Below are 87,943 nucleotides of genomic sequence, written 5' to 3' on the forward strand. Positions count from 1 at the left end.
TGCTCGGCGGGAAAGCTGAATTTCCCTCACTGTTACTGGATTTCCACAGCCGGTGACGGCACGCGCCGAACACTGCCGAGTGGCACTCCGCGGTCTACGCTGTTCGGGTGCTGAAGGACAGCGCCACCGAGTCTCTGGACGGTGTGCCCGCGGGGTTCCGGCACGACGCCTTCGTCTACACATCTGACGAGGAGTTCGTGCGGTTCGCGGCGCCCTATGTCCGCGACGGACTGACCGTCGGCGAGACGGTTGCCGCTGCCCTCCCACCGGCCCGCATCGCCGCTTTGAGTGACGCACTCGGGCCGGACGCCGGCCACGTCTCGTTCGTCGACATCACTGTGGTTGGCCGCAATCCGGCACGGCTGATCCCGTACTGGCGGGACTTGCTGAACCGTCATTCCGTCGTACGCGCGTTGGGCGAGCAGGCGTACCCGGGCCGGACCGCGGCGGAGTACGAGGAAGCCTTGTTCCACGAGGCTCTGACCGACATCGCCTTCGCGGACGCCACCGGCTTCCGGCTGCGCTGCCCGTACGAGGCATCCGCCGGCATCGACCCGACCGCGAACCACTCCGACCCGGCGGCCCTGGCCGAAAAGACCTTCCGTACGGCGCTGACCGTCGTACCGGATCGGGCCGAGCGGTGGGAGTTCCGGCTGGCCGATCTCGGGCAGGTTCGGCAGTGGGTCAACGCGCAGGCGTCGTCGCACGGCGTCTCGCGAGACCGGCTGGACGACTTGGCGCTCGCGCTGCACGAGATCTGCACGAACAGCATCCGGTTCGGCGGCGGGCGCGGGACGCTGTCGGTGTGGATCGCCGACGGCTCACTGATCTGCGACGTCGCGGACGAGGGCCTGATCGACGACCTGCTCGTCGGTCGTGTGTTGCCGCCGCTGGACGGACTCGGCGGCCGTGGTGTCTGGCTGGCGAACCAGCTCTGCGATCTGGTCCAGCTGCGCTCCGGCGACGGCTTCACTCAGGTGCGGTTGCACACGCGTCTTCGGTAGTAAGACCACTGACATCGGTGGACTGGAAAAGTGACGGTCGTCTCAGCGACCCCGAACTGTGTCACAAGGCACAGCCAGCGCGGCATACTCAACGGTAAGTTCCGCTCACCAGCCCCCGCTGCAGGAGGTATGACGTGAAGCAGATCCTCGACGCGATCCTTGCCGGTGACAGCGCCGCCGTCGGCGAGCTCGACGTACCGGACCATTACCGCGGCATCACCGTGCACGCCGACGAAGCGACCATGTTCGAGGGTCTGGACAGCAAGGAGAAGGATCCGCGCAAGAGCCTGCATCTGGACGACGTCCCCACTCCCGAGCTCGGCCCGGGCGAGGCCCTGGTCGCGGTGATGGCGAGCGCGATCAACTACAACACTGTCTGGACGTCGATCTTCGAGCCGGTGTCGACGTTCTCCTTCCTGAAGCGGTACGGGAAGCTGTCGCCGCTGACCGCCCGCCACGACCTGCCGTACCACGTGGTCGGCTCGGACCTGGCCGGCGTCGTACTGCGGACCGGTCCCGGCGTGAACGCGTGGAAGCCGGGCGACGAGGTGGTCGCGCACTGCCTCTCGGTCGAGCTCGAGTCGCCGGACGGGCACAACGACACGATGCTCGACTCCGAGCAGCGGATCTGGGGCTTCGAGACCAACTTCGGCGGGCTGGCCGAGATCGCGCTGGTGAAGTCGAACCAGTTGATGCCGAAGCCGGACCACCTCACCTGGGAGGAGGCCGCGTCACCGGGGCTGGTGAACAGTACGGCGTACCGGCAACTGGTGTCGGCGAACGGCGCCAACATGAAGCAGGGCGACGTCGTCCTGATCTGGGGCGCGTCGGGCGGGCTCGGTTCCTATGCGACGCAGTTCGCGCTGAACGGCGGGGCGATCCCGGTGTGCGTGGTGTCGTCGCCGGAGAAGGCCGAGATCTGCCGGGCGATGGGTGCGTCGCTGATCATCGACCGGTCGGCCGAGGGGTACAAGTTCTGGAAGGACGAGACCACCCAGGACCAGAAGGAGTGGAAGCGGTTCGGCGCGCGGATCCGGGAGCTCACCGGCGGTGACGACCCGGACATCGTCTTCGAGCACCCGGGGCGGGAGACGTTCGGCGCCTCGGTGTATGTCGCCCGGCGCGGCGGGACGATCGTGACGTGCGCGTCGACGTCCGGCTTCATGCACGAGTACGACAACCGCTACCTGTGGATGAACCTGAAGCGGATCATCGGCTCGCACTTCGCCAACTACCGCGAGGCCTGGGAGGCCAACCGGCTGATCGCCAAGGGCATGGTCCACCCGACCGTCAGCAAGGTCTACCCGCTGGAGGAGACCGCCCAGGCGGCGTACGACGTCCACCGCAACCTGCACCAGGGCAAGGTCGGCGTCCTCACCCTCGCTCCCACCGAGGGACTGGGCGTCCGGGACGCTACGCTGCGCGCTCAGCACCTGGAGGCGATCAACCGCTTCCGCAACAGGTAAATAACGGGGGAGATTTCCCCCGGCCCGGTTGGCTGGTTACACCCCGCTTCTGACAGGCTTAAGGTGGGGGATTCAATCGAGCCGCCAGAAGGGAATCTCGGGAATGCCTGACGAGTCGAGCCTGCCGTTCTTCGACCGTACGGCGACCGCGGCCGGGGGCTTCCCGGTCAGTCGCCGTGGGTACGACAAGCAGGCCGTGGACGACTACGTCCGCGCGCTGGAACTGCAACTCGTCGAGGCACGTGGCCGCGCCGATCAGCTCCAGGCGAGTGTCGCTCCGCTGCAACGCCAACTCGACGACACCCGGCGCCAGCTCGAGGCCAGCGCCAACCCGTCGTACGCCGGTCTCGGCGACCGGGCCGCGCAGATCCTCCGGCTCGCCCAGGACCAGGCGTCCGAGGCCCTCGAGGAGGCCCGCCGCGAAGCCGACGAGCTCCGCAGCGCCGCGGCCAAGGAGGCGTCCGCCACGCGTGCGACCGGTGAGCGCGAGGCCGAGGACATCCGGACCGTCGCGCTGAACGAGTCCGACAGCATGCGCAGGACCGCCGAGGGTGACGCCGCAGAAATCCGTCGTACGGCGGAAACCGAGGCGGCCGAGGTGCTCCAGGCCGCGCGGCGCAAGGCCGAGCAGTTGCAGCTGACCGCGGAGTCGCAGGCCAGCACGCTCAAGAACGGCGCGCTGCACGAGGCCGAGAAGATTCGGACCGCCATCCAGCGCGAGTCCGCCGCGTTGCGGGCCCGGCTGGCCGACGAGCGTGAGCAGCAGGCCAAGGAGCTGGCCGACAAGCACGCGCAGATCGCCGCCGACACCGAGAACCTGACCACCCAGATGAAGGAGGCCGCGGAAGCTTCCGAGCGGCGGGTCGCGGAGGCGACCGAGCAGGCGAAGAAGATCCGCGCCGAGGCCGAGGAGTCGGCCGAGCGGACGCTCGCCCGCGCGCGGCGCGAGGCCGAGCAGTTGCTTACTACCGCGCGTACGCGGTCGGAGGCGGAGTTGGCGAACGCGGCCGACGAGGCTGAGCGGTCGCGGACGATCGTTGCTCGGGAGACGGAGCGGCTGGCGAAGCGGCGGGACGGCATTCTGACTCAGATCGCTGGGCTGAACGAGATCGCTTCGAATATCGCGCGACAGGCGGCGGAGCTCGACTCGGAGACGGCGGCGCCGGCATACGTGAGCCCGTTCGCGCGGCCGGCAGGCAACGCGGCGGGCGGCAACACTGGGGCTGGCAGCACCGCGGGTGGCAACACGGCGGCGCCGCGGCTCGGGGCGTTCGTGGATCAGCCGGAGGAGGATGCCGAGGACGCTGCGCCGGCGGACAGCCCGTTCGCGCCGCCGCGGGAGACCTCGTCGTCGTACACCCCGCCCTTCTCGCCGAAGGAGGATGCACCTGCTTCGTCCCCCTTCGCGCCGAAGGACGACGGCCCGGCATCGTCGTTAACGTCTGAGAACGGCTCCGCATCGTCGTCCGCCCCGAAGGACGCTCCGGCATCGTCTCCGTTCACGGCTGAGGACCCCTCTGCGTCGTTTTTCGCGCCGAAACCTGCGGAGGGCGGATCGGCGGCGAGCCCGTTCGTTTCTGTCGACTCCGCTGCGGGCGAGGCGTCGTACGAGGACGACGAGGACGACGAGGACGAGGACGAGGACGGGCCGTTCACCGGTTCTAGCCCGTTCGTCGGGATCGGTGCGGGTGACGCGCGGGTCGACGAGACGCGGATCGACACCAACCTTCGGGTCGACGCCGACCTCGCCGGGGAGCTGACCGGCGGCGATTCTGCCGACGAGAAGTCCGACGACGAGCCGGCCGACTCGACGAAGATCGACGAGTTCCGGCTGGGTGACCTCGCGAACGACGAGACTCAGGTGCAGGCGCGGCCGGCTGGTTCGGCCGCGCCTGGATCCGACTCAGGCGACGAGAAGACCGACGAGTCCAGCGCGGGCTCGCGATCCCCGAAGGGCAAGAAGTGACGCCATCTGGCGACCAAAACTCCACAGCGACCTCCGGCGAGAACCTCGAGGAGATCGAGGCCGCCACCCGCGAAGCCCGGGCAGCCGCCGCCGAAGCCGAAGCGGCCGCCGACCACGCGGAAGCCGCTGCGGGTGATGCTGCGGGCTCAGCGGGCGAGGCCGCGGGCGCCGCGGACAAGGCGGACACCTCAGCGGACGAGGCCGAGGAGTCGGCGGACGAAGCGGAGGAATCCGCCGACGGGGCGGAAGCCGCCGCCAAGTTGGCCGACAAGTCCGCCGACAACGCTGACGATTCCGCCGACGAGGCGGAGGAAGCGGCCGAGAAGGCCGACACAGACGAAGACCTGGTCGGCGAAATGCTGATCGAGGAGCGTCACCCGTCGGTCGGCATGGGCCTGCCCGGTCCCCCACTGCGTCGCTCGAACCCGTTCATGTTCGGGTTCTTCGCGGCCCTCGGAGTCCTGGTCGCTTGGGGCCTGTGGAACGCGCTCGGCCAGGCCCGCTCGGTGCTCATCCTGCTGCTGGTCTCGATGTTCATCGCGGTCGGCCTGAATCCGCTGGTCGAGTGGTTCATGCGCCGCGGCCTCAAGCGCGGTCTGTCCGTCGGCGTCGTCTTCCTGCTGATGATCCTCGCCGTGGCCGGCGTCGGCTTCGCGATCGTGCCGGTCGTCACCGACCAGATCAACAGCCTGATCAAGAACGCGCCCGAGTGGCTCGACCTGCTGACCAAGTCGAAGACCCTCAACGACCTCAACGACCGCTACCAGTTCATCCAGAAGGCCCAGGACTACATCCAGGACCCGGCCCTGGCCCAGCGCGCGTTCGGCGGCATCCTCGGCGTCGGCAAGGTCGTCGCGAACGCCCTCTTCTCCGGCTTCACGATCCTGATTCTGACGCTCTACTTCCTCGCGTCGCTCCCGTCGGTCAAGCGCGCGGCCTACAGCCTCGTCCCGGCCAGCCGCCGTACCCGCTTCTCCATCCTCGGCGACGAGGTCCTCGGCCGGGTCGGCGGCTATGTCAGCGGCCAGTTCATGGTCGCCGCGTGCGCCGGCTTCTTCATGTTCGTCTTCCTCCAGATCGTCGGCCTGCGCGAGTACGCCCTGGCCCTGGCGATCGTGGTGATGTTCACCGCCTTCATCCCGATGGTCGGCGGCCTGATCGGCGTCGTCGTGGTAGCCCTCATCGGCCTCACCGACGGCCTCTGGACCGGCGTAGCCTGCCTCGCCTACGGCATCATCTACCAGCAAATCGAAAACTACGTCGTAGCCCCCCGAATCATGCGCCGAGCCGTAGACATCCCCGGCGCCGTAACCGTCATCGCAGCCCTCCTAGGCGGCGCCCTCCTAGGCGTAGTAGGCGCCCTCCTAGCCATCCCCAGCGCCGCCGCCATCCTCCTAATAATCCGAGAAGTCTGGGTCCGCAAGGCCGACGCTTCCTAACCAGTACGACGCCCTCGCAGGGAGCGGGCGTAAGACCCACGCGCCGCCACGCCCGCTCCTCCGTCGCGTGCTCGCCACCGCTCCCACCCATAGGGCGCGCGCTCCTGTCGTCGCCCGCTTGTCGACAACAGGTGGAGTCGCCACCAGCACCTCGCGAAGCACGAGCCAGAGCGGAGCTTTACGCGGCACAGCGGAGCCACAGCCGAAGGCGCGACCGGACAGACGGTCAGCACGAGCTGGTCGGCACGTCAGCCTTCCTGCAAGACCCAGCGCAATGGCCGTAGACGGCAGACAGGCGTAGCCATACCGAGAAACTTGAAATCAACGCTGGCGATCGCCGGCTCACGAAGGCGTTCAGCCATGGCCAGGACAATGCCGTCGACGTATCCCAGCGGCCCAGACACGAGCTGCGCACTGAGCTCGGCGGCACGTTCACGATCTTCACTCGTCGGGTTGACGACCTCGAACGCCTCGGTCCCACGGGTCACAGCTTCCAAGAGGCGCACTTCGAGTGCCGGACCGTTGCGCACATTGTTGCGCAGGAAGTTGCAGGTCTCGCCGAGGACCGGTTCTGGAACCAGCAGCCTGCCGTTCCATCCGGCGAGCAACCGGGCACAGCGCTCATGATTTACATCGCGAACGTTGAAAGTGGCAATGAGCGGACCAGAGTCGCAGAGCAGTGCAGTCACGCGCTCCGCCGCGCCGCTTCGATCGCAGCCACGATCTCACGGTCCTTCCGAGCATCGGCCAGTATCTCGCGATAACGCACAGACAACTCGGGCTCATCGATGCTCGCCAGCCCGACCCACGGGAACCGCTCCCGCAATGCGTCGATGTCGATCTGCTGGTCGTCCATAAACACACTGTAGACGACCGGAAGCCGGACATCGCCAGACGGCAGTCGGCGCGCCGATCGCGCCACCGCTCCCCCCACCCGACGGGCGCACGCTCCTATCGTCGCCCGATGACCAACAACAACTGCAGTCTCATTACGGTTGGGGATGTGGATAGATCCGAAGAGATTGGCCAATCCTCCGAGCGGGCTGAGCCTTCGATGAGTCCGGCGTTCTCTGCGGGGGACGTGAGTGCGGCGCTAGTTGTGCAGGCGGTCGCGGTGGATGTGCTCGAGATGTTCGCGGCGTCGGCGGCCGAGGTTGCGCGACTGCGGATCCTGTTTGCGGATCGGCCCGACCTCACTGTGATCGGGAAGCACACGATCGGCGCTGGGGCGGCCGGGGCGCGTCGTGAAGTGCGCTTCTTCGAGCAAGGTCGCGCCACAGTGGAACCATCCAGCACCACACTTGCTGGGTGTCCATGACACCGGTGACCGCATCCTGCTGCTGAGCGAAGACCTGAATGCCGCCGGCTACCGCACGCCCGGCACGCACGTGTCAGAGGCGCAACTACTCGGCACCATCGACACGCTCGTCGACCTCCACGTCCACTTCGGAACGACGTACCGCACGAGTTGCTGAACTCCGCAGATCCCGAGTCGTCAGCGACCAGCACGGCGCAAGCCTGGCCACCCGAAGTGATTACCAAGCACGCCGCAGCCGCCCGCTCCGAAGCCAAGAAGTGCTTCGCCGAGGCCACGGAGCTCGAGCACGCCGAGCGCGCGGTACTCGACGACCTTCTTCCGTATGGGCGCAGCAGTTCCGCCCCCGCGTCACCGACGGTTCGGGCATCACTTTGATCCACGGCGACTTCCACTTCCTCGGCAACATCTTCTTCGCACCCAACGACGTACGCCCGCAGGTGATCGACTGGTCAGAAGCCAAGCCCGGCCTCGGCCCCACGACCTCACCTACTGCCTAACCGCAGTCCCCACCGACGAACGACTAGCGCGTGATCGCCCATTGCTGCGCCACTACTGGGAAGGCTTGCAAACCGCTGGCGTCCGCGACTACCCCTGGGACCTCTGCGAATGGGACTACCGCTTCTCCGCCATCTCCAACCTCTTCCAACACAGCGAGAAGTGGTACCGAAAGTCCCTGTCCGAAATCGAAGCCCTCAACTCCCACACAACCCTAGTGTCGTGAGTCGTTACTGCGCGTGCAGTAGGCGGCGAGGGTGTCGAGGATCTGGTCGGCGGTCTTGGTCCAGACGAAGGGTCTGGGATCGGCGTTCCATTCGTTGATCCTGCCGCGGACGTCGGCTTCGAGTTCGGTGACGCTGCGGTGGACGGAGCGGCGCGGTTTGCAGTTGGTGAGTTCGGCGAACCAGCGTTTAACCAGGTTGAGCCACGACGAACTGGTAGGGGTGAAGTGCAGGTGGAACCTAGGGTGGCGGATCAGCCATTCCTTCCCCTTGGGGGCTTGTGGGACGAACTCGGCACGATGGACACGCTCGTCGACCTCCACCTCTACTTCTGGAACGACGTACCGAGCATCTAAGGGGCGCAGAGTTCCTGATCGAGTTCGGCGGCGACCGTGCGGAGGTGCGGTTAGCTTTGGCGGCCATCCTTGAGACCGCGGCCGAGGTTGACGGCTTGCTCGAGGTCCCTCGCGGCCGGTGATGAAGCCGAGGGGCATACGGCAATTCGGCGATGCGCATCGGTCTCAAGTGCCGTCGAACTGGCATAGCGCCGCATACATCCTGACATTGCAGGGCGGCGCCGCCACCCGGAGGTGGCGGCGCCATCGGGATTCATTCGCCCGGACCTATCGGTGTCTTTCTGATCCCCGTGTCAGCAAGGTGATGCCAATCGGTGGAACCATGAATGAGGCATTTCCTTGCCTCGAGGTCGTTATCCCTTCAGCCTGTCAACAATCTTAATACCGGCTACAGCAAGTGCACCTACGAGCGTGGCTCCCACGAAGAACAGGAAGCGGTGCAGTCTTTCAGCTCCGATGAAGAGCGCCAGGACAGCGATCACCCAGACGAACGTGGACCACCACCCGATTGCCTTCCAAGGGTGGGCTCGCACATATGACAGAGTCACTCGCTCAGAGCACACATCCCACCAGCCCATCGATGATACGCCGGATGCCGGTGTTGCCAGAGGACCAGTACGAATTCCCACCGCCTATAACGCAGCCGATGCCCCAGCCTACTGGACCGGCCCTCTTGCCAATGCGCAGGGCCCATTTGCCGATGAATCTCTTACTCTTCCATGCCCATTTGCCGAACCGTTTGGTGTGCTTCCACGCCCACTTGCCGAACCGCTTGGTGTGCTTCCACGCGAACTTGCCGAACCGCTTCGTGTGCTTCCACGCGAACTTGCCGAACCGCTTTGCGTGGCCCCAGGACCATTTCCCGAAACTCTTCGCGTGACCCCAAGCCTTCTTGCCGGCCCTGCCGACCTTCCGCACCGCCGACTTGATCGAGTCGCCGATGCCGTCCCACCATCGGCGGCCATCGAGGTCGAATTTATTCACCGGATCAGTGGGGTAGGCGTATGCGTTCGCGCCGCCGCCTCGTACGGGATCAACCGAGAGGAACAGCGCTGTCGTCGGGTTGTAGACCCGTACACCCATGAGGGTCAGACCGGCCCCACTTACCGCACGCTGCTTCGCACCCAGCCAGCCATAGCTCAAGGCCCCTGTCTGCAAAATCGTCTGCTGGGTTGGCGAACCATTCTCCTCGTATCCACTCCAGCCCTGGATGCCGCTCGACTGCACACCCGACTCCGGGACGTCGACGGTCGTCACGATGTCTCCGTGAGCATTCGACAAGGCCAAGTCGGCTTGACCATCATCCTCGACGATCAACGAGAGGTCGTCGCTGATCAACTCGACGTATCGATACCAGCCCGCGTCGGTCGTTACCCACGTCGGGTTGTCGGTGGCATCGGTGTAGTGCCGAGTCGTCTGCGTGGTTGTGGTGCCGCTGGCAACAGTCTCCACGGATCGGCGATCGCTGGCATCGAGCAGGTAGGACGTGGTGACGCCGCCTTGGGTAATCGCTTGAGCCAGATCGTTGTCGTAGTAAGAGAGTGTGACCGCGCCATCGGCGGGATGTGGGGCGTCCGACGCCGGAACGCTGGTGGTTCGGCCAAGCGCGTCGTACGCGTAGTCGCCGACGCCGTTGGCCCCGGTGACCGGACGGTCGGCGGTGTCGAACGCCCGGGTCACGACGGTTGCGCCTGACGTACTGCAGGACTTGTCCGACGCCGCAGGGGCAGTGCCCTTGGTGAGCCGGTTGTCGTTGACGTCAAATCCATACGTGCGGGTTACGCACGGGACTGTGGTGAGATCGGTGCCGGCCGCAGTGGCCGTGCGGTCGTTCACTTGGGCTAGGCGGCCGGCGTTGTCGTAGGAGTAGGTGCGGCTGGAGGGGATAGCTCCGCCGGTCGTTGTGGTGAAGGCGTTGCCGTCGGGCGTCCACTCGTGAGCGACGCGGCCGGTGATGTCGTTCTCCAGGGACCATGACAGCCATGCGCCGTTGGGATCGACCGTCGTGCTGCCATCATCGTTGACGGTGGTGACTTGCCCGGTGTAGCGCAGGCCGATGGGTTCGCCGGCGTTGTCGATGTCGTTGTACCGGGTGACGCCTCCGGGAAGTTTCTGGACCGTCATGGAGCTGTCGGCGTCATAGGCGCCGGTCGAGGTCCAGGTGGCGCTGGGAGTGGTGACTTCCACCTTGGTGATCAGGCCCCGGCGCTCGGTTTTGCCATTGGCGTCTGCACCATCGTAGGTGTACCTCGTGGTGCCAGTGGCGTCCGTGACGGTTGCGACGGAGCCTGCGGCGTCATAGACAGTCGTGGTGGACTGCTCACCGGAAGGCTGGTACGAAGTCTGGCGGCCCCAGGTGTCGTACCCGATTGTCACGCTACTGACAGTCGCACCGCTCGCGTTCTTTGCGGTCACCACAGTGGGATCCCCGGTGGTGGGGTCGTAGGTAGTGACCTTCTCGGTGTTCGGTGTGGAACCGGTGAGGCCGGCGACCGTGATCTTGGTCGAGGACGTGCGGCCGTCAGGTAGATACGTCGTCGAGGTGGTCCTGGTCACGGCACCGGACTTCTCCTCGACCGACGTCGGGGCGAGCAAGTAGCTGAATGCCTTCATTGTGGTGGTCGGCAGCGTGGAGGTCGGACCAGACGGTCCGGTCGGCGCCGCGGCCGGGTAGGTCTTGCAGACAAGGCCTGCCCATTGCGGCTTCGAACCGCACTCGGCGAACGTCGCGTTGGGGGCAGTGGTGTAGTAGACGGTCTTCGTCGTACCGGCGTCAGCTCCGTTCGATGCCGGTTGCCGTGTCTCGATCACGCCGCCTTCGGTGTCGTGGCGAGTAAGCCGGACGATGTCACCTGAGCTGTTGGTGCCGTCGAGATCGACATCGGTGATCGTCTTACCGACCTGACCGAGGGCCCACCCGTCTGCGTCACCCGGGATCGCCGGGCCGTAGTCGGTTAGGGTCTGACTGGTGACCTCCACGTCGGTCCCGGTGCCGGGGTCGTGAGCGTACGACGTTTCGGTTGTGGGGAGCCGGTACGGCACGTTGGTGTCGGGATTGATCCCGTTGTTGGGCGCACCCTGGTCGTAACTCATACGGGCGTGCGGACGGATCCACGCGGTCGTGCCGCTCTTGAGTGCGGCGTACCGGGACGGACCATAGGTGTCGGTGACAAGTGTGCCGGCCGGGGTCAGCACGGTGTCGCCGGCGGCGTTCTTGATCTCCGGGTTGTAGACGGTCAGCGTCGCGAGTTGGTCGACGGTGGCGCCGGCCGGCATCGAGGCATCGATGACCGCGCGCAACGCGCGTTCATCGAGTTCGCGTACCGCGTTGCCTTGCTCGTTGTAATCGGTGGAGGTGTACTGCCAGTCGCCGGCGCCGTACTTCGCAGTGTTGATGGTGTATCCGGCGGCGTCGGTGTACTGCAGGTCGGCGTGTTGCCAATCATCCGACGTCGGCGCGCCACTCAGCGGGTGGTCGGGCCCGAACACCGCGAACCCGTTAGTGGGCGTGGCCTTTTGATTCCACCGCGCGACCGAGGTCGCGGACAGGTCAGGCAGGCCGGTCCCGGACAGCGGGACGTCGTACACGTACTTGCCGAGCGTGGCGGTGCCACCGGTCGGATCGCCCGCCGGGCGGGCCCGGGTGACCGAGTCGAGCTTCTCGCGCTGGTCGACCGTGACGTAGTTCAGCTGGTACGGCACCTCGCCTGCAGGCTTGACCGAGGTGAGGTGGTTGGCGGCGTTATAGGTGTACTCCGTCGCCAGCCCCGACCGCGGATCGGTCACCTTGGTCAGCAGGGCGTTGACGTCGTACGTGTACGCGGCGACCTTGATCGAGTCCATCCCCGCGGCCGGCAACTTGTCCGGGTTGTAGATGTCCAGCCAGGCCTCGCTGAGCCGGACCCGCGTCGCGCCGATCGTGGTGTAGATGAAGTGCAGGGCGCGGCAGCCCGGGTTCATCCCGGTCAGCGGCGAGGACGGGTTGTAAGCGCCACACGTCACCCCCGGCGCCGCAGGCGCGAGGATCCTTACGACACGACCGTTGCCGTCGTAGGAGAACGCCGTCTTGCCAGCAACGCCTGGCTCAGAGATACCAGCAGCGCGGAAGAACGTCGCCGCGTTCGCGACCGGCGCGGCCGCCGGGTTCCAGGTGGTGACGGTGCCGTCATCCTCGGTGTACGACAGCACCATCGACGAACCCGAACCGGTCACCGTCAGCCGGGATCCGTCCTGGTCGGTGTCCTCGTCGACCGGGACCCAGTCGCCCTGCTCGAAGGCGGCCGTTGTACGACGCTCGCCTGACGGTGACTCGTAGATCAGGCTGGTGCCGTCGTCGTCAAGAAGGACGAGGGTTCCGTCGAGCTTGGTGGAGTCGATCACTTGCATGCCCGCGGCGCCGGCGTCGGCGCCGTCGAACTGGGCGGTCCAGCCCTGGCCGAAGGCGCCGTTGATCTGGTCGGTCGGGGTCTCATAGGTCATGTGCGACCGGGAAATCGACAGATCACCCGTGTAACCCGGCACCGAGATGTCGGTCGTCGACGTGTTGAACTCACCCGTCCACAGCGCGACCTGACCCGGCCCGGCGTCGGCGGTTGGGAACCCGTTGCCGAAGGCATGCGGTACGCGCTGGATCGTGGTGTCCGGGGTCTGCGACCACGTGCACTGGGGTGTCGTGCCGTAGGTGAAGCAGACCTGGAGGTCGAGCTTGACCGGCACTCGGTCGTTCAGCGTCGTCGGTTGGACGCCGGCGGTATCGGGGTCGGAGTCGAGGTTGTTGTCGATCTTGGCGTTGTTGGTGTCCCACCAGGTGCTGACCGTAACGCCGCCGGCGCCGTTGTCGACTACCGGGAGGACGGTCGCGTCTTCGTTCCAGCCGACCAGGTCGTCGGCGCCGCCGTACCCGGAGACGCGCCAGCGAACGCGCGCGGTCACCGAGGACGACGAGCCCTTCGGCGGCCCAGAGGCGGAGATCCGGACTGTGTTCGCGGTGGTGATTCGCGGCGAAGCGGTCGGCGACGTCAGCGACGTGCCGCCCCAGCCGAAGCTGTGCGTCTTGACCGTCGACAGCTTCGCGGCCGGGGTCTCGGCCTGCGCGGTGATCTGGTGCAGACCCGGCGTCCCCTTGGGGATCGTCACGACGTACTTGGCGACCGCGGGGTCGCTGGACGGCGTGATCTTGATCTGACCCGCGGCGCCACCGGTGAAGTTCGTGGCCAGCGGCTTGCCGTCGACCGTGATCCGGATGTAGCCGGGCGCGTTGTAGCCGGTGCCCGTCGCGGTGATCGTGCAGACCACATCCGCGGTCGGCGCGTTGTCCTGCCAGGAGTTGTTCACGTTGTACGGCGCTGGGCACGAGACCACCGGCTCAGCCGGGGCCTGGCTGCCCGTGCGCAGGCGGGTCTGGTAATTCGTCCACGGGCCGTCGCGGCGGCCGTCGTTGGCCTTGGCACGGATGTACAGCAGCGTGTTGTCCGGCAGGTCGGTGGACGGGCGGCAGCCGGCCGTCGTACCGGAGGCGTACACCGAGGAGGTGCAGGTGCCGCGGACGGTGAAGGGCTCGGTGTAGAACTCGTAGATGTACTTGACCGTGTTGCCGTCCGCATCCGTTGCCTTGGTCTTCACCCACGGACGGAGGCTCGGCGAGTACATCGACGACGTCGACTCACCCGGCGCCGCGTACGCGACGGCCTCGGAGGTCTGCACCGTGTCGGGGATGCTCGGCGGGCGGTTCCAGGTGAAGGAGATGTACGGGTCAGCCGGGCCGCCGGAGGCGTAGAACCGCTTCCAGGAGTTCACATCCGCCTCGTTCGCCGCGACCAGCGCCAGGCCGCCGACGGTGTAAGACGCGTTCGACCAGGCCTGCGCCAGCGAAGTCATCGGGATCGAGAGCCGACCACCGGGGCATCCCGTGTAGCCCTTGGCAGCAGTCAGCTGACCGTAGACCGTGCCGAGCGTCGGCTGGTTGGACCACCGCGTGTCGGTCGACACCGGCTGGATCGCCCGGACGTACACCGTCGACGGGGTGCACGACACAGCGCCGTACTGCCAGATCGACAGCGTGGCCGACAGGACGTCCTTGCCCGCGAACGGGGCGGTGGAGAAGTTCATGAAGGTGCGCTCGGTGTGCGTCCCGTTCTTGCCGAGGCGCAGGTCGATCGTGCCGGACAGGTCGTCCGGGTACGCGCTCTGCACCCAGGTGTCGAAGGTCGGCAGCAGCGTCGTGACGGCGTACGTCGGGTCCACGGTCACCGGGAAGACTCGAGCCGGATCCATGAACCACTTCGCATCCGGCGCGAGCACCAGCGTCGCCTTACCCGCCGACACCTTCTCCAGCGACATGGCGACCGGCGCCGCGTTCGCCGGCATGCCCGTGTGCTCGTCCTTGACGGCGTCCCACATCTGTCCGACCGGGATCCGCGACCGTACGATGCTCTTCGCGTCGACGAACTCGATCGCGCCATCCTTCGACTGGCGAGCCGTCAAACCCTTTGTCCGCAAGGGAATCCGCCACACCGGCGCGGTCGCCGGCCGCTGCTTCACCACGAAGTCGGCCTCGAACCCACTCCGCCGCGCGTCCAGCATTAGGTCCACGCCCGGCTGGATTTCGGCGTACGTCGCCTTGGTCCCGGCGAGACCGGGCTCCGGAAGCTTCCACGGCGCCAGCCACTCGACCTGCCGGCCGGCACCGGCCGTCGCCGACGCGAACACCTGCCCGGCGGCCGCGTTCCGCTTGCCGAGGCGCAGACCGAACTGGTGGCCACGCGGCGCTACCGCACCATCCGTGCCCTTCGCGAGTGTCAGGTCGACCGGCGACCAAGCACCGTTGGCGGCCTTGAACCGAACGGGCGCCGTATGCGCGTCGGTCGTCATCGTGCCGTCCGGGTTCGCCCACGTCGTGGACGTTGCCGTACGCATCGATTCGACCTCGACACGGCTCCCCTGCGACCGCGCCGTCACCGACGCCGACACCACATCCGGGCGCGAATTCACCTTCGGCGCCGCCGGTTTCGGATCCGCCGCGGGAGCTGCCTCCGCGGGCTGCCGAGCCTCCAAGCCACTGACCAGTAAGGCCGCCGACACCAGGACGGCCACGAACCGCGGGAACTTCTGCACCCGGGCACGCTGCGAACGATCCAGGACAAACACGATTCCCCACTCCCCGCTCGACCGGGACAGCACGGATGACTAGGCGGGTCATCCATGGGTCAAGCAGTCGGGACATCGCGCGGCCAGTAGCCGTCGTTACACAAACTGCAACAACCTGCAGAAATCGTTGACGTGGGACGGTCGCCCGGCTACAAGCGCCTACGGCCGTGCACAACGACAGGAGGTATCGCCAGATTTGGGGTCGCGGACGGGCTGTCCGCGCTCAGCGATCCATGCCGGGATCGAACACATCCTGTCGGTCTACACCGGACCGTCAGGGGAGGAAGGGGGTCAGTACGGCGAGGAAGTCGTCGAGGCGTTCGGCGTGGACCCAGTGGCCGGCTCCGGGGACTTCGGCGTACTGGACCTGGGGGAAGTACGACGCGATCGTCGCGCGGTGGTCCTGCTGGACGTAATCCGACTTGCCGCCGTAGATGAAGAGGGTCGGGCCGTCGTAGGTCAGGCCCTCGAGGTCCGGCGGCCACCCGGAGATCGACGGCAGCGCGGCCTCGATCGCCGGGAGGTTCGGGCGCCAGCGAGCGCCGGCGTCGTCGAGGATCAGGTTTTGCAGCAGGAAGGCGCGGGTGCCGGGTGACTGTACGGCGTCGGCCAGTTGAGCATCCACGTCGGAGCGACGCTGCACCGAGGACAGGTCGGCGGTGCGCATCGCCCGCGCGTACTCGACGAAGGCCGGCGGGTAGGCGACCGGAGCGGCGTCGACCACGATCAGCCGCTCGACAACACTTGGGTAGCGCAGCGCCGTGAGCATCGCGGTCTTGCCGCCCATCGAGTGCCCGACCAGTGCGACCGGGCCGACGCCGAGCGACTCGATCGTCTCGCGTACGTCGTCGGCCATCTCCGGGTAGCTCATCGTGTCGGTGTGCGGCGACGAGCCGTGGTTGCGCAGGTCGAGCGCGAACACCCGGTGCGCGGACGAGAGCCGCCGGGCCGCGGTCATCCAGTTCCGGCCGGACCCGAACAGTCCGTGCATCACCACGACCGGCGTACCAGTTTCGCCGTACGACGTGACCGGGAGCTTCATCGACAACCTTTCATCGGCGGCGTTGCCAGCAGGCCGTGTGCCAGTGTCGTCGCTCGTCGAGGGACTGGGAGCCGCCGATCGCGGCAAGCAGGCTCGGGTTCTCCGGCCACACCACCACGTGCGGAGTGGCGGGCGGGATCAGCTGGTCGCAGCCGGGGCAGCGGTACGCCTTGCTCGACGCGGACCCGGACACCCGCCGTACGATCCACTCTCCGTCGGCCCGCTCCTCCCGCACCTGGGAACCACCAAGCAGCGGCCGGTCACTCACGGGCCGCTGCCACTTGGAAGGCTTCCTCTTGCCGGGCGACATAGCCCTTAAAGGCTAGCTGTATGACCCAGCTCACGCCGGGGTGAGCCATGGACCACCCCGGCTACGGCTGTCAGCTGCGGGCTACCGAGTACGCCGCTGTGCCGATGAGTTCCATCGAGACCTGGAGGCGTTCCAGGCTGACGTTCTTGGCGATGGTGTCCTCGGGCGAGTGGTACGGCGGTTCGAGGAACGCCGGGGAGATCTCGCCGCGCCAGGAGAAGTTGGCCGACGCGATGCCGACCTCCTGGAACGACTGGTGGTCCGACGCGCCGCGCTGGACCGGACCGACCATCTGCGGGTCGTACCCGAGCCGCACACCGGCCGCGCGTACGGCGTCGGTCGCGGTGTTGGCGAGACCGGTGAACGACAGCAGCCAGTAGGTGATCGCCGGGTCCCAGCTGGTGGCGACCATGTCGTTCTGGAAGACGGCCTTGTAGCGATCGCGCTGGTCCTGCGCGAGCTGCGCCACGTGGTACCGCGACCCGATCAGGCCCTGCTCCTCCGATCCCCAGAGCGCGAACCGTAGCGTCGCACTCGTCGGGATCCGGCTGAACACCCGCGCCAGCTCCATCGTCAGCACGGTCCCGGAGCCGTCGTCGTTGGCGCCGGGCGCACCGATCACCGAGTCGTAGTGACCACTCACCATCACGATCGGCGAGTTCGCACCGCGACCGCGGCGCTCGCCGATCACGTTGTTCGAGATGAGTCCGCGGTGCGCCGTCGTACTGATCCGCAACGGCAGTGTGTTGACTACGGCCAGCGCCTCGCGGATCAGCCGCTTCTGCACCTGCGCCACCCCGATCACCGGGATCGGCGCGTCGGTCAGTCCAGCCGGCTGGAACGCGGACGCCCGGCGCGGGAACACCAGGTCGGCCGGCAGCAGGATCACACCGACGGCTCCACGCGCCACAGCCTCCGCGACAAAGGCTGGGCGCGCGGCCGCGGTGTCGTCCGTGATGACGATCGCGCCGGTGACGTCGGCCGGCCAGACCGGGGCGGTTGCCGGGCCGACGTCACGGACCGGACCTTCCACGGTGACGTCGAGCTTGCCGCCGGGTGCGGCGCCGGCCTGCCAGCAGAGGTCGTCCGGCAGGATGCCGCGGACGTCCTCGATCTGGGCGATGAACTTGTCCGCGACCGGGAAGGGCTCCAGCCGCGTGTTGTACCCGAACTTGTCGAGCTGGCCGGCGATGTAGTCCGCCGCGCGCTTTTCACTCGCCGTACCGCCGATCCGCGGCCCGATGTCCTCCGACAGCACTTCCAGGTGGCGCAGCGCCCGCTCCGAGGACAGGTTCGCCACGATCTGACGGTCGTACCGGTCCAGGTTCGGGCGGTTCACCGCGCCGGGCCGTGGGTCGTCCGCGGCCCAGGCGGGAGCGGCGGGCAGAGCGGTGGCAGCGGTCACTCCGGCGACGGCGCCAAGCAAGCCACGCCGACTCAAACCGGATCTATCCGTCATGCAGATCTCCTCACAAGGTGGGCGGCCCCGAGAGCAGGAACCGTAACCGATCCGCCACCCGGGCGCCGCACCTCGTGAAGTTTTTTCCTGAGCAACACGGGGAAACCCGCATCGCCGCGCCGAACGACGGTCAGCGCTGGTCGCGGAGCTCGCTGCCGACCTCGTGCATGTGCTGCAGACCCATCCGGTACGACTCGACCAGCCCGGTGCTCAGGTAGGGCATGCCGATCCGTTCGCAGTACGCGCGGACGATCGGCTGGGCGAAGCGCAGGTTCGCCCGCGGCATGCTCGGGAAGAGGTGATGCTCGATCTGGTAGTTCAGCCCACCCATCATCCAGTCGGTGACCAGACCGCCGTTCACGTTCCGCGAGGTCAGCACCTGCTTCTCCAGGTGACCCCACTGCTCGTCACCGTCGGGCATCTCCATGCCCTTGTGGTTCGGCGCGAACACGCTGCCGAGGTGCAGGCCGAAGATCATGTGGTGGATCAGCGCGAACAGCACCGCCTGGCCCGGCGACATGATCAGGAAGAGGGCGGTGAAGTACAGCACCAGGTGGGCGGCCATCAGGCCGAGCTCGACCTGGGCCTCGCGGCGCGGGCGGCCCAGCAGGAAGCGAATGCTGGAGACCTTGAGGTTGAATCCCTCGAGCGTAAGCAGCGGGAAGAAGATCTTCGCCTGGTTACGGCTCAGCCAGCCGTGCACGCCGGTGCGGCCCTCGGCCTGCTCGAGCGTCCAGACCAGCACGCCTTCGCCGACGTCCGGATCCTTGTCCGTGTGGTTCGGGTTGGCGTGGTGCCGGTTGTGTTTGTCGTTCCACCAGCCGTAGCTCATCCCGAGCAGCAGGTTGCCGTGCAGCATGCCGATCCAGTCGTGCAGCTTGCGCGAGCCCGCGATCTGCTGGTGACCTGCGTCGTGGCCGAAGAACGCGGCCCGGGTGGTGAGGATGCCGAGCGGGATCGCGAGGAAGAGCACCCACCAGGAGCTGCCCAGGATCGCGATCCCCGCCCAGGTCGCGGCCATCAGGGCGAGGTTGATGCCGATTGCCATCGCGTAGGCCGCCGTACGACGCTCGAGCAGCCCGGCGGATTTGATCTCCCGCAGGAGGGGCGCGAAGTCGCTGCCCTTGGTGGCAAGGCGCGTGGAAGTAGCGGGTGATGCCAATGGCTGAGCCATTCAGGTCCTCGTCTCAGAGCGGTGGGGGCCTAGGCGTACAGCCACGGCCAGCGTACGTCATCAAGCCTCGTCGCCCTAACGGCTGAGCACACTCCTGCCAGCACCCGGATCGGCCGGGGTGCAAACTCCCGGGAACAGAGGGGGGTTAGCCCCACTGCCCAGAGCCTTACGCTCGGTCATGATGGTGGATGCCGGGCCACGCCGTACCGGCTCTGGACACGGGAGAGACCATGACGACCATTGCCACACAGTCGCCGCCGATGCGGTATCCCAAGCTTGCGCAGCCGTGGGTCGCGCTGTTCCTGGCGATTCTGGCTGAGCTCGGGATCGCCTTCTTCGTGCTGAACGTGGTGGCCGTGCCGCTGATCGCGGTCTGGGTCGGTATCCCGATGCTGCTCGCTTTCGTGCCGGCCACTCGCTGGTTCGCGAACTGCCACCGGACCATGTTGGCCGGTGTCCTCGGCGAGCCGATTCCACGGCCGTACAAGAAGCCACCGATGCCAGGCGTGTTGATGTGGCTGCGGACCACGCTGACCGACCCGGCGACCTGGCGCGACATCGCCTGGCTGCTGGTGAACGCGGTCGTCGGGTTCACGCTGAATCTGCTGTCCGCCGTCCTGTTCCTGGCCGGGCTCTTCTACCTGGTCTATCCGCTGCTCGTCGGCGTCACGCCGGAGGGCGTCTTCACCGAGCCGTTGGGCGGACTGTTCACGGTGAACTTCTGGACCAGCTTCCTGCTGCTGCCGGTCGCCCTGCTGGCGTTCCTGATCTGGCAGGCCGCCGGCGAGCGGCTGCTGAAGGCGAACGCGTTCATGGCCCGGTCGCTGCTCGGCCCGACCGAGAGCGCCAAGCTGGCGATCCGGGTCCGGGAGCTGGCCGAGTCCCGGGCCGAGACCGTCGACACTCAGGCGGCCGAGCTGCGCCGGATCGAGCGCGACCTGCACGACGGCGCCCAGGCCCGGCTGGCCGCGCTGAGCATGAACCTCGGTATGGCCGAGGAGATGGTCGCTCGCGACCCGGCGCAGGCGGCGGCTCTGCTGACGGAGGCGCGCGAATCCGCGAGTACGGCGCTGTCCGAGCTGCGCGACCTGGTCCGTGGGATCCACCCGCCGGTGCTGGCCGACCGCGGGCTGGAAGGTGCGGTCAAGGCGCTCGCGCTGTCCTGCCCGTTCAAGGTCGACGTCACCTTCGACGTGCCGGGGCGACCACCAGCGCCAGTCGAGTCGGCGGCGTACTTCGCGATCGCAGAGGCGCTGGCGAACGCCGTGAAGTACTCGGCGGCGACGACGGCCTGGGTCCAGATCACCCATGAGCAGGAGAAGCTGCACATGATCGTCGGCGACGACGGCGTGGGAGGTGCGGAGGTCAAGCCCGGTGGGGGTCTGTACGGTATCGAGCGGCGGCTGGCCGCCTTCGACGGTACGTTGACCGTGGTGAGCCCGACGGGCGGGCCGACCACCGTGATCATGGAGCTGCCTTGCGAGTCCTCATCGCTGAAGACCACGCCCTCCTCCGGGACGGCCTGATCCGCCTGCTGGAGGCGCACGACTTCGAGGTCGTCGAGGCGGTCGACAACGGTCCCCGGCTGGTGCCCGCGCTGGTGGAGCACCGGCCGGATGTGGCCGTGGTCGACGTACGGCTGCCACCGACGTTCACCGACGAGGGGCTGAAGGCCGCGATCGAGGCGCGCCGGCAGGTGCCGGGGCTGCCGATCCTGGTGTTGTCGCAGTACGTCGAGCAGCTGTACGCGCGGGAACTGCTGACCGGCGGCGGAGGCGCGGTCGGCTACCTGCTGAAGGACCGGGTCTCGAACGTCGCCGAGTTCCTGGATTCGGTACGACGGGTCGCGGGCGGCGGCACGGCGATGGACCCGGACGTGATCGGCCAACTGCTGGCCCGCAACACTCGCGACGAACCGATCAGCCGGCTCACGCCGCGGGAGTCCGAGGTCCTCGGCCTGATGGCGGAAGGTCGCTCCAACGCCGCCATCGCCAACGCCCTCTTCGTCACCGAGAAGGCAGTCAGCAAACACACCAACAACATCTTCGCCAAACTCGACCTGCCACCCTCAGAAGACGACAACCGCCGGGTGATGGCGGTCCTCACCTACCTGTCGTCACGCTGACGAAACCGGTCACCCCTCGCGCTGGCGGATTCGGCTGAGGAATTCGCGGGTGCGGGGCTCGCGGGGGTTTCCGAAGAGCTGGTCGGGCGGGCCGATCTCCAACGGACGCCCGTGGTGCAGGAAGCACACCTGGTCGGCGACCTCTCGCGCGAACGCCATCTCGTGGGTGCAGATGAGCATGGTGATGCCGTCGGAGCGCAGGTCGCGGAGCAAGTCGAGGACTTCGCCGACCAGTTCCGGGTCCAGCGCCGAGGTGATCTCGTCGAGCAGCATCAGCGCCGGCGAGTTCACCAGCGCCCGCGCGATCGCGGCACGCTGCTGCTGACCACCTGACAGCTCGTCCGGCTTCGCCGACGCCTTGTCCGCGAGCCCAACCCGGTCGAGCACCTCGAGTGCCCGCGCCCGCGCGACATCCCGGCGTACTCGATGAACTCGGATCGGGGCCAGCGTGACGTTGTCGAGCACCGAGAGATGCGGAAACAGGTTGTAGGACTGGAAGACGACGCCGATACCGGACCGGATCTTGTCGGCGTCGGCCCGCGGATCGGTGATGTCCACACCGTTCAGCGAGATCACGCCGTCGTCGACGGTCTCGAGCAGGTTGACGCAGCGCAGCAGCGTCGACTTCCCCGATCCCGACGCGCCGATCAGTACGACGCACGAGCCTTCGTCGACGTCCAGATCGAAGTCGTCGAGTACGACGTTCGCGCCGTACGCCTTCCGCACTCCCCGCAGCGACAGCAGGCTCACACCGGACCACCTCCCCCGCCGTACCAGCCTTGTCGGCGGGCGACGTAATCGGTCAGCCGGGTCAGCGGGATCGTCAGCGCGACGAAGAGCAGCCCGGCCACGACGTACGGCGTGAAGTTGAAGTCGATCGCCGTCTCGAGCTGGGCCGCGCGGATCGCGTCGATCACCCCGAGGACCGCGATCAGCCCGGAGTCCTTCTGCAGGCTGACGAAGTCGTTCAGCAACGGCGGCAGAACCCGGCGCACGGCTTGCGGCAGTACGACGAAGCGCAACGTCTGCCGATACGACAAGCCCAGCGACCGCGCGGCCGCTCGTTGCGACGGGTGCACCGATTCGATGCCCGCGCGAAACACCTCGGCGACGTACGACGAATAGGTCAGCACCAAAGCGGCGCCACCCCAGATCACCGCCTGGTTCGGGAGACCGCGCAGTTGCAGCGCAGGCACGCCGAAGCCGAGCAGGAAGATCACCAGCAGCAGCGGCAACCCGCGGAACACATCCGTGTACGCCGCGGCGAACACGCGGAGCGGGAAGAAGATCGGCCCGCGCAGGGTCCGCATGATCGCCAGCGCCATCCCGATGATCACGATCAGGACGGCGCAGACCAGCATCACCCGGATGTTCAGCCAGAGGCCCTGCGCGACGGTCGGCAGCGCCTGCCAGCCGCGGTGGACGTCGAAGAACGTGTCCCGCACCCGCGGCCAGCCCGGCGTCGAGCCGATGCCGACGGCAACCACCACCAGCACCACGATCGAGCTCACCGCCGCGATCAGGGTGGACCGCTGCGCCCGCCGGCGCCGGTACGCGATCCGTTCCTGCTGCAGCGCCGACGGTCGCCAGTCGCTCACACCGGAGGAGCTCACGAGAGCTCGGGCGCGCCTGACTCGGTCAGGTACTGCTTCTGGAGATTGGCCAGCGTGCCGTCGGCCTTCAGCGCGTCGACTGCCTGGGAGATGCAGCCGGTCAGCTTGGAGCCCTTTTCGAGCACGAAGCCGAACTGCTCGGTCTGCCCCGCCGCCGGCAACTGCCCGACGATCTTGCCGTTGTCGAGCTGCGCCGCGGTCATGTAGAACGCGGTCGGCAGGTCCACCACGATCCCGTCGATCTGCTTGTTCTTCAGCGCCTGCACGGCGAGGTCGTTGGTGTCGTACGGCGCTGCCGTCTGCTTCGGCTTGATCTGGTCGCGGATCGCCGTGTAGCTCGTCGTACCGACCTGGGCGCCCAGCTTGGCGTCGGCGAGATCGGCGATGGACTTGGCCCCGGCGATCTTGCTGCCCGCGGTGGTGATGACGGTCTGCCGGACGTCGTAGTACCCGGAGGAGAAATCGACCGCCTTGCGCCGGTCGTCCGAGATCGACACCTGGTTGACGTCGAGGTCGAACTTCTTCGGCCCCGGCGCGAACGCGGTGTTGAACTGGACCGTCTGCCACTTCACCTCGGCCGCCTCGAACCCGAGCTTCTTCGCCACCGCGTAGGTGACCGCCGACTCGTAGCCCTTGCCGTTGCTCGGGTCGTTGTTGCTGAACCAGGGCTCGTACGCCGGCTTGTCGGTACCGACGGCCAAGGTGCCTGCCGTCTTCACCGCCAGCTTGTCCTTGGTACAAGCGTCCGCCGCCGACGGGGACGACGTACCGCTGGAGCTGTCTTCCGGCGCGCAGGCCCCGAGACCCAGCACGAGGAACAGGGCCGCCACCACCGTCACAGAACGAGTCATAGTGAGCAGAGTAAAGCCTCCGCGAGCCCAGCCTGCGCACCGTCCCACCACTACAGTGGGGGACCCGGCACGAGGTGGGGACTATGGACCTGATCGACGAATTCATCGCGCAGTACACCAAGGAGTACGACTTCTACGCCGAGGCCAGCCGGCTGGCCGCCGAGATGCTCGAGTCCGATCTGCGGGCCGCCGGAGTCCGCTCGCTGGTCACCTTCCGGGCGAAGTCGATCACCCGGCTGGAAGAGAAGTGCCGCAAGCGCCACCGCGGGAAGAAGTACCAGACCCCGGCCCAGATCTACGACGACATCGTGGATCTGGCCGGCGTGCGGGTCGCTCTCTACTACCCGGACGAGTCGGACCAGCTCGACAAGGCCATCGGCCGGCTGTTCCGGCCACTCGAGCCGAAGAAGGAGTTCGCACCAGGCGCGTCGACGCAGCCGAACAGGTTCCCCGGGTACACCGCGACGCACTATCGGGTCCAGCTCGCGGAGTCTGATCTGTCGGAGTCGCAGCAGCGGTACAGCTTGGCGCGGATCGAGATCCAGGTCGCCTCGGTGCTGATGCACGCGTGGTCCGAAGTCGAGCATGACCTGATCTACAAACCGTTGCAGGGCGAACTGTCGGAGCAGGAACACCGGATCCTCGATCAGCTGAACGGCCTGGTGCATGCGGGTGAGGTCGCCCTCCAGCTGCTGCAGAAGGCAGCCGAGCTCAGGGTCTCCAGCGGCGAGCGGGTGATCACCAATCACTACGATCTGGCGGCGTTCCTGCTCAACCGCATCGGCATGCATTCCGAGGAGCCGGTCACCGACGCCGAGCTCGGCCGGGTCGACCTGCTCTTCGAACTGCTGCTGGCGCTGGACCTGAACACCCCTACGGCGCTCGATCCCTACCTCGAGATCCTGCAGATCGAGCTGGAGCGCCGGCCGATCGCCGAGCAGCTCGTCGACGGGCTGCTCGGCGACAACCTGGGCCGCTACACCCTCTACCGGCGCATCCGGGAAGACCACCAACCGCCGGGCGGCCGTCCGGTGACGGAGTCCCAGGCGTACGACGAAAGCGGGCGGTTCCTGGCTGAGTGGAGCGAGTTCGAGGCGGACGTTCGCGACCATGTCGGACCGATGCAGCTCCGCGGTGCGCCGATCATGTGGATCTTGCAGCAGTCCGATCTGCTGACCGAGGACGAACAGGACGAGATCACCTGGCTTCGCAGGGTCCGCAACCACATCGTCCACGGCGAGATGCCGTCCGTCTCGCTGTTGGAGCGGGCAAGCTCACAATTGGCCGCGATCACCTCGGATCTCCGGCAGCGCCGATCCCAATCGGCCTAACGGCGGTAGGCGGTCGGGCTGGTGCCGGTGTGCCGGCGGAAGCGGGTGGAAAAATAGAGCGGATCCGGGTACCCGACCTCGGCCGCGATGGACGCGATCGACCGCCGGGTGAGTTCGAGTAGCCGGCAGGCGGCGTCCAGGCGCCGGCGTTCGACGAACTGCCGCGGACTGACACCGAGCTGCTCCCGGAACAGATGCGCGAACCTCGACACTGACAGGTTGACCGCCCGCGCCAACCCGGGGACGTCCAACTGAGCCTTGAGGTCCTGGTCGATCAGCTCGATGACACGCAGCAGTCGATCATCGATCCGCACCGCCTTGGGATTCTGAGTGTCACACCAGAGCAGTGCGGCTTCGAGGGCGTTCGCGCTCAGCTGCTCGCCCTGCGGTAGGACACTGTGTTGATGCCGTACGGCGTCGCGAAGCCGACTGGCGATCCGCTCAGCGGCAGGTGCGGCCGGCCGAAGCTGAAGGATGCCGGAGGCAACTTCCGGCCAGTCGAGCAGGGGCAGCCAGTCCGGCTTGGGATGCAGATGCGCATAGAGGAAGTGCCACCGCTCACCCCGCGTCCCGTAGTCGTGCGGAGTGCCCGGCCGGACGAGGACGATCGTGCCCAGCTCCGCGTCGAGATCCGGATGCGGGCGGGCGACGTGCTGTTCTTCCATGGCAGCGTCGTCCATGGTTCACGCCCGAACACGTCGGCCGACCGCTTCCGCCGCTCGCTGATCTTCCACTACGTGCCCGAGGCAAGCACCGAGATCGCAGCCTTCTACAACCCGCTGGTCCGACCCGACCGTCGCCCGGCCACACTCAATGCAGCCGTCGGCGGCGGCCCCTGCGGCGACTACGCGGAAGCCGAGCCGTAAGCCCTGACCAGCGCGTCCAGCCAGTACTCGACGTTCTCGACCCAGGCCGCGCACTCGATCTCGTCCGCGTGCCGCAGCAGCCGATGCCACGACACCATCCGATGCACCGTGTGCAGCGGCTCGGCGATCTCCAGCTCGCTGCGTAGTACGTCGATGGGCGCGAGGTCCGACCACTTCTCCAGGTACGCCGTCACGACGTGATCGTCGACATCCTCACGCACAGCGGCCAACGTGGCGAACGGATGACCCCAAACCGCGTCACCGAAGTCGAAGAAATGGTACGGCCCGGCCGGATCGGGCCTGAAGACATTCCGCGCATGCAGGTCGTTCTGATCAAGAGCCATCGGTACGACGCCCGGCAGCGACTTCTCCACCTCGGCCACACCGTCGGCTGCACGTCGTAGGCCGGACAGGATCTCCGGGCCCGGGCGCAGCGGATGGTCAATCGTCAAAGCGTTGAACCAATCAGCCACAAGGCTCACGGCCTCGGGCAAACGGGACGGCTCGAGCGAGGTCAACCCGCTGGCGAGCAGTGCGTCCTCAACCCCAACGGTGTCGCGCTGGAATTCGGCGTACTCGAGGACGAGCCGGCGCCAATCCGCGCCCTCCTGATCGCCGAGCACAGGGCCTTGGTCGGCCGTCAGCAACCAGCCGCGGTCCGGATCGATCGCGAGTGGCGCAACGACGTGCTGCGGTAGGACATCTGCCAGCGCACCGATCAGAGCGGCCTCGAACGCCTGCCCGGGATTGTTCTCCTTGAACCAGAACCAGCCGTGGTCCGTCGGATAGCACCAGACTGCTGCCCAGAAGCGGATCTTGTACGGCACCGGTGCGCCGGAGACAGCGACTCCGCCGGCGGCCAAGCGCTCTCGCACCCAGCCGTCGGCGTCGGCGAACCAGTCGTCACCGGTCCAACGTCGTACCCATTGCCCCTCGGCATCGGCACGCAACGCCATCGGCTCCAGCACACGTCTTTCCACCCGCCCGAGCCTAGGCCGTCGACCGCGGACTTCGGGACAGGTTTTCAGCCACTGCAGCCACCGCGCCTCGAACGCAACACCGCTCGGAGTCTGTACGACGTTGCGCACGCTCCACACCCCGCCCAACCGGAACCGGTCGTCCTCATCTGTCGGTCTCGGCCCGCTGGCGCTGACTGCCGGTGGGTGACCGGCCGGAGGTTCCGCGCGCGGTGGTCATGGCCGAGCTGGTCATCTGCGGGGGTGCGACGCCGGCGGCGGTGATTCGGTGGAGGGCGATCAGGCGCTGATCGAGGCGGTACAGGGGCGCCCGGGTGATGGGCTGTGGCGCGCCGCGCTGCGCATGCTTGTCCCACGTCCACCGAACCAGATCGGCGACCGGCTGCTCCAGGTCGGTCCGGTCCAGCAGCGGAACCGCCGTCGCGACGAACAGGTCGTGCTCTTCCTGCGTCGGCGGACGGTTGCGCTCGGCAAGCATTTCCTGCCTGGCAAGGTGCGGCGGCGGCATCCGGCCGTCGTCGCCGCGGTGGTTCTCGTACAGCACGTAGCCGTCCCGGTCGACGATGTACAGATCGTCGGCGTACGACGCGGCCTCGATCGCGAGGGCATTGTCCGGAATGGCGCGATCGGCGCGCGGACCCAGGCCGGGATCCACCACCCACCGGCCGATCCCGGTGTCGTCCCGCGCCAGCTGGTACCGGTTCGCCCGGCCGAGCGCGCTGTTGGCCTCGTTCGTCACGACGTAGACGAGCGGGACCCGGTAATCCACGGCGTGGAAACCGTCGATCCACCGCCTCGTCACGTCCGCGGTCTCGAGCGGCGCACTGGCGATCAGGTCGTACGGCGGGTCGCTGCGCCGGAGGTGATCCAGGCAGCGGGAGAACAGCTTGGGCGGCAGGTGCTGGACGACGAGTTCTTGGCCCATCAGACCGTGCTCCCGCATGATCGCGTCGTACCGGGGATGCGCCTTGGCGTCGTCGTCGTAGTCGTACACGGCGACCGAATCCGCGCCGAGCGACGCTTGCAGGAGCCACTGGATGGTCGACTTGCCCGTGCCCGGGGTACCTCCGATCAGCACAGCCATGGGATGCGCTCCGGCCTGCCGCACCGGCCGCTGCGGCGGAGTGATCTGGGCGAACCGCCAGGCGACCAGTGCTTCTGCCTCGTGCGCCGTCAGCTCGAGAGTCATCTGTCGATCTCGGCCCGCAACCGCCGGAGCAGCTCTGGGTAGGTGCGGATCACCTCGCGGCGTTCGTCGGCCGACATCGAGTGAAGGCGGCGGAGCTCGGCGTCGTAAAAGGCGAGCTTGGCGGTCAGCTCCGTTCTGCGGCCGGTGTCGAGTTCGCGGTTGGCTAGCGTGTGGTAGCACGCGGCCACCGTCTCGATCAGGTTCCGGACCCGCTCGCGCTCAACCCGCTCCTCGTCGTTCGGCGGAACGACCGGGTCACCGCCGAGCGCCTCGGCGATGTGCTTGCGCTCCCCCTCGGGCATACCCCCAAGGTTAGCTGTAGTCGCGGAATCCTCGACCGGTTTTGCGGCCCAGGTAACCCGCCGTCACCAGATGTTCAAGGAGTGGTGCCGGGGCGAAGCCGGGCTCGCGGAACTCCAGGTAGAGCGTCCGCTGGATCGCCAGCGAGACGTCCAGGCCGACCACGTCGAGCAGTTCGAACGGGCCCATCGGGAGGCGGCAGCCGAGCTTCATCGCGGCGTCGATGTCGTCGACGTTCGAGTAGTGCGCCTCGAGCATCCGGACCGCGTCGTTCAGGTACGGGAACAGCAGCGCGTTGACGATGAACCCGGCCCGGTCGCCGCACCGCACCGGATGCTTGCCAGCGGCAACAGCCACCCCGGCGACCGTGTCGGCGACGTCGGGCGACGTGCTGACCGTGCTCACCACCTCGACCAGCTTCATCACCGGCGCCGGGTTGAAGAAGTGCAGGCCCACCACATCGGCCGGCCGCTTGGTCGCCATCGCGAGGTCGATGACTGGCAACGACGACGTCGTGGTGGCCAGGATCGCGCCTGGCTTGCAGATCTCGTCGAAGGTCTCGAACAGCGCCTGCTTGACGCTCAGCTCCTCGACCACAGCCTCGACCACCAGGTCGACACTCGCGAGGTCGTCGAGTTTCGCCGTACCGACGATCCGGCGGAGCGCTGCGTCCCGCTCTTCCGACGAGAGCTTGCCGCGCTGGACGCCCTTCTCCAGGGAGCGTTCCAGGCCGGCCCGGACCCGGTCGACCTTTTCGGTGCCGCGGGCAACATAAAGTACGTCGTACCCGGCCTTGGCGCAGACCTCGATGATGCCGACGGCCATCGTGCCGGAGCCGACCACACCGATCTGCTTGATCGGGCGGACCGCCGGCCCAGCGGTTGAAGTCGACGGGGTGTGCTCGTCGTCGACGACGACCGGCGAGTCCGGCGCCTCGTAGGTGTAGAAGCCGCGGCCGGTCTTGCGGCCGAGCAGGCCGGCGGTGACCATCTGCTTGAGGATCGGGGCCGGAGCGTGCAGGCGGTTGCGGCCCTGCTTGTACATCGTGTCGAGGATCTCGTACGCCGTGTCGAGGCCGATCAGGTCGAGCAGCGCGAGCGGGCCCATCGGGTAGCCGCAGCCCAGCCGCATCGCCGCGTCGACGTCCTCGCGGGTGGCGTAGCGCGATTCCACCATCGAGACCGCGTGGTTGAGGTAGCCGAACAGCAGGGCGTTCGCGATGAAGCCGGCGCGGTCGGCGGCGACCACCGGGACCTTGTCCAGGCGGCGGGCCAGGGCGAGGACGTCCTCGACCACGTCGGGCTCGGTGACGACAGTCTTGATCACCTCGACGAACTCCTGCACCGGCGCCGGGTTGAAGAAGTGCATGCCGACGACGCGTCGCGGCCGCTCGGTGGCGACCGAGATCTCGGTGACGGACAGCGACGAGGTGTTGGTGGCGAGGATGGCGTCCTCGCGGACCACCTTGTCCAGCGCGGCGAAGATCTCCCGCTTCAGCTCGAGCCGCTCGATCACCGCCTCGATGACCAGGTCGCAGTCGGCCAGCGCCTCCATCGAGGTGGCGAAGGTGACCCGGTCGAACAGCGCCTGCTGCTCCTCGACCGACAGCTTGCCGCGCTTCACCGCCCGGTCGGTCGAGTGCTGAATGTGCCCGCGGCCACGCTCGGCCGCGTCCTCGTCGCGCTCCACGCCGACCACGGTCAGCCCGTTCCGCGCGAACACCTCCGCAATCCCGGCGCCCATCGTGCCGAGTCCGACCACACCCACCGTCTTCAACTCACGACCCATGCCCCGCAGTGTGCCAGTACCACCACTGGTCCGCCCATGAGCTGAGTCACCCAAGAGTCAAACCTCACACCTCGTCAAACACCACCGGCGACCCGAACCCGCTCGATCGCGGCGAGCCCGTCACGCGACAGCAGGATGATCCCGGCGCGCATCACGAGCGTGTCGCCAGGACGTGGAACCAGGTGAAGTCGCCGCTCTGGCTACGCGCAAAGGTCTGGACGGTCCATCCGGTGGTAGTGAGCAGGTCCTGCAGGGGCTCCTCCTGCCAATGGACGAAATGGCGGGGTAGGTCGAGGCGCCGGTTCGACCACTCCTCCCCGTCGCCTTCGCGGGTGGCGAAGGCGAGGACTGGGGCGGCCTGCGCTGCCTTACGCAAAACCTGAGCCAGCTGGGTCCGGTCGAGGTGCAGGAAGACCGCGTCGGCGAAGATTGCGTCGTACGGGCCGCCGAAGTCGTCCGTGACCGCGTTCAGCAGCTCGGCGTCGTACCCGTCAGCGCGCATCATCTCGACGAAGGCCCGCGTGGCGTCAGTACGCCGTACGACGAAACCGCGCCGCTCCAGCTCGATCGCGTCGCGGCCGGTGCCGCTGCCGAGTTCGAGCACCCGCGCGCCCGGGGCGACGGCCTCGGCGAGCAGGTCGATCACCAGGTGGTTGGGCTCGGTGGGAATCGACTCCCGGAAGCGCTCGGCCGCCTGCTCGTACGTCGCCAGCGTCAGGTCGTTGTCATTCGGTACGACGCTCCACCCGTCGCCGCTGTGTTCGACAACCGCCGGCAACCGCAGCCCGAGGTCCACCCCGAGCAGTACGACGGTCTCGCCACGGTGGAGGTCGGCGATCGACTGCAGTTCGGCCTCGTCGGCTGACGGGATGACGGTCAGCCGGACGCCGAGCCGCTCAGCCAGGCGCTCGCCAACCGACGCTGCGGGCGGAGCGGCGTACACCTGGGCGATTCGTTCGGCGTCATCGACGGTGAGGTCGAGCGGCAACAGGATCCGGGCCGGGCAGATGAGGTTCATCCGCGGACGTAGTCCAGGGCCTCGGCGGCGTACGTCGGCCAGGACGAGGACTGAGCGAGCGGGATCAGCACCCACTCCTTCATCGGCTTGCCCATCCCCGGGTCGAACGGCTCCGCGCCGGGCAGCGTCAGCGCCTTCTCGCGTGGCTCCGGCGGCAGTTTGAACGTCATCGCGTCGCCGAACATCCCGGCGAGCACCTTGCGGCCGACCTTGAGGCACGGCATGCCGAACATGCTGCCGCGGGTCACCCCGGCGGACTCGAGCCCGGCCGCGACCACGTCGTACTCGGCGATCGCCTGTTCGCTGGTCTTCGGCATCATGCCCCCAGACTCCCACTCCAGACGGCCAGGCGATATGGGTTCCGGGCTGGTGGTGGACTACGGTGCTTTCTCGTGCGCTTGGTGATTGCTACGTGTTCTGTGGACTACTCCGGACGGCTGACGGCTCATCTGCCGATGGCGCCGCGGTTGCTGATGGTGAAGGCGGACGGGTCGGTGCTGATCCACGCCGACGGCGGGTCGTACAAACCGCTCAACTGGATGTCGCCGCCGTGCAAGCTGGTCGAGGAGGACGCCGTCTGGAGCGTCACCAACAAGGCCGGCGAGGAGCTGCGGATCACCATCGAGGAGGTGCACAGCGACACCGCCTACGACCTCGGCACCGACCCCGGGCTGATCAAGGACGGCGTCGAGGCGCACCTGCAGGAGTTGCTCGCCGAGCACGTCCACACCTTCGGCGACGGCTGGACGCTCGTACGGCGTGAGTACCCCACCGCGATCGGGCCCGTCGACCTGCTCTGCCGGGATGCCGACGGCAGGCACGTCGCCGTCGAGATCAAACGCAGGGGCGAAATCGACGGTGTCGAGCAGCTGACCAGATATGTCGAGCTGCTCAACCGCGACCCGCTGCTGGCCCCCGTCCGCGGCATCTTCGCCGCCCAGCTGATCAAGCCCCAGGCCAAGGTCCTCGCCACGGACCGAGGCCTGGAGTGCCTGACCGTCGACTACGACGCCCTCCGCGGCATGGAGTCCGACGTACTCCGTCTCTTCTGACCGGAGCCGCGGTTCCCCGGAACCGCGGAGTTTCTGTCAGAACAGTCAAATTTGCCCGATTTCGGGCAGATGCTTGGCTTTGACCGGCGAAACACTGCACAGTTGACGGGTGATCAGTGAGGCCACGGCGGGTCCGGTGGACGAACTCGCCGAACAGATCAGCCGGACCACGGGGCTCCCGCCGGAGGACGCACGGCGGGTGGTCGCCGACGTTCTGGCCTACTTCACCGAGACCACCGAAGAGTACGTCCGGCGCCGGCATCGCGAGCTGCAAACGTACGGCGCCCGCAACGACGAGATCTTCGCCCGGCTCGGCACCGAGCTGAAGACCCGCCCGGTCCGGTCCCCCGAACTCTCCGCCCGCCAGCTCCGACGGATCGTCTACGGCTGACGGCACCCCACGTGAGCCCGCCCCTGCGGCGGGCTTTCCCATGAGTGAACGACAACCTCCGAAAGGCATGAACACATGTGCGGAATCGTCGGGTACGTCGGCACCAAGCCGGCCGCTCCCATCCTGGTCGACGGACTGGCGCGGCTGGAGTACCGCGGCTACGACTCGGCGGGTGTCGCCGTACTCGGGTCGAGTGAGCTCAAGGTGCACAAGGACGCCGGGCGGGTGCGGGAGCTGGAGGCGTCGCTGCCGAAGCGGTTCGGCGGCAAGCTCGGCATCGGCCACACCCGGTGGGCGACGCACGGCGGCCCGAGCAAGGACAACGCACACCCGCATGTGAGCGGCAACGAGCGGATCGCCGTTGTCCACAACGGCATCTTCGACAACGCCGCCGCCCTGCGCGCCCAGCTCGAGGACGCCGGCGTCAAGCTGCGCTCGGAGACCGACACCGAGGTGCTCGCCCACCTGATCGAGCAGGCCGAGGGCGACACCCTCGAGGACAAGGTGCTGGCCAGCCTGCGCCGGATCGAGGGTACGTATGGCATCGCCGTCATCGACCTGGACTTCCCGGACCGGATCGTGGTCGCCCGGAACGGCAGCCCGCTGATCCTCGGCGTCGGCGACGGCGAGATGCACGTCGCTTCCGACGCGGCCGCGCTGATCCGCTACACCCGCCAGGTCGTCTACTTGGACGACGGCGAGCTGGCCACCGTCCGCGCCGACGGCTACCGCACCTTCACCCAGGACGCCCGCGCCACCACCAAGACCGAGAGCACGGTCGAGTGGACCGCCGACGAGTACGAGCGCGGCCTGCACGAGCACTTCATGATGAAGGAAATCCACGAGCAGCCGGAGGCGGTCGGCCGGGCCATCCGCGGCCGCCTGGACGAGCGCTTCCACACCGTCCACCTGGGCGGCCTGAACATGGACGCGCGGGAGGCCCGGGAGATCAAGCGGGTCAAGATCCTCGGCTGCGGTTCGGCGTACTACGCCGGCCAGATGGGCGCGCAGTTCATCGAGGAGGTGGCCCGGATCCCCGCCGACGCCGAGCCGGCCTCGGAGTTCCGCTACCGCAACCCGGTGGTCGAGCGGGACACCCTCTACATCGCGGTGAGCCAGTCCGGCGAGACGCTCGACACGCTGGTCGCCGTACAGGAGCTGAAGCGCAAGGGCGGCCGGGTGATCGGCCTGGTGAACGCAGTCGGCTCCAGCATCGCCCGTGAGGTGGACGGCGGCGTCTACCTGCACGCCGGTCCCGAGGTCTCGGTGGCGTCGACGAAGGCGCTGACCAACATGGCGGTCGCGTTCGCGATGCTCGGCATCCACCTCGGCCGGATCCGCGATGTCTCCCCCGCCGACGGCCGCCGGCTGATCGAGGGCCTGAAGAAGATTCCGGGGCAGATCGCCGAGATCGTCGCCCAGGAAGAGGAGCTGGCCAAGATCGCTGGCCGGCTCTCCCAGCACGAGAGCCTGTTCTTCGTCGGCCGGACCCGCGGCTACCCGGTCGCCCGCGAGGGTGCGCAGAAGCTGAAGGAGATCTCCTACCGGCACGCCGAGGCGTACCAGACGTCAGAGCTGAAGCACGGCCCGCTGGCGCTGATCTCGCCGGACGTGCCGAGTGTCGCCATCGTTCCGGACGACGAGCTGCTCGACCGCAACATCGGCGCGCTGCACGAGATCGGCGCCCGCTCCGGCCCGCTGTACGTCGTGACGCACCCGGGCGTGGACGTGCCGGACGGTGTCGCGGCGAAGATCGTCGTACCGAAGAACGAGCCGGAGCTCGACCCGATCCTGCTCACCATCCCCCTGCAGATCATCGCGTACTACGCAGCCGTTGCCCTCGGCCACGACGTCGACAAGCCCCGCAACCTGGCCAAGTCGGTCACCGTCGAGTAGACCGCATCCAACGTCGAACGGCCCTCGCCACGCTCAGCGCGGCGAGGGCCGTTTGTGCCGCTACTTCTCGGTACCCATGCCTCGCTGCTTGTCGCCGCTTCCCGTGGTGGCCGCCTGATCAAGGGCGAACGCTTTACGTGGGTCTGTCGGGGCCGCCGAACTCACTCCGCCGAAGGCGAGGTACGCCGGATTGGACGGCTGGAGACGCTGGTAGGGTGCCGGCGCCGACTGCGGGCCGGACCATGCGACGGCGGTCTCCCGCCCGCGCTCGACGCCCAACTGCCGGTAGGGGTGCAGGTTGAACTGGTTCACCAGCCGGCGGCAGACCTCGAGGCCGCGCACCGAGTTGCCGGCCGGATCCAGCCGTGGCGAGTGGACCGCCATGGCCATCCGCAGCTGGGGGATCACCAGCATGATGTTGCCGGACACACCGCTCTTGCCCGGCAGCCCGACCTCGATGGCGAACTTGCCCGAACCGTCGTACATCCCGCAGTGCGCCATCAGTGACAGCGCTCGCGCGGTGGCGTCGGCGGAGAACACCCGCTCCTCCGTGAACGGCGCTACGCCACCGTTCGCCAGCGTGGCGCCCGCAGCCGCCAACCGTTTCGAGTCCAGCTCGAGCGCGCAGACCGTGGTGTAGAACCTGAGCGCATCCTCGACGGCGACCTCCCCGCTGCCGCCCATCAGCTTGTCCTTGGCGGCGATCCGTCCCGTCAGCTTCCGGTTCCCCTCGGCGGTTTCCATCTCGGCGAGGAAGGTCTCGAGATCAGACCCGGCCCGCTGCCGCCCCGTCATCGCGTCCCAGATCTCCAGGAGGGCGCGGGCCCGGGCGCTTTCCCGTTCGCCCGATCTGACCATCGCGAGCGTCCCGATCGCACCGGCGTTGATCATCGGGTTGCGCGGCACGCCGTCCTCGTCCAGGGACAGCACCGGGTCGTTGAAGGGCCCGCCGCTCTGCTCTGTGCCGACCCGCTTGTGGACCTCCTCAGGTCCCAGCTCGTCGTACGCCATCAAGAGGTTGAAGACTTTCGACGTCGACTGGATGCTGAACGGGACGTCGGTGTCGCCGATATTGAAGACCTGGCCGTCCGCCGTGCAGATCGAGATGGCGAACTTGTCCGGGTCCGCACTCGCAAGGCTCGGAATGTACTGGGCAACCTGGCCGTCGCGGTTGTCCAGCAGATCGTGGTAGATCTCGGTGATGCCTTGGGTGATGTCCGTGAACTGCGAGTGCGGCATCACCAGCCGGCCTTGCAGCGCCTTCGCGATCACGGGTTCCTGGGCGACCCTCGCGAACTGGTCCCACTCGAGCCACTCGGGTTGTCCTGGCTCGAAGCCGGGGCGGGTGCCGAGCGCCTCCTCGAGCGCCCGTACGACCCGGGGATCGTCGTTCGCCAGTCCGGATTCCTTCAGCTCCTCGAGCAGCTTCCACTTCCAGACCACGTTCGTACGGTCGGTGTCGAGCGAGCGGAACACCTCGTCCAGACCGAACATCTCGCCGGCAGCCATGGCTACCCCTTTCCCCAGGTGACGAACGTGAATTGCAGGTTCTCCGGAGTGTGTTTCGGCGACGGATCCGCGGTGTTAACGCGGTGTCAAACGCGCGTTGGCCAGTACTGGAAACTGTCCACTTCTGACCTGTCCGGGCGAGGCCGCGGCATTCCACGCTGGAGCGGACCGCCCCGCCCCAGAGAGGTCAGCTCATGCCGTTTCCCCGGACCTGTTTCTCGCGGCCTTATCCGACCCGACGATCGGCGCGCTGGATCGGCGTCCTCGCCGGTCTTGCCCTGACCGCAACCGTCCTCGAGACGCTGCCGGCGGCCGCAGTACCGCCGCCGCGGGCCGAGGCCGCAGTCCCGGCCGCAACCGTCACCACGCAGACGATCGGCGCCAACTTCGACGCCTTCGTGCAGAACACCTACACCACCGACCAGTCGACGACGACCGAGCTGAAGGTCGGCACGTACGACGGCGGCACCAACAAGGCCCGCTCGTACCTCCGGTTCGACAACCAGGAATGGCTGTGGGACAAGCAGATCCAGTCCGCGACGCTGAACCTGTGGGAACACCATTCCTTCTCCTGTACGGCGAAGGAATGGCAGGCCTGGCGGACGCCGGACGTCACCAACGCGGTCCGCTGGTCGAACCAGCCGGCCTGGATCGAGAAGGTCGGTACGTCGACGCAGACCAAGGGCTTCTCCAGTTCGTGTGGGGACGGCTGGGTGACGATCCCCGTGACGGCCGCCTTCCAGCACACGGCGGCGAACCGGCTGTCCAAGACGACGATCGGCGTACAGGCCGCGAGCGAGACCGACAACTACGGCTGGAAGCGGTTCAACTCCCGCGAGGCGGCGTCCAATCCGCCGTCGGTCACGATCGTCTACCAGACCAAGACGGCCGTGAACGCGCAGGCGACCGCGCCCGAAACCGTGTGTGCGACCGGCACCGACCGCCCGTACATCCGCAGCCTGAATCCGCAGCTGCGCGCACAGATCAGTGACGGCGTCGGAGCTCAAGTGTCCGCGACGTTCGAGTGGAAGCCGGTCGGCGGTACGGCGGCCACCGCGACCGCTGGTCCAGGTGCGTCCGGATCGTGGCTGGCGGCAACGGTCGGCCCGTTGACCGAAGGCGGCAGCTACGCCTGGCGAGTGCAGGGATCAGACGGTACGACGGCCGGCGACTGGTCACCGTGGTGCGAGTTCACCGTCGACACGATCGCGCCGGGATCGGCTCCCACGGTGTCTTCGACGACGTATCCGGCCGGGCTTTGGTCGGGTGGAGCGGGGGTCGCCGGCACGTTCAGCTTCGGCGCATCGGGCGTGCCGGACGTCGTCGCCTACGAGTACGGCGTGGACAGCAATCCACCTGATCAGGTCGTCAACGGTGGCGCGACCGCCTCGGTGTCGATCACTCCCACCGCGGATGGGCCGCACACGTTGTGGGTGCGGACGCGTGACCGTGCGGGCAATCGGTCGCCGCTGACGTCGTACACCTTCTCCGTCGGGGGTGGCGCCGTGACCTCGCCGAAGAACGGTGATGTGAGTGCGGCGAAGACCTCGATCATCGGCGTCGGCCGGTCGACCGCGACCGGTGTGACCTACCAGTGGCGCCGCGGCGACACCGACGCGTGGACGACCGTCCCCGCGGCTCACGTGACGGTCGCCGCCGGCGGTGGCGCTGTCACCTGGCCGCTGCCGACATCTGGCAATGGCGAGTTCCCGAAGCTCAACTGGAACCTCGAGGCGACCTTGGCGGCCGCTGACGCACAGTCGATCCCACGGGATGGTCCGGTGCAGATTCGCGGCACGTTCACCGGCGGTACGGCGGCCTCCTCGGGCGCGGTGAAGCTGACCTTCGACCGCAATCTGGCGAGTGCGGCCACCAGTCTGGTCGGGCCTGGTGAGGTCAACCTGCTGACCGGCAACTTCACCCTGTCGGATGCGGATGTGTCGGTAGACGCCTATGGCAGCGACCTGACGGTCAGCCGGACGTACAACACTCGCCGGGCCGGGCAGAGCGACCAGTCCGGCATGTTCGGACCGGGCTGGATCTCTGGAGCGCTGGTTGACGAGGCGGAAACGCCGTACACCTCGCTGGGAGTGTTCGGGTCGCTCGTGCAGGTGGGGCTGCCGGACGGGGACACCGTGGGCTTCACTGCGCGCAACGGGACGGACTTCGATCCGGAGGTGGGGCAGGAGTTCCTCCGCCTGACCTACATGAGCGCGACCGACTCCTACAAGCTGTCCGATCAGGACGGTACGTCGGTGACGTTCACTCGGGTGGCTGGTTCCGCGGCCGGGACCTATTACCCGACAGCGACCACACAGCCAGGTAGCAATCAAACGACTACCTATGTTTGGGAGAAGGTCGTTGTCGCCGGTGATGAGGTGGTCCGGCCGACGCGGATGCTCGCGCCGGTGCCGGATGGCGTCAACTGCACCACGCTGAGCCGCGGGTGCCGGGCGTTGGGCTTCACCTACGCCACGACGACCACTGCGACGGGCTCCACGCTCGGTGACTACGCCGGGCGGGTCAAGCAGATCTCCTTTACTGCTTGGGATCCTGACCAGGCTGCGATGCGCACGGTGCCGATGGCGGCGTACGAGTACGACGGCACCGGACGACTGCGCGGCACGTGGGATCCGCGACTGGGTACTGCGGCCAAGGAGACATACACCTACCAGGCCGACGGCGTGCTGTCCGCGGTGATGCCGGCCGGCCGGGAGCCGTGGCAGCTCAGCTACACGACAGTCGGCGGTGATGTGGCTGCCGGACGACTGCACAAGGTCACTCGCTCGACTGCTACGACGACAGTCGCCTACAAGGTGGCACTGTCCGGCTCTGGTGCGCCCAACGACCTGTCACCCGAGCAGACCAAGCGCTGGGGACAGCTCGAAGCGCCCACGGACGCTACCGCGATCTCTCCGGCCGACGAGACTTCTGGCAGCTGGGGCCGGTCCACCGTGAGCTATCTGGACGCCAACGGCCGACTGGTCAACGAGGCGAAGCCCGGCGGCCACATCAGCACCAATTGGTACGACGGGTTCGGCAACGTGATCCGCTCACTGACAGCGGAGAACAGGGCGCGTGCGCTGAACGACAGTGACGGTTCGCCGGCGCTCTCGACGCTGAACACCTACTCGCTCGACGGGTTGCGCCTCGAGACCACAGCGGAGCCAGAGACCGACGTACAACTGGCCGATGGGACTCTGACGCGTGGACGGCAGGTCGTGCGCAACACCTACGACCAGGGTGCTCCGGCCGGTGGGCCGTACAACCTCATCACCACCGAAGAGACCCTGGTCCGGCACTGGGGCACGAACGGGACCGCGCTCGAAGCGGACCGGCGCGTCACCACCACCGGCTACAACTGGTCGCTCCGTCAGCCGACGGTGACGACCACAGACCCCGGCGGACTCGCCCAGACAGTCCGGAACACGCTGGACCCGGTCACCGGACTGGTGACGTCCACAACCCAGGCGGCGGGCGGTACGACGACCACCACGCCTGCCACCCGCAAGACGATCTACTACCGCGCCACGAGCGGCTCTGGCTATGCAGAGTGCGACCTGCGACCGGAGTGGGCGAATCTGCCCTGCCGACAGCAGCCGGGCGGTCAACCGGCCAGTGGTCCCGAGTTGCCGGCGACGGTGACGACGTACGACATCTATCACCAGCCGCGGGTGAAGACCGAGAAGACCAGTGCGGGCACGCTGCGGACGACGACCACGTCGTACGACGCAGCCGGGCGAGTCCTGGAGACGCAGGTGTCGGCGACCACCGGCACCGCCGTACCGATCCAGCGCAACGTGTACGACGCAGTGACGGGCGATCTGCTGCGCAGCCAGTCGATCGTGGGCGGCTCGGTCACGGCGGAGGTCGTCCGCGGCTATGACACGCTCGGACAGCTCACGTCGTACCAGGATGCCGACGGCAACGTATCGAGCACGACGTATGACCTGCTCGGCCGGATGGCGACCAGCTTTGACGGCAAGACCACTCGCACCTACTCGTACGACGCACGTGGGCTGCTCACCGGGGTCAACGACGGCAACGCGGGCTCGTACTCGGGTAGCTACGACGCGGACGGGCGGCTGACGAGTGAGACGTGGCCGAACGGCGTGAAGGTCGACACGACGTACGACGAGAGTGGGAACGAGGCCGGACTCACCTACAGCAAGCCGGGGTGCGCCGCAGCGGACTGTGTGCTGTTCCGGGAGTCGATCACGCGCACACCGCATGGTCAGACGGCCAAGCGCGTCTCGTCACTGTCCAGCCAGAGCTACACGCACGACCAAGCGGGTCGGATCACCGCAGTGGCAGACACTGTTGGGCAGCAATGCACCACTCGCACCTACAGCTTCAACGTCGCCGCCGACCGTCTTGCGAATGCTGAATACGCGCCGGCGGCAGATGGCTCGTGTCAGTCGGTCACTGCCGCGTCTACTCGTAACTGGACGTACGACACCGCTGACCGCGTCACTTCGGCCGGCTACGCCTACGACGCGCTTGGGCGGACGACAACCGTTCCTGCCGTCGACACCGGCGTACCTGCTGCTGGCGCCGCGACGATCGGGTACCACGCGAACGACCTCGTCGACACGATCACGCAGGGCGGACGGACCACCGACTACACCATCGACGTCACCGGTGAGCGGATCCGGTCGTGGACCGACAACGCGACCGGTGTGGTCGAGCAGAAGACCCAGCACTACGACAGTGACGAGGACAAGCCGGTCTGGACCCAGGAGGGCCCGGAGCGGTTCACACGGTACGTCGCTGGGCTCGCTGGGCTGACCGCGGTCATCGACAGTGACAGCGGCGTACCGGAGTGGCTGGTCACGGACCTGAGTGGGGACGTTGTCGCCACTATCCATGACGGGGACGACGCACTGTCGACGACGAGCGAGGCCGATGAGTACGGCGTCTCGCGTGATCCGGAGGCTGTCGGGAAGCAGCGGTACGGGTGGCTCGGTGGCGAGCAGCGGGCTGCTGACAGTCCTGGTGGCCTGGTGCTGATGGGTGTGCGGCTGTACAGCCCGGTCACCGGCCGATTCCTGCAGACCGATCCGGTGTACGGCGGGAGCTGCAACGCGTACGAGTACACCTGTGCGGACCCGATCGACACGTTCGACCTCGATGGCAAGAAGGCCAAGAAAAAGAAGAAGTGGAAGTCGGACCTGCTGTTCTGGGCCGGGCCGCTCAAGCGTTTCGGCGGCTGGCTCGGGAAGAAGGGGAAGTGGCTGTGGAAGGGGTACACGCGGGCGTACGTCGGGTTCCACAAGTGGTTCTACAAGCAGCACCGGAACGTGGCCCGGTGGTCCTGGAAGTGGACCAAGCGGGGGTGGCGGAAGCTGTTCGGCTGAGTCGTCAGACAGGTTGATCACTTGTATGATGACTGGATGCCGAGTGATCAGATCCGCCACATCCGTCTCTCGTCCGTCGTCCTCCCGCTCGAGCGGCCGGTCAGCGATGCCAAGGTGCTGACCGGCCGGCAAAAGCCGATGACCGAGATCGTGTTCCTGTTCGCGGAGATCGCGACCGCCGGCGATCAGCACGGGATCGGGTTCAGCTACTCGAAGCGGGCCGGTGGGCCGGCGCAGTACGCGCATGCCAAGGAGGTGGCGGCTGGGTTGATCGGCGAGGATCCGTCGGATATCGGGAAGGTGTACGACAAGCTGCTCTGGGCCGGGGCGTCGGTCGGCCGGTCCGGAGTGGCGACGCAGGCGATCGCGGCGATCGACATCGCGTTGTGGGACCTGAAGGCGAAGCGGGCCGGGCTGCCGCTGGCGAAGCTCCTTGGTGCGCATCGGGACTCCGTGCGCGCGTACAACACCTCGGGCGGTTTCCTGCACGCGCCGATCGAGGAGGTCAAGGAGCGGGCCTCGAAGTCGCTGGCCGACGGGATCGGCGGGATCAAGATCAAGGTCGGGCAGCCCGACACCCGGATCGACCTGGAACGGGTCCGCGCCGTCCGCGAGCACCTGGGCGACGACGTACCGCTGATGGTCGACGCGAACCAGCAGTGGGATCGGCCGACGGCGCTGCGCTTCGGGCGGGTGCTCGAGCAGTTCGACCTGGTCTGGATCGAGGAACCTCTGGACGCGTACGACGCCGAGGGTCACGCGCAACTGGCAGCGGCGCTGGACACCCCGATCGCCACCGGCGAGATGCTGTCGAGCGTCACCGAGCACGTCCGGCTGATCGACGCTCGCGCCGCCGACATCATCCAGCCGGATGCGCCGCGGATCGGCGGCATCACCCCGTTCCTGCGGCTGGCCGTGCTGGCCGACCACAACGGACTCCAGCTCGCTCCGCACTTCGCGATGGAGATCCACCTGCACCTCGCGGCAGCGTATCCGCGCGAGCCGTGGGTCGAGCACTTCGAATGGCTGAACCCCTTGTTCAACGAGCGTTTGGAGACCCTGGACGGCCGCATGCTCGTGCCTGACCGGCCCGGTTTGGGCTTCACCACCTCCGAGCAGTGCGCCGCGTGGACGGTCGACAGCTGCGAGTTCGGCACTCGATGAGCCGGCGCGGGCTGGCGTACGACCTGGTCGAGGAGCTGAAGCGGCGCATCCTCAGCGGGGAGATCGCGCCCGGCGAGAAGTTGCCTGCCGAGAACAGCCTGGTCGAGGAGTTCCGCGTCAGCCGGACAGTGGTGCGAGAGGCGGTGTCGCGGCTCCAGGCGGCGGGGCTGGTCGAGACGTTCCAGGGGCGCGGGTCGTTCGTGCTGGAGGTGGCTGAACGGGCCTCAGGCCTGCGGGAGGTGCGGTCGCATCGGGACGTGCTCGAGTTGCTCGACTTCCGGATCGGGGTGGAGAGCGAGGCGGCCGGGTTGGCGGCGCAGCGACGTACTGAGCATCAGGTGAAAGCGATCGAGCGGGCGCTGGACGACTTCAAGCGGATCGGCGACGACCCGAGCCGATCCGTCGAGGCCGACTTCGCGTTCCATCTCAAGGTCGCGAACGCGTCCGGCAATCGGTTCTACACCGACCTGATCAGCTCACTCGGACCGATGATGATCATGTTGCCGCGCACACGGCTGGACCCGGCGTACGAGATGTCCGACGCCACTCATCTCACCCGAGTTGTACTCGAACACGAGAACATCTCCGCCGCAATCGCGCGGGCCGATCCCGACGCCGCCCGCGCGGCGATGCGGGTGCACTTGTCAAACACCCGCCACCGCCTCCAGCCACCCAGCATCTGAGTGGGCAACCCATCGGACATCCCCGACCGGGGAGTGTTGCGCACCCGGAGAGGCGGGGTAGGGCTCCGCGAAGCAGCCGTACGGGTTGTGCGCGGGAGCCGGCGAATGCGTGCGGCGGGGCAAGCCACCGCCTCACCAGCGAGCAGTGTTCGGGGTGAAGTCCGGCTGGATGGTTCGCATGTACGTCGTGTCGTCGCGTTTGCGGATCCCGGACGACAAGTACTGCTCGTGCAGTCGGCCGAGCGCGTCGAGATCTAGCTCGACCCCGAGCCCAGGCGTGGTCGGCACTCGGACGCTGCCGTCGACGAACTCGAGGACCCCGGGCTTGATCAGGTCCTCGGTCTTCCACGGGTAGTGCGTGTCGCACGCGTAGGTCAGGTTCGGCGTGGCTGCGGCCAGTTGCGTCATCGCTGCAAGGCTGATGCCGAGGTGCGAGTTGCTGTGCATCGACAACCCCATCCCGAAGGTGTCGCAGATCCCGGCCAGCAACTGCGACCGCCGCAACCCACCCCAGTAGTGATGATCCGACAGCACCACTTGTACGGCGTCCGCGAGTACTGACGGCTTGAGATGCGCGAAGGCGATCACGCACATGTTCGTCGCCAGCGGGATCTCCGTCTGTGCGGCGACCTCCGCCATTCCGGCGATCCCCGGCGTCGGGTCCTCGAGGTACTCGATGACGCCGGTCAGTTCCTTCGCGACCCGCACGGACGTCAGAGGCGTCCACGCGCAGTTCGGATCGATCCGCAGCTTGTGCTCCGGGAACGCGGCCGCCAACGCTCGCACCGCCTCGACCTCCGCGGCTGGCTCGAACACGCCGCCCTTCAGCTTGATCGCTGTGAATCCATAGTGATCAACCATTGATCGGGCTTGATCAACGATTCCATCAGGATCAAGAGCCGCGCCCCACGAGTCCTCGGCACCACCCGGATGCGCGGCCCACTTGTAGAACAGATAGGCGCTGAACGGCACCGACTCCCGCACCGCCCCACCCAGCAGATCCGCGACTGGCCGCCCCAGCTCCTTGCCCTGGATGTCCAGTAGCGCGACCTCGAACGGCGACAGCACCACATCCGCGGGGTCCTGCAGGTTCAGCATCCCGCCGACCTGCGCGCTCCCGTCCTTAGCCAGTACGTCGATCACCAGCCGCCGCAAGCCATTGACGTCGAACACATCCAGCCCAGGCAGTACGTCGGCCACCGCGCGAAGCCGAGCCAGATGAGCATCATCGGCGTACGTCTCCCCCAGCCCCACATTCCCGTTGTCGGTGTGCACCTGGACGATCGTCCGCAGCGCGAACGGCTCGTGCACCCCCACCACGTTGAGCAGGGGCGGGTCGGCGAACGCGACCGGCGTGAGTTCGATCCTGGAAACCTTGCTCACACCAACTCCTTGTCCCGTGCAGCGGACTTCCTGCGCATCAGGTAACGCACCCCCGGCAGCGCGAGTACGGCGATCAGCGCAGCCAGCACCGTGCCGGAGATCGGCCGGGTGAAGAAGCCGGTGACGTCACCGCCGAAGATCAGCAGCGACTGCCGCACCGCCTTCTCCATCACGCTGCCGAGCACGAACGCCAGCACCAGCGGGCCGGGCTCGAACCCGAACTTCTTCATCAAGTATCCGACCACGCCGAAGACGATCACCAGGAAGATGTCGAAGACGCGGTTGGCCACCGTGTAGACGCCGAGCAGCGTGATCAGCACGGTGATCGGCGCCAGGATCGCCGGCCTGATCCGGAGGATCCGGACGAAGATCCCGACCATCGGGATGCTCATGATCAGCAGCAGGATGTTGCCGATGTACATCGAGTTGACCACACCCCAGAACAGGTCCGGGTGCTCCGACACCAGCTGCGGGCCCGGCGGAATGCCCTGGATCAGCAACGCGCCGAACATCAGCGCCATCGTCGCGTTGGCCGGGATACCCAGGGTGAGCAGGGGAATGAACGACGAGGTCGCGGCCGCGTTGTTCGCCGTCTCCGGCGCCGCGACGCCTTCGATCGCACCCCGGCCGAACCGCTCCGGCTGCTTCGCCCGTCGCTTCTCCACCGCATACGCGACCAGCGACGACAACGTCGCTCCACCACCCGGCAACACCCCCAGCACGAACCCGATCACCGAGCCGCGACCGATCGCACCCCGCGACTGCTTGAGATCGTGACGAGACGGCCAGACGTTCGCGACCTTAGCCGGCGCCTGCACCTTGTGGTGCCGTTCCTCCAGGTTGTAGAGGATTTCGCCGAGCCCGAACAGACCCATCGCGATCGGCACGAAGTCGATGCCGTCGGCAAGGTTCAGGCTGTCGAAGGTGAACCGGCTCGCACCGGTGAAGGTGTCCCGTCCGACGGTTGCCAGCAGCAACCCGATGCCTGCGGCAATCACCGACTTCGTCCGCCCGCCGTTGCCAACCGTCGCGACCAGCAGTACGCCGAACAGCGACAGCGCGGCGTACTCGGGCGGACCGAAGTCCAGCGCGACCTCGGCTACCACCGGCGCCAGCAGGGTGAGGCCGATGATCGACACCGTGCCGCCGATGAACGACCCGATCGCCGCGACGCCGAGCGCCGTACCGGCTCGTCCTTGTTTGGCCAGGGCGAAGCCGTCGAAGACCGTGACGACCGATGACGCCTCACCGGGTAGTCGGAGCAGGACGGACGTGATCGTGCCGCCGTACTGCGCGCCGTAGAAGATGCCGGCCAGCATGATGATCGCCGACACCGGCTCGACGCCGTACGTGATCGGCAGCAGGATCGCGATCGTGGCGGCCGGGCCGAGACCGGGCAGGACCCCGATCAGCATGCCGATGACGACGCCGATCAGGCAGTAGAGCAGGTTGACCGGTTGCAGGACGACGCCGAAGCCGTCGACCACCGGGTTGAGGAAGTCCATCACGAACCCTTAAATCAGGCGCGGCAGCGGGATCTGCAGCAGCACCACGAACAGGAGGTAGAACGCGGCCACGGTGGCCACGCTGATCGCGATCGACGACCGCCAGGACTCCTTGCCCAGGAACCGCAACCACACGAAGGTGAGCAGCAGCGACGGGATCTCGAACCCGATCAGCGGCAGCAGCAACGCGAGCAGAACCAGCGTGAGTACGGCGATCGCCGTCATCACGCTGGCCCGGGAGAACTTCTCCGTGTCCGTGCCGCGCCGGCCGGTCAGCGCCAGCACCACCGACAGAGTGGTGATGACAACGCTGACCACGAAAGGCCACAGGCCTGGACCGGGAGCGGTGAGCCGCCCAAGACCGAGGCCGAGCGACCCGACCACGCCGGCCACGCCGATCAGCCCGGTGACGACCGCAGCGCCCAGCTGCGACCACGGCCCGGCGTGCGGCGGCCGGTCCTCGGCCAACTCCGCGCGCAGGGCCTCCTCGTCGAAGACCTCACTCATTTCTTTGCCGCGAGCGAGATGCCGTACTGGTCGAGCTGCGCCTTGTACTTGGTCGCGTACTCGTCGAGGATCTTCTTCACCTCGTCCGGCGTGACCTCGATCGGCGTCAGGCAGTGGGCGTCGTTGAACTTCTTGTACGTGTCGGTCGCGAAGGTCTTCTTCGCCGCGTCGCCGATCTTCGTCTTCACGTCGTCCGGAGTGCCTTTCGGCGCGGTCAGGAACCGGTACTGCGACACGACGACGTCGTACCCCTGCTCCTTCGCGGTCGGTACGTCGGGCAGGAACTTGATCCGATCGGCCGAGAACACGGCCAACGGAACGACTTTGCGAGCCTTGATCTGCTCGATGCTGTCACCGACCTGGATCGTTGCCACGTCGACCTGACTGCCGAGCAGCGCGGTCAGCGCCGGCGCCCCGCCGTCGAATGGTACGTCGGTGGACTCGATCCCGGCCTGCTTGAAGGTCAGCGCGGAGGCCAGCTGCGCGCCGGTGCCGACGCCGGTGGTGCCGTACTTGATGTTCTTCCCGGTCTTCTTCAGGTCGGCGATCGTTTTGTAGCCGGAGGCAACCGGTGCGATCAGCACGTAGTCGTCCTGGGAGATGCCGCCGATCAGGTCGAAGTCGTCGAGCTTGACCGCTTCGTTCGCCGACACCGCGAGCGGGGTGATGGTGAACAGCGACGCGTTCTGGACCGCGATCTTGTACCCGTCCGCCTTCGCGGATTGCAGTTCCTTCGCGTTCAGCGCGCCGTTGGCGCCGGGCTTGTTCACCACCGGCACCGAGACACCCAGCTCCTTGCTGAGTCCCTGCGCGATCGCCCGGGTGATCAGGTCGGTGCTGCCGCCCGGCGACGCGCCGACGCTCATCTCGATGTTGCCGGTCGGATACGCGCCCTCCCCGCCGCTGGAGGTCGTCTTCACCCCGCCACAGGCGGTCAGTACGACGGTTGCCGTCACACCGCTGGCCGCCATCACCAGGACGCGGCGGCTCATCTGTGTGAACTTCATGGAAGATCCTCCTTCGCGGGGAGTGCTGACCCGGCTTGATTGCGTGAGCGTAGGGAGGCCTGATAATGCCTGTCCAAGGCCGATAAGGCATCGAGTGATACCTTGCGAGCATCATGTTCTCGCTCGACCAGCTGAGCGCCTTCGTCGCCGTTGCCGAGGAACTCCACTTCGGCCGCGCCGCCGAGCGACTCAACATGACGCAGCCCCCGCTCAGCCGGCAGGTCCAGAAGCTGGAACGTGCGGTCGGCGTGCGACTCCTAGAGCGTGACAACCGCCGCGTGGTGCTGACCGAGGCCGGCCGGGCGTTCCTGACCGAGGCCCGCCGACTGCTCGCGCTGGTCGAGACCGCGGGCGACCTGGCTCGGCGAGTCGACCAGGGCGCGGCCGGGACGCTGCGACTCGGCTTCACCGCCACTTCGGCGATCCGGACGCTGGGTCCCTTGCTGCGCCGGATGTCCGAAGCGCTACCCGATGTCGACGTGATCCTGCACGAGCGCGTCACGCCGGCGCAGATCGACGGCCTGCTTCGCGGCGAGCTGGATCTCGGGCTCGGTCGGCCGCCGGTCGACTCCCGGGTGCTCGACTCCCGGATCGTGTTCCGGGAGCCGCTCTGTGCCGTTGTCCCGAGCAACCATCGCCTCGCGACCCTCGACCGGCCGCTGTCGCCGTCCGACTTCGCCGACGAGCAGGTGATCAGCTACTCCCCCAGCCAGGCCCGCTACTTCCACGAACTCACAGTCCGCTTCCTCGCCGACTCCCATCCCCGCATCGAGCAGCGGGTCCAGCAGATTCTCACGGTGATCCTGCTCACCGCGGCCGGTCGAGGCGTGGCGCTCGTACCGGCCTCAGCCCGCAACCTCGGCGTCGAAGGCGTCACGTACTGCGAACTCGCAGGATCCGGCGAGCCCGTAGAACTCCACGCAATCTGGAACCGGGACTCCACCAGCCCAGTCCTGCGCCGGGTGCTCGCGAAGCTCGACGACCCGTCGATACCCTCAGAGCATCAATAGATCCAAAAAGGATCTTGGACAGGCATCTGAACCGCTTCCTACGCTGACGAGCGTGACCCACTACGCGCCGTCGGACCTCGCCGCTCAGCTCAAGACCGGTCTTCTCTCCTTCCCAGTCACGCACTTCAACGCCGACCTCAGCTTCAATGAGGCCGGCTACCGCGACCACCTCTCCTGGCTGAGCCAGTACGACGTCGCCGGTCTCTTCGCCGCCGGCGGCACCGGCGAGGGCTTCTCGCTGACCCCAGCCGAGATCGACACCGTCGTACGTACGGCGGTCTCAGAGGTCAACGGCAAAGTCCCGGTGCTCGCACCCGCGACCGGTGGTACGGCAAGCGCGATCGCCCAGGCACAGGCCGCCGAGGCCGCTGGTGCCGACGGTCTGCTGCTATTGCCGCCGTACCTCACCGAGGCCGGACAGCGCGGTCTGATCGAGCATGTGTCGGCCGTCTGCCGCAGTACGTCCCTCGGAGTGACTGTCTACAGCCGGGCGAACGCGATCCTGAACGACTTCTCCGTCGCCGAACTGGTCGACCGCAACGAGAACCTGGTCTGCTTCAAGGACGGCGTCGGCAACATCGAGATGATGACCCGGATCTACGCGCGGATCGGCGACCGGCTCACGTACATCGGCGGCCTGCCGACCGCCGAGACCTTCGCGCTGCCGCTGCTGCAGCTCGGCGTCAGCACCTACTCGTCGGCGATCTTCAACTTCGTGCCGGAGTTCGCGCTCGGCTTCTACGCCGACGTCCTGGCCGAGAACCGCGAGTCCGTCTACCGCAAGCTGAACGACTTCGTCATCCCGTACCTCGACATCCGCGACCGCCAGAAGGGGTACGCCGTCTCGATCGTCAAGGCCGGCGTCACCGCGATCGGCCGCGCTGCCGGCCCGGTCCGCCCACCCCTGCAGGATCTGACCGATGATGAAGTAGCCCTTCTCACCGACCTGATCGGCAAAGTGAAGTGACTCCGACCGTCGCGTCCGTCGAGGTTGTGCCCGTGGCCGGGTACGACAGCATGCTGCTCAATCTGAGCGGCGCGCACGGACCGTTCTTCACCCGCAACGTCGTCATCCTGACCGACAGCGAGGGCAATACAGGTCTCGGCGAGGTCCCGGGCGGCTCCAAGATCGCGTCGACGATCTCCGACGCCGCGGAGCTCCTCATCGGCCAGGAGATCGCCCGCTACCGCCAGCTGCTCCGACGCGTTAGCCAGACCTTTGCCGACCGCGACGCCGGCGGCCGCGGCCTGCAGACCTTTGATCTACGTACGACGATCCACGCGGTGACCGGACTGGAGTCGGCACTCCTCGACGTGCTCGGGCAGCATCTCGGCGTACCGGTGGCTGAGCTGTTGGGCGACGGGCAGCAACGGACTTCTGTGCCTGTGCTCGGTTATCTCTTCTATGTCGGCGATACCGGCTTGACCGACCTTCCTTATCTGACCGGTGACGGCTTCGGTGATCGCTGGTCTGCGCTGCGGCGGCAGGCAGCGTTGACGCCCGATGCGGTGGTCGCGCTGGCCGAGGCGGCGCAGGAGCGGTACGGGTTCGCGGACTTCAAGCTGAAGGGCGGCGTGTTCGCCGGCGCCGAGGAGATCGACGCCGTACGCGCGCTGGCGAAGCGGTTCCCGGCGGCGCGGATCACGGTCGACCCCAACGGCGCGTGGCCGGTGCGGGAGGCGATCGCGCTGTGTTCCGGGCTGGACGACGTACTCGCGTATGTCGAGGATCCATGCGGTGCCGAGCCCGGGTTCTCCGGCCGGGAGACGATGGCGGAGTTCCGGCGGGCGACCGGGCTGCGGACGGCAACGAACATGATCGCGACCGATTGGCGGGAGTTGGCGCATGCCGTACGCGCGGACGCTGTCGACATCCCGTTGGCGGATCCGCACTTCTGGACGATGAGCGGGTCGGTGCGGGTGGCGCAGCTGTGCAACGACTTCGGGCTGACCTGGGGTTCGCACTCGAACAATCACTTCGACATCTCACTCGCGATGTTCACCCAGGTCGGCGCGGCGGCACCGGGCGACATCACCGCCCTGGACACGCATTGGATCTGGCAGGACGGTCAGGCTTTGACGTTGGATCCGTTGCAGATTGTGGACGGGGCGATCGCCGTACCGTCGAAGCCCGGCCTCGGAGTCGAGCTGGATCGGGATGCGTTGGGCGCGGCGCACGAGTTGTATCTGTCGCGCGGACTCGGGGCGCGGGATGACGCGGTGGCGATGCAGTACCTGATCAAGGACTGGGTGTTCGACCCGAAGCGGCCCTGTCTGGTGCGGTGATGTTCACCTGGTGTTGCCCGGGGTAGGTTTCGATCGGTCTGTCGTTGTGACTCGCCTCGGAGGAATGCCATGCGCTGGCAGAAGCCGCTCGCCGCTGCTGTTGTCCTTTCCACGTTGTCTGTCGGTCTGACTGCCTCGGCTGTCGCTACTGGTGGAGCCTGCTCACCGGACGCGCGGTTCATCGGCTTCAGCGACACTTTGGACAAGACGACGTACGACGGTCAGATCGTCGCCGGGCTGTCGGCGTTGAACGTGACCGGGCGGGACAGCGCGGTCGCGTTGGTGGACAACGTGCAGACCACGCCGGCGCGGGTGTTCCAGCTGAAGATCAGCAGCACGCCGACGGTGAGCGTCGACGGTCTGACGATCCTGCGGCGGCCGGACGGTACGCCGTACACCGGCGCGGACTTCGACGGCGAGGGACTGGTCGTCGAGCGCGGCGACCGGACCATCCTCGCGACCTCCGAGCGTGAACCGTCGATCCGACGCTTCCGGCTGTCCGACGGGTTGCAGATCGGCTCGCTGCCGGTGCCTTCGCGCTTCCAGGTCGCTCCAGCCGGTGAGGCGACGGCCAACGCGACCTTCGAGTCGCTCGCCGTTTCGCACGACGGGCTGTCGCTCTTCGCCGGGATGGAAGGGCCGCTCGCCCCCGACGGCGCCGACGCCGACGGGCGGTCGCGCAACCGCATCATCCGGTACGCCGGTCTGCCAGGCCACGACTACCGGCCGGTCGCGCAGTACGCGTACAAGACCGACCCGGGCCTGTCGCTGGTCGAGCTCGCGGTGGTGAACCCGTTCGAGCTGGTGTCGATGGAGCGCACGTTCGTACCGGGCGTCGGGAACACGATCCGAATCTTCACTGTGTCACTACGCCACGCTGTCGATGTGACGGCGCGTACCGCGTTGACGGACGACGCCCCGTTCCTGCAGAAGAAGCTGCTCTTCGACCTGGCCGACTGCCCGCCGTCGGGCGCCGTCGCCAAGCAGCCGCAGCCGAACCCGCTCCTGGACAACGTCGAAGCCCTCGCACTGGGCGGCTACCTGCCCGGCGGCCGCCGCCAGCTCTACCTCCTCTCCGACGACAACAACGGTGCAACCCAGATCACCCGCTTCTACTCCCTCGCCGTCGACCTGCACTGATCGTCGCCGGGGGCAACCAGTCGGTTGCGGTGGCGTGATGCTGGTAGGCGCGCAACAATTTGTGGATGCGCGTGATCGTGGTGGGTGCGGGCGTGATCGGGCTGACCTGTGCCGTGCGGCTGGCCGAGGGCGGGTACGACGTCGCCGTCTTCGCCCGGGACCTCCCGCTGGAGACGACCTCGGCGGTTGCGGCCGCGCTCTGGTACCCGTACCTGTCCGCGCCCGAGGATCGAGTCGTCGGCTGGTCCAGGACGACGTACGAGGAATTCGCCAAACTGGCCGAGCTCGAGCCTTCGGTCCGGATGCGGCACGGCCGGGAGTTCCTGGTCCGGCGGTCGCCGGATCCGCGGTGGGCCGACGTACTGCCTGATCTGAGCCGGGTCGCGTCGCCGCCGACCGGTTTCGAGGACGGGTGGGCGTTCACCTCGCCGGTGATCGAGATGCCGATCTACCTGCAGTCGCTGATCAAGCGGCTGGAGCAGGCCGGCGGCACGCTGACGCGGGCGGCGTTCTCGGCGCTCCCGACCACGGCCGATGTGGTCGTCAACTGCGCGGGGCTCGGGGCACGTCTCACGGCGTCGGACCCGACCGTCACGCCGGTCCGCGGTCAGGTGATGACCGTTGAGCAGTGCGGTCTCACGGAGTGGCTGATCGCTCAACGCGCGCCGGACGACCTCACGTACGTCGTACCGCGCGAACACGACATCGTCGTCGGCGGCACCAGCGAACCAGGCAACTGGAACCTCGCCGTCGATCCCGCCCTCGCCGACCAGATCCTCACCCGCGCCGCCGAACTGGTCCCGCAACTCCGCACGGCAAAAGTCCTCCGCCACCGCGTCGGCCTCCGCCCAACCCGCCCCACCATTCGCTGCGAACTCGTCCGAACCCGAAGCGGCGAGCCCATCGTCCACTGCTACGGCCACGGCGGCTCCGGCGTCACCCTCTCCTGGGGCTGCGCCGACGAAGTCTTCGAGCTGATCCATGGAATCTGAGCACCCGATCATCCTCGACGGCGGGATGTCGAACGCGCTGGAAGAGCGCGGCCACGACCTGTCCGATCAGTTGTGGTCGGCACGGTTGCTGCGGGATGCGCCGGGCGAGATCGCCGCGGTGCATCGGGCGTACTACGACGCCGGGGCGCTGGTGGCGACGACGGCGTCGTACCAGGCGAGCGTGGTCGGCTTCGAGCGCGCGGGGGTGCCGCGGGGCGAGGCCGAGCGGCTGATCGCGAGCAGCGTCCGAATCGCCCGCGAGGTGCGGGACTCCATGGCTGACGGACGGCAGCGAATGGTGGCTGCTTCGGTCGGCCCGTACGGCGCGATGCTCGCGGACGGGTCGGAGTATCGCGGCCGGTACGGCGTGAGTGCGGCGACCCTCCGCGACTTCCACGGGCCCCGGCTCGAGCTGCTGATCGACGCCGGCCCCGACCTGCTCGCGGTCGAGACGATCCCCGACGTCGACGAGGCCGCCGTACTGGTGGAACTGCTGGCGGAGCTGGACTTCCCGGCCTGGTTCTCGTACTCCATCGAAGGCTCTCACACCCGCGCCGGCCAACCGCTCGCCGACGCGTTCGCCGTCGCCGCCATCGACCCAGTGGTTGCCGTAGGCATCAACTGCTGCGCGCCGGAGGACGTCCGGGCCGCGGTCGAGACGGCCGTCGAGGTCACCGGCAAACCGGCCGTCGCCTACCCCAACTCCGGCGAAACCTGGGACGCCGGCGGCCGCCACTGGACCGGCTCCTCCACCAGCCCCACTACGCTCGCGTCGGACTGGCTCGCCGCCGGCGCGACATACATAGGCGGCTGCTGCCGCGTCGGGCCTACCGACATCCGCGCCCTCGCCGCAGCGATCAGCTAGCCGTGCGCTCCTGACCTTGCCCGCGCCCCCTGACCTTCCTTGCTTGAGTCTATCCGTCCGCATGCATCTCCGGCTCGAGTTATCCACAGGCGCTGCGGTGCGGGCGGCGGCTGCGGGCTGCGTAAGCGTGCTGGCCGCCGCCCGATAACGGGTTGTTTGATCGCTGCCGCTTTGTTTAGGGGCTAGCGATCAAACAACCCGCTAGTGAGGCGGGCCCACGGTGGTTTTGGTCCTGAAAGCGGACGGTTCGTGGGAGGCGCGCCGGATAGCGAAACCGTCGGCGGAGGGTGTCATCGAGTCGTGGATGGGTGGCGGATCCGCGCTGGCGGGCGGCGGGTCGGGGTTAGACGCCGAGGACTTGGCAGAGGAGATCCAGGGCGCCGGGGTAGGCATGGTCGGGTGGGGTGCCGTAGCCGACGATGACGGCTTGGCGGGTGGTGCGGGTGGGGTTGACGTGGTAGCGGCTGAGGGTGGCGAGGCCGAGGCCTTGGCGGGCGGCTCGGCTGACGATGTCTTCGGCGTCGCCGGGGACGTCGAGGAGGACGTGGAGACCGGCGGAGATGCCGGCGACGCGGACGTTCGGGGCGCGGACGGCGAGAAGTTCGACCAGGCGGTCGCGACGACGGCGGTAGTGCAGGCGAGAGCGTCGTACGTGCCGATCGTAGTGGCCTGAGGCAATGAACTCGGCGAGGATCAACTGGTCGAGCGTCGCGGTCTGGAAGTCCGCCGTACGCTTGGCCGCGATCACCGGCTCGAGCAGGTGCTGCGGCAACACCATCCACGCGAGCCGCAAGCCGGGCGCGAGGCTCTTGCTCGCGGTCCCGGTGTAGGCGACGCGCTCAGGATCCAACGCCTGCAAGGCTCCCACCGCCTGCCGGTCGTAGCGGAACTCGCCGTCGTAGTCGTCCTCGATCAGTACGGCGCCCGCCTCCCGCGCCCACTCGACAGCAGCCGTACGACGCTCAGGCGCCAGCGGCACGCCGGTCGGCATCTGGTGCGCAGGCGTCAGCAACGCCGCCTGCCCGGACAGCTGCGACACCCGAGCACCCAGCTCGTCGACCTCCAGCGGCACGGGCTCGAGACCGCGCGACCGGATCACGTCGCGGTGCAAGTCGTAGCCGAACTCCTCGACGGCCATCCTCGTCCCGCCCTGCGCCCGTACCACCTCACTCAGCAGACTCAGTGCCTGCACATACCCCGAGCAGATCACGATCCGCTCCGGATCGGCCCGTACACCGCGAGCCCGGGCCACGTAGTCCGCGAGCATCCGGCGCAACTCGGTCCGGCCGCGCGGATCGCCGTACCCGAAGGCCTCATTAGGTGCCGAGAGCAACGCCTTCCGCGCCGCGGCCAGCCACTCACCGCGCGGAAACGTCGACACATCCGGCGACCCAGGCATCAGGTCGTACCGATAAATCCCCTTGGGTACGACGCCCTGCGACGCAACGGGCGTGAGATCCGCCGGCACCGCCGCGCGGTTGGCGACGACTGTCCCGGACCCCTGCCGCGCGGTCAGCCACCCCTCGGCGACGAGCTGACCGTACGCATCGGCGACGGTGTTGCGAGCGATGCCGAGATCGCGAGCCAGCGATCGCGACGACGGCAGCCGAGTCCCCGCCGGCAGCCGCCCGCTGCGGATCGAGTCGTGCAACGCCCGGACCAGGTCGTTGCGTCCCCGTGTCGCGGCCAGGTCCAAGTGGAGGTCCGCACCGCCACCCGCCGTACTCTCCATGAATCGGACCCTACTGCGTGACCGCTTCCTGCCAGGCCGGCACCGACAGCTTCCGCCGTACCTAGGGTCAGGACCATGAAGCGCAAACTCATCGCCGCCGCCATGGCCCTCGCCACCGCCGCGGGTATCAGCATCGTCAGCACACCCACCGCCAACGCCTACGCGTACTGGCGCAACGGCTACTTCTACGCCGACACCAGCTACTCCCGGAACGTCCCCGGTGTCTACGTCAAGATCATCGGCCGCCGCGACGTCGCCAACCAGCTGTACCACGTGCGGGTCTGGCTCTACGACACCAAGACCGACGGCAACAAGGCCGCCGCCCGGATCCGCGGCTGGGACAAGCAGACCAACAAGTTCATCGAGGAATCCAGCCTGATGCGCACCACCGGCGCCAAGGGCTCGGCGTACGGCGAGTTCACCCTCGGCACCGGCACCGCCGACACCCTCATCCTGCAGGACTGCATCTACGGCAAGACCTGCGGCTCGAACTCGGTCGCGATCTTCCGCCGCTACGCGAGCTAGGGCGCATTGTTCAGACGGTGATGGCGACCTTTCCTCGCACCTGGCCGGCTTCGAGGTGGCGCATGGCGTCCGGGACCTGCTCGAGCGGGTAGGTCCTGTCAACGCTAGGCGTCACCTTGCCGGCCTCGATCAGATCGGTGAGCCGTTCGAGATCGCTGCCGCGTTCCTTGTTGATGAACATGGTCAGCCGCTGGCGGACGAACAGCGACAGGATCAGGGAGCCCAGCTGGCGGTTCATCCCGCCGGTCAGGCTGCCGCCCTCCTCACCACCGGTGAGGACGGCAGTCCCGGTGGCGGTGAGCGCGCGCCGTAGCCGGGACAGCGACGGATTGCCGGCGATGTCGATGATCACGTCGTAGCGGTTCCCGCTCTCGGCGAAGTCGTCGCGGGTGTAGTCGATGACGTGGTCGGCACCGAGGGCCAGCACCAGATCGAGCTTGGCTGTGCTCGCCACGCCGGTGACTTCCGCGCCGGCAGCTTTGGCCAGCTGTACGGCGTAGCTGCCGACGCCGCCCGAGGCTCCGGTGATCAGCACGTGCTGGCCGGGCCCGATCCGGCCGACGGTCACCGCGTCCTGGGCGGTCAGCGCCGAGACCGGGACCACAGCGGCCTGTTCGAAGGAGAGGTTCGCCGGCTTCCGGGCGAGCTTGTCCTCGCGGGCCACGGCGTACTCGGCGAACGAGCCGGGCGCGACGCCGTACACCTCGTCACCCACGGAGAACTTGCTCACCGCTGAGCCGACGGCCTCGACGGTGCCGGCGACATCTCGTCCCGGCACGGGGTTCTTCGGCGCGCGGAGGCCGAAGGCGAGGCGGAGGAGGTAGGGCTTGCCCGTCATCAGGTGCCAGGTGCCGCGGTCCAGGCCGGCCGCGTGCACGCGAACGAGCACTTCGTTGTCGCCGATCCCGGGTCGTGCGATCCACCCGAAGCGCAGGACGTCGGCTTCGCCGTACGAGTCCTGCAGGATCGCTCGCATGGTGGTCTGGGTGGCGCTGATGGCCATGGTGATCCTCTGGTGCTCTAGGGGCGGTGCTGATGTCGGCGCCCCCAGCGCCGATGGTCTTTCGTACTAAGTACGGCCACCGTATCGTACTTTGTACGAAACTGCTATGGTCCGTGGATGGAAAGATCTGAGCCCCAGGAGCCACGCCCTCGGCTCAGCCGGGACCGGGTGCTGAGTGCCGCCGTCGCGGTGGCCGACGCGGGCGGACTCGGGTCGCTGACGATCCGCTCGCTCGCCCAAGAGCTCGGCGTCAAGCCGATGTCGGTCTACTACCACGTCGCCAACAAGGACGAGATCCTCGACGGCATCGTCGACTTCGTCTTCAGCCAGATCGAGCTGCCGGCGGCCGACGGTGACTGGCGCACAGAGATCCGCCGGCGCGCGACGTCGGCCCGGCAGGTGCTGAGGCACCACAGCTGGGCGATCGCACTGATGGAGTCGCGGACGACCCCCGGCCCGGCCACGCTCCGCCACCACGACGCGGTCATCGCCACCCTGCGAGCGGCCGGCTTCTCGAGGGCGATGACCGCCCATGCCTACGCTCTGCTGGACGCTTACGTGTACGGGTTCGCCGTACAGGAGGCCTCCCTGCCATTCGAAGGCCCCGAAACCGTGGCGGAGGTTGCCGAGCCGATCATGGAGCACTTCGCCACCGGTGAGTATCCACATCTGGTGGAGATGGCGACCGAGTACTACCTCCAGCCCGGCTACGACTTCGGCGACGAATTCGAGTTCGGCCTCCACCTGATCCTCGACGCCCTCGCCCAGTCGCTGCCTGGCCACCCCGGCTGACCGCCTGCACGAGCCGCGGCGTGCGATTTCCGGTGCAGACAGGCGTACAGTCGAAATAGTTCCGGAATCGACGACATCCCACCTCGAGGTGCCAGCCACACCGGCTCTCCCGCAGGGGATGTCATGTCCATACTTCACCGCGCCCGGACCACACCCGAACCTCCGGCAGCAGCGCCCAAGCCCCCGACAGCAGCGACAGTCACAGCCACGCCGCGGTCGGCCGTTGACGAGCTCTCGAAGCCGCTGCCGGCTCGGGTGCCGCGCACCCGGATCAGCAGCGCCTGGCTCGGGATTTGCGCCGCTGTCCTGGGTTTCGTCGTACTGATCATCTTCATGCTGCAGAACACCGGCAGCGTCGACGTGAACTTCCTCTGGATGGACGGCTCTGTGCCGCTCGCCCTGGCCCTGTTCATCGCCGGAGTCGCCACGACGATCGTGGCCACGACGATCGGCGCCGCCCGGATGACCCAGCTGCGCCGCCTTGTGCGCCGCAGCAAGAACTGAGGCTCTCGCCATGACAATCACCGCCAATGACGGCAGGACCGTCATGTCCACCACTGAGCCGTCGACACCACGACTGCGACTGCAGCCCGGTGCCGCGGCCGAACTCCTCGATGGTGCCTGGTGGCCACGGTCGACGGATCCCGTCGCCGAGCTTCCCGGTCTCGTCCTGGCCCTGGATGCTGTCCACGGTGCGATCACGCGACTGATGCTCCACGGCAACGACGGGACAGCCATCCGCGTCGACTGGCCGTGGATGGACGACTTGTGCGGCTGGGCTACTTCGCCAGCCAGCCCGCCGGTCTGCTGACAGCCTTGTCCGGGCGGGCCGGTGCCCGCGTCGATCTGGCGGTCATCCCACCGGGCACCGAGTCAGCGACAGCTGACACCGCGATGACCCTCGCCGCCACCATAGGCAACCGGATCCACGCCCAGCACATCGTCGCAAGCGTCGTCAACGATCAGACGCCTCAAACACCGCAGGCAGGGCAGGAAGACACCTGGGAAACCGACGGCGGCCACCTGGCCGGCGTCGGCCATGAACAGTGAATCAAGGAGATTCGAGCTGACCGACACCTGGCCCAGGCCGGGGAGAGATCCAGGGGCAGTTCCGCACGAGCGGAATTGGCCCCTGGACTCTTGCTGGAAGTGGACCAAGGATCTGGGCCGATCGGCGCCTAGCGTGGTCGGCATGAGCACAACGACGACGCGGCGGGTCAAGCTCGCCAATCTGGTTCCCGATTTCTACCAGGCGATGATCGCGCTGGACGCGGTGTCCGACGCGGGGCTCGACCCCAAGCTGGCGCACCTGGTCCGGATCAAGGCCTCCCAGCTGAACGGCTGCGCCTACTGCACCGACATGCACTCCCTCGACCTGCTGCACGCCGGCGACGACCAGCAGCGGATCAGCCTGCTGCCGGTCTGGCGCGAGGCACGCAAGTTCTACTCCGAGCAGGAGCAGGCCGCACTGGAGCTGACCGAGGCAATCACGTTGATCAGTGTTGATCACGTCCCGGACGACGTGTACGACCTCGCGGCGAAGGCCTTTGACGACAAGGACCTTGCACAGTTGATCGCATTGATCATCACCATCAACATGTGGACTCGCGTGGGCGTCACCGGCCGCATGGAGCCCGGCCACTACAAGCCATGACCTCCACAGCCGAGGCCTTCCGCGCACTGCACCACGGCGGTACGCCGCTGATCCTTCCGAACGCCTGGGATCCGGTCAGCGCGCGGATCGTCGCCGAGTTCGGCTTCCCCGCGATCGCCACCAGCAGCGGCGCGGTCGCCAGAGTCCTCGGGTACGACGACGGGCAACTGACTCCACCGGCGGAGATGTTCACCGCCGTCGCCCGGATCGTCCGCGCGGTCGACGTCCCGGTGACCGCGGATATGGAGGCGGGCTACGGCCTGCCGCCGAAGGAGTTCGTCGAGCGGCTCCTCGAAGCCGGCGCGGTCGGCTGCAATCTGGAGGACTCGGTCGACGGCATACTCACGGATCCGGCCGAGCAGGCCGACTACCTGGCCGAGGTACGCGCGACCGCCGGCGCCGATCTGGTGATCAACGCCCGCGTCGACAACTTCGTGCGCGGTGGGGAGCTCGCGGACGCCATCGAGCGCGGCCGGATCTATCGCCGTGCCGGCGCCGACTGCGTCTACCCGATCCTCGCGCCCCTGGACGTCCTGCCCGAGTTGGTCTCCGGCATCGGCGGCCCGATCAACGCGCACGCGACACCCACCGGGCCGTCGCAAGCGGACCTGATCGCCGCGGGCGCGACCCGCATCTCCTACGGCACCAGCCTGCACAACCACGTGATGACCAACCTGCGCGAGCTGCTGCCGACGCTGACGTAAGACTGTGGGGCCGCCCGTTGTGCGGGCGGCCCTGTCATCGCGACGCCATAGTCGGCGCTACTGCCAAGGACATGGTGTTCACGGTGAACTCACACCAGTCGGACCACGCGCCGGCCGTCGTACCGTCGGAGCCCTGGACGCGCCAGGCATAGCTGCTGCCCTCGGTGAACGCACCGTCGGGGATGGTCGAGCCCAGCCACGAGCCGGAGGCACCAGGACCCTCAGTCGTCGTGGTGCTGGTGGACGCGCCGACCACCTTCCACTCGAAGGTCGCGTAGACCGATGAGGCCAGGCTGTCACTGATCTGCGCCCGCAACTGCGGCGTCAGGCTGGAGATGTACGGCCGGGTCGCGCCCGTCGCGCAGGTGGTGTCGGGCGCAGTCGCCACGGCGTCGACCGTCGTCTTGGTCTGGTAGACCACAGTCACCGACGGCAGGTTCGCAGCCGCGTCACGGGAGGCGAATCGCTTCCAGCCGTAGCTGTCCGTCTCACTGGCGGCCTTGATGCCGATGCTGGTCTTGGTCAGCTTGTTGGTGGCCGTGTACTGGAAGGCGGCCGTCACGGGGATCGTCACCCAGCCGTCGCCACAGGCGCTCGAGAAACCCTTTGTCTGCGTCGATGTGCCGACTCGCTCGATCCACGCCGGCTGGTTCGACCAGCGGATCGTGCTCGACTCTTCCGGCGTACGCCAGGCTTCCCAGCCCTTCGCCGTACACGAGTAGGAGTGGTGCTCCCACAGGCTCAGCGTCGCGCCCTGGATCTGCTTGTCCCACAGCCATTCCTGGCCGTCGAACCGCAGGTACGACCTCGCCTTGGTGGACCCGCCGTCGTGCGTGCCGAGCTTGAGCTCGGTCGCGCCGGACTGGTCGCTGGTGTAGGTGTTCTCGACGAACGCATCGAAGCTCGAGCCGGTGCTCTGCGACGGGTCGATAGTCACCGGGTACACAGTGTTCGGATCGTTGAGGAACGCCGCGTCCGGGGTCAGCAGCAGCGCGTCCTTGGCGAACCCGAGCCCGACTGGCGCGCGACGGGTGTGCTCACCCGAAGCCGAGTCGACGGTCGCGTCCCACATCATCGGCGCCGGTACGTCGTACTGCTCGGCGCCGGCGCGGACGGCGAGACCGCCTTTGCCGTCCGGCTTCGCGGTCAGGCCGGCCATCTTGAACGGCATCCGGATCTGCTTCAGCTGCGTGGCCGCGGCACGGTTCTTGACCAGCAGGTGCTGCTGGTAGCCGGTCCGAGTGGCCTCGACGACCAGGTCGACGCCGGGCTTGACGTCCCGATAGGTGGCGATGGTGCCGGCCAGCTCAGGGGCGGGGAGCGGGCCGGACCAGCCGAGCGCGGAACGCTTGCCCTCGGCACCTATCGACACGAGTTCATGGTCACCATTGCCTGCTGGGCCGGACAACTTCAGGCCGTAGGGATGCGCGATCGACGCCACTGTGCCGTCCGGACGGCGGACGAGCGAGACGTCGACATCGGTCCAGCGGCCGGCCGCGTCGCTCATCCGGACCGGGCCGGCCGCCATCGTCGCTTCGATGGTTCCGTTGGGCATCGCCCGGTACTCGGTCGTCTCGGTAGTGCGGCTGGTGATCAGCACTGGTTTGCCGGTGACCCGGGCGGCGATCGCCGCGGACGCCTCGTCGGGTCGCTCGAGCGGCAGGTCGGCGGTGGTGTCGGCCTGATCCGTCGTACCGGCCTGTTCCGTCGTACCGGCCCGTTCCGTCGTACCGGCTTGGGCGGGCGGCGCCAGCAGCGTCGCGACCAGCGCCAACCCTGCGCTGACGGCTATCCAGCGCGCCGAGCGGCGCCCCGGAAAGACGCGCAGCGGGCGCGACCTCGGGAATGCGGACATGATCAACCTCTCAGGGGTTGCCGTTCCCGGGCACGCCGGATCAGCCGGAAACGCCTGCGTCGAAAGGCGAATCGGCTGCTGGGGACGACGTACGGGCGGGAACGTCGGGGCGGACCCCACCAGCGTGGGCCGCAGCACGCTCCACCAACAGGGAAAAAGTGGACAACTTCCCTAATTGGCCATCAGCTGAGCAGGCCGAGGCGTTGCGCGGCGGCGCCGGCGGCGAAGCGAGTGGGCGCGTCGACGAACTCCATCACGGCGGAGATGTGCCGTCGTACGGTACGAACGCTGAGGTTCAGATGCCGCGCGATCGCCTCGTCCTTCAGCCCATGCGCCAGCAACGCCAGCACTTCCCGCTCGGTCGCGCCCAGTCCCCTTCCCTGCCTTGCGATTGGTACGACGGGAGTCGCAGTGGCCCAGAGTTGGTCGTAGTACTGCGTCAACGCCGCGATCAGCACAGCGGACCGGACGAGCAAGGCACCGGCAGTGCCAGGCGGCACCAGGCCCACGACCGCGAGGTGGTCGTCGACGATCACCATCCGGGCCGGAAGATCCTGGACAGTGCGCACTTCGACACCGGCTTCGACCGCGGCCCGGATCGCTTCCGCGCCACGTGGGTCGGCGAGGTAGTTCGGCGTACACAACTCGCGGAAATGCATGCTCGAGCATTGGCTGTTGAGTGGTGACGGCAGCACCGGCGCGGGCTGATCGGGATCGTTGACCGCGATCGAGCGATAGGTGCATTGGACCGTGTGGATCGAGGTGGTTCAGCGTTCGACGATCTCATCCGGATCGGTCAGCACCTGCGCGAGTACGGACGAGACCTCACCGGACTGCCGGTCGTGCAGCTGGAGTTGATGCACCTCGGCGGCGGCGACGTACCCCTGCAGCAGGCGCTCGTGTTGCTTGGTGAGCTCACGATGCACCAGGGTGAGCAGGCCGGTGACCGCAATCAGAGCGTCGACGGGCCGAAGCAGGACTGCCTCCGGGCTCCATTGGAGATAGGCCAAGCGGCGATTCACGAGTTCCTGATCGACTGGATCGTTCTCGTGAGCGGGACGCCCGCCGATGATCGTCAGCTCCAGATAGGCCTCTGCGACCTTGTCCGGAAGCAGTTCGCGGACCAGTTTCTCGAGTTCGGACAGTTCCTGCCGCCGGCTGAAGCCAGCCGCTATCTGTGCAGTCATGGCATCCCCCACCACAATCAGCCACCGGGCGGTGGCAGCCAGTTGTGGCAAAGAAGCTACCACTGAGTTGTCTAGTCAGGTAGTTATCTTTCTTGAATTGCCCATGTCGAGAAACCGAACCCAGCTCCGTCCCCTGGTCAGAACAACAACCCGACGGAAGGATGCGCACCATGACCAGGGAAGAAATCGCCGCGGTACTGGCCAAGCCCTACGCACAGCAGCTGCTCAACGGCCCCGAGCCGGCCCGGCTCGCGTACGTCGGCCTGGACGGCGACCCGCGCGCGATCCCGATCGGCTTCTGGACTTCGGGCGAGCAGATCCTGATGGCCACCGTCCCCAAGTCCGCCAAGGTCGCCGCCCTCCGCAAGAACCCGAAGGTCGCCCTCACCATCGACACCGGCGCCTTCCCACCCAAGGTCCTCCTCCTCCGCGGCACCGCCGATGTCGAACTGGTCGACGGCGTCCCCGAGGGCTACCTGGTAGCCGGCCACAAGGTGATGACCGACGAGCAGTACCCGGACTGGGAGGCCGGCGTAAAGGGCCTCTACGACCAAATGGCCGTCATCACCATCACCCTCACTTGGGCCAAACTCCTCGACTTCGAAACCACCATCCCCAGCGCCGTCGAAGACCTCATCAAAGAAAAGTCAGCCGGCTAAGAGGTTTCTCCCCACGCGTGGTACGCGACCGCTCCTCCGTCGCGTCAGCTACGCCCGCTCCCGCCCATCCAACGCACCTTGCGGGCTCGTCGCCCGGCGGTCTGCACGCTTGCGGACGCGGTGCCGAAGCAGCCGCCGCGTAGCAGACCAAGACCTAGGAGACCCCCGTCGTCACCGGCGGGGGCGGTTGGTGCGCGTCACTGCTTGCGCTCCTTGCTGCCCGCCGTTATGGTCGTACGAACGTAAGACATACGAACGTAATTCAAACCAAGGGAGCCCCGTGATGGCAGCAACTCGGCAGGTCGCGCTCGTAACAGGTGCCACCTCAGGCATCGGCAAGGCGGCAGCGATCGCGCTGGCCGCCGCGGGCTTTGAGGTGATCGGAACCGGCCGCAACACCGCGCGCGCCACGCCGCCTGCCGGGGTGACCTACCTCGACCTCGACGTGACCAGCGACGAATCGGTCGCCTCAGCGGTCAAGCAGGTGATCGACCGGTTCGGCCGCGTCGACGTCCTGGTCAACAACGCCGGCGTCGGCTCAACCGGCGCAGCCGAGGAGTTCTCGATCACCCAGACGCAGGACATCTTCGACATCAACGTCTACGGCGTCATGCGGATGACCAAGGCGGTCCTGCCGCACATGCGCGCCCAGGGCCGCGGACGCATCATCAACGTCTCGTCCCTCAGCGGGTTCGTTCCCAGCCCGTTCATGACCGTCTATGTCTCGACCAAGCACGCGGTCGAGGGCTACTCCCAGTCGCTGGACCACGAGGTGCGCGAGTACGGCGTCCGGGTCCTGCTCGTCGAGCCCGGCCCGATCAACACTCCGTTCGCAGGCCACAGCGTGGAGGCCGACACCCCCATGCCGCTGTACGCGGCGGGACGCCGCAACTACGACGAGCTGCTGGAGAAGAACCTCAGCAGCGGCGACGACCCCGCCGTCGTCGCCAAGGTGATCGTCGCGGCGGCCACCGACCGGAACCCGAAACTACGGCGCACCGCCGGCACGACCGCCCGGACCATCAACGCGGTGTACCGCGTCGCCCCGGCCCGGGTCTTCGACCGCGTCATCCGCAGATTCAACCGGATGCCGACCTGATCGCCCGCCTTGGGTCCGTCGGGGAGATTGACAACCACGGAGAGACAAATCATGACGTCCGAAGCCAAAACAGGACTGGAAATAGAAGAACACGGCACGACCTTGATTGTGCGCATTGATGGCGGCGAGCATGCGCTGCTGGATCCAGGCATGGCGGCTCAACTCGGCAGACTCGTCGACAGGGCTGACAAGGATCCCAGCATCCACGCCGTCGTGTTCACGGGAGCCCATCCCGACCGATTCTTGAGCCACGCAGACATCACCTGGCTCCAAGAGGGCGGTGTCGGGTTTCCACCCATCAATACCCGTACGGCGGGGTTTGTCTTTCGCCTAGCGACCGCTGTCAACAAGATGCCGGGCATCAGGTCACTCGCGGGCAAGACCAAGCTGAAGACCCTCCTGCAACTGGATGGCCTGCACGCGACGTTCCTGAAGATGAACGCGAGCGGCACCATCTTCATCGCGGCACTCAACGGCTCGGCGCTCGCCATCGGCGCGGAATTCGCCTGGGCATGTGATGTGCGGATCATGGCAGATGGAGACTTTGTCATCGGCCTGACCGAGGTGCTGCTCGCGCTCACCCCGGGCGGCGGGGGTTCCCAGCGATTGACTCGCTTGATCGGCTCCCGGCAATCGCTGGCCGCGATCCTTGAGGGCAAGCCGTTCACCCCTGCAGAAGCCCTCGCGCTCGGTGCTGTCGACGAAGTGGTACCGCAGAACAGGGTGCTTGAGCGCGCGATTGAGCGAGCTGAATACCTGAGCCTGCGGTCGAAGAAGTCGCTCGGGGCGATCAAGCGGTCGGTGTACTTCGGCGCCTCGATGCCGCTGTTGGACGGCCTGCAGCTCGAGCACGCGGAGTTCCTCGTGAGGGATCAGGCCAAAGAAGCCCAGCAGCGGATGCTCGAATACGTCGTCGCAACGGAAGCGACAGGCGACCTGCCCTTGCTGGACCCCAAGACGTACGCCCGCGCACTGCGCGAGGGTCGCATCGGCGGCGGTTCAAACGAATAGAACGAACCACTCATACAACAAGGCGGCCGAGGGCTACTCCGGGTCGCTGGACAACGAGGTCCGAGCACGGCGTCCCGGAACCTCGTCGAGCCGGGCGGCACACTGACCTTGGCCAGCGGAGCCAAGCCCCGACCGAGCTGGAGGAGGAACGCGTGGTGCGGTACACGAAAGAACACAAGCAGGAGACCAGGCAGCGGATCATCGCCACCGCCGGTCGACGGCTCAAGCGGGACGGCATCGACGGCTCCGGAGTCGCGACGCTCATGAAGGACGCGGGCCTGACCAACGGCGCCTTCTACGCCCACTTCGAATCCAAGGACAGCCTCGTCGCCGCCGCGATCGCCAACGAACTGGACACACTGCACGCGAACCTCGTCGCGCAGGCCGAGCCCGGCCGAGCCGGCCTCGAACAGATCGTGCGCTGGTACCTCTCGCCCGACCACCGGGACAACCCCGTCGACGGCTGCCCCAACGCCGCCCTGCTCGACGAGATCGCGCGCAGCGGCGACGACGCAATCAGGCAGGCCTACACCGACGGCGTGCTGGTCGTCATCGACGGCCTCGCCGCCCGCATGACACCCGAGGATCCGGCCTCGGCCCGCGTGAAGGCGCTCAGCCTCCTCGGCCTGATGGTCGGGACGCTACAACTCGCCCGGGCTCTGACCGACCGACAGCTCTCCGACAACCTCCTGGAGCAGGGCCTCCGCAATGCCTTGGCCCTGGTAGACGCTGAGCTCGGAGCATGACCCGGCATCTGCTTCTGGGACGGCGTGGATCTTGGGAGCCGGGTCAGGACCACCATTTCTGGTTTCGGGACAATGCGTCGGCGGTCTGGTTGGTGGTGTCGAGGGCGTCGAGTGCCGCCATGGACTCGTCGTCGAGTTCGAAGTCGAGGACGTCGAAGTTTTGGTCGATGCGGTCGTGGTGGGTTGACTTGGGGATGACCGACAAGCGCTTCTGGAGTGCCCAGCGGATGAGGACTTGGGCGGGGGTGCGGTCGGTGGCGGATGCGATCCGGGCGACGACCGGGTCGCCGAGGTGGCGGCCGGTGCCGAGTGGGCTGTAGGCCTGCGCGAGTACGTTCGCGTCCTCGCAGGCATCGACAAGGCCTCGGCGGTATTCGAAGGGGCTGAACTGGATCTGGTTGACCGCGGGCTGGATCTGGCTGACCTTGGAGAGCTCCTGGAGCTCGGAGGCGCTGAAGTTCGAGATGCCGATGGCTTTGGTCAGGCCGGCTTCAACGGCCGCCTCCATGCCGGGCCAAGCCCACGTCGGGCCACCCTGCGGCCAGTGGATCAGGTAGAGGTCGAGGTACTCGGTTCCGAGGCGGGCCAAGCTCTTCTCCGCCTCGACCCGCGCGTCCTTGCCGCCCGGGTAGAACTTCGTGGTGAGGAAGATTTCCTCCCGCGGGATCCCACTGCTGGCGATCGCCCGCCCCACACTCGTCTCGTTCCGGTACGCCTGGGCCGTGTCGATCAGCCGATACCCCTTCTCCAGCGCCCACGTGACCGCCTGCTCACACTCCCGGCCGTCCCGCACCTGCCACACTCCCAACCCAAGCAGCGGAATCTCCGCACCATTCGAGAGTGTCCGAGTCGGCCCTGCGCTGTTAGCGGTCATGTACTCCTTCTACCACGCCCGCAAAGCACGGCGGAGGAGCGGCGGGTGGCACGTGTGGGAAGGAAATTCCTACAGTTTGTTGGCTCGGCGGATGACGTCGACGACGTCGGACATCATGCCGGTCAGGTCGTAGTCCTTGGGGGTGTAGACGGCGGCGACGCCGGCTGCCTGCAGGGCTCGGGCGTCGGCGTCGGGGACTATGCCGCCTACGACGACTGGGACGTCTTCGAGACCGGCTTCCCGCAGGCCCGCGACTACCTGGGGGACCAGTTCCATGTGGGAGCCGGACAGGATGGAGAGGCCGACGCAGTGCACGTCCTCGGCGACCGCAGCGGCGACGATCTGCTCGGGGGTCAGCCGGATGCCTTGATAAATCACCTCGAAGCCGACGTCACGCGCGCGTACGGCGACCTGCTCAGCACCGTTCGAATGACCGTCCAAACCGGGCTTGCCAACCAGGAATCGCAACCGCCCACCCAACTCCGAGGACGTCGCAGAGACCTTCGCGCGTACGGCGGCAATCGCCTCGCCACCGCCGGAGACGCCAACCGAGCCGGACACCCCGGTCGGCGCGCGGTACTCGCCGAACATCTCGCGCAGAACCCCAGCCCACTCCCCCGTCGTCACCCCCGCACGGGCGCACTCCAGGGTCGCCGGCATCAGGTTGTCCGTCCCCTTCGCCACCTCACGCAGCTTCAGAAGCGCCGCCTCGACTGCCCCCGAATCCCGCGAGGAGCGCCACGAGACCAGCGATTCCAAAGCAGCCGATTCGGCCGCCGGATCGACCGTCTGGATGGCGGTGTCGAGGTCGGCGGTCAGCGGCGACGGCTCGGTGTTCTCGAACTTGTTCACGCCGACGACGACCTGCTCGCCTGACTCGATCCGCTGCCGGCGTTCGGCGTGCGATGCCACCAACGCCTGCTTCAAGTAGCCGCTCTCTACAGCCGCGACCGCGCCGCCCATCGCCTGCACGCGATCGATCTCCTCACGCGCACCGTCGACCAACGAGGAAACCTTCGCCGTGATCACGTGCGAGCCGTCGAAGATGTCGTCGTACTCGAGCAAATCGGACTCGTAAGCCAACACTTGCTGCATCCGCAGCGACCACTGCTGGTCCCACGGCCGCGGCAATCCCAAAGCCTCGTTCCAGGCCGGCAGTTGCACGGCCCGTGCACGGGCGTTCTTCGACAACGTCACGCCGAGCATCTCGAGCACGATCCGCTGGACGTTGTTCTCCGGCTGCGCCTCCGTCAACCCGAGCGAGTTCACCTGTACGCCGTACCGCAGCCGCCTGGCCTTCGGGTCCGAAACGCCGTACCGATCCAAAGTCAGCTCGTCCCAGAGCTGGACGAACGCGCGCATCTTGCACGTCTCCTCGATGAACCGCACCCCGGCGTTCACGAAGAACGAGATCCGCTGGACGACGTCACCGAACCGCTCCGGCGGCACCTGACCGCCGTCCCGGACCCGGTCCAGTACGGCGATCGCAGTCGACAGCGCGAACGCGAGCTCCTGCACGGGGGTCGCGCCGGCCTCCTGCAGGTGGTAGCTGCAGATGTTGATCGGGTTCCACTTCGGCATCTGAGCGACCGTGTACGCGATCAGATCCGTGGTCAGCCGCAGCGAGGCGTCCGGCGGGAACGCGTACGTGCCGCGCGACAGGTACTCCTTCACGATGTCGTTCTGCGTCGTACCGGTCAGCTCGGACGGCAGCGCGCCCTGCTCCTGCGCGGCGACCTGGTAGAGCGCGAGCAGCCACATCGCGGTGGCGTTGATCGTCATCGACGTGTTCATCTGCGCGAGCGGGATCTGGTCGAACAGCGCGCGGACGTCACCGAGATGAGCGATCGGTACGCCGACCTTGCCGACCTCACCCTTCGCCAGCGGGTGATCGGCGTCGTACCCGGTTTGCGTGGGCAGGTCGAAGGCGACCGACAAGCCCGTCTGCCCCTTGGCCAGGTTCCGCCGGAACAACGCGTTCGACTCCGCCGCCGACGAATGCCCCGCATACGTCCGCATCACCCACGGCCGATCCTTCTCGGTAGCCATGTACCCGAGAGTAGGACCGTGTGCCCTTGTGAGTCCCCCGCTCGTGACCGGTGTCACCAGCGGTGTGGATCACAGTCAGGCGCTGATGGGCAGAGGGTTTCTTTCGACGTGCAGGATGCGGTGGAGCCGCGTGACCGCGAGGATGCGGACGACTGACGGCACCGGGTGCCACAGCACCAGTTGACGGCCCAGGATCTGCGTACGGCGATGTGCGGCGACCAGCAGGCCGAGGCCGGAGGCGTCGACCGCGTCCACTTCCTCGAGGTCGACGATGACGTCGCCGTCGGAGCTGTCGATCACCCGGTTCAGCGTCTGCCGGACGTCGCCGACGGACCGAACATCCAGGATTCCGGTCAGATGCACCACATTGCCCTCGACCGGGTTATCCGGTGTCGGGAACTGTTGGTTTTTGTTGTCTGAATCGTCGTGGGTCGGTGCGAGCATGTCCGTGCCCTCCGCTCTCCCGGCGGCCCCCGAGTCATCGGCCGCACTGCAGCGTCTTGTGTTGGTAAAGACTCCCCGGCGACGCGGAAGGTTGCCAAGACCTCGCGAGGTTTTATTTCGCGAGACAATGTTGTACGTGTTCCGTGAGGAGTACTTCATCTTCCCGATCGTGGCCGCCGCCTTGATCGGGGCCGTCGTACTGCTCTGTCGCTGGGCATTCTCCCGGGCCAAGGGCGGATCGCTGGTACGACGCACCGACTACTCCCCGGCCCGTCCGGACAGTTTCGGGCTGCTGGTGGTCATCTACACCACCCGGACCTACGACGACGCACGCCGTACGGCGGAACGCCTGACACATCAGCGGATCCGCGCCACCACCGCCCGCACCACCGACGGCTGGAGCGTCTACGTCTGGCCCGCCGACGAGACCGCGGCCCGCGAATTCCTCAGAGCGTCCTGAGCCCACGCAAGCCGCGAAGCTCCCGCCGGATGACCTCCGGAGAGCGTTCTCGCGCGTCTTCTCACGACGGACCGGGGTCGCGAGAAGGGGGTTGGGGACATCGGGCAAGAAGTGGGTGTGCCGACCGGCGCACCAGACGTGAGGAGTTCGATGACGCCCGACCTGGCCTTGGCGACGCTTGCGTTCCCGCTGCCGGCCGCCGTACCGGCCGGCCAGACCGACGAGGACGGCTGGGTGCTGGAAGCCTCGGTCCGGGAGCCGGATCGGTTCACGCAGATCTTCGACAAGTACTTCGGTCAGGTGCACTCGTACGTCGCTCGCCGCCTCGGGACCGACATCGCGGACGACCTGGCGGCGGAGACGTTCCTGATCGCGTTCCGGCAGCGCGAGCGCTTCGATCGTCGTACGGGCGCAGTCCGGGCCTGGCTGTACGGCATCGCGACGAACCTGATCCGCCGGCACCGCCGCGACGAGCTCCGCGCGTGGCGAGCGCTCGCGAAACTCCCACCGCCGACGCCGACCACCGGACACGAGGACCGCATCGCCGCGCAGGTCACCGCACAAGCCGCGAGCCGCGAACTCGCCGCCGCCCTCGCGAAGGTCTCCACCAAGGACCGCGAAGTGCTGCTACTCGTCGCCCTCGGCCAGCTCACGTACGACGAAGTGGCCGCCGCGCTGGGCATCGCGTACGGAACGGTCTGCTCCCGGCTCTCCCGGGCCCGCCGCGTGATCCGCAAGTCCCTCCCGAACCCGACAGGTGACGCCTGATGAACGAGCTCGAGTCCATCCGCAAGGCGTTCCCGGAGACGGATGGCCCGTCCCCCGAAGCAGCCGCCGCCGCGCGCCGCCAGGTGGAAGCACTGATCCGCGAGTTTCCGGAACAAAATCTGCACGGAGCGACGATTTCCGGAAAGCAGCACGCGCGGGGTGGGTGGGGACCGCAGTGACCGCGGTTGCCGCGGTGGTGACGGTCGTGGTCTTGGGCGTGCCGCTGGTTCAGGGGACTGGGGGCGATGCGGGGGTCGCGCCGCCAACGGTGACGCCGACCGCGCCACGACTCGCCACCGCGAGCCAGGTGTTGCTGTGGGCGGCGGTCCAGCAGGAAGTGGACGAGAAGGTCTCCGGGAAGTTCTTCCGGGTGCGCAGTCTGTACGTCAGTCGAAACCAGCGCAGGACGATCAGCGAGAGCTGGATGCCGGCCAAGCGAGGACGCCAGTCGTGGTTCGGCTGGGTCGACCTCGTCGACCATCCCAAACCGAACCTGAACAAGATGTCCTTCGCCGAGGTTCCGCCCGGCTACTACTTGACCGGGGACAAGCCGCTCAGCGCGCAACAGATCGCGGCGCTGCCGACTGACCCGGTCAAGCTGCGTGCCCTCCTCGCCAGCGCCGCCGGCCCCGGCGCGTCGGCCGACCAACTGAACTACACCGTCTTCACCGCCGCGGGCCGACTGTTGTTCGAGATGCCCTCGCCGCCGAAGCTCCGGGGCGCGGCGCTCCGCGTCCTCGCCGCCCTGCCAGACACCAAGGTCCGCGCGGACGTCAAGGACCCGATCGGTCGCACCGGCACCGAGATCAGCATCGACGTCGACCTGTCCAGGCCGGGCGCGAACGCGACGATCTACAGGTTCGGCGACGCCAAGTTCATCATCGACCCGGCCACCGGCCGGCTGCTGAGCTCGGTCGTCAGCGGCCCGAAGCCGCTCACCACCGTCGTCCTCGAATCCGGCTGGACCGACGAGACCCCCACGGCTCCCGCCCCAGCGATCCGCTGACCTCAAGCCCCACTCGAGCCACTACGAGAGGTGAACTATGCCCAGATTCCGCCCCCGACGGCTGATCCCGGCCGTCGCGATCGCCGCGGTGGCCGTCGCCGCCGTGGCCTTCCCCGCCTCCGGCAACCAGTCCGCCAGTACGGCGAGCGGCCGGAGCGCAGCCACCCAAGCACCCAGCACGTTCACGCTGATCACCGGTGACAAGGTGATCGCCCGCCAGGGCCCCGGCGGCACCTTCAGCACCGAGGTCCGGCCCGGTCCCGGCCGCGCCGGCATGATGTTCCACAAGGTTGCCCTAGGCAAGCAGCAGTCGGTGATCCCGTTCGACGCGGTCCCGCTGGTCGCGGCCGGCCTCGTCGACCCTCGGCTGTTCGATGTTGCCCTGCTCGCGGATCTCGGCCTCGACGACGTGTCTTCCCCCGACCTCCCACTCCTGGTCGAACACGCCGGTCGGGCGACCACTTTCAAAGGCACGAAGATCAAGCGCGAACTCCCCTTGGTCGGCGCCGTCGCGCTGCGCCAGGACCGTCGTACGGCGAATACCTTCTGGCAATCCTGGAAAAGCAGCAAGAAGAAGATCTGGCTCGACGGTGGCATCAAGCCCACTCTCGATCGCAGCGTCGCGCAGATCGGCGCGCCGGTCGCATGGCAGGCGGGTGCGACCGGCAAGGGCGTGAAGGTTGCCGTCCTCGACTCCGGGTACGACGCCACCCACGCCGACCTCGAGGACCGGGTCGTCGCAGCCAAGAGCTTCGTTGACGACAACACGGTCGACGATCAGGTTGGCCACGGTACGCACGTCGCCTCGACGGTCGCCGGCACGGGACAGGCGTCCGGCGGCAAGTACCGCGGTGTCGCACCGGAGGCGGACCTGATGATCGGCAAGGTTTGCGGCCGGAAGGGCTGCGAGCTGTCCGACATCATCGCGGGCATGGAGTGGGCCGCCCACGCAGGCGCGAAGGTGGTGAATCTCAGCCTGGGCGGCTGGGCGTCCGACGGCACCGACGTCGTCTCACAGGCGGTCAACGAGCTGACCGCGAGTACCGGCACGCTCTTCGTCGCATCAGCCGGGAATGACGGCATCGAGTCGAGCATCGGCAGCCCGGCCGCCGCTGACGCCGCGCTGGCCGTCGCCTCGGTCACCAAGTCCGACACGCTCAGCACGTTCTCCAGCCGCGGTCCCCGGCTCGGCGACTTCGCCGTGAAGCCGGACATCGCGGCACCGGGCGACCGGATCGTCGCCGCCCGCGCCGCCGGGACATTGGCGCCGTTCGCGATCAATCCGTCGTACGCCGAACTGTCCGGCACCTCGATGGCATCGCCGCACGTCGCGGGCGCGGCCGCGCTGCTCGCCCAGTTGCATCCGGGCTGGAAAGCGCCGGAATTGAAGGCAGCGCTGATGAACTCCGCCCTCGGCCTCCCCGGGATCGGCGTCTTCGGCCAAGGCGCCGGCCGGGTCGATCTGTCCCGCGCGGTCAAGCAGTCCGTGATCGCCACACCGGCCACGGTCGACCTTGGCCTGCAGAGTTACCCGCACGCCGACGACAAGCCCGTCACGAAGACGGTGACCTATCGCAACGACGGCGGCAAGCCGATCAACCTGAAGCTCTCCCTGGAGGCCAAGCCGGCGAAGGTGTTCCGGCTCAGCCGGTCGAGCATCGTCGTACCGGCCAACGGTACGGAGACGGTCGACATCACCGCAGACACTTCCACCGAAGGTCCCAACGGTGCGTACGCCGGCTGGCTTGTTGCTACTGGCAACGGTACGGCGATCAGGACGACCGTTGGCGTGGGCAAGGAAATACCGAGCTACGAGCGGAAGATCGTCATGCTCGACCGCTCCGGCAAGCCGGTGGTCAACGACGAGACCCAGTTCGGCGCGGTGTTCCTGGCCGACGTGGAGCACCAGCAGGGCTATTTCGCCGTGCCGGGCGACACGATCCGGTTGCCGCAAGGCCGCTATGCGATGGACGCTCTGCTGGGGAAGTCCAACGAGGAGGGGCAGGGGTACGCCGAGGGGACCTACTTCGGTGAGCCGGAGCTCGTCGTAGGCGAGTCGGGCAGCCTCGTCCTCGACGGCCGCAAGGCCAACAAGGTCGCGGTCCAAGCACCAGTCGCCGGGGCTTCCGCTGCCACAGCGGGCGTCGGGTACGCCACGCCACTCGGCAACAGCACCTTCGTCGGCGGCATCGCGGTCATCAACCCGCTGCGACCCGACTTCTCCCCCGACCTGTACGTCGTACCGAACGCCACTGGGACGGCGAAGACCTTCACTGGCTTCGCCCATGTCGCGTGGGCGAAGATGCCGCCGGATCAGTCACCGGAAGGCGGCTTCTACCTGGACAGCCCTTACCTCTACCACGACGTCTCCACCTGGCCGGGCCGCTTCCCCACCAAGCCGGCGCTGGTCAGCAAGGAGTACGCCCACCTCGACGCGTCGTACGCCGGTGAGCCCGGGACGCGCGGCAACAACTACGGCTTCCCCTCGCTGCCGCAGAAAGACAGCGGCGGGCATGTGGTCGGGCTGTTCCTCTTCACCCCTGCGATCGAGATGAACCTGCCGTTCCGGCGCCAGGAGTACTACGCCGCCAAGGGCGTCAACTGGGCCTTCGAGACCGAGGTGTTCCGCTATCTGCCGGAGGACGGCGCGGTCGAGTACACAGCCGTCGTCGACTCCCAGCACACCGCCTACCCAGCCGGGCGTACGACGAAGGTCCGTTGGCAGCAGGGTGTCTTCGGCCCGAGCCTGCCGGACCGGCGCGCAGGCATGCCGGGACGCGAGCCGCAGCCGTTCACCTACCGCGACGGCGACAGCCTGACAGTTGACGTCCCGCTGTACGCCGACGGCGGCGCGGGACGGCTCGGCGACGCGATCATCGACTCCGAGCACACCACTCTGTCGCACGAGGGCGTCGAGCTCGGCGCCAGCGACGCACTCCGGTTGCAGACCTTCCAACTGCCGGCGGAAGAAGCGCAGTACGTGCTCACCAAGACGGCGACACGCTCACCGGACCGCTACAAGCTGTCCACGGACATCGAATCGGTCTGGACGTTCCGCTCGCAGCGCACGCCCGACGGCCAGTCCACGGCGCTGCCGCTGATGAACGTGCGCTACCAACCCGCTCTCGACGACCGCAACCGGGCACCAGCCGGACGCTTCGAGGTCCCGTTCACCATCGAGCACCAGTACGGCGCGACGCGGCGACCGGTGGTGTCGGTGGCAGTAGAGGCGTCGTACGACGGCAAGACCTGGCACACCGTGCCCGTCCGCCGGACCACCACCGGCTGGACCGCGGTCACCGACCAGCCAGCCGGGACCTTCGTCTCCCTGCGGGCGCACGCCACAGACTCAGCCGGGAACGAGGTGAACCAGACCATCCACCGAGCGTTTGAGGTGAGGTAGCAGTGTTGTGGGCGGCGTCTAAGGTCGAAGCATGGGGATACTGCTCGAGCTTGACCTGACCAGGGGTGTGCTGGAGACGCCGCCCGCTTCGCCGGTGGCCGCGTTCCGGGCCAGGCACCTGCCGACGCTGCGCGAGTTGGTGGCGGCGCTGCGGAAGGGCGCGCGGGACGACTCCGTGGTCGGACTAGTCGCGCATCTGGGTGGGCATCGGCTGTCGCTCGCCCAGGTGCAGGACCTCCGGGAGGCGGTCGCCGATTTCCGTACGTCGGGCAAGCCGGCCGTCGCCTGGACCGAGTCGTTCGGCGAGACCGGCAGCGGGACCGTGCCGTACTATCTGGCGACCGCGTTCGACGAGATCTGGGTGCAGCCGTCCGGCGAGCTCGCCATCACCGGCGTCTCGGTCCAGGCCGTGTTCGTCCGGAGCGCGCTGGACAAGGCTGGAGTGATCCCGCAGTTCGGCAAGCGCCGCGAGTACAAGACGGCCGCGGACACCTTTACCGAGAAGGAGATGACGGCTCCCGCGCGCGAGATGGCGGCGCGGCTGGCGGAGTCGGCGTACGAGCAGATCGTCGAGGGCATCGCCGTACGGCGTCGTCTCGACACCACGCGGGTCCGGGAGCTGGTGGACAGCGCCCCACTGGCCGCGCAGGCGGGCCTCGAAGCTGGACTGGTCGACCGGCTCGGCTACCGCTCGGATGTGTACGACGAACTCCGCAAAGGGCTCGGCGAAGGGACCACGCGGTTGCTGGCCGAGCGGTACATCCGCCGCGGGCCGCGCACTCTGGAGGATCTGCGCAAGACTCTGCCCTGGCCGCAGAAGCCGGTGGTAGCCGTCGTACGGATCTCCGGCGGCATCACGGTAGGCCGCAACTCCAGCAGCCCGCTCGGCGGTCAGGGCTCAGGCTCCGACACGGTCGGCGCCGCGCTGCGTGCCGTGGCCGACGAGGACAAGGTGAAGGCCGTCGTACTGCGGGTGGACAGCCCGGGCGGCTCGTACGTCGCCTCGGACGCGATCCGCAACGAGGTGCTCCGGCTGCGGTCCACCGGGCGGCCGGTGATCGCTTCGATGGGCAGCGTGGCGGCGTCCGGCGGGTACTTCGTCGCGATGCCGGCCGATGTGATCGTCGCGCAACCGGGCACGATCACCGGCTCGATCGGCGTGCTGTCCGGCAAGGGCGTCGTACGGGATGCACTCGGGCGGATCGGGATCTCGCAGGAGGCGGTGTCGGAGGGCGAGAACGCGCGGATGTACTCCGCGCAGGAGGAGTTCACCGACGAGCAGTGGGCTCGGTTGGAGGAGACCCTCGACCGCATCTACAAGGACTTCGTCGCCAAGGCCGCCCAGGACCGCGGCCTCCCCGAGGAGCAGCTTGAGTCCCTCGCCCGCGGCCGGGTCTGGACCGGCGCCGACGCGCACGCGCGCAAGCTCGTCGACGAGCTCGGCGGCTTCCAGCACGCTCTGACGATCGCCTGCAACCGCGCCGGCCTGGACCGCGACAACATCGCCCTCGCCGCGGTCCCACACCGCAACCTGCTGGACCACCTCCGCGCCCCCACGACCACCGACGACCTGGCCGTTACCGCGCCGCCGCTGACCCTCGACGGCATCACCACCGGGCTGTACTCCGCACTCGGCCTCCCACCGGCAGGCGTACTGCGGATGCCACTCAACTGGCAGCTCGGCTAAAGCGACTGCGGGAAGGTGAAAAATCCCTCGGGGTCGTAGGCCCGCTTGACCTCGCGCAGCCGGCCGAGGTTCTCCCCGTGGTACGCCGTCAACGCGTCGTCGAGGGTCGGGTCGGGAAAGTTGGTGTAGACCCGCCCGGTGCCGTACGGCTCGAGCGGGCTGAAGACCTGGGCAAGCTTGGCGCGGTCGGTGCCTACGAGCTCCAGCAGGAACGCCGTGTCGCGGTGAGCGAAGGCGGTCGCGGTCGCCGGGACTCGGTTGTAGGCGCCGCCCATCGGCGTGAAGTTCACGTCGCCGGGTGCGTCGCGGAGCAACTCCTCGATCACCGCCACCGGGAGCGGCCCAGCGAAGAACTCCGACTTGCTGACCGCCATGCTTTCGCCCGCGTCGGGATCGTCACCGAGGCCGACGAGCGACTCCTTCAGCCGGCGATACGGCAGCTGCTCGACCACCGCGAATGTCGGCGAGACTTCCATCGGTGCAGAGAACTCACCAGTGGTCAGGCCGAAGAGATGGATCTCGGTGGCCGTCACGCGCAGGCTCGCACTGAGCTCGTCCCACGCGTACGGCGCCCAGTGCTGCCAGGAGTCGATCACGCCAACGGCGTCCGCGCGCGACCAGGTCAGGTGGAACCGCGTCGCCACCGGAGTCGGCAAGGTCGAAAACCACAGCCGGGTGACGACGCCGAACTGGCCACCACCCGCGCCGCGCAGAGCCCAGAAGAGGTCGGAGTCCTGTTCAGCGGAGCAGGTGACGATCCGCCCATCCGCAAGGACTACCTCCGCCGCCAGCAGGCTGTCGCAAGTCAGCCCGTGGCTCCTGCCGAGCACGCCGATGCCACCACCCAAGGTCAGGCCGGCGATCCCGACGGTCGGTCCACAGCCGGCCGGGATGGTGACGCCGACCGCGTCCAGAGCGTCGTACAAGCGGCTCAACCGCGTGCCCGCGCCGACGACCGCGACGTCGTCGGAGACCTCGACGGACGACATCGGTGAGACGTCAAGGACTACTCCGGTGGTGGACGAGCGGCCGGCGAAGCAGTGGCCGCCGCTGCGCGGGACGACCGGGAGTCCTTCTTTGCGTGCCTCGGCCAGGACCTCCGCAACGTCAGCGGGGGTCTCGCACTGCGCGATCACCGCCGGCCGGACTTCGCCGTACTGGGGCATCGCCGGGCGGCGGACTGCCTCGTACTCGGGGGAATCCGGGCGGAGGTAGCGCGTCACTCGCGTTCGCCGCCGGGGATCCAGAGGACGTCGCCGCCGGAGGAGAGGTTGGCGACGCGGCCGAGGATGAACAGGAGGTCGGAGAGGCGGTTGAGGTAGGTGAGCGCGAGGAGGTTGACCGACGGGCCATGTGCCTCGACCGCGGCCCAGCCGGCCCGCTCGGCGCGGCGGACGACGGTGCGGGCGACGTTCAGGTAGGCGGCGCCCTCGGTGCCGCCGGGCAGGATGAACGAGCGGAGCTTGGTCAAACGGCTGTTGTAGTCGTCGCACCAGCCTTCCAGGCGGTCGACGTACTCCTGGGTGATCCGCAGCGGCGGGTACTCCGGGTTCGGCGTGATCGGGTTGCACAGGTCGGCGCCGACGTCGAAGAGGTCGTTCTGGATCCTGGTCAGCAGCACAACCAGTGCGCTGTTCAGGTGTCCGGCCGCGATCGCCACGCCGATCGCCGAGTTCGCCTCATCGACCTCGCCGTACGCCGCCAGCCGCGGATCGGTCTTCGACGTCGTCGAGTTGTCGCCCAGGCGGGTCTCGCCCGCGTCACCGGTGCGGGTGTAGATCCGCGTCAAGTTCACAGCCATGGCAAGGACTCTACGCAAACCCCCGGGACGTTAAACGCTACGGTTGGCGGGTGGAACGGTTTCGGATCGCGGGTGAGGCACGGCTCGAAGGGGTCGTGCAGGTAGCTGGGGCGAAGAACAGCGTGCTCAAGCTGATGGCGGCGGCACTGCTGGCGGAGGGGACGACGGTGCTGCGGCTGGTGCCGAGCATTCTCGACGTCACCTTCATGGCCCAGCTGCTGGACACCCTCGGCTGCTCGGTCAAGGTCGACGCGGACGCTCAGACGGCGACGATCGCCGTACCTGGTGACGTTCGGCACCAGTGCGACTACGAGCTGGTCCGCAAGCTGCGGGCGTCGATCTCGGTGCTCGGGCCGCTGCTGGCCCGCTGCGGTCAGGCCGAGGTGGCGCTGCCGGGCGGCGACAACATCGGCTCCCGCGGGCTGAACATGCACGTCGCGGGACTGGAGGCGATGGGTGCGAAGGTGCACATCGAACACGGTTTCGTCATCGCCGAGGCGCCCCAGGGCCTGCACGGTGCCGAGGTCTGGCTGGACTTCCCGAGCGTCGGCGCGACCGAGACGATCATGATGGCCGCGGTGCTGGCACGCGGTACGACGATCATCGAGAACGCCGCGCGTGAGCCGGAGATCCAGGACATCGCCAAGATGCTGGTCGAGATGGGCGCCCAGATCGAGGGCGCCGGGTCGCCGCGGATCGTGGTGACCGGGGTGACCGGGCTGCTGAAGCCGGTCGACCACACCGTTGTTGCGGACCGGATCGTGTCCGGCAGCTGGGCGTTCGCGGCGGCCATCACCAAGGGTGACGTGACGATCGCGAACGGCCGCGCCGACCACCTCGAGTTGCCGCTGGACAAGCTGCACAAGGCCGGCGCCGAGATCAGCGTGCTGGAGTCCGGATTCCGGGTCCAGATGAAGGAACGGCCGAAGCCGGTGGACGTGGTCACGCTGCCGTACCCGGGTTTTGCGACCGACCTGCAGGCGTTTGTGATCGCTTTGAACGCGTTGAGTGACGGTGCCGCGATGGTGACGGAGAACCTGTTCGAGGGGCGATTCACCTTCGCGCAGGAGCTGACCCGGCTGGGCGCCCAGATCCAGACCGATGGTCACCACGCTGTCGTTCGCGGCGTACCGCGGCTGTCCGGCGCTCCCGTCGTAGCCAGTGACATCCGGGCCGGTGCGGCGCTCGTACTCGCGGGTCTCGCCGCGGAGGGCGAGACGCTGGTGTCCGCGGCTCATCACGTGCACCGCGGCTACACCGACTTCGCCGGCAACCTTCGCCGCCTCGGCGCCGACGTCACGGTCGAGCCGGACGACGCGGAACTGTACTGGAACTGAGCACGCACTTTCGGCGCATTCTCTGTGCACTTCGTTTTGTGGGGGCGACGGGCCGGTTAGTGTCGTCCGCATGAGTGAGCGCGTGATCAAGCCCGTAGGCCGTGGATTCCTGTTCCTGGACTCGCATCCGGACGGTTGTGCCCAGCTGGTTCGTGACCTGGCCGGCCAGGTCGAGCGTCGTACGACGGAGCGCCGTGTCGCGCTCGTGATCGGGTCCAGCTCCGGCTACGGCCTGGCTGCGACCGTTGCGGGTCTGGCGCGCTACGGCATCGACGGGGTCGGCGTCTCATTCGAGAAGGCTCCAACTCCACGACGTACTGCGACAGCCGGGTGGTATCGCACGGCCGAGACCGCGGCTCTCGCATCGGAGCTCGGCCGGGACTTCCACTTCGTCAACGCGGACGCCTTCGCGGACACCACCAAGTCTGAAGTCCTCGACTTGATCGCTGAGCGCTTCGGCGGGGTCGATCACCTGATCTACAGCGTTGCCGCGCCACGCCGGGTGGACCCACGCAACGGCGAGACGTACGAGTCGGCGCTGCGGACGATCGGCTCGCCGTACCGGACCAAGAGCATCGGGTTCGAGGACGGTTCACCGGTGCTGCAGGAGGTCGGGCTCGAGGCCGCGACCGAGGACGAGATCGCGCAGACCGTGAAGGTGATGGGCGGTGAGGACTGGGCTCGCTGGGTCTCCGCGCTGGAGGAGCGGGGGTTGCTCAAGCCCGACTTCAGCACGGTCGCGCTCACGTACATCGGCTCGGAGTTGACCGGTCCGATCTACCGCCAGGGTTCGATCGGCGCCGCGAAGGCGGATCTCGAGCAGACCGCCCTGACGCTGAGCAAGGACGGCGTACGCGCTCTCACGTCGGTCAACGGGGCTGCGGTCACCCAGGCGTCGTCGGCGATCCCAGGTATCGGCCTGTACGTCAGCCTGCTCCACAAGGTGCTCGGCGAGCGGATGCAGACCCCGATGCAGCAGTCGGTCGCGCTGTGGGATCAGCTCACGGGAGCGACGCCACTCGATCTCGACGACGAGGGCCGCATCCGCCTCGACCGCTGGGAACTGGCCGCGGACGTTCAGGACGCCGTACGCGCGCAGTGGGACGCGGCGACGGCGGAGAACATCGCGGACGTCGCCGACGCCGCCTGGTTCTACGCCGAGGTCCGCCGCCTCTACGGCTTCGACGTGCCAGGGGTCGACTACGACGCTGAGACCGAGGTCGACGTGGAGTGGCCTAAAGGGGTTTGAACGAGACCAGTTCGAGGACGAGGTCGCCGGCTTCGTCGGAGGCGGCGAGGTCGACCGTGGCGGTGATACGCCAGTCGTGGTTGCCCTCGGGGTCGTCGATGAGCTGCTGGACCTCCCAGTAGCCCGGGTGCTCCTCGACCACGAACAGCGCCGGACCGCGGGCTTCGGGGCCGGTGTTGAGGGTGTCGTGCTCGGCGTAGTACGCCGTACCGGCTTCGGCCCAGCGGCCTGCGTCCCAGCCGGCCTCGGCGTCCAGCTGGCCGAGCTCGGCCCACCGGTGGCGTGCGATCAGCTCGACCCGGCGGAACATGGCGTTGCGGACCAGCACCCGGAAAGCCCTTGTATTCAACGTGATCCGGCGCGGTCCGGCCGGCGTCGGCTCGGCGACCTCCTCGGCGGTCGGGTTGGTCAGCTCCTCCCACTCGTCGAGCAGACTGGAGTCGGTCTGCCGGACCACCTCGCCAAGCCACTCGACCAGGTCATTCAGATCCTCGTTGGCCTTGTCGGGCGGCACGGTCTGCCGCAGCGCCTTGTACGCGTCGCTCAGATACCGCAGTACGACGCCCTCCGACCGCGCCAGCCCGTAGTACCCGATGAACTCGCCGAACGTCATCGCCCGCTCGAACATGTCCCGGACCACCGACTTCGGCGACAACCCGGCGTCCGCGATCCACGGATGCGTCTGCCGGTACATCTCGAACGTTGCCTCGAGCAACTCATTGAGCGGCTTCGGCCAGCTGACGTCCTCGAGCAGCTCCATCCGCTCTTCGTACTCGATCCCCTCGGCCTTCATCGCGTTCACGGCCTCGCCCCGGGCGTGGTGCTCCTGCGCCCACAGCACCGCCCGCGGATCCTCGAGCGTCGCCTCGATGATCGACACCACATCCAGCGCGTACGACGGATCCTCCGGGTCGAGCAGATCCAGCGCGGCCAGCGCGAAGGTCGACAGCGGCTGGTTCAGGCTGAAGTCCTTCTGCAGATCGACGGTCAGCCGTAGCGTCCGGCCGTACTCGTCGGGTTCGTCCAGCCGCTCGACCACGCCGGCGGTGAGCAGGGTCCGGTAGATCTGGATCGCCCGGCGGATCAGCCGGACCTGGACCTTCGATTCCTCGTGGTTGTCGCGAAGCAGGTGCCGCATGCTTGCGAACGCGTCGCCATCGCGCGCGATCACGTTGAGGAGCATCGCGTGGCTGACCCGCATCCGCGACTGCAGCGCCTCGGGCTCGGCCGCGACCAGCCGGTCGAACGTGTCCTCACCCCAGGTGACAAACCCTTCCGGCGGCTTCTTCCGCTGGACCTTTCGCTGCTTCTTCGGGTCGTCCCCCGCCTTGGCCAGCGCCTTCACGTTCTCGACCACGTGATCCGGTGCCTGTACGACGACCGTGCCTGATGTGTCGTAGCCGGCTCGTCCTGCGCGACCGGCGATCTGGTGGAACTCCCGCGCTTTCAGGATCCGCTGCCGGCGTCCGTCGTACTTGCTGAGAGCGGTCAGTACGACGGTCCGGATCGGTACGTTGATGCCGACGCCCAGGGTGTCGGTGCCGCAGATGACCTTGAGCAGGCCGGCCTGCGCGAGTTGCTCGACCAGCCGCCGGTACTTCGGCAGCATGCCGGCGTGGTGGACGCCGATGCCGTGCTTCACCAGCCGTTGCAGGGTCCGGCCGAAACCCTTGCTGAACCGGAAGCTGCCGATCAGCTCGTTGATCCTCTCCTTCTCCTCCTTCGAGGAGACGTTGATGCTCATCAGCGCCTGGGCGCGTTCGAGCGCCGCCGCTTGGGTGAAGTGGACGACGTACACCGGTGCCTGGTGTGTGGTGAGCAGTTCCTCGAGGGTCTCGTGCAGCGCGGTGGTGACGTACTTGTAGATCAGCGGCACCGGCCGTTCGGCGCTGGACACGATCGCGGTCGGGCGGCCGGTCCGTCGCGACAGGTCGATCTTGAACCGCTCGACGTCGCCGAGGGTCGCCGACATCAGGATGAACTGGGCATTCGGCAGCTCGAGCAGCGGCACCTGCCAGGCCCAGCCGCGGTCGGGTTCGGAGTAGAAGTGGAACTCGTCCATCACCACCTGGCCGACGTCCGCGCCGGCGCCCTCGCGGAGTGCGACGTTGGCGAGGACTTCCGCCGTACAGCAGATGATCGGCGCGGTGGCGTTGACCGACGCGTCGCCGGTCAGCATCCCGACCTTCTCGGCGCCGAAGATGTCGCACAACGCGAAGAACTTCTCCGACACCAGCGCCTTGATCGGCGCAGTGTAGAACGTCCGCTTCCCGTTCGCCAGCGCGGCGAAATGCGACCCGGTGGCGACCAGGCTCTTCCCCGACCCGGTCGGCGTCGACAGGATCACGTTCGACCCCGTCATCACCTCGATCAGCGCCTCCTCCTGCGCCGGATACAACGAAATCCCCTGCTCCCCCACCCAGGAAGCAAAGGCGTCATACAGCGCGTCGGGTCCGGTCGTCTCAGGCACTTGCTCGGTCAGCGTCATCGCCAACCATTGTCCCTTACCGCCAACCTGGCCCTCCGCACCCACCTCGAACGCTCGTCTCGGGAACGGGGCCGTTCGGTGCGCGGACCTGGGATGCGACGACGCTGGACCGAAAGACTCGGTGGGCCGCCGCCGGGCTACATCGCTTGCGTTACCGGACCGTCTCTGTCGACGTCGCTGGCGACGAGCTGGTCGGGGTGACCAAGCTCGGAGCCGCTGCGATTGACGCCGGCGTACTCACGACGTACCGATGGTCGTCCGACGGCGAGATAGGTCTCCCTGCGGGGTTTCGGCAGGTCACGTGGTTCGGACTCGGGCCGGGGCAGGCTTACCCAGACTCGCGCGCGGCCGGGCGGGCCGGCCGGTACACCTCGACCATCGAGGACCTCCAGGTGCCCTACCTCTCCCCGCAGGAGAACGGCACCCGATCCGAGGTCTGCTGGGCCGAGCTGTCTAGGCCGGCTGGAAACCTCACGCTGACAGGCGATCCACACCTGGCCTTGAGGTAATGCTCGACGCATTGCAGCACGGGCTTGGTAGTCCGACGAGTGGTGCTCCGATCCTGCCGCCGTACGACCTCCAGCCCCTCTCACACCGCTTCAGGTTTGCACTGCGGTAAACCTGCTCAGGTGAGATTGGGTTCTCGTTGCGGGATGCGGACTCGATGTGTCCCCGTGGGGTCGACGTGGAAGACGAAGCCGTGGGGTGTCGTCCATTCCAGGGTCTTGGGGTCGAGACGGCGGACCTTCCAGCGGCCGTGGGTTTTGAGGCGGTGGTGGTACCGGCTGAGGGGTACGAGGTTGGTGGTACCGGTCTGCTCGGTCGGGCCGAGCGGATCGTAGGGCTGGATGTGGTCCAAGTCGGTGGTGTTGGTGGTCTCCACGGTGCCGTAGGGGAACTGTTCGGCGGGGTGGATCAGCTTGACCCGCTCCCGGATCCGGTCGGGGATCTCGTAGGCATCGACGCTGGCGGGCTCGTTGAGGTCGATGACCGGCTTGACCACATACGGTCCGTGCCCGACCAGTTCGGCGAGCTGGCTGGCCAGGTGCGGGCCGAGTTCCTCGACCCGCAGGACGCCGGTGCCGGTGGCCAGGGTGTGGTCGGTCAGGTGCACATAGATCTCGGTCTTCCCCGGCCGCAACCGCCCACCACCCGCACGACCGCCGACACCGTGAGCACCCGAGGACACAGCTGTCCCCTCAGCAGTTCCGCCAGCGGACAGAGGTGTCCCGCTGGAGGGCATGGGTGTCCTGCCGGTGGGCATGGGGGTGCGGTGCGTGGTGCCGGTAGTTCCAGGGCGGTGCCCGGCGGCGCGGGCTGTGCGCGGGGTGGCGTGGGCGTCGTGCCTGATCTGCGCCAGCCGCGCGTGCAGGGCACGCCACGCCGCCGCGTCCATCGGCTCTCCTGCGTCATCGCCCCCGCCCGGGTCGTCCCAGGGCTCGGAGATAGGACTGGGTGTGTCGAGCGGATCGGGCATGTCAGTCTGGCTGGGGTGAGGGGCGTCGCGATCGGCCTCGTCATCGGGGTCGGGCTCGGTCCAAAGGCTCCCCCCATCACCCAGCAGCCCTCCACCGCTTGAGCCGACGCCGCCGCCAGCCTTGGTTGCCGGGGGCATCGGGTTCGATGCGGCGGCGGAGGGGGCGTCTTCGGATGTGGCGGCGGGGTCGTCGCCGCTCGCAGCAGCACCGGAGCCGCCGAGCCTGTCGTCCGGGGTGGGGTTGGTTGCCGCGGGCGCGAGGGTGGTCGCCGGGCTGGACGCGGCGGCGGAGGGGCAGTCTTCGGAAGTGTGGGCCGGGTCGTCGCCGCTCGCAGCAGCACCGGACTCGGCGGGGCTGTCGTCTGGGGTGGTGGGGCTGGATGCCGCGGGCGCGGGGTTGGATGCACCGGCGGAGGGGCCGTGATCAGGTGTGGTGAGGGTTTCGCTGCTCGCAGCAGCGCCGGGCTCGGCCTGGCCCTCGTCCTCGGCGTGGATGGTGTGGGTGCGGTGGTGGGCTTGGGCTTGGAGGAGGAGTTCTTCGGTGTAGCGGGGGTCGGCGATGATGCCGACGGCTTCGGCGCGGCGGGCGTTGAGGGAGCGGGTGTCGCCGAAGACCTTTAGGGCTGCGGCGATGCCGTCGATGGTGGCGTCGTAGCGCTTCGCGTTGCCGGTGGAGGTGCGGATGTAGATGGTGGTGGTGCCGTGGTCGTTGCCGCGGGCGACGAAGACGCCGCGTTCGCGGGCCTTCTCCTCCGCCTCCGCCCGTGCGGCCGCGGCGTCGGCGTGGAACCGGGCCGCGGTGATGATCTTGTCCAGCCGGTACGGCGTGATCGTGTCCACGATGCCGGCGACGCGTTTGTCGACGGAGCGGGCGGCCTCTTCGGACAGTTTCAGGCAGGCGGCAGCGATCTGCCGCGCCTTCCACGGCGTCGCCTCACCCGAGCGGACCTTGGCCCAGATGAACGGGAACCGGTGCCGCAGCGCGAGGGCCTCGCCGATCAACCGCACCGCGACACCGGTGGACACCCCAACCACCACACCGAACTCGGCCGGCGCGAACTCGGCGATCTCCGGGCACCCGTCACCGCCCAGCACGATCGCACGTTCACGGCCCCCGGAGGATGTGCGTCCGGGGCGGACCGGGCACTTGTCGGGGTGGAAGCGGTCGGCGTAGATCTGGGCGTGTTCGAGGAGCCGCGCATCGAGCCGGTTGGCGGCGGCGCGGTGGTCGGCGGCGGACTCGAGTAGGTCGGCCGTCGACAGGGAGGTCAGATCTCCTTCGAACATGTGTTCGATCTTACGGGATCAGGCCGTGCCTGCCAAATCGTCGAGTTGTCCGGAATCCCTTATCCACAAGGGGAAACATCACACTGCAAGACCGTACGGAAACGGGTATGTGGCATCGAGGTGGCGGCCGCGGTTGGGAGGGCTCGGTGGGCAGTGTGTCGAGGGGAGGCGGCAGGCGGAGACGGCGGCGCCGGTCGGCTTCTGGGCCTAGAGCCGCACGGGACTGCGACCAAGCGGCGGCAAGCGGTGCGGTGCGGTGGGTGCGGTGCGGTGGGTGCGGTGCGGTGGGTGCGGTGCGGTGGGTGCGGTGCGGTGGGTGCGGTGCGGTGGGTGCGGTGCGGTAGGTGCGGTGCGGTAGGTGCGGTGCGGTAGGTGCGGTGCGGTAGGTGCGGTGCGGTAGGTGCGGTGCGGTAGGTGCGGTGCGGTAGGTGCGGTGCGGAAG

At 67.7% G+C, this 87,943-nt stretch carries 77 protein-coding genes and 1 pseudogene; 43 read left to right on the forward strand and 35 right to left on the reverse strand.

Annotated elements, in window-relative coordinates; genetic code table 11:
* The first annotated feature begins 107 nt into the window (after positions 1 to 107).
* From EV646_RS27395 to EV646_RS27410, 4 genes are all read left to right on the forward strand, one after another.
* Positions 108 to 1,004 carry a sensor histidine kinase gene (locus tag EV646_RS27395; protein ID WP_132153529.1) on the forward strand — a complete coding sequence of 299 codons (897 nt, stop codon included), beginning with the start codon at positions 108 to 110 and terminating at the stop codon, positions 1,002 to 1,004.
* 134 nt (positions 1,005 to 1,138) lie between these two features.
* Entirely contained in the window at positions 1,139 to 2,470 is a 1,332-nt protein-coding gene (gene ccrA, locus EV646_RS27400; RefSeq protein WP_132153531.1) for a crotonyl-CoA carboxylase/reductase, read from the forward strand.
* A gap of 103 nt (positions 2,471 to 2,573) precedes the next feature.
* Positions 2,574 to 4,436, forward strand: a complete 1,863-nt coding sequence (locus tag EV646_RS40275) for a coiled-coil domain-containing protein (protein ID WP_241996361.1) — start codon at positions 2,574 to 2,576, stop codon at positions 4,434 to 4,436.
* A complete protein-coding gene (locus EV646_RS27410; protein ID WP_132153533.1) occupies positions 4,433 to 5,875 on the forward strand; it encodes an AI-2E family transporter in 1,443 nt (480 codons plus the stop codon). Before EV646_RS40275 ends, EV646_RS27410 begins: the two co-directional genes overlap by 4 nt.
* 248 nt (positions 5,876 to 6,123) lie before the next feature.
* On the opposite strand, the gene EV646_RS27415 is transcribed toward EV646_RS27410, so the two are convergent.
* Both EV646_RS27415 and EV646_RS38980 read right to left on the reverse strand, forming a co-directional pair.
* Entirely contained in the window at positions 6,124 to 6,564 is a 441-nt protein-coding gene (locus EV646_RS27415) for a type II toxin-antitoxin system VapC family toxin (protein WP_132153535.1), read from the reverse strand.
* On the reverse strand, positions 6,561 to 6,731 hold the full coding sequence (locus EV646_RS38980) for a hypothetical protein (protein ID WP_158291029.1): 171 nt from the start codon (positions 6,729 to 6,731) through the stop codon (positions 6,561 to 6,563). The genes EV646_RS27415 and EV646_RS38980 overlap by 4 nt, the downstream gene beginning before the upstream one ends.
* Positions 6,732 to 6,839: 108 nt before the next feature.
* Here EV646_RS38980 and EV646_RS27420 point away from each other — a divergent pair, with 108 nt between their 5' ends.
* The 3 genes from EV646_RS27420 (at position 6,840) to EV646_RS40280 (ending at position 7,690) form a co-directional block, all read left to right on the forward strand.
* Entirely contained in the window at positions 6,840 to 7,193 is a 354-nt protein-coding gene (locus tag EV646_RS27420) for a hypothetical protein (RefSeq protein ID WP_158291030.1), read from the forward strand.
* Positions 7,177 to 7,350, forward strand: coding sequence for a hypothetical protein (locus EV646_RS38985; protein WP_158291031.1), 174 nt, complete (start codon positions 7,177 to 7,179; stop codon positions 7,348 to 7,350). The genes EV646_RS27420 and EV646_RS38985 overlap by 17 nt, the downstream gene beginning before the upstream one ends.
* A gap of 214 nt (positions 7,351 to 7,564) precedes the next feature.
* Positions 7,565 to 7,690: an aminoglycoside phosphotransferase family protein gene (locus tag EV646_RS40280; protein ID WP_241996362.1), complete on the forward strand. Its 126-nt coding sequence runs from the start codon at positions 7,565 to 7,567 to the stop codon at positions 7,688 to 7,690.
* A gap of 212 nt (positions 7,691 to 7,902) precedes the next feature.
* Here EV646_RS40280 and EV646_RS27425 read toward each other — a convergent pair.
* The 6 genes and pseudogenes from EV646_RS27425 to EV646_RS27450 form a co-directional block, all read right to left on the reverse strand.
* Positions 7,903 to 8,244, reverse strand: a pseudogene (locus tag EV646_RS27425) (IS630 family transposase); the annotation flags it as partial.
* A 576-nt stretch (positions 8,245 to 8,820) separates the two neighbouring features.
* Positions 8,821 to 15,381, reverse strand: coding sequence for an RHS repeat-associated core domain-containing protein (locus EV646_RS27430; protein WP_241996363.1), 6,561 nt, complete (start codon positions 15,379 to 15,381; stop codon positions 8,821 to 8,823).
* 307 nt (positions 15,382 to 15,688) lie between these two features.
* Entirely contained in the window at positions 15,689 to 16,456 is a 768-nt protein-coding gene (locus EV646_RS27435) for an alpha/beta fold hydrolase (protein ID WP_132153539.1), read from the reverse strand.
* A 10-nt stretch (positions 16,457 to 16,466) separates the two neighbouring features.
* Positions 16,467 to 16,724 carry a hypothetical protein gene (locus tag EV646_RS27440; RefSeq protein WP_338419284.1) on the reverse strand — a complete coding sequence of 86 codons (258 nt, stop codon included), beginning with the start codon at positions 16,722 to 16,724 and terminating at the stop codon, positions 16,467 to 16,469.
* 112 nt (positions 16,725 to 16,836) lie between these two features.
* On the reverse strand, positions 16,837 to 18,225 hold the full coding sequence (locus tag EV646_RS27445) for a M28 family peptidase (RefSeq protein WP_132153543.1): 1,389 nt from the start codon (positions 18,223 to 18,225) through the stop codon (positions 16,837 to 16,839).
* A 130-nt stretch (positions 18,226 to 18,355) separates the two neighbouring features.
* On the reverse strand, positions 18,356 to 19,399 hold the full coding sequence (locus tag EV646_RS27450; protein WP_132153545.1) for a fatty acid desaturase family protein: 1,044 nt from the start codon (positions 19,397 to 19,399) through the stop codon (positions 18,356 to 18,358).
* 230 nt (positions 19,400 to 19,629) lie between these two features.
* On the opposite strand from EV646_RS27450, the gene EV646_RS27455 reads away from it, so the two are divergent.
* Both EV646_RS27455 and EV646_RS27460 read left to right on the forward strand, forming a co-directional pair.
* Positions 19,630 to 20,925: a sensor histidine kinase gene (locus EV646_RS27455; protein WP_132153547.1), complete on the forward strand. Its 1,296-nt coding sequence runs from the start codon at positions 19,630 to 19,632 to the stop codon at positions 20,923 to 20,925.
* Complete coding sequence (locus EV646_RS27460) at positions 20,877 to 21,524, forward strand: response regulator (RefSeq protein ID WP_132153549.1); 648 nt, start codon at positions 20,877 to 20,879, stop codon at positions 21,522 to 21,524. The genes EV646_RS27455 and EV646_RS27460 overlap by 49 nt, the downstream gene beginning before the upstream one ends.
* A 9-nt stretch (positions 21,525 to 21,533) precedes the next feature.
* On the opposite strand, the gene EV646_RS27465 is transcribed toward EV646_RS27460, so the two are convergent.
* From EV646_RS27465 to EV646_RS27475, 3 genes are read right to left on the reverse strand one after another with little or no spacing between them, the layout of a single operon-like run.
* On the reverse strand, positions 21,534 to 22,274 hold the full coding sequence (locus EV646_RS27465; protein WP_132153551.1) for an amino acid ABC transporter ATP-binding protein: 741 nt from the start codon (positions 22,272 to 22,274) through the stop codon (positions 21,534 to 21,536).
* Positions 22,271 to 23,122 carry an amino acid ABC transporter permease gene (locus EV646_RS27470; protein WP_241996364.1) on the reverse strand — a complete coding sequence of 284 codons (852 nt, stop codon included), beginning with the start codon at positions 23,120 to 23,122 and terminating at the stop codon, positions 22,271 to 22,273. Before EV646_RS27470 ends, EV646_RS27465 begins: the two co-directional genes overlap by 4 nt.
* An 11-nt stretch (positions 23,123 to 23,133) precedes the next feature.
* Positions 23,134 to 23,988 (reverse strand): ABC transporter substrate-binding protein, encoded by an 855-nt coding sequence (locus EV646_RS27475; RefSeq protein ID WP_132153553.1) that lies wholly within the window; start codon positions 23,986 to 23,988, stop codon positions 23,134 to 23,136.
* An 83-nt stretch (positions 23,989 to 24,071) separates the two neighbouring features.
* On the opposite strand from EV646_RS27475, the gene EV646_RS27480 reads away from it, so the two are divergent.
* Positions 24,072 to 25,319 carry a RelA/SpoT domain-containing protein gene (locus EV646_RS27480; RefSeq protein WP_132153555.1) on the forward strand — a complete coding sequence of 416 codons (1,248 nt, stop codon included), beginning with the start codon at positions 24,072 to 24,074 and terminating at the stop codon, positions 25,317 to 25,319.
* Here the strand turns inward: EV646_RS27480 and EV646_RS27485 are convergent.
* A complete protein-coding gene (locus EV646_RS27485) occupies positions 25,316 to 25,984 on the reverse strand; it encodes a helix-turn-helix domain-containing protein (RefSeq protein ID WP_241996365.1) in 669 nt (222 codons plus the stop codon). The two genes, EV646_RS27480 and EV646_RS27485, sit on opposite strands and share 4 nt — an antisense overlap.
* Between EV646_RS27485 and EV646_RS27490 the strand changes: the two genes are divergently transcribed.
* Positions 25,955 to 26,185 carry a phytanoyl-CoA dioxygenase family protein gene (locus tag EV646_RS27490; RefSeq protein ID WP_241996366.1) on the forward strand — a complete coding sequence of 77 codons (231 nt, stop codon included), beginning with the start codon at positions 25,955 to 25,957 and terminating at the stop codon, positions 26,183 to 26,185. The two genes, EV646_RS27485 and EV646_RS27490, sit on opposite strands and share 30 nt — an antisense overlap.
* Here the strand turns inward: EV646_RS27490 and EV646_RS27495 are convergent.
* The 6 genes from EV646_RS27495 to EV646_RS27520 form a co-directional block, all read right to left on the reverse strand.
* The gene (locus tag EV646_RS27495) at positions 26,164 to 27,165 is read right to left on the reverse strand and encodes an aminoglycoside phosphotransferase/kinase family protein (protein ID WP_132153559.1); all 1,002 of its coding nucleotides are present in this window, start codon (positions 27,163 to 27,165) and stop codon (positions 26,164 to 26,166) included. The genes EV646_RS27490 and EV646_RS27495 overlap by 22 nt on opposite strands.
* A 142-nt stretch (positions 27,166 to 27,307) precedes the next feature.
* Complete coding sequence (locus tag EV646_RS27500; RefSeq protein WP_132153561.1) at positions 27,308 to 28,351, reverse strand: zeta toxin family protein; 1,044 nt, start codon at positions 28,349 to 28,351, stop codon at positions 27,308 to 27,310.
* Positions 28,348 to 28,653: a hypothetical protein gene (locus tag EV646_RS27505; RefSeq protein ID WP_132153563.1), complete on the reverse strand. Its 306-nt coding sequence runs from the start codon at positions 28,651 to 28,653 to the stop codon at positions 28,348 to 28,350. Before EV646_RS27505 ends, EV646_RS27500 begins: the two co-directional genes overlap by 4 nt.
* 10 nt (positions 28,654 to 28,663) lie before the next feature.
* Entirely contained in the window at positions 28,664 to 30,439 is a 1,776-nt protein-coding gene (locus EV646_RS27510) for a 3-hydroxyacyl-CoA dehydrogenase family protein (protein ID WP_132153565.1), read from the reverse strand.
* A gap of 151 nt (positions 30,440 to 30,590) precedes the next feature.
* On the reverse strand, positions 30,591 to 31,457 hold the full coding sequence (locus EV646_RS27515) for a methyltransferase domain-containing protein (protein WP_132153567.1): 867 nt from the start codon (positions 31,455 to 31,457) through the stop codon (positions 30,591 to 30,593).
* Positions 31,454 to 31,777 carry a hypothetical protein gene (locus EV646_RS27520; protein ID WP_132153569.1) on the reverse strand — a complete coding sequence of 108 codons (324 nt, stop codon included), beginning with the start codon at positions 31,775 to 31,777 and terminating at the stop codon, positions 31,454 to 31,456. The genes EV646_RS27515 and EV646_RS27520 overlap by 4 nt, the downstream gene beginning before the upstream one ends.
* Before the next feature lie 72 nt (positions 31,778 to 31,849).
* Between EV646_RS27520 and nucS the strand changes: the two genes are divergently transcribed.
* The 3 genes from nucS to glmS all read left to right on the forward strand — a co-directional run bounded on the left by nucS (position 31,850) and on the right by glmS (position 34,796).
* Positions 31,850 to 32,509 (forward strand): endonuclease NucS, encoded by a 660-nt coding sequence (gene nucS, locus EV646_RS27525; protein WP_132153571.1) that lies wholly within the window; start codon positions 31,850 to 31,852, stop codon positions 32,507 to 32,509.
* Between the two features lie 109 nt (positions 32,510 to 32,618).
* Positions 32,619 to 32,900, forward strand: coding sequence for a hypothetical protein (locus EV646_RS27530; protein ID WP_241996367.1), 282 nt, complete (start codon positions 32,619 to 32,621; stop codon positions 32,898 to 32,900).
* Between the two features lie 75 nt (positions 32,901 to 32,975).
* Positions 32,976 to 34,796: a glutamine--fructose-6-phosphate transaminase (isomerizing) gene (glmS, locus tag EV646_RS27535; protein ID WP_132153573.1), complete on the forward strand. Its 1,821-nt coding sequence runs from the start codon at positions 32,976 to 32,978 to the stop codon at positions 34,794 to 34,796.
* Between the two features lie 60 nt (positions 34,797 to 34,856).
* Here glmS and glsA read toward each other — a convergent pair whose 3' ends face one another.
* Positions 34,857 to 36,305 (reverse strand): glutaminase A, encoded by a 1,449-nt coding sequence (gene glsA / locus EV646_RS27540; protein ID WP_132153575.1) that lies wholly within the window; start codon positions 36,303 to 36,305, stop codon positions 34,857 to 34,859.
* A 194-nt stretch (positions 36,306 to 36,499) separates the two neighbouring features.
* Here glsA and EV646_RS27545 point away from each other — a divergent pair, with 194 nt between their 5' ends.
* Genes EV646_RS27545 through EV646_RS27555 form a run of 3 tightly spaced genes read left to right on the forward strand, consistent with a single transcriptional unit; the run spans position 36,500 to position 43,509 of the window.
* Positions 36,500 to 41,662: a DNRLRE domain-containing protein gene (locus tag EV646_RS27545; RefSeq protein ID WP_132153577.1), complete on the forward strand. Its 5,163-nt coding sequence runs from the start codon at positions 36,500 to 36,502 to the stop codon at positions 41,660 to 41,662.
* Positions 41,663 to 41,698: 36 nt separating this feature from the next.
* Positions 41,699 to 42,826 carry an L-talarate/galactarate dehydratase gene (locus EV646_RS27550; RefSeq protein ID WP_132153579.1) on the forward strand — a complete coding sequence of 376 codons (1,128 nt, stop codon included), beginning with the start codon at positions 41,699 to 41,701 and terminating at the stop codon, positions 42,824 to 42,826.
* Positions 42,790 to 43,509, forward strand: a complete 720-nt coding sequence (locus tag EV646_RS27555; RefSeq protein ID WP_241996368.1) for a FadR/GntR family transcriptional regulator — start codon at positions 42,790 to 42,792, stop codon at positions 43,507 to 43,509. Before EV646_RS27550 ends, EV646_RS27555 begins: the two co-directional genes overlap by 37 nt.
* Positions 43,510 to 43,641: 132 nt before the next feature.
* Here the strand turns inward: EV646_RS27555 and EV646_RS27560 are convergent, their stop codons facing one another.
* From EV646_RS27560 to EV646_RS27575, 4 genes are read right to left on the reverse strand one after another with little or no spacing between them, the layout of a single operon-like run.
* Positions 43,642 to 44,892 (reverse strand): glucarate dehydratase family protein, encoded by a 1,251-nt coding sequence (locus EV646_RS27560; protein ID WP_132153581.1) that lies wholly within the window; start codon positions 44,890 to 44,892, stop codon positions 43,642 to 43,644.
* Entirely contained in the window at positions 44,889 to 46,397 is a 1,509-nt protein-coding gene (locus EV646_RS27565) for a tripartite tricarboxylate transporter permease (protein ID WP_132153583.1), read from the reverse strand. Before EV646_RS27565 ends, EV646_RS27560 begins: the two co-directional genes overlap by 4 nt.
* Positions 46,398 to 46,406: 9 nt before the next feature.
* Entirely contained in the window at positions 46,407 to 46,904 is a 498-nt protein-coding gene (locus tag EV646_RS27570; RefSeq protein ID WP_132153585.1) for a tripartite tricarboxylate transporter TctB family protein, read from the reverse strand.
* Positions 46,901 to 47,911 (reverse strand): tripartite tricarboxylate transporter substrate binding protein, encoded by a 1,011-nt coding sequence (locus EV646_RS27575; protein WP_132153587.1) that lies wholly within the window; start codon positions 47,909 to 47,911, stop codon positions 46,901 to 46,903. The genes EV646_RS27570 and EV646_RS27575 overlap by 4 nt, the downstream gene beginning before the upstream one ends.
* Before the next feature lie 113 nt (positions 47,912 to 48,024).
* Between EV646_RS27575 and EV646_RS27580 the strand changes: the two genes are divergently transcribed.
* The 6 genes from EV646_RS27580 to mmuM all read left to right on the forward strand — a co-directional run bounded on the left by EV646_RS27580 (position 48,025) and on the right by mmuM (position 54,204).
* Positions 48,025 to 48,921: a LysR family transcriptional regulator gene (locus EV646_RS27580; RefSeq protein ID WP_132153589.1), complete on the forward strand. Its 897-nt coding sequence runs from the start codon at positions 48,025 to 48,027 to the stop codon at positions 48,919 to 48,921.
* A 52-nt stretch (positions 48,922 to 48,973) separates the two neighbouring features.
* On the forward strand, positions 48,974 to 49,888 hold the full coding sequence (gene kdgD / locus EV646_RS27585; RefSeq protein WP_132153591.1) for a 5-dehydro-4-deoxyglucarate dehydratase: 915 nt from the start codon (positions 48,974 to 48,976) through the stop codon (positions 49,886 to 49,888).
* Positions 49,885 to 51,207 (forward strand): enolase C-terminal domain-like protein, encoded by a 1,323-nt coding sequence (locus EV646_RS27590; protein WP_241996369.1) that lies wholly within the window; start codon positions 49,885 to 49,887, stop codon positions 51,205 to 51,207. The genes kdgD and EV646_RS27590 overlap by 4 nt, the downstream gene beginning before the upstream one ends.
* A gap of 69 nt (positions 51,208 to 51,276) precedes the next feature.
* Positions 51,277 to 52,347, forward strand: coding sequence for an esterase-like activity of phytase family protein (locus EV646_RS27595; RefSeq protein ID WP_132153593.1), 1,071 nt, complete (start codon positions 51,277 to 51,279; stop codon positions 52,345 to 52,347).
* Positions 52,348 to 52,412: 65 nt separating this feature from the next.
* A complete protein-coding gene (locus EV646_RS27600) occupies positions 52,413 to 53,339 on the forward strand; it encodes an FAD-dependent oxidoreductase (RefSeq protein ID WP_132153595.1) in 927 nt (308 codons plus the stop codon).
* Positions 53,329 to 54,204, forward strand: coding sequence for a homocysteine S-methyltransferase (gene mmuM, locus EV646_RS27605; protein WP_132153597.1), 876 nt, complete (start codon positions 53,329 to 53,331; stop codon positions 54,202 to 54,204). The genes EV646_RS27600 and mmuM overlap by 11 nt, the downstream gene beginning before the upstream one ends.
* Before the next feature lie 343 nt (positions 54,205 to 54,547).
* On the opposite strand, the gene pdxR is transcribed toward mmuM, so the two are convergent.
* Positions 54,548 to 55,936: a MocR-like pyridoxine biosynthesis transcription factor PdxR gene (pdxR, locus tag EV646_RS27610; RefSeq protein WP_132153599.1), complete on the reverse strand. Its 1,389-nt coding sequence runs from the start codon at positions 55,934 to 55,936 to the stop codon at positions 54,548 to 54,550.
* Between the two features lie 75 nt (positions 55,937 to 56,011).
* Between pdxR and EV646_RS27615 the strand changes: the two genes are divergently transcribed.
* Positions 56,012 to 56,461 carry a hypothetical protein gene (locus EV646_RS27615; RefSeq protein ID WP_132153601.1) on the forward strand — a complete coding sequence of 150 codons (450 nt, stop codon included), beginning with the start codon at positions 56,012 to 56,014 and terminating at the stop codon, positions 56,459 to 56,461.
* 10 nt (positions 56,462 to 56,471) lie between these two features.
* Here EV646_RS27615 and EV646_RS27620 read toward each other — a convergent pair whose 3' ends face one another.
* The gene (locus tag EV646_RS27620; RefSeq protein ID WP_241996370.1) at positions 56,472 to 57,464 is read right to left on the reverse strand and encodes an NAD(P)-dependent alcohol dehydrogenase; all 993 of its coding nucleotides are present in this window, start codon (positions 57,462 to 57,464) and stop codon (positions 56,472 to 56,474) included.
* Between the two features lie 117 nt (positions 57,465 to 57,581).
* On the opposite strand from EV646_RS27620, the gene EV646_RS27625 reads away from it, so the two are divergent.
* The 6 genes from EV646_RS27625 (at position 57,582) to EV646_RS27645 (ending at position 60,614) form a co-directional block, all read left to right on the forward strand.
* A complete protein-coding gene (locus EV646_RS27625) occupies positions 57,582 to 58,256 on the forward strand; it encodes a TetR/AcrR family transcriptional regulator (protein WP_132153603.1) in 675 nt (224 codons plus the stop codon).
* Positions 58,257 to 58,379: 123 nt separating this feature from the next.
* On the forward strand, positions 58,380 to 58,760 hold the full coding sequence (locus tag EV646_RS27630; RefSeq protein ID WP_132153605.1) for a LapA family protein: 381 nt from the start codon (positions 58,380 to 58,382) through the stop codon (positions 58,758 to 58,760).
* A gap of 10 nt (positions 58,761 to 58,770) precedes the next feature.
* Entirely contained in the window at positions 58,771 to 59,067 is a 297-nt protein-coding gene (locus EV646_RS27635) for a DUF5994 family protein (protein ID WP_132153607.1), read from the forward strand.
* Entirely contained in the window at positions 59,025 to 59,306 is a 282-nt protein-coding gene (locus tag EV646_RS41045) for a hypothetical protein (RefSeq protein ID WP_422386730.1), read from the forward strand. The genes EV646_RS27635 and EV646_RS41045 overlap by 43 nt, the downstream gene beginning before the upstream one ends.
* Before the next feature lie 142 nt (positions 59,307 to 59,448).
* Complete coding sequence (locus tag EV646_RS27640) at positions 59,449 to 59,910, forward strand: carboxymuconolactone decarboxylase family protein (RefSeq protein ID WP_132153609.1); 462 nt, start codon at positions 59,449 to 59,451, stop codon at positions 59,908 to 59,910.
* The gene (locus EV646_RS27645; RefSeq protein ID WP_132153611.1) at positions 59,907 to 60,614 is read left to right on the forward strand and encodes an isocitrate lyase/PEP mutase family protein; all 708 of its coding nucleotides are present in this window, start codon (positions 59,907 to 59,909) and stop codon (positions 60,612 to 60,614) included. The genes EV646_RS27640 and EV646_RS27645 overlap by 4 nt, the downstream gene beginning before the upstream one ends.
* A 34-nt stretch (positions 60,615 to 60,648) precedes the next feature.
* Here EV646_RS27645 and EV646_RS27650 read toward each other — a convergent pair whose 3' ends face one another.
* From EV646_RS27650 to EV646_RS27660, 3 genes are all read right to left on the reverse strand, one after another.
* Positions 60,649 to 62,469 carry a DNRLRE domain-containing protein gene (locus EV646_RS27650; protein WP_132153613.1) on the reverse strand — a complete coding sequence of 607 codons (1,821 nt, stop codon included), beginning with the start codon at positions 62,467 to 62,469 and terminating at the stop codon, positions 60,649 to 60,651.
* A 182-nt stretch (positions 62,470 to 62,651) separates the two neighbouring features.
* On the reverse strand, positions 62,652 to 63,128 hold the full coding sequence (locus EV646_RS27655) for a helix-turn-helix transcriptional regulator (RefSeq protein WP_132153615.1): 477 nt from the start codon (positions 63,126 to 63,128) through the stop codon (positions 62,652 to 62,654).
* A 108-nt stretch (positions 63,129 to 63,236) separates the two neighbouring features.
* Positions 63,237 to 63,656, reverse strand: a complete 420-nt coding sequence (locus EV646_RS27660) for a hypothetical protein (RefSeq protein ID WP_132153617.1) — start codon at positions 63,654 to 63,656, stop codon at positions 63,237 to 63,239.
* Positions 63,657 to 63,826: 170 nt separating this feature from the next.
* Here EV646_RS27660 and EV646_RS27665 point away from each other — a divergent pair, with 170 nt between their 5' ends.
* From EV646_RS27665 to EV646_RS27680, 4 genes are all read left to right on the forward strand, one after another.
* Positions 63,827 to 64,315 carry a pyridoxamine 5'-phosphate oxidase family protein gene (locus tag EV646_RS27665; protein WP_132153619.1) on the forward strand — a complete coding sequence of 163 codons (489 nt, stop codon included), beginning with the start codon at positions 63,827 to 63,829 and terminating at the stop codon, positions 64,313 to 64,315.
* 283 nt (positions 64,316 to 64,598) lie between these two features.
* Entirely contained in the window at positions 64,599 to 65,414 is an 816-nt protein-coding gene (locus EV646_RS27670; RefSeq protein WP_199237228.1) for an oxidoreductase, read from the forward strand.
* A 51-nt stretch (positions 65,415 to 65,465) separates the two neighbouring features.
* Positions 65,466 to 66,425: an enoyl-CoA hydratase/isomerase family protein gene (locus tag EV646_RS27675; RefSeq protein WP_132153623.1), complete on the forward strand. Its 960-nt coding sequence runs from the start codon at positions 65,466 to 65,468 to the stop codon at positions 66,423 to 66,425.
* Positions 66,426 to 66,577: 152 nt separating this feature from the next.
* Entirely contained in the window at positions 66,578 to 67,171 is a 594-nt protein-coding gene (locus tag EV646_RS27680; protein ID WP_132153625.1) for a TetR/AcrR family transcriptional regulator, read from the forward strand.
* Positions 67,172 to 67,214: 43 nt separating this feature from the next.
* On the opposite strand, the gene EV646_RS27685 is transcribed toward EV646_RS27680, so the two are convergent.
* The 3 genes from EV646_RS27685 to EV646_RS27695 all read right to left on the reverse strand — a co-directional run bounded on the left by EV646_RS27685 (position 67,215) and on the right by EV646_RS27695 (position 70,538).
* Entirely contained in the window at positions 67,215 to 68,045 is an 831-nt protein-coding gene (locus tag EV646_RS27685; protein ID WP_132153627.1) for an aldo/keto reductase, read from the reverse strand.
* A 69-nt stretch (positions 68,046 to 68,114) separates the two neighbouring features.
* On the reverse strand, positions 68,115 to 70,094 hold the full coding sequence (locus tag EV646_RS27690) for a protein meaA (RefSeq protein WP_132153629.1): 1,980 nt from the start codon (positions 70,092 to 70,094) through the stop codon (positions 68,115 to 68,117).
* A gap of 75 nt (positions 70,095 to 70,169) precedes the next feature.
* Positions 70,170 to 70,538, reverse strand: coding sequence for an STAS domain-containing protein (locus EV646_RS27695; protein ID WP_132153631.1), 369 nt, complete (start codon positions 70,536 to 70,538; stop codon positions 70,170 to 70,172).
* Between the two features lie 127 nt (positions 70,539 to 70,665).
* On the opposite strand from EV646_RS27695, the gene EV646_RS27700 reads away from it, so the two are divergent.
* The 6 genes from EV646_RS27700 (at position 70,666) to sppA (ending at position 77,862) form a co-directional block, all read left to right on the forward strand.
* A complete protein-coding gene (locus EV646_RS27700; RefSeq protein ID WP_132153633.1) occupies positions 70,666 to 70,998 on the forward strand; it encodes a hypothetical protein in 333 nt (110 codons plus the stop codon).
* Positions 70,999 to 71,148: 150 nt separating this feature from the next.
* The gene (locus EV646_RS27705; protein WP_132153635.1) at positions 71,149 to 71,766 is read left to right on the forward strand and encodes an RNA polymerase sigma factor; all 618 of its coding nucleotides are present in this window, start codon (positions 71,149 to 71,151) and stop codon (positions 71,764 to 71,766) included.
* Complete coding sequence (locus EV646_RS27710) at positions 71,766 to 71,945, forward strand: hypothetical protein (RefSeq protein ID WP_132153636.1); 180 nt, start codon at positions 71,766 to 71,768, stop codon at positions 71,943 to 71,945. The genes EV646_RS27705 and EV646_RS27710 overlap by 1 nt, the downstream gene beginning before the upstream one ends.
* Positions 71,942 to 72,772, forward strand: a complete 831-nt coding sequence (locus tag EV646_RS27715; RefSeq protein ID WP_206752047.1) for a CU044_5270 family protein — start codon at positions 71,942 to 71,944, stop codon at positions 72,770 to 72,772. Before EV646_RS27710 ends, EV646_RS27715 begins: the two co-directional genes overlap by 4 nt.
* 37 nt (positions 72,773 to 72,809) lie before the next feature.
* Positions 72,810 to 76,175, forward strand: coding sequence for a S8 family peptidase (locus EV646_RS40715; RefSeq protein ID WP_132153640.1), 3,366 nt, complete (start codon positions 72,810 to 72,812; stop codon positions 76,173 to 76,175).
* 31 nt (positions 76,176 to 76,206) lie between these two features.
* Entirely contained in the window at positions 76,207 to 77,862 is a 1,656-nt protein-coding gene (sppA, locus tag EV646_RS27725; RefSeq protein WP_132153642.1) for a signal peptide peptidase SppA, read from the forward strand.
* On the opposite strand, the gene EV646_RS27730 is transcribed toward sppA, so the two are convergent.
* Positions 77,859 to 79,085: an FAD-binding oxidoreductase gene (locus EV646_RS27730; RefSeq protein ID WP_199237229.1), complete on the reverse strand. Its 1,227-nt coding sequence runs from the start codon at positions 79,083 to 79,085 to the stop codon at positions 77,859 to 77,861. The two genes, sppA and EV646_RS27730, sit on opposite strands and share 4 nt — an antisense overlap.
* Complete coding sequence (locus EV646_RS27735; RefSeq protein WP_132153644.1) at positions 79,082 to 79,663, reverse strand: cob(I)yrinic acid a,c-diamide adenosyltransferase; 582 nt, start codon at positions 79,661 to 79,663, stop codon at positions 79,082 to 79,084. The genes EV646_RS27730 and EV646_RS27735 overlap by 4 nt, the downstream gene beginning before the upstream one ends.
* Before the next feature lie 50 nt (positions 79,664 to 79,713).
* Here EV646_RS27735 and murA point away from each other — a divergent pair, with 50 nt between their 5' ends.
* Both murA and fabV read left to right on the forward strand, forming a co-directional pair.
* Entirely contained in the window at positions 79,714 to 81,000 is a 1,287-nt protein-coding gene (gene murA / locus EV646_RS27740) for a UDP-N-acetylglucosamine 1-carboxyvinyltransferase (RefSeq protein ID WP_132153646.1), read from the forward strand.
* 70 nt (positions 81,001 to 81,070) lie between these two features.
* Complete coding sequence (gene fabV / locus EV646_RS27745) at positions 81,071 to 82,249, forward strand: enoyl-[acyl-carrier-protein] reductase FabV (RefSeq protein ID WP_132153648.1); 1,179 nt, start codon at positions 81,071 to 81,073, stop codon at positions 82,247 to 82,249.
* On the opposite strand, the gene EV646_RS27750 is transcribed toward fabV, so the two are convergent.
* Entirely contained in the window at positions 82,236 to 84,737 is a 2,502-nt protein-coding gene (locus EV646_RS27750) for a DEAD/DEAH box helicase (protein WP_132153650.1), read from the reverse strand. The two genes, fabV and EV646_RS27750, sit on opposite strands and share 14 nt — an antisense overlap.
* Before the next feature lie 146 nt (positions 84,738 to 84,883).
* Here EV646_RS27750 and EV646_RS27755 point away from each other — a divergent pair, with 146 nt between their 5' ends.
* Entirely contained in the window at positions 84,884 to 85,246 is a 363-nt protein-coding gene (locus EV646_RS27755; RefSeq protein WP_158291033.1) for a beta-galactosidase small subunit-related protein, read from the forward strand.
* Positions 85,247 to 85,362: 116 nt separating this feature from the next.
* Here EV646_RS27755 and EV646_RS27760 read toward each other — a convergent pair whose 3' ends face one another.
* Positions 85,363 to 87,501 carry an HNH endonuclease signature motif containing protein gene (locus EV646_RS27760; protein WP_132153654.1) on the reverse strand — a complete coding sequence of 713 codons (2,139 nt, stop codon included), beginning with the start codon at positions 87,499 to 87,501 and terminating at the stop codon, positions 85,363 to 85,365.
* Between the last annotated feature and the right edge of the window lie 442 nt (positions 87,502 to 87,943).

The sequence above is a fragment of the Kribbella antiqua genome (genome assembly GCF_004345665.1).
Lineage (GTDB): Bacteria > Actinomycetota > Actinomycetes > Propionibacteriales > Kribbellaceae > Kribbella > Kribbella antiqua.

What these genes read in the sequence shown, in the direction of transcription:
- EV646_RS40715 (WP_132153640.1), top strand. Translation starts at nt 72,810, where the DNA reads ATGCCCAGATTCCGCCCCCGACGGCTGATCCCGGCCGTCGCGATCGCC.
- EV646_RS27640 (WP_132153609.1), top strand. Translation starts at nt 59,449, where the DNA reads ATGAGCACAACGACGACGCGGCGGGTCAAGCTCGCCAATCTGGTTCCC.
- glsA (WP_132153575.1), bottom strand. Translation starts at nt 36,305, where the DNA reads ATGGCTGCCGGCGAGATGTTCGGTCTGGACGAGGTGTTCCGCTCGCTC.
- EV646_RS27595 (WP_132153593.1), top strand. Translation starts at nt 51,277, where the DNA reads ATGCGCTGGCAGAAGCCGCTCGCCGCTGCTGTTGTCCTTTCCACGTTG.
- EV646_RS27705 (WP_132153635.1), top strand. Translation starts at nt 71,149, where the DNA reads ATGACGCCCGACCTGGCCTTGGCGACGCTTGCGTTCCCGCTGCCGGCC.
- EV646_RS27550 (WP_132153579.1), top strand. Translation starts at nt 41,699, where the DNA reads ATGCCGAGTGATCAGATCCGCCACATCCGTCTCTCGTCCGTCGTCCTC.
- EV646_RS27700 (WP_132153633.1), top strand. Translation starts at nt 70,666, where the DNA reads ATGTTGTACGTGTTCCGTGAGGAGTACTTCATCTTCCCGATCGTGGCC.
- EV646_RS27655 (WP_132153615.1), bottom strand. Translation starts at nt 63,128, where the DNA reads ATGCATTTCCGCGAGTTGTGTACGCCGAACTACCTCGCCGACCCACGT.
- EV646_RS27615 (WP_132153601.1), top strand. Translation starts at nt 56,012, where the DNA reads ATGAAGCGCAAACTCATCGCCGCCGCCATGGCCCTCGCCACCGCCGCG.
- EV646_RS27520 (WP_132153569.1), bottom strand. Translation starts at nt 31,777, where the DNA reads ATGATGCCGAAGACCAGCGAACAGGCGATCGCCGAGTACGACGTGGTC.
- EV646_RS27485 (WP_241996365.1), bottom strand. Translation starts at nt 25,984, where the DNA reads ATGGAAGAACAGCACGTCGCCCGCCCGCATCCGGATCTCGACGCGGAG.
- EV646_RS27565 (WP_132153583.1), bottom strand. Translation starts at nt 46,397, where the DNA reads ATGGACTTCCTCAACCCGGTGGTCGACGGCTTCGGCGTCGTCCTGCAA.
- EV646_RS27760 (WP_132153654.1), bottom strand. Translation starts at nt 87,501, where the DNA reads ATGTTCGAAGGAGATCTGACCTCCCTGTCGACGGCCGACCTACTCGAG.
- EV646_RS27600 (WP_132153595.1), top strand. Translation starts at nt 52,413, where the DNA reads ATGCGCGTGATCGTGGTGGGTGCGGGCGTGATCGGGCTGACCTGTGCC.
- EV646_RS27580 (WP_132153589.1), top strand. Translation starts at nt 48,025, where the DNA reads ATGTTCTCGCTCGACCAGCTGAGCGCCTTCGTCGCCGTTGCCGAGGAA.
- EV646_RS27690 (WP_132153629.1), bottom strand. Translation starts at nt 70,094, where the DNA reads ATGGCTACCGAGAAGGATCGGCCGTGGGTGATGCGGACGTATGCGGGG.
- EV646_RS27635 (WP_132153607.1), top strand. Translation starts at nt 58,771, where the DNA reads ATGACAATCACCGCCAATGACGGCAGGACCGTCATGTCCACCACTGAG.
- EV646_RS27575 (WP_132153587.1), bottom strand. Translation starts at nt 47,911, where the DNA reads ATGAAGTTCACACAGATGAGCCGCCGCGTCCTGGTGATGGCGGCCAGC.
- EV646_RS27505 (WP_132153563.1), bottom strand. Translation starts at nt 28,653, where the DNA reads ATGCCCGAGGGGGAGCGCAAGCACATCGCCGAGGCGCTCGGCGGTGAC.
- EV646_RS27650 (WP_132153613.1), bottom strand. Translation starts at nt 62,469, where the DNA reads ATGTCCGCATTCCCGAGGTCGCGCCCGCTGCGCGTCTTTCCGGGGCGC.
- EV646_RS27630 (WP_132153605.1), top strand. Translation starts at nt 58,380, where the DNA reads ATGTCCATACTTCACCGCGCCCGGACCACACCCGAACCTCCGGCAGCA.
- EV646_RS27435 (WP_132153539.1), bottom strand. Translation starts at nt 16,456, where the DNA reads ATGAAGCTCCCGGTCACGTCGTACGGCGAAACTGGTACGCCGGTCGTG.
- EV646_RS38980 (WP_158291029.1), bottom strand. Translation starts at nt 6,731, where the DNA reads ATGGACGACCAGCAGATCGACATCGACGCATTGCGGGAGCGGTTCCCG.
- EV646_RS27670 (WP_199237228.1), top strand. Translation starts at nt 64,599, where the DNA reads ATGGCAGCAACTCGGCAGGTCGCGCTCGTAACAGGTGCCACCTCAGGC.
- glmS (WP_132153573.1), top strand. Translation starts at nt 32,976, where the DNA reads ATGTGCGGAATCGTCGGGTACGTCGGCACCAAGCCGGCCGCTCCCATC.
- EV646_RS27570 (WP_132153585.1), bottom strand. Translation starts at nt 46,904, where the DNA reads ATGAGTGAGGTCTTCGACGAGGAGGCCCTGCGCGCGGAGTTGGCCGAG.
- EV646_RS27420 (WP_158291030.1), top strand. Translation starts at nt 6,840, where the DNA reads ATGACCAACAACAACTGCAGTCTCATTACGGTTGGGGATGTGGATAGA.
- EV646_RS27455 (WP_132153547.1), top strand. Translation starts at nt 19,630, where the DNA reads ATGACGACCATTGCCACACAGTCGCCGCCGATGCGGTATCCCAAGCTT.
- EV646_RS27480 (WP_132153555.1), top strand. Translation starts at nt 24,072, where the DNA reads ATGGACCTGATCGACGAATTCATCGCGCAGTACACCAAGGAGTACGAC.
- EV646_RS27710 (WP_132153636.1), top strand. Translation starts at nt 71,766, where the DNA reads ATGAACGAGCTCGAGTCCATCCGCAAGGCGTTCCCGGAGACGGATGGC.
- EV646_RS27660 (WP_132153617.1), bottom strand. Translation starts at nt 63,656, where the DNA reads ATGACTGCACAGATAGCGGCTGGCTTCAGCCGGCGGCAGGAACTGTCC.
- sppA (WP_132153642.1), top strand. Translation starts at nt 76,207, where the DNA reads ATGGGGATACTGCTCGAGCTTGACCTGACCAGGGGTGTGCTGGAGACG.
- EV646_RS27475 (WP_132153553.1), bottom strand. Translation starts at nt 23,988, where the DNA reads ATGACTCGTTCTGTGACGGTGGTGGCGGCCCTGTTCCTCGTGCTGGGT.
- EV646_RS27695 (WP_132153631.1), bottom strand. Translation starts at nt 70,538, where the DNA reads ATGCTCGCACCGACCCACGACGATTCAGACAACAAAAACCAACAGTTC.
- EV646_RS27735 (WP_132153644.1), bottom strand. Translation starts at nt 79,663, where the DNA reads ATGGCTGTGAACTTGACGCGGATCTACACCCGCACCGGTGACGCGGGC.
- EV646_RS27645 (WP_132153611.1), top strand. Translation starts at nt 59,907, where the DNA reads ATGACCTCCACAGCCGAGGCCTTCCGCGCACTGCACCACGGCGGTACG.
- EV646_RS27675 (WP_132153623.1), top strand. Translation starts at nt 65,466, where the DNA reads ATGACGTCCGAAGCCAAAACAGGACTGGAAATAGAAGAACACGGCACG.
- EV646_RS27515 (WP_132153567.1), bottom strand. Translation starts at nt 31,457, where the DNA reads ATGAACCTCATCTGCCCGGCCCGGATCCTGTTGCCGCTCGACCTCACC.
- EV646_RS27620 (WP_241996370.1), bottom strand. Translation starts at nt 57,464, where the DNA reads ATGGCCATCAGCGCCACCCAGACCACCATGCGAGCGATCCTGCAGGAC.
- mmuM (WP_132153597.1), top strand. Translation starts at nt 53,329, where the DNA reads ATGGAATCTGAGCACCCGATCATCCTCGACGGCGGGATGTCGAACGCG.
- EV646_RS27500 (WP_132153561.1), bottom strand. Translation starts at nt 28,351, where the DNA reads ATGACTCTCGAGCTGACGGCGCACGAGGCAGAAGCACTGGTCGCCTGG.
- EV646_RS27490 (WP_241996366.1), top strand. Translation starts at nt 25,955, where the DNA reads ATGCGGGCGGGCGACGTGCTGTTCTTCCATGGCAGCGTCGTCCATGGT.
- pdxR (WP_132153599.1), bottom strand. Translation starts at nt 55,936, where the DNA reads ATGGAGAGTACGGCGGGTGGCGGTGCGGACCTCCACTTGGACCTGGCC.
- EV646_RS27750 (WP_132153650.1), bottom strand. Translation starts at nt 84,737, where the DNA reads ATGACGCTGACCGAGCAAGTGCCTGAGACGACCGGACCCGACGCGCTG.
- EV646_RS27445 (WP_132153543.1), bottom strand. Translation starts at nt 18,225, where the DNA reads ATGACGGATAGATCCGGTTTGAGTCGGCGTGGCTTGCTTGGCGCCGTC.
- EV646_RS27545 (WP_132153577.1), top strand. Translation starts at nt 36,500, where the DNA reads ATGCCGTTTCCCCGGACCTGTTTCTCGCGGCCTTATCCGACCCGACGA.
- EV646_RS27665 (WP_132153619.1), top strand. Translation starts at nt 63,827, where the DNA reads ATGACCAGGGAAGAAATCGCCGCGGTACTGGCCAAGCCCTACGCACAG.
- EV646_RS27450 (WP_132153545.1), bottom strand. Translation starts at nt 19,399, where the DNA reads ATGGCTCAGCCATTGGCATCACCCGCTACTTCCACGCGCCTTGCCACC.
- EV646_RS27625 (WP_132153603.1), top strand. Translation starts at nt 57,582, where the DNA reads ATGGAAAGATCTGAGCCCCAGGAGCCACGCCCTCGGCTCAGCCGGGAC.
- EV646_RS27510 (WP_132153565.1), bottom strand. Translation starts at nt 30,439, where the DNA reads ATGGGTCGTGAGTTGAAGACGGTGGGTGTGGTCGGACTCGGCACGATG.
- EV646_RS27685 (WP_132153627.1), bottom strand. Translation starts at nt 68,045, where the DNA reads ATGACCGCTAACAGCGCAGGGCCGACTCGGACACTCTCGAATGGTGCG.
- EV646_RS40275 (WP_241996361.1), top strand. Translation starts at nt 2,574, where the DNA reads ATGCCTGACGAGTCGAGCCTGCCGTTCTTCGACCGTACGGCGACCGCG.
- fabV (WP_132153648.1), top strand. Translation starts at nt 81,071, where the DNA reads ATGAGTGAGCGCGTGATCAAGCCCGTAGGCCGTGGATTCCTGTTCCTG.